The sequence below is a fragment of the Nocardioides daeguensis genome, assembly GCF_019192965.1.
Taxonomy (GTDB): domain Bacteria; phylum Actinomycetota; class Actinomycetes; order Propionibacteriales; family Nocardioidaceae; genus Nocardioides; species Nocardioides daeguensis.
Window position 1 is genome coordinate 1 of the sequence record NZ_JAHTKU010000022.1, and the last position, 115,343, is coordinate 115,343.

The following is a 115,343-nucleotide window of genomic DNA, read 5'->3' on the forward strand; positions in this document are numbered from 1 at the left end:
AGTTACGGCGGCCATAGCGGCAGGGAAACACCCGGTCCCATCCCGAACCCGGAAGTTAAGCCTGCCAGCGCCGATGGTACTGCAACCGAGAGGATGTGGGAGAGTAGGACGCCGCCGGACAAACATTCAGGTAGGGGCCACCCGTTGGGTGGCCCCTACTCTGTTTTGCACCTAGATTCCTCAATAGCGATCTCAAGTAGTCTCAGGAGACTGACGTGGCAGACCAGCGTGGCCGTCGTGACGGCGCGGGTGCCCCCCGCAAGGGTGGGCCTCGACAGGGTGGAGCTCCCCGCAAGGGCGCGAGCTCTCGCAGTGGAGAGGACCGCAAGCCGTACGACCGCAAGCCTGGCGGAGATCGCAAGCCCAGTGGCGACCGCAAGCCGAGCGGCGAGCGTTGGCCCACGGGTGAGCGGAAGTCCGCCGGCCGGGGCGGTAGGCCCGCCGGTGGCGAGCGGCGGGGTGCCCCGCGCACCGATGCCGAGCGTAGGCCGCGCCTGGACCCGGCCGAGCGCAGCGAGAAGCAGGCGATCTACGACGGCCCGCCGCTGCCCGAGGACGTGACCGGCAGCGAGCTGAGCGCCTCGGTTCGCGCCCAGCTCAAGGGCCTCCCGGAGAAGCTGGCGGCCCGCGTGGCCCGTCATCTCGCGGCGGCCGGCCAGCTCGTCGACGACGACCCGGAGACCGCCTACCAGCACACCCTGGCGGCCAAGGCGCGTGCGCCGCGGATCGCGTCCGTGCGCGAGGCCGTCGGTGAGGCCGCGTACGCCGCGGGTCACTACGCCGAGGCGCTCTCGGAGCTGCGTGCGGCGAAGCGGATGAACGGCGCGACGGCCTACCTGCCGATCATGGCCGACTGCCACCGTGCGCTCGGCAACCCCACACGGGCGCTCGAGCTGGCCAAGAGTCCGTCGGTGGTCAAGTTCGTTCCGGCCGCCAAGGCGGAGATGACGCTCGTCGAGGCGGGCGCGCGTCGTGACCTCGGCCAGCTGGACGCCGCGTTGCGCACGCTCGAGGTCTCGCCGCTGAACACCAAGACCCGGGAGCCCTGGGTGGTGCGGCTGCGGTACGCCTACGCCGACACGCTGGAGGAGGCTGGCCGTCTCAACGACGCGCTGACCTGGTTCCACAAGACCAACGCGATCGACGCCGACGAGATCACCGACGCGGCCGATCGGGCCGCGGCCGTCGAGAAGAGGATCGACCGCGGCTGACCGGCGCGTGAGGAGGTCGCCGGCCGCTCAGGAGCGGCCGGCGATCGTCACGATCGCCTGCCGGTTGCCCGCCGGCTGGGTGTCCCAGCGGATGTCCTCGCGGTACGCGATCCGGATCCGGTCGATCACGGCCAGGGCCGCCTCGTCGGCATCGACGCGCACGACGATGGAGTCGCCGCCGACGAGCCGCTGGTGCTCGGGATCGACGAGGTCGGCACAGAACTGGTCGGGCTTCGTGGTGACGCCGATGGTGCCTCGGCGGCACAGCAGCGGGGTCACCGTCAGCTTCACGTCGCTGGTGGTGTGGACCTCGACACCCGAGATGCGCAGGGTCCGGCCGAGGTCGGCCGGCGCGGCGAACATACCGACGTACAGCGGGGTACCGACCACGCCGTTGGCGTTGACGACCTTCGTCGATGTCGGCAGCTTCTCGGGCGTCGTGGCGTACCAGGCCAGCCAGGACAGCGCGAGGGCGAGGGCGAGGGCGATACCGGCGATCCTCCAGCCGCGCGACTGGAACGAGGGGCGCGGGATCCGGGGGGTGCCCAGGCTCCCGGCGCGCCGGCGCTCGGGGCGCTGCGCCCGACGGCGGCCCGGTGCGGACGCGGCGCGGGGCTCGGTTCCTCCGTCGATCATGGCCGAAGCGTAGGACACCGGTGCCCGGGCGCGTGGCACCTGCCACACTCCTGCCCATGACGTTGCCTGCGCTCCGTATCCCGGAGCGGCCGAAGCGGCCCACGCTGGAGGGCAGCGTCGCCGTCCGGGACGAGCGTCGGCTGAGCTTCGCGGAGTACGGATCACGCCGGGGACCGGCGATCGTGTGGATGCACGGGACGCCCGGTGCGCGGCGGCAGATCCCCGTGGACGCCCGGGCGTACGCCGACGAGGTCGGCGCCCGGATCATCGGGATCGACCGGCCGGGCATCGGCTCCTCGACGCCGCACCTGTACGAGAACGTGCTCGACTGGACCGAGGACCTCCGCCTGCTGCTGGACGCGCTGGCGGTGGACAGCGTGCGGGTGATCGGACTGTCGGGCGGCGGGCCGTACGCCCTTGCGGCGGGGGCCGCCCTGCCGGAACGGGTGCACGGCGTCGGCGTGCTCGGGGGAGTGGCCCCGACTCGCGGCCCGGACGCGGCCGAGGGTGGCATCATCCAGCTCGCGGTGCACGCAGCGCCGTTGCTGGCCGCGACCCGGGTCCCGCTCGGCATCGCGCTCACCGGCGCCATCCGCACGGTCAAGCCGCTGGCCGGTCCGGCGCTGGACCTCTACGCCGCCGTGCAGCCGCCTGGTGACAAGCACCTGCTCGGGCGGCCCGAGTTCAAGGCGATGTTCCTCGACGACCTGCTCAACGGCAGTCGCTTCCAGACCTCGGCCCCGCTGGCCGACCTGCTGATGTTCACCCGGGACTGGGGCTTCCGCCTCGCCGACGTGAAGGTGCCGGTGCGCTGGTGGCACGGCGACGACGACCACATCGTGCCGTTCCGGCACGGGCAGCACTGCGTCGACCGCCTGCCCGATGCCACGATGACGACCATCGACGGCGAGAGCCACCTCGGCGGCCTCGGCATCGCGGTCGCGGTGATGGACGAGCTCCTCGCGCTCGGCGCGTGAGTGCGGCAGGGTGGATCCAGACACGCGGCGGTTGCGCTGGTGTCCTGCCGCCCCATGGGCCACAATGGGAACACAACATCACAGGTGTCACTCCGCAGACGGTGTCCGCACGCGTTCGCATCCGACACCTCCGTTGAGACCGCTGGGGAAGGCGTATCTCGCGCCGGAGGTAGAGGGAAGCGAGGGTTCGTGGTGACCGGAAGCATGAGTGCGACCAGGGGCGTGTTCTACGTCCACTCCGCGCCGTCCGCGCTGTGCCCGCACATCGAGTGGGCCGTGGGCGGCGTCCTCGGCGTGCCCGTCAACCCGGACTGGACGCCGCAGCCGGCCCAGGCCGGCACCTATCGGGCCGAGTTCTCCTGGACCGGCAAGGTCGGCGCCGCGGCCGAGATGGCCTCCGCGCTGCGTGGGTGGAACCACCTGCGCTTCGAGGTGACCGAGGAGCCGACCGCGTCGACGGAGGGCGCGCGCTTCTCCTACACGCCCGATCTCGGCGTCTTCCACGCCGTGATGGGCCTGCACGGCGACATCATGATTCCCGAGGACCGGCTCAAGGCCGCCGTGGTCCGCGCCGCCCTCGGCGAGGTCACCCTCGAGAACGAGATCGACAAGCTCCTGGGCAAGCCGTGGGACGACGAGCTGGAGACGTTCCGGCACGCCGGTGAGGGTGCGCCCGTCCGCTGGCTGCACCAGGTGGTCTGACCGGATCCCTGCACGACACCACGAAGGCGCCCCGGCTCGAGAGGATCGAGCCGGGGCGCTTTCGTATCGGGGAGCAATCTGCAGCGGGGGCCGCTGGATGGGAGGGTTCCAGCGACCCCGGTCCGGGAGGGTCAGCCGAGCGACCCGAAGACGACGGCGACGTTGGCACCGCCGAAGCCGAAGGAGTTGTTGATCGCGGCGATGTCGCCCAGCGGGAGGTCCCGCGGCTTGGTGGCGACATCGAGCTCAACGCGCGCGTCCTGCTCGTCGAGGTTGATGGTCGGCGGAGCGGTACGGTGATGGATCGCCAGCACCGTCGCGACCGCCTCGAGTGCGCCCGCGCCGCCGAGGAGGTGGCCGGTCATCGACTTGGTGGCGGAGACGACCAGGTCGTTCGCGGCCGAGCCGAGGACGGCGTGCAGCATGAGGGACTCGGCAACGTCGCCCTGCGGGGTCGAGGTCGCGTGCGCGTTGACGTGCACGATGTCGCTGGCGGCGACGCCCGCGTCCTGCACGGCGGCGCGCAGCGCGCGGGTGCCGCCGCGACCCTCCGGGTCGGGCTGGGCGATGTCGTGGGCGTCGGCGGTGATGCCGGTGCCGAGGACCTCGGCATAGATCCGGGCGCCACGGGCCTGGGCGTGCTCGAGGGACTCCAGGACGAGGGCGCCGGCGCCCTCGCCGAGCACGAAGCCGTCGCGGGAGACGTCGAACGGCCGCGACACGGTGGTCGGGTCGCCGTCGTTCTTCGACAAGGCCATCATGTTGGCGAACGCGGCGATGGGCAGCGGGTGGATGGCCGCCTCGGTGCCGCCGGCGATCGCGACGTCGACCCGGCCGAGCCGGATCTGGTCGGCGGCCAGGGATACCGCCTCGTTGCCCGACGCGCAGGCCGAGACCGGCGTGTTGACCGGGCCGCGGGCGCCGAGCTTGAGGCTGATGGTGGCCGCCGGAGCGTTGGCCATCAGCATCGGGACGGCGATGGGGGAGACGCGGCGCGGACCCTTCTCGAGGAGGATCTCGTGGTTGGACAGCAGCGTCTGTACGCCGCCGATCCCCGAGGCGAAGGCGACGCCGAACCGGTCGCCGTCCAGGTTGCCCGCCTCCTTGACGGCGTCGAGCCCGGAGTCGGCCCACGCCTCGAGCGCCGCCACGAGGGCGAACTGCGAGGAGCGGTCCAGACGTCGGGCGACGACGCGGTCGAGGACGTCGGTGGGCTCGACGGCCGCCGTACCACCGATCTTCACGGGGAGACCCTCAGCCATGTCGCCGAGGGGACGAACCCCCGAGCGACCGGCGAGCAGGCCCTCCCAGGTGCTGGCGACATCGCCGCCGAGCGGGCTGGTGGTGCCCAGGCCGGTCACGACGACACGAGTGCGGGACATGGCTGATGGTCTCCCTTGGTGAGTCAGGTGGGGATCAGGCGGCGCGGTTGCGCTCGATGTAGGCCACGGCGTCGCCGACCGTCTTGAGGTTCTTGACCTCGTCGTCGGGGATGGTGACGCCGAACTTCTCCTCGGCCTCGACGACGACCTCGACCATGGAGAGCGAGTCGACGTCCAGGTCGTCGCTGAACGACTTGTCCAGCTGCACGCTGTCGGCCGGGATGCCGGCGACCTCGTTGACGATCTCGGCGAGGGCGGCGCGGATCTCTTCGGTGCTCATTCTTGTGTTCTCCCGTGGTTGGTGGGTGGTACCGGGTGGTGCTGAATCGTGGGCGGGCCGCGGGGCGGCCCGTCAGGGGACGACGACGACCTGGGCGGCGTACGCCAGGCCGGCGCCGAAGGCGATGAGGAGCGCGAGGTCCCCGGACTTCGCGTCGCCGTCGTCGATCATCCGGCGCAGTGCCATCGGGACCGAGGCCGCCGAGGTGTTGCCGGCGTCGACGACGTCGCGGGCGATCTTGACCGAGTCGGGCAGCCGCAGCGAGCGGGCCATCGCGTCGGTGATCCGGTTGTTGGCCTGGTGGGGGACGAAGCAGTCGAGGTCGTCGACGGTGATGCCGGCGCGGTCGAGCGCCTGCTGGGCGGTCTTGGCCATCGTGAACGACGCCCAGCGGAAGACCTCGTTGCCCTTCATGCTCAGGCACGGCATCGACGGCTCGTCGGAGGCGAGGACGTCGCGCCAGTCGGCCGTGCGGATGTGGTCGTAGTGCTCGCCGTCGGAGCCCCAGACCACCGGCCCGATGCCGGGGGTCTCGGACGGGCCCACCACGACCGCGCCGGCGCCGTCGGCGAAGATGAACGCGGTGCCGCGGTCCGTCGGGTCGGTGATGTCGGAGAGCCGCTCGACGCCGATCACCAGGGCGTAGCCGACGCTGCCGCCCCGGACCATGTCGTTGGCGAGCGCGACCCCGTGGCAGAAGCCGGCGCACGCGGCCGAGATGTCGAACGCGGCCGCCTGCTCGGTGCCGAGCTCGTGGGCGATCATGGTCGCCGCCGACGGTGTCTGCCGCAGGTGGCTGACAGTCGCCACGATCACGCAGTCGATCTGGCGGGCGTCGATGCCGGCGGCGTCGAGGGCCTGCTGGGAGGCCGCGACGCTCATCGCGACGACCGTCTCCTCGTCGGTGGCGAAGCGGCGGGTCTTGATGCCCGAGCGCTGCTGGATCCACTCGTCGCTGGAGTCGATCGCGTCGACGACCTCGGAGTTGGGCACCAGGCGCGACGGGCGGTACGCGCCCACGCCGAGCACGGCGGCGTACGACGACCCGGTCTCGGTACGCAGGATCGTCATGCGGGCACGACCTCGGTCTGGAGTGCGTGGCGCTCGCAGAACGAACGGGCCTCGTCGAGCTGCTCCGGGCCGGTGAGGGCGAAGGTCTCGACGGGTGGCTCGCTGCCGCGGAAGTAGCGCTTCGCGATCCCGGTCAGGGTGCCGGCCGGCGGCAGCTCCAAGATTCCGGTGACGCCCAGGTCGGCCATGGTCGCCAGGCACAGGTCCCAACGGACCGGGCGGGCGATCTGGCCGACGATCCGGTCCAGCACGTCGCGGCCGCGCTGGAGCGAGGCGCCGTCGGCGTTGGTGATGAACGGCGTGTGCGCGTCGGCGACCGACACCGCACGGGCCAGACCCGTCACGTGGTCGACGGCCGGGGCCATGTGGGGGGAGTGGAACGCGCCCGCGACCGAGAGCGGCCGGAGGCGGCCACCCTGGGGGGCGTGCTCGGCGAAGGCGGCGAGCTGCTCGGTGGTGCCGGCAGCGACGATCTGGCCGGGCCCGTTGTCGTTGGCGGCGGTCAGGCCCTGCGCGGCGATCGCGGCGAGGACCTCGTCGCGGTCGCCTCCGAGGACGGCCGTCATGCCGGTCGGGGTGACGGCGGCGGCCTCGGCCATCGCGTTGCCGCGCTCGCGGACCAGGACCATCGCCTGCTCGGCGGTGAGGACGCCGGCGCCGACGGCCGCGGTGAGCTCGCCGACGCTGTGCCCGGCGACGGCGGTCGCGGTGGCGCCGAGCTGACGCGCGGCGACCAGGCCGGCGGCGACGAGCAGCGGCTGGGCGATCTTGGTGTCGCGGATGGTGTCCTCGTCGGCCTCGGTGCCGTAGTGGACCAAGTCGATCCCGGCGACGGCGGAGAGCCAGGCGACGTAGGCCGCGACGGCGTCGTCCTCCAGCCAGGGCGAGAGGAATCCTGGCGTCTGTGCGCCTTGTCCGGGGGCCACGATCACGAGCACGCAACCAGACTGCCGTCCGGCGCCCGGCGACCGCGCCTGCGTCGTCCACGAACTTGGCGGCGCGTCCTTGTGGGAGTCCTACAAGGCGCGGGCCGGGGTGCGGTGCGAGGCTCCGCGTCGTCCGGTGTGCCGAGGGCTCCCAGGCGGGGGTTGTCTGACACTTGGTCTCCGCACAGCGGGTTCGGGTACCAAGGAGCGATGGCACCAACACCTCGGGACCCGTGGCTCGACAACGCGAAGATGGGCCTGGTCACGCTCGTCGTCGTCGGGCACCTGCTCGCGCTGCTGCCGGCCGACGGGGTGGGCGGGCACCTGTACGACTTCGTCTACCTGTGGCACATGCCGGCGTTCGTGTTCCTGTCGGGCTACCTGTCGCGGGGCTTCCGCTACACGCCGGCGCGGCTGTGGCAGCTGGTCACCACGCTGCTGGTGCCGTATGTCCTGTTCGAGGGCGCGCTGGGGTGGTTCCGGATCAACGTCGGCGGCGAGCAGCTCGCCGACCTGTGGGCCGACCCGCACTTCCCGCTCTGGTACCTGCTCGCCATGGTCGCCTGGCGGCTCGTGACTCCGCTGATGCGGCCGCTGCGCGGCGGTGTTGCGGTGGCGGTCGGCATCTGCATCGCCGGCGGCTTCCTCGCCGGCGACTGGACCCGCTGGCTGGACGCGCCACGGATCCTGGGCTTCCTGCCCTTCTTCGTGCTCGGGCTGAAGGCCACGCCCGAGGCGCTGGAGTGGCTGCGGGGGAGGTTCCCGGCCGCGATCGGCGTCGCCACCTTCGCCGCGCTGTGGGTGGTCTCCGGCTCGCTCGACCAGTGGGCCGGCCGCGACTACCTCTACGCCCGGCCCTTCGCTCTGCTCGACGACCCGACCTCGACCGCGGTGCTGACCCGGCTGCTCGTGCTGCTGGCGGGTGTCGTCGGCGCGTGCGCGTGGCTGAGCGTCGTACCGCGGGTCGGGGGCTGGTTCACCCGGATGGGCTCGGCGACCCTGGTCGTCTACCTCTTCCACGGCTTCGTGGTGAAGGAGCTGGAGTACCTCGGCTTCGTCGCCTGGGCGCACGACCGGCCGGGACCGGGCCTGCTCGCCGCCGTCGGTATCGGCGTCGCCGTCGCGATGGGCCTCGCTGCCCCGCCCGTGCGCCGTGTGCTCGAGCGGGTCGTCGACCCGTTCGACACCGCCCACCGCCGGCTGCGGGAGGCGGTGCAGCTCACCGAAGTCGTCCAGGAGCAGCACCAGGTGAGCGCGGACGCCGGGTTGGCCACCTCCGGCCGGTAGCCTTTCGGCATGCCTCTCACCACGGACCGCCTCTCGTGAGCGCTGGCCTGTTCGGACTTCTCGACGACGTCGCCGCCATCGCGAAGATGGCCGCCGCGTCGGTGGACGACGTCGGCGCGGCTGCCGGCAAGGCGACCGCCAAGGCGGCCGGCGTGGTGATCGACGACACCGCGGTCACGCCGCAGTACGTCCAGGGCGTCGCGGCCACACGCGAGCTCCCGATCGTCAAGAAGATCGCGATCGGCTCGATCCGCAACAAGCTGCTGATCATCCTCCCGGTGTCGCTGCTGCTCAGCGAGTTCCTGCCGGACCTGCTCCCGATCATCTTGATGATCGGCGGCACGTTCTTGGCCTACGAGGGCGCGCACAAGATCTGGCACATGGTCACCGGCCACGACGAGCACGAGGCCCCGGTCGCCGAGGTCGGCGCCGATGCCGAGCGGGAGCTGGTGGCGGGAGCGATCCGCACCGACCTCATCCTGTCGGCCGAGATCATGGTGATCGCGCTGGCGTCGGTCGAGGACGAGGGCTTCTGGACCAAGCTCGGCACGCTGTTCGTCGTCGCGATCGTCATCACCGTCGCTGTCTACGGCGTCGTGGCGCTCATCGTGAAGATGGACGACGCCGGCCTCAGCCTCGCCCAGCGCTCCTCGGCCTTCGCCCAGAAGGTCGGGCGCGGCCTGGTCGCCGCCATGCCGCGCCTGCTGTCGATCATCTCGATCGTCGGCACCGTCGCGATGCTCTGGGTCGGTGGCCACATCCTCCTCGTCAACGTGCACGAGGTCGGCTGGTGGGACGCGCCGTACACGTGGGTCCACGGCATCGAGCACGACATCGAGCACGCGGTCCACGGCGTCGTCGGCAGCGCCCTGGCCTGGCTCGCCAACACCGGCATCTCGGCCGTGATCGGCCTCGTCGTCGGCTCGGTCGTCGTGGCGGTCGTGCGACTGTTGCCGTTCAGCGGCGACAAGGACCCGATCGAGCGGTACGAGGACGGCGCGCCCGCCCCGCACTGAGCGCCCGACCGAGCCCCGGAGCGGTCGGGCGAGGGTCAGCAGGCGGGCAGCTTGACCGTCGCGTCCAGGGCGGCCGCCAGCTCGCGGCCCTTCGTCTCGAAGTGGCCCCGGAAGTAGGTCGTGTGCTCGTCGTGCTCGTGGAAGTGGTGCGGCGTGAGGACCGCGGAGAACACCGGCACGTCGGTCTCGAGCTGCACGCGCATCAGCGCGTCGACGACCGACGCCGCCACGAAGTCGTGACGGTAGATGCCGCCGTCGACCACGAGCGCGGCTGCCGCGACGCCGGCGTACTGACCGGACAGCGCGCGCCGGCGCACCTGCAGCGGGATCTCGAACGCACCCGGCACGTGCACGACGTCGACGGTGTAGCCGCGCGGCTCGAGCTCGGTACGGAACGTGTCGACGGCGACGTCGACGATGTCGGCGTGCCAGCGGGCCGCGACGATGGCGACGCGGGGGGCGGTGGGTGACATGGGCTCTCCTGTTCGCGTGTCACCCAGGGCGTGACGACGCGCGCGGGGCCCGTCGCGTTCTCTTCCTTCCGGACTGTGACCGTCGGCTCCGGAGTCGCACCGGATCTGCTGACCCGCCCCGGTCGAGACCGGGACGGCGCTCGCGGGCTCGGTCGCCCCGGATCCGCCGGGACGCCCTCACCGCCGGTGGGGACTTCCACCCCGCCCTGAGAACGTACGGCGACAGGCTACCGGCTCCAGCACGCCCCGCGGCAGCGTGCCCGCATGGTGCCCACCACGCCCGCCACGACGGGCGGCACCGGGCGGCACCGGGGCCCGCCCCAGATGTCTGGGAACCGGTGCCCACCGACAGTTCTGGGGCTCCGGAGAACCCGTCCGCCTGGGATGGTCGGCGCACCCCCGGTGCGGCCAGCATCTCGTGTCATGACGATGACGACCGAGACCGCACAGGTCACCGGGACCGCCCCCGGCCAGAAGGTCAGCATCGCTGTCGCCTGCGTTGCGACCGTGATGCTGATGCTCGACGTGAGCGTGGTCAACACCGCCCTCAACGACATCGCCGCCGGGCTGCAGGCCGGCCTGTCCGGGCTGCAGTGGGTGATCGACGCGTACACGCTGCCCCTGGCGGCCGTCGTGCTCTCGGCCGGAGCGCTTGCGGACCGGTTCGGTCGCAAGCGCGCGTTCGTCGGCGGCATGGTGCTGTTCACGCTCGCGTCGGCGGCGTGCGCGCTCGCGCCCGGCATCGCGACCCTGGTCGCCGCGCGTGCGGCTCAGGGAGTGGGCGCCGCGGTGCTGTTCGCCACCGCGCTGGCGCTGATCTCCGAGGTGACGCCGACGGTCGAGGAACGGGCCCGGGCGCTGGGCGTCTACGGCGCGGCGATCGGGGCCGCCTTCGCGATCGGCCCGTTCGTGGGCGGCGTGCTGACCGAGGCGATCGGCTGGCGAGCGATCTTCTGGTGCAACGTGCCGATCGGCGTACTGACCCTCGTGCTGGCGCGCCGGGTGCGCGAGAGCCGGGACCCACAGGCCCGGCGGCTCGACGTACCCGGTCAGGTGGCGCTCGTCGTGGGCCTGTTCCTGCTCGTGCTCGCCCTGCTCCGTGGCAACGAGGACGGCTGGGGCAGCGCGCTGGTCGCCTCGTCGCTGGCCGGTGCGCTGGCCGCGCTGGTCGCCCTGGTCGTCATCGAACACCGCTCGCGTGCTCCGATGCTGCCGCTCGGGCTGTTCCGGCGGCCGAGCTTCACCGCACCGCAGCTGCTCGTCTTCGGCATCTCGGCGTCCTTCTTCGCCGGCTTCCTCTACCTGACCCTTTACCTCCAGGGCGTCGTCGGGCTGAGCCCGCTGCAGACCGGCCTGGCGTACCTGCCCGGCACCGCGCTCGTCTTCGTCGTCTCCGGCATGACGGCCGGCCTGATGACCCGGTTCGCTCCCGGAGCGCTGGCCGTCGTCGGGCTGCTGCTCGTGGCCGCCGGGATGGTGGTCTTCGCGTGGACCACGCACGCCGACTCCGGCTGGGCCTCGATCCTGCCCGGCTTCCTGCTGGCCAGCGTCGGCACCGGGCTGTTCAACCCGTCCGGGAGCGCGCTCGCGCTCACCGCGCTCCCGCCCGAGCAGAGCGGGCTGGCCGCAGGTGCGAACGACACCTTCCGGCAGACCGGTCTGGCGGTCGGCGTGGCGTGGCTGGGCACCTTCCTTCCCGCGGCCGGCCCGTTCGGCACCGACCCGGGCGCGTTCGTCGCCGGGCTGCACCACGCGGTGCTGGCCGCCGGCCTGCTGGCGCTCGGGTGTGCGGTCGTGGGCGGTCTGTTGCTGCGCCCCGAGGGACATTCCCGATGATTCCCCGGGCCTCGGAGCACGCTTGTAGGGTGGTCCACGTCATGCGCGGGAGATCCCGACGATGCGCAGATGCGCCGCAGGACCCAGCTGTCACACGACACTCGAACCTCGAGGATCACTCATGGACTACAAGGTTGCTGACCTGAGCCTGGCCGAGTTCGGCCGCAAGGAGATCGAGCTCGCCGAGCACGAGATGCCCGGCCTGATGGCGATGCGCGCCCGCTACGGCGCCGACCAGCCGCTCAAGGGCGCCCGGATCGCCGGCTCGCTGCACATGACCATCCAGACCGCCGTCCTCATCGAGACGCTCACCGCCCTCGGCGCCGACGTCCGCTGGGCGACCTGCAACATCTTCTCGACCCAGGACCACGCCGCCGCGGCCATCGTCGTCGGCAAGAACGGCACCGTCGACGCTCCCGCCGGCACGCCGGTCTTCGCCTGGAAGGGCGAGACCCTCGCGGAGTACTGGGACGAGGCCGAGAAGGTCTTCGACTTCACCGACGCCGACGGCAACAAGATCGGCCCGAACATGCTCCTCGACGACGGCGGTGACATCACCCTGCTCGTCCACAAGGGCGTCGAGTTCGAGAAGGCCGGCGCCGTGCCGGGCCAGGACTCCACCGACAACGAGGAGTTCAAGGAGGTCCTCCGGGTCCTCGCGCGCTCCCTCGAGAACGACCCGCAGCGCTGGACCAACATCGCCAACGCGATCAAGGGCGTCACGGAGGAGACCACCACGGGTGTGCTCCGCCTCTACGACCGCTTCAAGGAGGGCTCGCTCCTCTTCCCGGCGATCAACGTCAACGACTCGGTCACCAAGTCGAAGTTCGACAACAAGTACGGCTGCCGTCACTCGCTGATCGACGGCATCAACCGCGGCACCGACGTCATGATCGCCGGCAAGACCGCCGTCGTCTGCGGCTACGGCGACGTGGGCAAGGGCTCGGCCGAGTCGCTGCGCGGCCAGGGTGCGCGCGTCATCATCACCGAGATCGACCCGATCTGCGCGCTGCAGGCGGCGATGGACGGCTACGAGGTCAAGCGCCTCGAGTCGGTCGTCGACTTCGCCGACATCTTCATCACCACGACGGGCAACTTCGACATCATCCGGGTCGAGCACTTCGAGAGGATGAAGAACCAGGCCATCGTCGGCAACATCGGCCACTTCGACAACGAGATCGACATGGCCGGCCTCGCGAAGATCCCCGGCATCGTCAAGGACGAGATCAAGCCGCAGGTCCACCAGTGGATCTTCCCGGACGGCAAGAAGGTCATCGTGCTGTCCGAGGGCCGCCTGCTGAACCTCGGCAACGCGACCGGCCACCCGTCGTTCGTGATGTCGAACTCCTTCACCAACCAGGTGCTCGCGCAGATCGAGATCTTCACCAAGCTCGAGGAGTACCCGATCGGCGTCTACGTGCTCCCCAAGCACCTCGACGAGGAGGTCGCCCGCCTGCACCTCGACGCCATCGGTGTCGAGCTGACCGAGCTGACCCAGGCGCAGGCCGACTACCTCGGTGTCCCGGTCGAGGGCCCGTTCAAGTCGGACCACTACCGCTACTGAGCAGTACGTCGAGGAGGCCCGGCACCGTGGTGGTGCCGGGCCTCCGGCGTGCTGCCGCCTAGGATTACGGCGTGACCCCGCCCAGCAGCGCGCCGTACGCCACGAAGGGACGCGTCCTCGTCGTCGACGACGACGCCCCGCTCGCGGAGATGCTCGGCATCGTGCTGGGGCAGGAGGGCTTCGAGAGCCGGCCCTGCCCGCGCGGCGACCTGGCGCTGGCGGCGTTCCGCGAGTACCGGCCCGACCTGGTGCTGCTCGACCTGATGCTGCCCGGCAAGGACGGCATCGACGTGTGCAAGGAGATCCGCGCCGAGTCCGGCGTGCCCATCGTCATGCTGACCGCCAAGGGCGACACCGTCGACGTCGTGGTGGGGCTGGAGTCCGGGGCCGACGACTACGTCGTCAAGCCGTTCAAGCCCAAGGAGCTGGTCGCCCGGATCCGGGCCCGGGTACGGCGCACCGACGCCGTGCCGCAGGAGACGCTCACCATCCGTGACGTCGAGATCGACGTGGCCGGACACGCGGTCACCCGCGACGGCCACGAGATCTCGCTGACGCCGCTCGAGTTCGACCTGCTGCTCTGTCTGGCCCGCAAGCCCGGCCAGGTCTTCACCCGCCAGGTGCTGCTGGAGGAGGTCTGGGGCTACCAGCACGCCGCGGACACCCGCCTGGTCAACGTCCACGTCCAGCGGTTGCGCTCGAAGGTCGAGCACGATCCCGAGCACCCCGAGATCGTGCTGACGGTGCGTGGCGTCGGCTACAAGGCCGGCTCGGGGTCATGACCACCAGGCCCGCGGCGGCCGGGTCCGGTCACCGCGTGCTCGCCGCGCTCCGCCGGTGCTGGGGGTGGCTCGCCCCCCGGCTGCGGCGGGCGCTGACCTTCTGGCGCCGCTCGATCCAGGCCCGGGTCGTGGCGAGCACGGTCGTGCTGTCGGCCGTCGTGGTCAGCGGCGTCGGCTGGATCCTGCTGCAGCAGACCCGCGACGGCCTGCTGCACCACCGCGCCGACGTGGTCCTCGGCGAGGTCGACGCGGAGGTCGCCGACGCCCAGGACCGGCTCGAGGCGGCGTCCGGCCGGGAGGTCAACGCCAGCCAGCAACAACGTGACCTCGTCGACCCGATCATCGAGCGGGGCGACAGCCGGGGGTACGCCGTCGTGCTGGCCGGCCCCGAGGGGGAGGACCCGGCCCTGCGGACCGGCGGCGGCGAGTACACCAGCGGCCTCGACCTGGCCAGCATCCCGGCATCGCTCGAGGAGCACTTCGACGGGCCGAGCCGCGCGACCGCATGGACCTACACCGAGATCGTGCGCTCGTCGGGGACCGGGCCCGGTGCCGGCACCAGCCGCGAGCCCGGCATCGTGGTCGGCTCCCAGGTGCAGCTGCCCTCGGACGGCAAGACCTACACCCTGTACTTCCTGTTCCCGCTCACCGAGGAGGAGGAGACGCTGAGCCTGGTGACCCGGGGGCTGCTGACCGCCGCCGGTCTCCTCCTCGCTCTCGTCGCCGGGCTCACCTGGCTGGTGACGCGGCAGGTCGTCACGCCGATCCGGCTGGCCCGTCGGGTGGCCGAGCGGCTCGCCGCCGGCCGGCTGCAGGAGCGGCTGCAGGTCACCGGCGAGGACGACATCGCCCGGCTGGCCTACTCGTTCAACCAGATGGCGACCAGCCTCCAGCGCCAGATCCGCCAGCTGGAGGAGCTGAGCTGGGTCCAGCGCCGCTTCGTCTCCGACGTCTCCCACGAGCTGCGGACGCCCCTCACGACGGTCCGGCTGGCCTCCGACGTGCTCCACGACGCCCGCGAGAGCTTCGACCCGGCCACCGCGCGCTCGGCGGAGCTGATGCAGGCCGAGCTCGACCGGTTCGAGAACCTGCTCGTCGACCTGCTGGAGATCAGCCGCTTCGACGCCGGCGCCGCCGTCCTCGCCACCGAGAACGTCAACCTCGGCGACCTGGTACGACGGGTGGTCGACGCCGCGCGGCCGCTGGCCGACCAGCGGGGGGTGCGGGTGCAGGTCGAGGAGCCGGGGCACCCGGTCCAGGCCGACGTCGACGTGCGCCGCATCGAGCGGATCGTGCGCAACCTGGTCACCAACGCCATCGACCACGCCCTGGCCGACGACCCCACCGAGGCGGTCATCGTGCGGCTGGCCTCCGACGAGGAGGCCGCCGCGATCACGGTGCGCGACCACGGTGTCGGGTTGGCGCCGGGGGAGGCCTCGATGGTGTTCAACCGGTTCTGGCGCTCCGACCCGGCCCGGACCCGCACCAGCGGCGGCACGGGCCTCGGGCTCGCGATCGCCCAGGAGGACGCCCACCTGCACGGCGGCTGGCTCCAGGCCTGGGGCCGGACCGGGCAGGGGGCGCAGTTCCGGCTCACCGTGCCGCGCCACGCCGGGGGGACGCTGCGGCACAGCCCGCTGCCGCTGGTCCCCGAGGACGCCATGTCGAGCGACGCCGCCGTCGTGGTCGGGCCCGCGGGCGTCGTACCGGAGGAGGGGAAGCAATGACACGCTCACGGGTCCTCCCGGCGCTCGCGCTGGTGCTGGCCGTGCTGGCGGGCTGCACGTCGCTGCCCACGTCGGGCCCGGTCGTGCAGAGCCGCGGCACGGACCGTGGCGACACCCGCCGCGCCAGTGACATCGACGCGCGGCCACCGGTCGACGGCGCGTCCCGAACCGAGGTGGTCGCCGGCTTCCTCGACGCGATGACCGCGTGGCCGGTGCAGACCAGCGTCGCCAAGCAGTACCTCACCGACGAGGCCGCCGCCGGCTGGAACCCCGAGCAGGAGACGGTCATCTACAGCGACTCGCTGCCGGTGCGTGAGAGCGCGGGCACGGTGTCGGTCCAGCTGACGGCGGCCGACCGGCTCGACGCCGTGGGGGCGTGGCGCGGCGCGATGGCGACCGACGAGCTCACCCTCGAGTTCCGGGTGGCGATCCAGGACGGGGAGTACCGCATCGTCGACCCGCCGGACGCCCTCGTCGTCCCGGCCTCGTGGTTCCGGCAGCGCTACCACCAGGTGTCGCTCTACTACTTCGACCCGATCGCGAAGATCCTCGTTCCCGAGCCGGTGTTCGTGCCCGAGGGCGACCAGCTCGCGACCAGCCTCGTCTCGGGGCTGCTGGCGGGGCCGCCGCCCCTGGCCCAGGGCGTGGTGCGCTCGTTCCTGCCGGCCGGTCTGAGCGTCGGCCTGTCCGTCCCGGTCAGCGACGCCGGCGTCGCCGACATCGCGCTGGTCGGGGAGGCCCAGTCGGTGACCTCCGAGCAGGCCGAGCTGATGCTCGCCCAGCTGGCCTGGACGCTGCGCCAGGACCCGGCGGTGACCGCGCTGCGGGTCAGCGTCGACGGGACCGCGCTGCCCCTGCCGGGCGGGGTGTCGCAGTACTCCGTCGACGCGGCCGCCGCCTTCGGGCCGGCCGGCCCCGGCGGCGGCAAGACGCTCTACGGCATCCGCCAGGGCCGCCTGGTCTCCGGCGCCCGGGACGCCGACCTCGACCCGGTCACCGGCACGTTCGGCGACGAGGGCGCCGGGGTGGTCGCGGTCGCGGTCCGCCCGGACAACGAGGAGGCCGCCGCGGTCGACCTCGGTGGCAGCCGGGTCCGTCTGGCCCGGGTGCAGCAGTCGGCCGCCGAGCCGGGGGCCGCCGTGCTGCTGTCGGGCGGACAGTACGCGCGGCCGACCTGGGACAACGCCGGGCGGCTGTGGGTGCTCGAGCGGCGCCCGGGTGGCGCCGTGGTGTGGCTGTACGACGGCACCGGGCCGCGCGCCGTCCGCGTCCCCGGGATCACCGGGGCCCGCGCCCGCGAGCTCGTCGTCAGCCGCGACGGCACCCGCCTGGTCGGGACCGTCCGGGTCCCCGGCAGCGGCGACGCGGTCGTCGGCGCCCGGGTGCTGATCGGGGGCCGCGGGCAGGTCCGGCGAGCGTTGCGGCCGTTCGTCGTGCGCGGCCCCGAGGGCAGCCCGATCACCGACCTCGCCTGGGCCAGTCCGGTCCGGGTCGCCCTGCTCACCGCGACGGCGCCGGGCAGCCTCTACGAGGCCGACGTCGTCGCCGCCGACGGCGCCACGATCGGCGTCGACGTGCTCTCGACGATCGTCACCGGTGAGGTCCTCGGCCTCGCCGCCTCTCCGGTGGAGGACGCCCCGGTGTACGCCGTCTACGCCGACCGGTTCGTCGACCTCGTGCGTCAGGAGGAGCAGGACGCCGGTCCCGACGGGCTCGCCCAGCTCGACTACGCCGGCTGACTCCACAGGCCCCGGGGCGAGGGTTGTCCCGGGCCGGCTCGGCTGCTGGGCTGGCCCGGTGGCCACCGCAGGCAGGACCCTGCCGCTCCTCGCCGACGGGTTCGTCGACCTGGTGCTCGGCTCGCGCTGCGTGGGATGCGGGCGCCCCGGCCGGCCCTGCTGCCCCGCGTGCCGCGAGGCAGTCCGGGCGTGCGCAGAGGAGGCCGGCCCGCACTGGCCCACGCCCTGCCCGGCGGGCCTGGTGCCGCCGTACGCGGTGGGGGAGTACGGCGGCCTGCTGCGCGCGCTGGTCCTCGCCCACAAGGAGCGCCGCGTGCTCGCCCTGGCCCGGCCGCTCGGTGAGCTGCTGGCGGGCTCCGTGGCGGTGGCCGCTGCGTCCGCGCCGGGCCCGGTCGTGCTGGTGCCGGTGCCCTCGCGCGCCTCGACCGTGCGCCGGCGCGGTCACGACCCGATGCTGGCGATGACCCGGGTGGCGGCCGGCCTGCTCGGTCCCGAGGTCCAGGTGGGTCGAGTGCTGCGGCTGCGCCCGGGCGTCGTCGACCAGGCGGGGCTGGACGCCGCCGGCCGGGCCGTGAACCTGGCCGGTTCGATGACGGCGCCCGCGGCCGGCGTACGACGCCTCGCCCGGCGCTGCCCCCGCGCCCACGTCGTGGTGTGCGACGACGTGCTGACGACGGGCGCCACCGTGCGGGAGGCGCAGCGCGCGCTGGAGGCGGCGGGGGTGCCCGTGCACGCCGCCGCGGTGGTCGCGGCCACCCGGCGCAGGACCCGCGCCCCGTCGGCCGGGGGACCTCCGACCTGAACTTGGGGTCAAGCCTTTCTTCGTCACCAGCGACGGACTAACGTCTGGTCATGGAGTCCGCCCGGGTCCGTGGTTGCGTCGCTCAGACAGGGTGCGAGCCTCGTCCGGAGCGCCAAGCCGATGCCAGTCGCAGGCGAAACGGTCCACGTAAGTCACGTACGGACGGCAGTCCTCGGGGAACCTTTCGGGGGTCCACGGGGGCGGAGCCCCCGTGCGTGGTGATCACGGTGCGGCTTAGTCGTCAGTCCTGCCTCGGACCGGACGTCAGACACGTCCGCCTCCGGGAGAGGGCCGGTAGTGGCAACAAGCTGCGGAAGCCCCAGCAGGCGGGTGTGGGGACGAAGACCAGGTCGGCCGGGCGGACTCCATCTGCGCCGCTCCACCGCGCGTCGCCGGCGTCCCGGCGCCCCCCGGTCGGTCCCACCGACCCCTCTCACTTCCTGCCGGGGCGGCAGGAACACCCATCACGCCTAAATCCCCTTGGAGGTAACTGATGGACGTTGTGGTCACCGGACGGCACTGCGAGATCTCGGACCGGTTCCGAGAGCATGCCGCCGAGAAGCTCACCAAGCTGGAGAAGCACGATCACCGGATCATCCGGGTCCACGTGGAGGTGGACTGCGAAGCCAACCCGCGCCAGCACGACCATGCCGTCCACGTCGAGCTCACGGCCTACTCCAAGGGGCCCGTGATCCGGGCTGAGGCCTCCGCCGACGACAAGATGGGTGCGCTCGACCTCGCGCTCGACAAGATGGCCGCGCAGATGCGCAAGGCCGCCGACCGGCGCCGGGTGCACCGCGGCCGTCGTACGCCGGTCTCGGTGGGCAAGGCGCTCTCCGACGTCGCGGGCACGCAGGCCGAGGAGGTCGCCGACGACGTCGCGATCGAGCGGCAGGTCGGCCCGATCACGGTGACCGGCGACGGGCCGCTCGTGGTGCGTGAGAAGACCCACCCGGCGAGCCCGATGACGCTCGACCAGGCGCTCTACGAGATGGAGCTGGTGGGTCATGACTTCTACCTGTACGTCGACAAGGAGAGCGAGCGTCCGGCGGTCGTCTACCGTCGCCGCGGGTACGACTACGGGGTCATCTCGCTCGACGTCGGGAGCGTCCAGGGCTGACCCTTTGACCGTCGTGCGACCGTCGAAACCGGTCTGGACCGGCACCTTCTCGGGAGGTCGTGTCATGATGCCGCCGTGGCGGATGGAAATTCGCCGGCATCCGCAGCACCGGGAAAGCCCGTGAGCGAGCCGGTACGTGTGGTGGTGGTCGACGACCAGGAGCTGTTCCGGCGTGGGCTGACGATGCTGCTCGGCATCGAGGACGGCATCGAGGTCGTCGGCGAGGCCAGCAACGGCATCGACGGCGTGGGTCTCGTGGTCAGCAGCGTGCCCGACGTGGTCCTGCTCGACGTACGGATGCCGAAGCAGTCGGGCATCGAGGCGTGCGTCGCGATCAAGGAGGCGGTCCCGATGACGAAGATCATCATGCTGACCGTCTCCGACGACGAGGCCGACCTGTACGAAGCGGTCAAGAGCGGTGCCTCGGGCTACCTCCTCAAGGACTCCTCCATCGAGGAGGTAGCCCAGGGCATCCGCGTGGTCGCCGACGGCCAGTCGCTGATCAGCCCCTCGATGGCCGCCAAGCTGATCGACGAGTTCAAGACGATGTCGAAGCCGGACCGCACGCCCGGCCCGGCGCTCAAGCTCACCGACCGTGAGCTCGAGGTGCTCCGGTTCGTGGCGCGCGGTCTCAGCAACCGCGACGTCGCCGCGCAGCTCGCGATCAGCGAGAACACCGTCAAGAACCACGTCCGCAACATCCTCGAGAAGCTCCAGCTGCACTCGCGGATGGAGGCGGTCATGTACGCCGTGCGGGCCAAGCTGGTCGAGCTGGAGTGAGACCGCCCGCGGGTGAGCTTGCGAACCCGCGGTCAGCGGTCGAAGGTCGAGGAGCGTCGGCGAGCTCGCGCCGCGAAGCAAGCGAGGTCGCCGACGCGTCACGAGGCCAGGTGAGGTGCTGCTGGGACTCGCAGGGCGCGGTTGGGGAGAGCGCGGCGGGTGGTCTCGCGACGGTCGCTGCGCGACCTCCTCGACTTCCGGGGGTGTCGGCGCCGCGTCCTATGCTCGCGCCATGACCAGGTTTCGACGCGCTGCCGTGACCTCGCGAGCTCGGTCGCCGCGCTTGCCCAGTCTCCCCGGACCCACGCCGAGGCATCGTGCCTCGGCCTCGGCTGTCCGGTGACGCAGTCGCTGTCGCTCGCCCAGGCCCGCCGGATCGCCCTGGCCGCGCAGGGCTTCCTCGACCCGGCCCACAGCGCCCCGACGCTGCGCACCTTCGACCGCACCCTGGCCCGCACCGGCGTGCTGCAGGTCGACAGCGTCAACGTGCTGCAGCGCGCCCACTTCATGCCGCTCTACTCCCGGATGGGCGGCTACGACGTCGGCCTCCTCCAGCGCGCGGCGAGCGGGCGCAACCGGCGGGTCGTGGAGTACTGGGCGCACGTGCAGGCATTCATGCCCGTCGAGCTGTGGCCGGCGATGCGGCACCGGATGGACGACTACCGCGCCCGGCGCGGCAAGTGGTTCACCGTCGAGGAGGGCGACAGGCTCGAGTCGGCGCTGCTCGCCGAGATCGCCGACCGGGGCGCCAGCACGGCGCGCGAGCTCGACGACGGGCTGCCGCGCACGAAGGACCACTGGGGCTGGAACTGGTCGCGCACCCGCCGGATGCTCGACTACCTCTACATGACCGGCGAGCTGGCCATCGCGGGTCGCAACAGCCAGTTCGAGATCTGCTACGACCTGCCCGAGCGGGTGCTGCCGGCCCGGGTCCTGGACGCCCCCGCGATGACCGCCCGCGACGCCCACGTCGAGCTCGTCCGACGAGCGGCCCGCTCCCACGGGGTCGCGTCGGCCGCCTGCCTGGCCGACTACTACCGGATCCGGGTCGGGGAGGCCCGGGTCGCCATCGAGGAGCTCGTGGCCGCCGGGGAGCTGGAGCCGGTCGAGGTGCAGGGGTGGAAGCGCCCGGCGTACCTCCACCGGGAGGCGCGGCTCCCGCGCCGGGTCGGGGCGCGGGCGCTGCTGAGCCCGTTCGACCCGGTGGTGTGGGAGCGCGACCGGGCCGAGGCGCTGTTCGACTTCTTCTACCGGATCGAGATCTACGTGCCGGCCGAGCAGCGGGTGCACGGCTACTACGTGCTGCCGTTCCTGCTCGGCGAGCGGATCGTGGGCCGCGTCGACCTCAAGGCCGACCGGGCCACCGGGCGGCTGCTCGTGCAGTCGGCGTGGTCCGAGCCGCACGCCCCGGCCGAGACCGCGGGCGAGCTGGCTGCCGAGCTCGAGCGGCTGGCGCGGTGGCTCGGCCTGGCCGAGGTCGTGGTCGCCCCGAAGGGCGACCTCGCCCCGGCGCTCGCGGTGGAGATCTTGCGCGCCGCCTGAGGAGACGTCGCACCTGACGAACGGGCTGCAGATCTTCACAGCCCGATCGTCAGGTACGACGCGAGAAGGTGACCTCAGCGCACCCGCAGCCTCCGGAGCAGCCTCAGCTGGGCGTTGCCCAGCCCCACGAACCTCTCCAGCGCCATCCCCGCGGGTGGGCCGAGGGGGACCAGGCGCTGGGTGGCGACGGTCTGCGACTCGGTGTACTTCCGCATCCCCTCGGCGCCGTGGCGGCGGCCGAGGCCGCTGTCGCCCATGCCGCCCATCCCTGCCTCGATCGAGCCGGCGGCCGCGGCCGCGCCGTCGTTGACGTTGACCGAGCCGGCGCGGATCCGGCCGGCGAGCGCCTCGGCGTGGGCGGTGTTGCGCGACCAGATGCTCGCCGAGAGGCCGTAGCGGCCCTCGTTGGCCTTCTGGATCGCGTCGAGGTCCGTCGCCACCCGGTACAGCGAGATCACCGGTCCGAAGGTCTCCTCGAGGCACACCGGCATGTCCGGGGTGACGCCCTCGAGGACGGTCGGCTCGTGCACGAGCGGGCCCAGGTCGGGCCGGGCCCGGCCGCCGGTCAGCACGGTCGCGCCCGCCGCGACGGCCGACGCGACATGCGAGGTGACCGCCTCGAGCTGGGCCGGGGACGCCAGTGAGCCGACGTCGGCGCCGTAGTCGAAGGTCTGCCCCAGCGTGAGCGCCTCGGTCGCGGCGACGAGCGCGGCGCGGAACTCGTCGTACACGTCCTCGTGGACGATCACCCGCTCGATGTGGATGCACATCTGGCCGGTGTTCGCGAACGCCGCCGCCACGCAGCCGGCCGCCGCCTTCTCGACGTCGGCGTCGGCCAGCACGACCAGCGGGTTCTTGCCGCCCAGCTCCAGCGAGGCCGCGATCAGCATCTCGCCGGCGCGGCGGCCGACGTGCCGGCCGGTCGCCGTCGAGCCGGTGAAGCAGATGTGGTCGACGCCGGCGCCCGGCGCGTCGGGGGAGCCGATCAGCGCGTCGCCGACGACCGAGCCGGGTCCGACCACGACGTGCCAGATGTCGCGGGGCAGCCCGGCCTCGGCGAGCAGGGCCCGGGTCCACAGCAGGGTCAGTGGCGTCTGCGAGTCGGCCTTGCTGACCACGCCGTTGCCGGCGAGCAGGGCGGGCAGCACGTCGCCGACAGCGAGGTAGAGCGGGTAGTTCCAGGGCGAGATCATGCCGATCACGCCCTTCGGCACCCGGACCTCGCGGACCTTGGTGAGGCCCGGGATCGCGCCGCGCACCTGGTGGTCGACGAGGTAGCGGTGGCCGTGCCGGGCGTAGTGGCGGGCGATGGTGGCGACCTGCAGGATCTCCTGCCAGGCACTGAACCGGGCCTTGCCCATCTCCCACTGGATCAGGTCGATCACCTCGTCCTGCCGCTCGACCAGCAGGTCGTGGAAGCGCAGCACGATCCCCGCGCGGGTGCGCCACGGCAGCAGCGCCCAACGGGTCTGGGCACGGCGGGCACTGGCGATCGCGTCGACCACGTCGCCAGCGCTGGACACGGGTACGGCGGCCGTCGGCCGGCCGTCGTACGGCGCGACCGCGGTGCTCGTCGCACTCGCCGCCGGGTCGCGGAACACCCAGCGGTTCCACTCGGCGATCCGCTCGTCGGTGACCCAACCCGGACGGGTGGCGATGGCGGTGGCGGCAGCAACGGCGGTCACGAGTAGAGCCTCTCCAGGACGTCGGCGTACTTGGCGTGGACGACGCGGCGCTTGAGCTTGAGCGTCGGGGTGAGCTCCTCGGACTCGGCGGTCCACTCGACCGGGAGCAGCTCCCAGGCCTTGACCTGCTCGGGGCGCGAGAGGCGCTCGTTGGCGGCGTCGACCGCCTGCTGCGCGATCGCGAGCATCGCCGGGTGCTGGGCCAGCTCGGCGAGCGAGGTGCCGGCGGGGATGCCGACCTGGGCGGCCACCAGCGGCGCGATCTCGGCGTCGAGGGTGAGCACCGCGACGACGTACGGCCTGCCCTCGCCGAAGACCAGGGCGTGTCCGACGATCGGGCTCTCCTTGAGGTAGTTCTCGATGTTGGAGGGCGCGATGTTCTTGCCGGAGGAGGTGATGATCATCTCCTTCTTGCGGTCGACGACCTTGAGGAAGCCGTCCTCGTCGATCTCGCCGATGTCGCCGGTGTGGACCCAGCCGTCGGCGTCGATGAGCGCGGCGGTGGCGTCGTCCTGCTTGTAGTAGCCCTTCGAGGCGACCGGCCCACGCGCGAGGATCTCGTTGTCCTCACCGAGCTTGATCTCGATGCCGGGCAGCGACTTGCCGACGGTGCCGAGCCGGAACTGGTCCGGACCGCACGCCGTGACGGCCGCGCACGTCTCAGTCATGCCGTAGACGTCGTAGATGCGCATGCCGAGGCCGGCGAAGAAGCGGGCGACCTCCAGCGGCATGGGTGCCGCCGCCGACGCCGCCCACTCGCAGCGGTCGAGGCCGAGGAGCGCACGCAGGAACGCGAGCAGCCCGGCGTCGGCGGCCCGGAAGCGGGCCTCGAGCTCCGGCGGGACGCTGCGACCCGTCTGCTGGGCCTCGACGTACTCCAGGCCCACCGCGAGCGCGGCCTCGACCTGGGCCTTCTTCTCCGGGTCGGTCTCGGCTGCCAGCTTGGCGGAGATGCCGGTCTTGATCTTCTCCCAGACCCGCGGGACGCCGAAGAAGCGGGTGGGGTGCACCTCGCCCAGCGCGCCGAGCAGCAGCGCGGGGTCGGCGACGAGATGGATGTGGGCACCCATCACCTGCGGGATGTACATGCCCAGGGTGCGCTCGGCGATGTGCGCGAAGGGGAGGTAGGAGATGAACTCGTTGTGCTGCGTCGGCGCTGCCACGCGCAGCGAGCACAGGCACTCGTAGAGCACCGCGTGGTGGGTGAGGACGACGCCCTTCGGGTTCCCGGTGGTGCCGGACGTGTAGAGGATCGTCAGCGGGTCGTCGGGGGAGATGGCGGCCGTGCGCTCGGTGAGCTGCGCGGCGTGGTCCGCGCGCCAGGCGGAACCGGCGGCGAGGAAGGCGTCCCAGGCGACGAAGCGGTCGTCGCCGTCGGGCGCGGCGACGTCGATGACCACGACCCGGCGGATCGAGGTGGACTCGGCCAGCGCCCGCTCCCAGCGCGCGAGGTGGTCGGCGCTCTCCAGGACGACGACACTCGGCTCGGCGTGACCGGCGACGTACGCGATCTGGTCGGGCGAGAGGGTGTTGTAGACCGACATCGAGATCCCGGCCGCGTGGACGACGCCGAGATCGGCGACGACGTGCTCGATCCGGTTGCTCGCCATCAGCGCCACCCGGTCGCCCGCCTCCACACCGGCCGCCAACAGCGCGCCGGCGACGTCGAGCGCCCGCTCACGCAGCTCGTTCCAGGTCAGCGTGCGCCAGCCGGGTGCGTAGCCGGCGGACAGGTCGATCCCGACCTTGTCGGAGTACGCCGCCCGGTCACCCTCCGCCTCGACGGTGCGGGCCAGGGCGACGGGCAGGGTGAGGCCGGCGATCTCCTGCTCGATCTCGGCGCGGATCGCCAGGGTGTCGGTGCTCATCGGGTTCCTCTCGGTTGCGGGTGGGATGGGTGCTGCTGCGGGGCTACTGCTGGGGGACCTGGGCCGAACCGCGGCCCTGGGTTCCCTTCGGCGGGTCGGTGCACCGAACGTCGGTGCGGGGCTCGCGGCGGCTGATGTCCTGGACGTCGCGTTGGACGCTGCGGTCGTAGACGCAGTTCTTGAGGATCCGCGGGACGAGCAGGACCCGGCCGCTGCCGTCGCGGGTGCTGCCCGCCATCACGTCGGCCTGGACCGGCGCCCAGTCGAGCCAGTGCTGGAGGCCGCGCAGGTGCCGCGCGGCCATCTCGGTGAGGGGAACCCCGTCGCGCAGCATCCGGCGCAGCGGGGGAGAGGCGGCCTGCCACCACCGCTCCAGCCGGGGCATCAGGTCGATCGCCGTGGTGACGGTGCTGCGGACCGCGGGCGTGGCCTGGGCGAGGGACTGCGCGACGGCCTCGAGGTCGGCGGAGAGCCGGCGGATCTCGGGGGAGAGGTCGGCGACGGTGGTCAGCGGGGTCTGCGCCTGCCGCGCCAGCGTCGTCAGGTCGGGCTCGAGCCGACGCAGCATCGCGAACGCGCTCTCCAGCTCGACCGCCAGCGAGCGCAGGTCGACGTCCTGGTCGTTGTCGCCGAAGATCGCGGCGGTCTCGGTGGCGATGGTCCGCACGTCGGCGACGTCGAGGTGCGACATCAGGCGCTGGGCGTGGGCCAGCACGTCGGGGACGCCGAGCGGCACGCTCGTGGCCGACACCGGGACGTTCGCGCCGTCGGCCAGGAACGGGCCGTCGGCTGAGGACGGGCGGACGTCGAGGTACTGCTCGCCGACCGCGGACAGGTTGCGCACCTCCATCGCGCTGTCCCTCGGCACCTCGATGCCGGACTCGATCTCGATGCGCGCGACCACCCCGACCCCGGGCTTCGCGCTGAGCCGGACGTCGGTCACCTCGCCGATCCGCTGACCGCGGTAGGTCACGACCGATCCCTCGTGCAGCCCCGCGGCCTGGGGGAGCTCGACGGTGACGGAGTACGGGTGGTGGAACAGGGAGCCGCCGACGACGGTGTCGGCGACGTAGACGACGCCGGCCACGAGGATCACCAGGATCAGCGACTGGGCGACCCGGATCCGGCGCCGCCACATCCGGGCGCTGGAGGCGACCTGCTCGGCCGGTGTGGGGCGGCGGCTCACGGGGCACCTCCGGTCGCGGTGAGGGCCTTGAGGTCGAGCAGGAAGGTCAGGTCGAAGTTCGCGAAGTCGCCCGGCGCGGCCCGGTCGCTGCCCTCGGCGAAGGCGATGAGACCGGCCATCACACCGTCGATGTCGTCCCGTCCGGCCAGCAGGGTCTGGACCACCGGCTTCATGTCCTTCAGCTGGGCGACGAGGTCCTCGCGCACCGCCCGGGTGAGCGGCGTGGCGACGGCGTCGAACCGGCTCAGCGACTCCATCGCGCCCACCAGCTGCTCGCGCTGCTGGTCGAGGCTCGTGACCAGGCTGGTGAGGGTGGTGAGCGAGCGGGTGATCTCGGGCAGGTCGCCGGCCAGGCGGGTCGTGAGCCGGTCCAGCGACGCGGTGAGCCGGTCGACCCGCGGGAGGTCGGCGTTGAGGTCCGTGACCGCCGCGTCGAGGCGACGCAGCAGGCGTCGTACGTCGCCCGCGTTGCCGCTCAGCGCGGCGTTGAGCTGGTCGATGATCGTGGAGATGTCGGCGAAGCTGCCGCCGGTGACGACCGTGGACAGCGCGCTGAGCAGGTCGGTGACGTCGGGAGCGCTGCCGGTGGCGGCGACGGGCAGGGTCGCGCCGTCGGCCAGCACCGTGCCGGACTCGCCGGGGAAGAGCTGGACGAACGCCGTCCCCATGGGCGAGGTCAGCCGGATCTCGGCACGCGAGGATTCCCGCAGCCGCACGGACGTCGACAGTGCGACCTCGACCTCGGCGACGTAGTCGCCCGCCTCGACCGCGCTGACCTGGCCCACAGTCGCGCCGTCGAGCTTCACCGGCGCGTCGACCGGGAGGTTGAGCGCGTCGGCGAACTCGATCGTGACGGCGTACGTCGGGCCGTCGACCAGGCCGGGGAGCGGCACGTCGTCGAGGGTGAGCCCACAGCCGGCCGTCACCGCACCGGCTACCAGCGTCAGGGTGGCGAGGAGGCGCCTCACGGGATCGCCCCCGGGAGGCCGTCGTAGATGCCGTCGAGGAGCGGGTCGAGCAGGCCGGTGCCCTGGCCGCTGAACAGCAGCCCGCAGAGCCTGCTCCCGGTGGCGCCGGCGAGCGCCTGGGCGAACACCTGGCAGCTGTGGTCGCGGAAGGCGGCCGAGAAGGGGCCGGCGCTGAACGCGAACTGGACCCGGAGCCGGCCGAGGTCCCAGTCGTAGGCGCGGGCGAAGTTCTCCGCCATCGTCGGCATCGTGTCGAAGGCCTCCTCCAGCGAGTCCTGCCGGGAGTGCACCAGCGCGACGACGTCGGCGAGGCCCGTCAGGTCGTCGCCGAGGACGTCGCCGTTCTGCTTCAAGAAGCGGTTGGCCAGTCGGGTGAGCTCGTCGAGGCTGTCGAGGGTCGCGCCCAGCTCGTGGCGCTGGTCGGCGAGGACGTCGCCGGTGTCGGCGGCCGCCTTGGTGAAGTCGCGGATCGACCGGTCCCGATCGGCGAGGACGTCGACGAGGGCGACCAGGTTGTCAGTGACCGTGGTGAGGTCGCCGTCCTTGGCGTTGATCATCGCCAGCGCGTCGCGACTCTCGGCGAGCGCCGCCCGCAGGTGCGGCCCGTTGCCGTCCAGCGTCCTCGCGGTGGTGGCGAGGACGTCGCCGAGACCCTTGCCGTCCCTTCCGTCGGGGCCGCCGTCGAGGGCGAGGACCAGGTCGTCGATCGCCTTCGCGATCTCGTCGACCGTGGCCGGGGCGCGGGTGTGGTCGGCGGCGATGTGGGCGCCCGAGGCCAGGGTCGGCCCGTCGGTCCAGGCCGGCCCGAGCTCGACGTACCGGTCCGTGACGAGGGAGCCCTGCAGGATCTCGGCGCCGGCGTCCTCGGGGACCCGGGTGTCGGGGGCGAGGTGCATGACCACCCGCATGGTCGCGCCCTGCGGCTCGATCCGGACGATCTCGCCCACCTTCACCCCGAGGTAGGTGACGTCGTTGCCGACGTACACACCGGTCGTGTCGGCGAAGTCGGCGGTCACGACCAGGTCGTCGGGGTCGTCGCCGCCGAGCCAGCCGAGCAGGCGGGCGCCGGAGAGGAGGAGGGCCAGCGCGACGACGGCGCCGGTGAGGATCTGCCGCCGCATCACTTGCAGTCCTCCGGGGTGATCGAGCAGACCAGGTCGTCGGGGACGACCGCCCACGGCGCGTTGACGCCGAGCCACGGTCCGTCGCCGGTCGCGTTGGTGAAGACCCGCATGGTGGGGCCGGCGAGACGCAGCGTCTTGTCGAGCTGCGCGCGGTGCTCGTCGAGGGTCCGCAGCACCGTGCGCAGGTCGCGCAGCGCCGGCTTCAGCTGCGGTGCGCTGGCGCGGACCAGGGCGGTCAGGCCGGTGACGAAGCGATGGGCGTCGCCGAGCAGCGCGCGCAGGGTCTCCTTGCGCTGCTGGACCATCAGCATCACGCTCGTCCCGTCGGCGAGGACCTGGTCGAGCCGGCCGGTCTGGTCGAGGACGAGGTCGGTGACCTTGCGGATCGAGGTGAGCAGGGCGTCGAGCTGCTGCTCGCGGTCGTTGGCGATGGCCGAGACCCCCGCGATCCCGTCGAGCGCGTCACGCAGGGCATCGGGCTGGACGGCGAGGTCGGTGGCGAGGACGTCGACCGCCTGGTGCACCCGGTCGAGGTCGAGCGCCTCGACCTGGGGCGTGGACTCGAGCCAGAACCGCTCGATCGAGTAGCTGTCGACGGCGTGCGAGACCGCGATCGTGCTGTCGTCGCCGAGCGCCTCTCCCTTGCCGGGGGCGAGGGAGAGGAAGCGCTCGCCGAGGATGGAGAGCAGCTTGACCTGCACCGTGCTGTCCTCGGTGACGCCGAGGTCGGCGGGGTCCCCGGTGAGGCTGAACCGGACGTCGACCTGGTCGCGATCCGCCGTCACGGCGCTCACCTCGCCGATCTTCAGCCCCGCCATCCGGACGTCGTCCCCCGGCTCCAGGCCGGCCGCGTGGCGCAGGCGTGCGTGGTAGGCGGGGTCGCCGGCGAGCGCCCGGACCCCGAGCAGCAGCAGGCCGAGCACCACCAGCGCCGCGACGACGCGCAGCGGCCAGGCCAGGTGTCCGCGGGACGGGGACAGGGGCGTCTTCATCAGCGGCACCTCGTCGAGTGCTGGTTGCCGGTCACGCCGAGGTCGAGCTTGAACGGCAGCCCGGCGCCGCCCGCGGCGAGCGTGCAGACGTAGACGTTGAGGTAGCTGCCGTAGCCGAGGGTGCGCAGGTAGGTGTCGAGCTGGCGGGGGACCGCGGTGCCCGTCTGCACCAGCAGGTCGCGGCGCTGGGCGAGGTAGCCGAACCAGGGGCTGCTCAGGCCGGCCACGTCGACGGCGGGCCGGCTGACCTCGCCGACCAGGTCGGCGGTGGTGGCCGCGAGCCGGGCGATCGAGTCGAGACTGGTCGCGATCCGGTCGCGGTCGTGGGCCAGACCGCCGGTGAGCGAGGCGAGCCCGTCGACCAGCCGGGTGATCTCGGTGCGGTGCTCGTCGGTGGTGTCGAGGACCAGGGTCACGTTGTCGACGACCTTCGCGAGGGTGGCGTCGCGGTCCACGATGCCGGAGGTCAGCCTCGCCGTCTGGTCCAGCAGGTGCGCCAACGTCGGGCCCTGGCCCTGCAGCACCTGGACGATGTTGGTCGCGAGCTGGTTGACGTCGGCGGGCTGCAGCAGGTCGAAGATCGGCTGGAAGGCGTTGAACATCGCGGTCAGGTCGAGCGCGGGCCGGGTCCGGGCGAGCGGGATCCGGTCGCCGTCGGCCAGCCGCCCGCCGGCAGCGTCTCGGTCGGCACGGGCCAGGGCGACGTACCGCTGCCCCATCAGGTTGAGGTAGTCGACCGCCGCGGTGACGTCGTCGTGCAGCCGCTGGTCGGCGTCCACACTCATCGTGACCACCGCCAGCCCGCGTTCCTCGCCGGTGCCGAGACGGGTGCCGGTGACCCGGCCGACCCGGACCCCCGCGATCCGCACGTCGTCGCCGGCGCGCAGGCCGGTCGCGTCGCGGAACACCGCGGTGACGGTGATCGCGTCGCCGTGCTGGGCGCGGGAGAGGGTGCCGGCGACCATGCTGGTCAGCACGACGGCGAGCAGCGCGAAGACGGCGACCCCGGCGACGGCGCCCCGGTGGCGGCGCAGCTCGCTGAGCTGGCGGCTCATCGACGGCCTCCGCAGGGGCCGGTCAGCCCGCGGTAGGTGGGGCAGTCCTTCGGGTCGGCGGGGTCGTAGGGGTCGAGCAGCTGGGGTGCAAGCACGCCCTCCATCTGGATCCGCCCGTTCCTCACCGCGCCGGCGCCGTTGCGGAGCAGGGCCGGGACCTTGCGGAGCAGCTCGGCGAACGTGGGGTAGCGCTCGGCGAACACCTCGAGGGTGGCGGCACTCGCGTTGAGCAGCCGGGCGGTCGCCGCGCCGTTCTCGCGCAGGAAGGTGGTCATGCCGGTCTCGCCGTCGAGGAGCGCGGGTAGGTCGGCCAGCAGCTGTGAGACCTCCGCCCGCTGCCGGACGAGGGTCCGCGCCAGTGGCCGGGTGTCGCGCAGCGCCTCCACCAGCCGGGGCTCGACGTCGGCGGCCAGGTCGGTGTCGTGGGCCAGCAGGTCGAGGTCCTTGCGGACCTGCGGGTGGAGGTCGGCCCAGCGGCCGAGGAAGGCGTTGCCGTCGCGGACCAGCTCCGCGATCCGCGCGCCGCGGCCGTCGAGGGCGTCGGCGAGCTGGGACAGCGCCACGTCCCACTGTGCCGGGTCGACGGCCGCGAGCAGCCGCTGGGTCGCGGAGAAGGTGTCCATCAGCCGCAAGGTCGCCGTCGACGTGTCTGCGGGGACGACGGCCCCGTCGGCGAGGTGCGCGCGCGTCGTGGCGGCGCTCTCGGCGCTCTCGGCGCTGACCAGGTCGACGTACTCGTTGCCGAAGAGGGTGCCCGGCAGCACCCGGGCAGCCACGCGGGCCGGGATGAGCGCGGCGTGCTCGGGCGCGACGAGGACCCGGGCGCTGGGGCCGGCGGGATCGACCTCGATCACGCGGCCCACGCGGAGGCCGTCGTACTTGACGTCGGAGTTGATGCCGAGGGTGTCGCCGACGGTGGGCAGCTGGACCGTGACCCGCACGTCGTCGCTGACGACGCCGAGGGTCTGCAGGCCGAGCACGCCGGTGAGCACGCCGAGCAGCAGGAAGCCGACGACGCCGACCGCGGCCAGCCGCAGCCGCAGGGTGCGCGGGTCGACCTTCGAGTGGGCGAACAGGAACTCGCTCATCGCGGCCTCACCCGGAGATCTGCACCTGCTGGTCCGCGCCCCACAGGAGCAGCGTCAGCAGGATGTCGACGACGGTGAGCGAGATGATGCTGGCCCGGATCGCGCGGCCGGTGGCCCGGCCGACGCCCTCGGGACCGCCGGTGGCGGTGAAGCCGTGGTAGCAGTGGATGAGGGTGACCACGGTGGTCAGCACGACGACCTTGATCGCCGAGTAGACGACGTCGACCGGCGCGACGAAGGTGCGGAAGTAGTGGTCGTAGGTGCCGGCGGACTGGCCGTAGAAGGTGGTGACCATCAAGTCGGTGGCGACATAGGTGCCGACCAGGCCGATCAGGTAGAGCGGCAGGACCACGATCCAGGCGGCGACCAGGCGGGTGCTGACCAGGTAGGGGATCGGGCGGATCGCCATCGACTCGAGCGCGTCGATCTCCTCGCTGATCCGCATCGCACCGAGCCGGGAGGTGAACCCGCAGCCGATCCGCGCCGCGAAGCCGAGGGCGGCGACCATCGGCGCCAGCTCGCGGGTGTTGGCGTAGCCGGAGATGAACCCGGTCAGCGGGGCGAGGCCGATGACGTCGAGGCCCTGGTAGCCCTCGAGCCCGACCTCGGTGCCGGTGAGCGTCGAGAGCAGCAGCACGACGCCGACCACGCCGCCGCCGACGAGGAAGATGCCGGAGCCGAGGGTGACCTCGGCGAGCACCCGCTGGATCTCGCCGCGGTAGCGGGTCAGTGCGATCGGCAGCGCGACGACCGCGCGCCAGGCGAGGACCAGCTGCAGGCCGATGCCCGCCAGGGGGCTCACGACCGCCCTGTCGACCGCCTCCTCGATCGCCGTCGTCGGGTGAGTCATCCGATCGGCCCGCCCGCGAAGGTGCTGTAGACCTGCGAGATCACGAAGTTGGCCGCGAACAGCAGCACGAAGTTGGTCACCACCGCGCTGGTCACCGCCTCGCCGACGCCGGTCGGGCCGCGCTCGGCGCGCAGCCCCTTGTACGACGCCACGAGGGCGCAGATCACCGCGAAGATCGCCGCCTTGGCCAGGGAGAGCCACAGGTCGGAGACCTGGGCCAGGGTGGTGACCGAGGCGAGGTAGCTGCCCGGCGGCAGGTCCTGCAGCACCACGCTGACGCTCAGCGTGGTGATGATGGTGAAGAACATGACGACGCCGTTGAGCAGGACCGCGACGGCGACGATCGCGAACATCCGGGGGACGACGAGCCGCTCGACCACCGAGAGGCCCATCACCTCCATGGCGTCGATCTCCTCACGGATCCGGCGCGAGCCGAGGTCGGCGCAGATCGCGGAGCCCGCCACTCCCGAGAGCATGAGGGCGGTGATCAGGGGAGAGGCCTGGCGAACGACAGCCAGCGTGTTGCCGGCGCCGGTGAACGCGACGGCCCCGACCTCCTGGGCGAGCACGCCCACCTGCAGCGCGAGGATGATGCCGAACGGGACCGAGACCGCGAGCGCCGGCAGCGTGCAGACCCGGATCGCGTACCAGGTCTGCACCACGGTCTCCGCGACCGGGAACCGGCGCCCGGCGACCGAGGCGAGTGCGGCCCCGAACACCCGGCGGGTGAACGCGAGGAGGGCGACGACCTCCGCCAGCGGCTTACCGAGGGCCGGGAGGACCCGCGGGGCGCTGTGGGCGGGCATGGCGCTCCTGTCGTCGTACGGCTGCGGTCAGGCTGGGAGGGGGCACAATGACAGTAGAACTGTCACACACGTACTGTCCACGTCGATGTGACGCACGTCAACCCCCTCCGATATCCCGCGTTGCATCGAGCAAATGACAGTCGTACTGTGACAGTCATGAGTTCTGTTGCCGGGGTGGACTCGGCACCCCAGGCCGACGACGGCGGCCCGCTGCGCACCATCGACGAGCTGGCCGCGGCCGCTGGGCTGACCGTGCGCACCACCCGCTACTACGCCAGCCTGGGCCTGCTGCCGCCTCCCGCGCGACGTGGCCGGATGGCCTGGTACGACGACACCCACCTCGCCCGCCTGGAGATGATCCGCGCGCTGCAGGGACACGGGTTCACCCTGCAGGCGATCGAGAAGTACCTCGCCTCGCTGCCGGCCGACGCCGGCGTGGAGGATCTCGCCGTCCAGCGCGCGATGTTGACGTCGTGGACGGTGGGGGAGCCGCAGGAGCTCACCCGGCGCCAGCTCGACCAGCACGCCGGGCGCCGGCTCACCGACGACGAGGTGACCCTGATCGAGGAGTTCGGCCTGCTGCGCACGGTCGCCGGCGAGCGCGGCGGGGTGCGCTACACCCCGGTCCACGGGTTCGACGTCGCCGTCCAGCTGCTCGAGGTCGACATCCCCGTCGCCGGCATGCGCGCCGCGGGCGACGCCATCGAGCGGCACATGTCGGCGCTCGCCGAGGAGCTGACGCGGGTGCTCCACGACGAGGTGGTCGAGCCGTGGCGCCGCGCGAGCGACCACCCCTCGCGCGAGGACGCCGAGCAGCTCGAGGCCACCATCAGCACCCTGCGCCGGCTCACGCTCGACGCGATCGTGCGCGGCTTCCAGCGCTCGGCCAACAAGGTCATCGCCCGCTCGCTGGACCGCGGCTGAGTCGTTGGCGGTACTCAACCCGGGGAGCGGCCGGCAGGCGCCATGGCCTAGGGTCGCGCACGTGACCCAACGCACTCTCGTCCTGCTCAAGCCCGACGCGGTCCGCCGGGGTCTGGTCGGCAACGTGCTGGCCCGGTTCGAGGCCAAGGGGCTGAGCATCGTGGCCATGGAGCAGCGCCACATCGACGCTGCCATGGCCGACGCCCACTACGCCGAGCACGTCGAGCGCGACTTCTATCCGCCGCTGCGCACCTTCGTGACGAGCGGGCCGCTCGTGGCGCTGGTGCTCGAGGGCGACGAGGCGATCGAGGTCGTCCGCTCGCTCAACGGCGCCACCGACGGCCGCAAGGCCGCGCCCGGCACCATCCGCGGCGACCTGTCGCTGTCCAACCGGGAGAACCTGGTCCACGGCTCCGACTCGCCCGAGTCGGCCGAGCGCGAGATCGCGCTCTGGTTCCCGGGGCTCTGAGGCCCGTCCCTGCAGGGATCCCCGGACATCCGGGGATTCCTGCGCCGGTCAGGGGTTGCAACACCTGACCAGTGCAGGGAACGCCTGTCCGCTGTGACGGGTGAGACTCCTGAGACGCGCCGCGCCGTACGGCGTGCCTGCGCGGTTGGGCCCTCCTTTTTCCTTACGCTCGCAAGCGGAGGCGGCCGGATCGTGCGCTCGGTGGTCTCCCCGGCGCACTCCCGCCACGCGAGGGGGAGCGGGTCGGCTTCCCCGACGCGCGCGAGCGGGCCTGTCAGCCGACCGGTCCGGTGACGTGTTGCGAGGAAGCGTGAGGGCGAACTCCATCATCGGCCGCGACATGGCCGTCGACCTCGGTACCGCCAACACGCTCGTCTACGTCCGGCGCCGGGGCGTCCTGCTCGACGAGCCGAGCGTCGTCGCGCTCAACGACGCCACGGGCGAGGTGATCGCCGTCGGGCACCAGGCCAAGCAGATGCTGGGCCGTACGCCGGACAACATCACCGCGCTGCGCCCGCTGCGCGACGGCGTGATCGCCGACTTCGAGGCGACCGAGCAGATGCTGCGCCACTTCATCGCGCGCGTGCACCGGCGCCGCTACTTCGCCAAGCCTCGCATGGTCATCTGCGTCCCGAGCTCGATCACGCCGGTCGAGCAGCGCGCGGTCAAGGAGGCCGGCTACCAGGCCGGCGCCCGGCGCGTGTACGTCGTCGAGGAGCCGATGGCCGCCGCGATCGGGGCCGGGCTGCCGGTGCACGAGGCGACGGGCAACATGATCGTCGACGTCGGCGGCGGTACGACGGAGGTCGCCGTCATCTCGCTCGGCGGCATCGTCACGTCCCTGTCGGTGCGCACCGCCGGCGACGACCTCGACGCCGCGATCATCGCGTGGATGAAGAAGGAGCACGGCGTCATGCTCGGCGAGCGCACCGCGGAGGACGTCAAGATCACCCTGGGCTCGGCCTTCCCGCGTCCCGGAGAGCCGCACGGCGAGGTCCGCGGCCGCGACATGGTCACCGGCCTGCCGCGCACCGTCGAGGTCACCAGCGCCGACATCCGCCACGCGCTCGAGGAGCCGCTGCACGCCATCGTCGACGCCGTGCGGGTCACCCTCGACCAGACGCCGCCGGAGCTCGCCGGCGACATCATGGACCGCGGCATCGTGCTCACCGGCGGCGGAGCGCTGCTGCGGGGCCTCGACGAGCGGATCCGCCACGAGACCGGCATGCCCGTCCACGTCGCCGAGGACCCGCTGGTCTCCGTCGCGATGGGCGCCGGCCGCTGCGTGGAGGAGTTCGAGGCACTCCAGCAGGTGCTCGTCACCAACCAGCGGCGGTTCTGATGGCGCTCGACACCCGCCCACCCTCCAACAAGGCGCCGGTACGCCGCACCGGCGCCTCCCGCGAGCCCGAGCGCGATGCCGGCCGCCCGGCCCGCTCGCTCGTGGTGGCGCTCGTGCTCGCGTCAGCCGCGCTCATGGTGGTCGACAAGGCGGGGGGTGACAGCTCGCCGGTCGACCCGGTCCGCCGCGTCGTCGGCGAGGTGGTCGGTCCGGTCCAGGCCGGGGTCTCCGCCGTGGTCCGCCCGGTGGTCGACCTGCCCGGCGCCGTGCGCACCAACGCCTCGCTGCGCGGCGACGTGAAGCAGCTCGAGGCCGAGAACGCCGACCTGCGCAACCAGCTCGCCAAGGCCGGGTACGACGACCAGCGGCTCGCCGAGCTCGAGGGGCTGCGGGCCGTGGCCGGCGACCTCGGCTACGCCCTGTTGCCGGCCCGGGTGATCGCGATCGGCCCGGCGCAGTCGTTCTCCAGCACGGTCACGCTCGACGCCGGCTCCGACGCCGGCCTGCACCCCGACATGACCGTGGTCGCCGCGGAGGGCCTGGTCGGCCGGATCACCTCGGTCACCGCCCACACCGCCACGGTGCTCCTCATCGTCGACGACACGTCCTCGGTGGGAGGGCGGATCGGCGAGAACATGGAGCTTGGCTTCGTCCGCGGCCACGGCAGCCTCGGCACCGACGACCGCCTGGAGATGGAGCTCGCCGACCGCAACGTCGTGCCCAAGGTCGGCCAGCAGATCGTGACGTGGGGCAGCGAGGGTGGCTCGCCGTACGTCGCCGGCGTCCCGATCGGCACGGTCGGCAAGGTCTACGAGTCGCTGCGGGAGACGTCGTACCGCGCCGTCATCACGCCCGGGGTCGACTTCACCGCGCTCGACCTGGTCGGCGTCGTGGTGCCGTCGGGCACCCGGGGCCGCGTGATCGAGGCCGACGGGAGTCTGCGGTGAGCGGCCGCTCGACCGGTCGCCTGGTCGCGGTCCTCGTCGCCGTCTTCGTCGCCCTGCTGCTCCAGGTGACGGTGCTCCCCAACTTCGCCTGGGACGTCGGCGGGCTCGGCGTCGTCCCCGACCTCGTGCTGCTCGTCGTGGTCGCGACCGCGCTGGCCACCGACACCCGGTTCGCCACCCTGACCGGCTTCTGGGCCGGGCTGCTGCTCGACATCGCGCCGCCCGCCGACCATCTCGCCGGCCGTTGGGCGCTGGCCCTGATGGCCGTCGGGTACGTCGTGGGCCGGCTCGTCCACGACAACGCCGGTGACGTCGGCGCCGGGAGCCGCTTCGCCCGGGAGGGCGTACGACGCCCGCCGCTCGGGCTCGCTCTGGCCGCGGCCGCCGGCGGCTCGTTCATCGGCACCTCGGTGTTCGCGCTGACCGGGCTGTTGCTGCGCGACTCCGGTGCCGCGATCGCCGATCTGCTGCCCGTGGCGCTGGTCGCTCTCGTCCTCGACGTGGTGGCGGCCCTGGTCGTCGTCCCGGCGACGTTGTGGCTGCTCGACCGCACCACCCGCGACGGTCTGCCGCGTCCCTCCCAGCGGATCCGGGTCCGCACCTGATGCCGTCGACCGCCACCGCAGGGGCCTCCCACCGCAGCCGGCTGCGGCTGATCGTCATCCAGACCCTGGTCTTCTCGCTGCTCGCCACCCTCGGCGCGCGGCTCTACTACCTCCAGGTCGTCTCGGGGGAGCGCTACCAGGGCAAGGCCGCGTCGCAGTCGGTCCGCGAGATCGTCGTGCAGCCGCAACGTGGCCTCATCGTCGACGCGATGGGCCGCCCGCTGGTCACCAACCGGCTGACCTGGGTGGTCTCCCTCGACCGCACCCTGCTGGGGAGGATGTCGGCCGCCGACCGGGCCGAGCTGCTGCGCCGCACGTCCGAGGCGATCGGTCTCGGGGTCGGCGAGATCGAGGCGAAGCTGCTGCTCTGCGGCGACGACGGCGCGGTCGCCGGCCAGTGCTGGAACGGCTCGCCCTACCAGCCCGTCCCCGTCGCGCAGGACGTCAAGGAGGGCGCCGCGCTGCGGATCCTGGAGCAGCCCGAGGACTTCCCGGGCGTGGTCGTGGACCGGCAGAGTGTGCGGCAGTACCCCGCGCCGTACGGCATCAACGCTGCCCACGTGCTCGGCTACCTCAGCCCGATCACCAAGGACGAGCTCGAGTCGGCCGAGGACTCCGGCGACAGCTCGGTCAACGGCGCCTCCGTGGTCGGCCGGGCCGGCGTGGAGAAGGAGTACGACGAGTGGCTGCGCGGGCAGCCGGGCTACGACCAGGTCGCGGTCGACTCCAAGGGCCGGGTCCGTGAGGACGTGTCGGGCCTCGAGGCCCAGCCCGGCGACACCCTGGTCACCTCGATCGACGCGAAGGTGCAAAGCGTCGTCGAGGAGCAGCTCGCCGCGATGATCGCCCAGCAGCGCCGGACCCGCGACCCGGTGACCAAGCGCAACTTCGAGGCCGACTCCGGTGCCGCCGTGGTGCTGGAGGCGAAGACCGGTCGCATCGTCGCGATGGCCAGCCAGCCGACGTACGACCCCTCGGTGTGGGTGGGCGGCATCACCGACAAGCAGCTCAAGCGCCTCTACTCCGAGGCGGCCGGGACGCCGCTGCTCGCGCGTTCCTTCCAGGGCCAGTTCGCGCCGGGCTCGACGTGGAAGCCGTTCATGACCGTCGGCGCGCTGACCCACGGCTACGCGCCGTCGACCGTCCTGCCGTGCTCCTCGGCCGTGCAGATCGGCAACCGGGCGTTCCACAACCACGAGTCGGCCGCCTACGGGCCGATCACCTTCGCCCGCGCCCTCGAGGTCTCCTGCAACACCTTCTTCTTCCAGGTCGGGATGCACTTCTGGCAGACGCTCGGCGCCGACGCCGACGATGCGTCGGCGAAGGACCCGCTGGTCGAGCAGGCCGAGCGGTTCGGCTTCGGCGAGCGCACCGGCGTCGACCTGCCCGGTGAGGCGTCGGGTCGGGTCGCCGACCGCAAGTGGAAGCGCAAGTACTACGAGTCGATGAAGGACTACTACTGCGGCATAGCGAAGAAGCCGCAGGACACGGGACCGAAGGGGACCTCCGACTTCGTCTACAAGTTCGCCCGCGAGTTCTGCGTCGAGGGTTGGAAGTACAAGATCACCGACGCCGCGAACTTCGCGATCGGCCAGGGCGACACCATCGTGACGCCGTTGCAGCTGGCCCGCGGCTATGCGGCGATCTCCAACGGCGGCACCCTGTGGGTGCCGCGGGTCGGCAAGGCGATCGTGTCGCCCGACGGCAAGGTGATCCGCGAGATCGAGCCGAAGAAGGAGCGCAAGCTCAAGATCCCGGCGTCCGTGCTGAGGTACCTCGACGACGCGCTCCAGGGCGTCGCCCTGCGCGGCACGATGAACTGGAAGCTCCAGGGCTTCCCGCTCGACAAGGTCCAGATCCGCGCCAAGACCGGCTCCGCCGAGGTCTACGGCAAGCAGTCCACGGGCTGGGTGGCGTCGTACACCAAGGACTACGTCGTCGTGATGATGATGAGCCAGGGCGGCACCGGCTCGGGCTCGACCGGTGACGGCATCCGCGCGATCTGGGAGGCGCTGTACGGCGTCGACGGCGAGCAGGTGGACCCCGGCAAGGCCGCCATCCCCGGCGTCACCCCGCCGGCCCAGCTGCCGAACTTCGGCGACGACGGCTCGATCCTCCCGCCCGCGCGGGCGAAGGGCGGCGAGTGATGAGCAACCGGATTCCCGGCCGCAGCCAGGGCAGCACCCGCCGTACGACGGCCTCGCGTCGCGTGGGCCGGCTCCAGTGGGCCGACCTGGACCTCGTCCTGCTCGGCGCGGTCCTCGTGCTCTCGCTGCTCGGCTGCGTGCTGATCTGGTCGGCGACCCTCGAGCGAGACGACCTGACGGGCGGTGACCCGCGGGCGTTCCTGGTCAAGCAGGTCGTCAATGTCGTGATCGGGATCGGGCTGATGCTGCTGGTGGTGGTCACCGACCACCGGTGGGTGCGGATCCTCGCGCCGATCGGCTACCTCGTCGCCATCGGCGGGCTGGTCCTGGTGCTCGTGATGGGCTCGACGATCAACGGCTCCCGCTCGTGGCTGATCATCGGCGGGATGTCCTTCCAGCCCTCCGAGCTGGCCAAGCTGGCGGTCGTGGTCGGCATGGCCCTGGTCGTCGCCGAGCGCAGCGAGGGCCGCTGGCGCGACCGGGTCGGCACCTCCGACGTGCTCTTCATGCTGCTGGTCGCCGGCATCCCCGCGGTGCTGATCCTCGCCCAGCCCGACCTCGGCACCATGCTCGTGCTCACGGCCACCGTGTTCGGCGTGATCGCCGCCTCCGGCGCCCACCGGCGCTGGCTGGGCCTGCTGGCCGGCGGCGGCGTGGCCGCCGCCGTGCTGGCGGTGTCGAGCGGGATGCTGAAGGAGTACCAGGTCGACCGGTTCCTCGCCTTCACCAACCCGGCGCTGGACCCGAAGGGCGCCGGCTACAACGTCGAGCAGGCCCGGATCGCGGTCGGCAACGGCGGGCTGTTCGGCCAGGGCCTGTTCCACGGCTCGCAGACCCAGTCCGGGTTCGTGCCCGAGCAGCACACCGACTTCGTGTTCACCGTCGCCGGCGAGGAGCTCGGCCTGGTCGGTGCCGCGCTGATCGTCGCGCTGCTGGGCGTCGTGCTGTGGAGGGCCCTGCGGATCGCCGCCCGTACCGACGACGTGTTCGGCCGGATCGCGGCGGCTGGGATCGCCTGCTGGTTCGGCTTCCAGGCATTCCAGAACATCGGCATGTGCCTGGGCATCATGCCGGTCACCGGCGTCCCGCTCCCGTTCGTGTCCTACGGCGGCTCCTCGATGTTCGCCGGCATGCTCGCCGTCGGGCTGCTGCAGAACATCCACCTGCGGGCGCTGTCCGCGCCGGCGTCGCGACTCGCGCCCCAGCAGCGGGTGCTCGTCCGGGGCTGATCCACCCCGGTGGTTGAGGTGCGACGAGCGCCAGCGAGGAGCCTCGAAACCACTGGCCTTGCTGCGGGAACTGTCCGCAGACGGTCGGCAGCGCCTCGCCACGTCTCGTGACGCGTCGCTCAGTCCTCGCTGGCGCTCGGGCCTGAGCCGACGCTCCTCGATCTGCGGCCCTGATCCACACCCTCGCAAGCTCGGGTGTGGGGGCCTCCGGCAGGATAGGCGCCGTGTTGACCGTCCGCCGCGCGCCGCGTTCCCGCGTGCGCCTCGCGGCGACGCTCGGCAGTGTCGAGAGCGTGACGGCGCTCGTCCTGGCCCACGTGGCGGCCGGGGGAGAGGCGCCGGCGGCCTGGTGGCTGGCCGCCTTCGCCGTCCTCGTGTACGGCGCCAGCGGGGTCGTGCTGCGTGAGCGGGCCGGGATCCGGGTGGTCCTGCCCGCGCTGCTCGCGGCGCAGGTGCTCGGGCACGCCTGGCTGGTGACCCTGGCCCCGGACGCGCACCCGGGCCACGAGCACACCGCCGCCGCCTTCCTCGGCCTCACCCCGGCCATGCTCGGCGCCCACCTGCTGGCGGCCGCGGTCACCGGCGTGATGTGGGTGCTGCGCCGCCGCGCGGTGGAGGTGCTGCTGCAGTGGACCGACGCGGGCGTCGTACCGCTGCCGGTGGTGCGGCGTACGGATCTCCCGGCTCCGCGCCGGGCCCGGACCGCGCGCGAGCACCGCGCGCTGGCGCCGACCCGCGGCCCGCCGGCGGGCACCCTCGCGATCGCCTGACTCCGCGACGGAGGCAGGCGGTCCGCCGCTGCCCCCACAGAGTCGACCGATCGAGAGAGAAACCATGCAGATCCGACGCTTCACCCTGCCCACCCTCGGTGCCACCGCGGCGCTCGGGATCGTCGCCCTGAGCGCCGGTGCCGCGAGCGCGCACGTCGACGTGGCGCCCGACACCACCGCGGCGGGCTCGTACGCCGTGCTCACCTTCAGCGTGCCCCACGGCTGCGAGGGGTCGCCGACGACCAAGGTCGCCATCCAGATGCCCGCCGACATCCCCCAGGTCACGCCGAGTGTCAACCCCGGCTGGACCGTCGAGAAGGTCAGCGAGTCGCTCGCCGAGCCGCTCGAGGACGCCCACGGCAACGCGATCACCGAGCGGATCAGCCAGGTCGTCTACACGGCGCGGACCCCGCTGCAGGACGGCTTCCGCGACACCCTCGCGCTGTCCGTCCAGCTGCCCGAGAAGGTCGGCGAGACCCTCACCTTCCCGGTGCTGCAGACCTGCGCCCAGGGGGAGACCGCCTGGAACGAGACGCCGGCGGAGGGTCAGGACGAGGAGGAGCTGAAGAACCCGGCTCCGGCCCTGACCACCACCGAGGCCAGCGCCGAGAGCCACCACGGCGGTGCGGCCACGGCCTCCGACGAGGACTCCGAGGAGGACTCCGACGAGCACGCCGACGCGAAGTCCGAGGCGGACGACGGCGACGGCAACGGCCTCGCGATCGGTGGCCTGGTCGCCGGTCTGGGTGGTCTCGCCCTCGGCGGCCTCGCGCTCGCGCGCTCCGGCAAGTCGGCCTGAGCGCTGACGATGACGCGGCGGGTGCCGGCGTACCTCCTCGCCGTCCTCCTCGCCGTCCTGACGGTGGTCGGGGCGGCGGGGCCGGCGTCGGCACACGCCACCCTCGTCTCGACCGACCCCGCCGAGGGCGCGGTGCTGGACGAGGCGCCGAGCCAGGTGAGGTTCACCTTCGACGAGCCGGTCCAGCTCGTCCCGAACGGACTGCTCGCCTTCGACGCGAAGGGCAGGCGGGTCGACGTCGCGCCGTCCGCCCACGGCGTCGAGGTCACCGGCCGGCTGCCGGGCGAGCTCGCCGACGGGACCTACGTCGTCACCTGGCGGGTGGTCTCCGCGGACGGCCACCCGATCGCCGGGTCGCTGACCTTCCACGTCGGCGCGCCCAGCCCGAGGGTGGTGCCGCCCGAGACCGGCCCGGCCGACCCCGGCGCCGTGCCGACGGTGCAGGGGATCGTCCACGGCCTCGACTACGCGGCACTGCTGCTCGCGGGCGGGCTCGCGGTCTTCCTGGCCTGGACGGCCCGGGGGGTCCGCCTCCCCGACGAGGTACGACGACGCGTGGTGCGCCTGCTCCGCGCCAGTGCGCTGGCGGCGGTGCTCGCGGCCGCGCTCGCCGTACCTCTCGCGGGGGCCTACCAGCTCGGCTCCGGGCTCGGCGAGCTGCTCGACCCGGCGTCGTTCGATCCCGGCCTGGTGCAGGACGACCTGGTCGTGCTGGTCCTGCAGGCGGCCGGGCTCGGGGTCGCGGTTGGGGCCGCCGGGCGGGCTCGGTCCTCGCTCGCCGTCGACCTCGTGACCGCGCTGGCGGTCTGGTCGCCGGCGCTGGTCGGGCACACCCGGGCCTACGAGCCGAGCACGCTGCTCGTCGTCACCGACGCGCTCCACCTCAGCGCCGGCGCCGTCTGGCTCGGCGGCCTCACCGGTCTCGCGCTCACCCTGCCGGCCGTCGCCGGGCGGCCCCGGGACGCCGCGCAGCTGATCGCCCGGTTCTCGGCGGTGGCTGCCGGCCTGCTCGTCGCGCTCGCCGTCACGGGGGTGCTGATGGGCTGGCGGATCGTCGGCGCCTGGACGCCGCTCGTCGAGGAGACCTGGGGCCGGCTGCTGCTGGTGAAGTTCGCCCTGGTGCTGGTGGTGGTCGCGCTCGCGGCCCACAACCGGTTCCGGCTGGTGCCGCGGGTGGCGGGCGACGGCGGGCACGAGCAGCGCCGACTCGCCGCGGGCCTGGTCCGGCGCACGGTCGTCGCCGAGGCCGTCGTCCTGGTCGCGGTCCTCGGCGTCACCGGCTTCCTCACCCAGAAGCCGCCCACCGGCGCCGCCCCCGGCGCCCCGCAGACCGTCGACACCGGCGTCGTGACCGGCGTCGCGAGCGACGACCTCAAGGTGCTCGCGGTCCTCGACCCCGGCCCGGGCCTGCAGCGCACGCTGATCGTCCAGGTGCAGAACCTCGCCGGCGACCCCCTCGACCTCGCCGCAGCGCCTGCGGTCGCGCTGCGTTCCGACAGCGTCGACCTCGGCACCGTCCCGGTCGCGCCGAGCAGTGCCGGCACCTACACGGCCGAGGTGGTGTTCCCGCACGCGGGCACGTGGCAGCTGCAGGTCAGCATCCGGGTCGACACGTTCACCAGCCCGGTGACGACGGTCGAGCTCAGGGTGCGCTGACGTCGTACGACAGCATCAGCTCCACGCCCGGCTCCGCCCTCACCTTGACCGGCCGGCTCCGGTCGTCGAGCCAGACGTCGGCGTCGAGGGAGTCCGGGAGCATGGCCTGGACCTGTGCCGGCAGCGTGATGCCGGCGAGCGCGGCCTTCGGGTCCAGAGCGACCCGGTAGTGCTCGGTCGCGACGCCGTCGACCTGTTCGGGGCCGACGTGGACGACCTGCTCGACGGCGACGGCGTCGAGGGCGTCCGCGACCTGGGTTGTCTCGACGGTGAGCTCGCGGGCCGGGCCGCCGGCCAGGGAGGCGCTGACCGTCACGCGGCCCGCGCTGCGCAGCGCCTCGGCGACCTCGCCGAGCACCGGACCCGCGGCTTGCGTGGTCCCCTCCTGCGCCCGGGGCGTGGGCGTCGCGGACGAGGACGTCGCTGCCGGCGTCGAGCCCCGCTTCGGGGGCTCGTCGTCGCCCCCGCAGCCCGCGAGGAGCAGCGACGAGGCGAGCAGGACGACGGCGGGCAGGACGGTGCGCGGGCTCACGAGGCCTCCTCGGTAGCGGTGACGGGAGCGGTGACGGCGAGCTGGTGGAGCAGCCCGTCGACGCGCACCTGCAGGAACAGGCGGTAGTCGCCCGGCTGGGTGAAGACGGTGTGGAAGGTCAGCACGGTGCCGTCGTCGGTGACCTCGGGGGCGCCGTACGGGTGGACGTGGACGAACCCGCGCGAGTCGGCGGCGAAGCCGGTCAGGTGGGCGCTGGTGCCGAGGTAGCTGCCGAGCGCCACCGGCTCGCCGTCGGCGTCGCTCAGCCGCAGCCGCAGCCGCCCGTTGGGGCCGACCTCGCCCGCGGCCAGTAGGCGCGCCTCCAGCACGCCGTCCTCGCCGGTCTCCGCGTCGGTGCCGCGCGGGACCTCGACCGGGGTCCACTCGCCCGCGACCGCGAGCGTGGTGCCGAGGACGATCGGGTTCGTCGCGCCCTGCGGGATGAACTCCGCCACGACCCGCCACCTGCCCGGCGAGCCGAGGTCGACCCGGGCGGTCCAGGTGCCGTCGTCCGCGAGGGTGGGGTGGAGGTGCCGGAACTGGGCGAGGTCGTCGCGGACGACGTAGAGGTGGAGCAGCTTGGTCTGCTCCTCGGTGTAGCTCAGCAGGGGAGCGCCGGACGGGTCGAGGACCCGGAACGCCACGTCGCCCGTGCCGTCGGCGCCCGGCAGCCGGACGTCGGCCATCCGGTAGCCCTCGACCTCGGCGCTGGTGCCGTCGCCGACCGGGTTGCCGACCGGCTGGGCGCCGGAGCCGCCGTCCTCGGCCGGGGTGAGCACGATCCGGTCGGCGTCAGCCGAGGGGTCGTCGGACGAGCAGGCCGCCAGGCCGAGCGCCAGGAGGGTCGCGGTGGCCGCGGCCAGGGTCGTACGCAGGGTCGTACGCCGGGTCACGGCGCGACCGTCAAGAACAGGAAGGCGGCGAGCAGCACGAGGTGAACCGCGCCGTTGAGGGGCTTGGCGCGGCCCGGCACGACGGTCAGCACGCCCACGACGGCGGAGAGGAACAGCAGCGCGAGCTGCAGCGGCGCCAGGCCGAGCTCGAGCGGCCCGTCGAGCCAGATCGAGGCGACCGCGATCGCCGGGATGGTGAGGCCGATCGACGCCATCGCGGAGCCGTAGGCCAGGTTGAGGCTGATCTGCACACGGTCCAGGCGCGCCGCGCGGACCGCCGCGATCGACTCGGGCAGCAGCACGAGCAGCGCGATGACCACACCCACGGTCGCGTGGGGGAAGCCGAGCGCGTTGACGGCGTCCTCGATCGGGTACGACTCGACCTTGGCCAGCCCGACGACGGTGACCAGCGCGAGGACGAGCAGCCCGAGGCTGGTCCAGGACTCGCGGTTCGTCGGCAGGTCGGCGTGCCCGTCGCCGTCGAGATCGCGCACCGGCAGGAAGAACTCGCGGTGCCGCACGGTCTGGGTGAACACGAAGGCGCCGTACAGCGCCAGCGACGCGACCGCCGCGAACGCCAGCTGCTGGCCGGTGAAGACCGGGCCCGGCTCGCTGACCGTGAAGGTCGGCACGACGAGGGTCAGGCCCGCGAGCGAGATCACCGTGGCCAGAGCGGAGCCGGTGCCCTCGGCGTTGAACACCGCGAGGTGGTGGCGCATCGCGCCCACGAGGAGGGCGAGGCCGACGATGCCGTTGAGCGTGATCATCACGGCGGCGAAGACCGTGTCGCGGGCCAGCGTCGCGGTCTCGCCGCTGCCCGACGCCATCAGGGTCACGATCAGCCCGACCTCGATCACCGTCACCGCGACCGCGAGCAGCAGCGACCCGAACGGCTCGCCGACCCGGTGCGCGACCACCTCGGCGTGGTGCACCGCCGCGAGCACCGCGCCGACCAGCGCCACCCCGATCAGGCTGGCCGCGACCGGACCGGGGTGCGAGCCCCAGCTGATCGCGAGCACGACCGTGGCGAGCGGTGGTGCGAGGACCGTCCACCCGAGTCGTCCGGAGGTGGAGGCGCTCATGGTGCCGGATCCTACGGGGAGGGCCCAGCGTCCCCGGCCCGGCCAGGGACGCACCGACACGCCAAAACGGCCTCGGGCGCGTCGGCCTGTAGGATCCGGCCGGTGAACAGTGAGCAGCTCAGTCCTGCGGTGATCGTGACGGGCGGGGCCGGTTTCATCGGCTGCGCGCTGAGTCCCGGACTCCTCGAGCGTGGGCTTCCTGTCATCGCCATCGACAGCCTCCTCGAGCAGGTCCACCCCGGCCAGCAGCGTCCCGAGGCCCTTCCCGCCGAGGTCGAGCTCGTCCATGCCGACGTCACCGACGCGGCCGCCTGGGACGCGCTCCTCCAGCGGGTCCGCCCCGAGCTCGTCATCCACCTCGCGGCCGAGACCGGCACCGGCCAGTCGCTGACCGAGTCGACCCGTCACGCGATGTCCAACGTCGTCGGCACCACGACGATGCTCGACGCCTTCGTGCGCCACGACGTGCTTCCGAAGCACGTGGTGCTCACCTCCAGCCGCGCCGTCTACGGCGAGGGTGCCTGGACCGACGCGTCCGGCACCGACTTCAACCCGCCGCCGCGCAGCCACGCGCAGCTCGAGCGCGGGGAGTGGGACCACCAGGGGCCCGACGGCACCACGGCCGTGGCCCGCCCCACCGACGCCGCGACCACCCGCCCCAACCCGGCCAGCGTCTACGGCTCGACCAAGCTGACCCAGGAGCTGATCCTGCGCAACTGGGCCGACGCGTTCTCGGTCCCGGTCTCTGTGCTGCGCCTGCAGAACGTCTACGGCCCCGGCCAGTCGCCGCACAACCCCTACACGGGCATCGTGACCCTCTTCCACCGCCTCGCCTCGCGCGGCGAGACCCTCGACGTCTACGAGGACGGCCTGATCGGCCGTGACTTCGTCCACATCGACGACGTCGTGAGCGCGCTGCACGCCTGCATCGAGCGGCCGCCGGCCGTCGAGGAGAACCGCACCCTCGACGTCGGCACGGGCACGGTCACCACGATCCTCGACGCCGCGCGGATGATCGCGAAGACCTACGGCGCCCCGGAGCCCCAGATCTCCGGCAAGTTCCGTGACGGCGACGTCCGGCACGCGGTCGCCGACGTGACCCGCACCCGCGCCGACCTCGGCTGGGAGCCGCGGTGGAGCTTCGAGGACGGCAGCGCCGACCTGTCGACGTGGCTGGGGAAGGGTGGCTTCCTTGGCTGACGACGTGGAGGTCACCGACACGATCAGCGCGATCACCGCGGTCGTGTGGACCGCGGGACGTCCCGCCAGCTGGCTGCCGACGATCACCCGCCTCCTCGAGGTGCCGGACGTCGCCGAGGTCGTGGTCGCCACCGACGAGGACCTCGGTCTGCCCGCGCACCCGCGGCTGCGCACGGTCCTTGCTTCGCGCTTCGGCGCCGTCGTCCACGAGGTCGGCTCGGGCGGCGAGAACCCGGTCCTGGTCGTGACCGGGCCGGTCCTCGTCCCTCGCGACGGCTTCGAGACGAGCCGCCGGATCATGTCCGAGGACCTGCGGGTCGCCTCCGTGTCCTTCCTGTGCAACGCGGCCGGGCACCTGAGCTTCCCCCACCGCAACCTGCACCGGCGCCACGCCATCGAGGGCCATGACGAGACCAGCCTGACCCGGCTGCTCCGCAGCCGCGACCCGATCGTCCGACCGGCGCCCATCCACGCGGTGGCCGGCCCCGCCACGCTCGTCTCGCGCGACACCATCGTGATCACCGGGGGGCCGTCCGACGCGTTCGCGGACAACCCCGAGCTCGCCGTGGTCGAGATGCTGCTGCAGGCCTCGCGCCGCGGCATGAAGTCGATGCTCGACCCGTCGACCTTCGTGTCCCGCCCGTGGGAGGACCAGCGCTGGGACGAGGCGCCGCTCGAGCTGCGCGCCAACGTCGTCCGGCTGCGCGAGCGTCACCCCTTCTTCCCGGAGATCTTCCGCGACCAGGCGCGCGACGCGACGTCTCCGCTGGCCGTCGTGCTCGCGACGGCGGCCGCCAAGGCCAGTGGCCTGCGGATCGTCATCGATGCCACCTGCCTGGGGCCGGTCGAGAACGGCACGCAGGTCCAGACCCTGGCCCTGATCGACGCGCTGGCCCGTCGTGACGACGTCCGCTGGGTGGGCGCCGGCCTGGCGGGGCCGATCCCGCGGTACGCCGAGAAGGTGCTCAGCCACCCGAAGGTGCGGGTCATCGCGACCGACGGGCTCCGGTTCCCGGCGTCGACGCCGCACGCCGACATCGTGCACCGACCGTTCCAGCCGGCGAAGGTCCCGTGGGCCAACTGGCGGGGCGTCGGCGACCGGGTGGTCGTGACGATCCAGGACCTGATCGCCTACAGCATCGGCGCCTATGCCGCCGAGCGCGGCCACTGGCGCCGCTACCGCGACAACATCCGTGACGGGGTCTCCCTCTCCGACGGCGTCGTGGTGATCTCCCACGACGTCGCCGAGGACCTGCGCCAGGAGCGGCTCCCGGTCGTCGACGAGCGGGTCTTCGTGGTCGAGAACGGTACCGACCACCTGACCGGCGACGAGGACGAGTCCTTCCCCAGCGAGCTGTCCGCCCGGGGGTGGGTGGCGCGTCGCTTCCTGGTCGTCCTGGGTGCCAACTACTCCCACAAGAACCGCGACCTGGCGATCCGGGTCCACAAGCTGCTTCGCGAGAAGCACCCCGACCTCGGCCTGGTGCTTGCCGGCGTGGCCGTCCCCGAGGGGTCGAGCCGCAGCCTCGAGGCGGCCGAGGGATTCGGCGCCGACGGTGTGATCAGCATTCCCGACGTGACGAGCGAGGAGCGCAACTGGCTGCTGCGGCACGCGGAGATCTGCCTGTACCCGACCTCCGCCGAGGGCTTCGGGCTGGTTCCGTTCGAGGCCGCACGGTTCGGCACGCCGACCGTCTACACGCGCTTCGGTCCGCTCGCCGAGGTCCTGCCCGGCCTGCCGGTCGCGGCGACGTCGTGGGACCCGGCCGCGCTCGCCCGGGCCTGCGACCAGATCCTCGCCTCGCCCGAGCTCGCGTCCGAGCAGGTGGCCGCGACGCTCAAGGCCGGGACGACCTACCAGTGGGACACGACGGCCGAGCAGCTCGTGCACGCCTACCGCCGCCTCCTCTCGGAGCCCCCACGCGTCGAGCCGCCACGGAAGCGGCCGAGCCCTGACAACAAGGCCGGTGCCAAGATCGCCGGCAAGAAGATCCGCAACAAGGAGTGACATGGCCGACCAGGCAGCATCCGACGAGGTGACGAACACGTTCGACCTGGACGGCGTATCGCTCGTGCAGGCCCTGCGCGACGTCGAGGTCGCCAATGCCCGCGTCATCGACCTGACCAAGCGTCTGACGTCGATGAACAAGGAGCTGGTCAAGGCGACCACGGCGCTCCAGAAGGCCCAGCTGCGCAACCGCCAGCTGGACGCCCGGATCAAGGAGCTCGAGAAGATCGAGGGCTCGCGCGCCTTCCGGTCGGCCCGTGTCGCCGGTCGGCTCGCCAGCGGCGTCCGGTCGAGGCTGGCGAAGTGACCTCGTCCCGCCCCAAGGTCCTCCTGGCGATCACCGCCTACAACGGCGAGGCGTTCATCGAGCGCACGCTGGACTCCGCGGCGCGGATCGACACCTCCGAGGTGGACGTCGACGTCGTGGTCCTCGACGACGCGAGCCCGGCGCCGGGGTTCAGCGCCCGGCTGGCCGCGATGTGCGAGGCCCGGGGGATCGGCTACTACCGCACGCCGCGCAACCTCGGCATCCCGCGCAACGTGTCCCTCGGGCTCCTCGCCGGTGTCGAGAAGGGCTACGACTACGTCATCATCTCCAACAGTGACGTGATCTACCCGGCCCACGTGGTCAGCCAGCTGGTCCGCGCCGGCCAGGCCAAGGGCGTCGGCTCGGTGACCGCCTGGTCCAACAACGTGTCGATGTACTCCCTCGAGAACGACGACCCGGACCGCTACCTCGCCGACCAGGAGGTCGTCGACTCCATCAGCGCCGCGCTGGCCGACCAGTACGGCGACGCGGTGATGGACATCCCCGCGGGCATCTCGTTCTGCGTGCTGATCTCGACCGACGTGATCCGCGACGTCGGCGTGATGGACCCGGTCTTCGGCCGCGGCTACTGCGAGGAGACCGACTGGAGCCTGCGCAGCCTGGCGGCCGGCTACCGGATCGCGCTCGCGCCGGGCGTGTTCGTCTACCACGCGGGCCGAGGCTCGAACCTCGACGCCGGTCTGGTCAGCGGCGAGCACACCTCGGTGCCGGAGAACGAACGGATCATCGACCTGCGCTACCCGACGTTCCGTTCGCAGGTCCGCGCGTTCGCGTCCTCGGGCATCCTCGACGAGGCCCAGCTCTACGCGATCGACGCGATCATGCGCGCGGCGGGCCGCGAGTCCGGCTACGTCCTCGACGTCGGCTGGCTCCCCCCCACCGAGACACAGGACGACGTCGTGCACTGCACCGTGGCCGCCAACGGCCTCGAGGAGACCGTCGAGCTGCGCTACCGCGGCTTCGTGCGCACCATGGAGGTCGACGCGTTCGGCATCGGTGAGGCGCTGGAGGAGTACTTCGGACGCGCCCCCGAGGCCGTCAACCTCCACGATCGCGGCAAGCTCTCGTCGACGCTGGGGGAGCGCTACCCCGCGCTCACCGTCCGCACCGGCAACTACCCGGCGCGGGTCTGATCACCCCGTTCCACCTCGACGCGATCGACAGTGCCCTCCGGCCGACCGGCCGGGGGGCACTGTCGACTGCTGGTCGGATAACTCAGGACGCCTTCATGCCAGCCACGACGGCGGGCTCGAGGTACGGCGCGAGGGTGCGGGAGAACGTCTTCGACAGGTGGTTGTAGTCGGAGAAGACGATGATCCCGCCGATGACGCTGGGGCAGACCTTGTCGGTGCACAGGTAGCGGGTCATGTCGACGGTGGTGATCCGCTCGTCCTCGGCGGCGCGAGCAGTCGCCGCCTCGAACAGGGGATCCGGGCGCAGCCACTCGGACGGCGTGCCGTCGCACGCTGCAACGTCGTCGAGGTTACGGGCGACACAGTCGGCGGGCTCGTTGTCCTGGTCCCACGGCGCAGGCGTGTCGCGGACGACGAGCACGTGCAGGCCTGCGTCGGCGAAGGTGTCGAGGGTGCTCTCGTAGAACGCCGGTGGCGAGTCGTTGCCGTCGAAGGTCGCGAACACGACCATGCGGTAGTCGCCGTCGAGGATGCGGTCGGTCGCGTCCTTCGTGACCCTCTCGCACTCCTCGCTCTGAGGGACGATGGCCGAGAAGCAGGCGCCGACGATGTAGGTGTCGAGTTCCCAGTCGTGCTTCGCGCCGATCCGGCTCAAGGCCTCGGTCCAATGACCCGCGTGGGAGTTGCCGAAGAGCGCGATCTTGGCGACCGGGTCGTCCTTGGAGCCCCGCTCGCAGGAGATCGCCTTCTCCTCGTACGGCGGCCAGTTCAGGCACTTGCGGATGCCGGAGGTGACGTCGTTCTTGGCGAACGCGGGGGAGGTGAGGAGCTTGTCGCCGTAGATGCTGTCGCAGCCGTGGCTGGGGTCCATCGCGCCGCCGCCCAGGCACGGGTTCTTCTGGGCGAGCTGCTGCCGCACCCGGTTCTGGTCGGCCTGGACCCGGTCGTCGACGTGGGACGAGATCTGCCACGACGCGCCGACCACGACCAGGCTGATCGCGGCTCCCAGCGCGATCGCGCGGCGCGACCTGGCGCGGAGGAACCTGGTCTGGCGCAAGGGCTCCTCGAGGAGACGGGTGCTCGCCCAGGCCAGCGCGGTGGCGGCCAGGAGCAGGACGAGCTTCTGGGCCACGGACGGCGCGTGGTCGAGCGCGTACGGAGCGATCACGATGATCGGCCAGTGCCACAGGTACAGGGCGTAGGACACGTCGCCGATGGTCTGCACCGGCCACGCGCGCGTCAGGCGCCGGGGGTTGAGGCGGGTGTCCGGGTCGCCCGCGAGGATCACCAGGGCGGTGGCGACGGTCGGCAGGGCCGCGGCATAGCCGGGGAACGGGGTGGCTCCGTCGATCACCAGGTACGCCGCCAGGATCCCGGCGAGGCCTGCCCACATCAGGGCCAGACGCACCGAGGGGCCGGCACGGAGCGTCCACCGTGCGGTACCGGCCGCCAGCAGGCTGCCGACCCCCAGCTCCCACATCCGGGTGCCGGTGGAGAAGTAGGCCTCGGCGGGTGTGCTGTCGGTCAGCAGGACGGAGTAGACGAAGGAAGTGGTGACGGCGACTGCGAAACCGGCGACGACCAGGTTACGTGCGCCGGTCCGGCGAGTGGCCCAGGCCAGGAGCGCGACGAGGATCGGCCAGACGATGTAGTACTGCTCCTCGACCGACAGCGACCAGAAGTGTTGGTAGGGGGAGAGCGCGCGGTGCGCGTCGAGGTAGTCGGTGGCCTGGGAGATCAGCTGCCAGTTCTGGACGTAGAAGATCGACGTCACGGCCTCCCGGGCGAGCGACTTCCACTGGCTCATCGGCAGGAAGGTCAAGGTCGCGACCAGGGTCGTCGCGATCACCAGTCCTGCCGCCGGGAGCAGTCGCAGGATCCGTCGTGCCCAGAACGCGGCGAAGTCGCCGGGGTGCTGCGGCGGGCGACGCAGCAGGTGGGACGTGATCAGGTAGCCGGAGATCACGAAGAAGACATCGACCCCGACGAAGCCGCCGGGCAGAGCGCCGGGCCAGAAGTGATAGAGGACGACGCCGCCGACGGCCAGGGCCCGGAGTGACTGGATGTCGTATCGCAGCCCGTCGGGACGATTCGTCGCCGGTCGTGGTGCCGGCTCCGTGCGGGACGCGGTGGCGAGGTCGGTCATCCGTCGCTCAGTCCTCGGCCCCGACAGCGGTGGGCAGGTTGCCCCACTCCTCGTCGCAGCGGGCAGCCGTAGCGGTCGGGGCGCCGTGGTGGTCGATCACCCGGCAGCCGTCGATGGTGTCGACCGCGATCATGCCGAGCCAGACCGAGGAGACGCACAGGTTCTCGGCGCGGCGCAGCGTGGTGATGCGCAGCTGGTCGGTCGGGGTGTGGTCCAGGCGCTGGATGACGCTGCGGTCCTCGCCCGCGGGGAGGCGGACGGGCCAGTCGTTGTCCGCTCCCGGCCCGGACGTGATGCGGACGGCGACCGCGGCGGGCGAGGAGTAGGTGATCCGGACGAAGCCGACCTGCTCGTCGGCCCGCGCGCCGGACGGCACCTCCAGTCGGAGCTCCGTGCCCGCCGGGCCGGAGATGCAGGCGGGCCCCGCGTCGGTGGCGGCGGGGGAAGCCCATCCCAGGGTGACCGGATGGGCTGGGACGAGGTTGCCGTCGGCGGTGATGACCACCTTGCGAGGCGAGGCGTCGCGGAACTGCCTGCGCAGGTCGGCGTCGATGGTGAAGAACCGCTCCTGGTCGGTGAAGCGGGCGACGAACGGGGGGCTCACGGCCTCGGGCACCTTCAGGCTGATCAGGTCGACGTTGCCTGTGTGTGCCAGGTCGGTCAGCGCCTGGTTCAGGTAGCGGTGGCTGTAGGACTGGTGGTTGACCTTGACGACGTCGACCCAGTGCAGCGCCGTCGACAGGGCGACGGGCACGGCGACGACGGTCATCGCGATCGCCGAGACCCGCGCGCTGATCAGCGGCGTCTCCCGGCGCGGGAGGGTCCAGGCCAGGCACAGTGCGAAGACGGTCGCGAGGTACGGGTCGACGAAGTACTGGAGGTCGCGGGAGATCCAGACGGGGTCCGTGCCGGGCACCCCGAGCCGACCGGCGGCCTGCACGACGATGTTCGCGCCGTACGTGGCCACCAGGAACGCGACGCAGCGCCAGGCTCCGCGACGGGTCGCGAGCACGTAGAGGAAGGCCGCCAGCAGCACGATTGCGCCGAGCACGGTGGAGGGCTCGACCCAGTCCGAGTCGAGGGACTGGCGGACGCCGACCAGGCTGGGCAGGTAGCTGCGCAGGAAACCGCTCGTGAACAGCGTGACTCCGTCGCCGAGGTTGCCGGGCGCGGGCTCGCTCTCGAAGACGAACAGGCGGTACCAGAGGTAGGCCGCGTCGACGACGAGGTACGGCGCCCAGATCCGCGCCTCGCTGCGGACCCGGGGCCAGCCCCACGGGCGCTCCGGCGTGAAGAACAGGTAGCGGATGAGGATCAGGTAGCCGATCGTGAGGATCGGCCGCTCCTGCCACAGCAGTCCGAGCGCCAGCGCGCCGACCGACACCGCGAGGTGCCACCGCTTGTCGGACTTCAGGTAGGCGATGAAGCCGGCGATGCACAGGGTCATGCAGAAGGCCCCGCCGATGACCTGGACGCCTGAGGCGAGCCACATCGTGGTGCGCAGCGTCGGGATGGCGGAGGCGCAGACGAGGGCGACGACGATGGCGGCCGGCCCGCGCCCGAGGAGCAGTCGGGCGAACCAGAGGATCGCGGTGTACATCAGGCCGACGAGGATCGCCAGCACGCCAGCTGCGAAGGGCCAGCTGACGCCGCCCTCGCGCGCGATGAGGACGTGCAGCAGCCGGAAGACGGGCGCCAGGTGACCGTAGCTGGGCTCGAACAACCACGGGATCGTCAGGGCGTCGCGGGCGCCGAGTTGGAGGTAGAGGAAGTCGTCGGCGAAGAACTGTGACCCGAGCAGAAGTGCGGCGTACGTCGCGCCCACGACGGCCACGCCTGCGAACACCGCGCAGGCGAACCAGGTCGTCCGGGGCCACGTGGCGGAGGGCTCTACCTCATTGTTGGTCACGGGTCAGCAGGATATGTCGAATCCGGTCCGCTTCCGCAAAGGACGAGCCCGGTGGGTCGGGCGGTATCGTGGGCGGGACCAGTGACATCGGCCGAGCCAGGCTGAGCGTTCGCAAGCCACCGCAGCAAAGGGAGCAACAGCACCGCCATGCGCCGAGTCATCCCGCGCTTCACCACGTCCGCCCCCGCACCCCGGGTCCCCGCTCCCTACAGCGGTGAGGCGCTGGTCACCCTCCCGACCGAGGCCGGGATGCTGATGATCCCCGCGTCGGACGGCGTGATCCGCCCCTACCTGGAGCGGAACGGCGACTGGGAGCCGGAGGAGGCGGCGCTGTTGCAGCAGTTCTTCCGTGACGGTCTCCGCTTCCTCGACGTCGGCGCCAACGTCGGCTACTTCTCGCTCTACGTGGCCGCGCGGTGCCCCGGGGCGGTCATCCACGCGTTCGAGCCCCACCCGGTGACCAGTCAGGTGTTGGCGCTCAACGCGTGGTCCTGCGGTGCGGCCATCACCACCCACGCCATGGCGCTGTCCGCAGGTGACCGGATCGTCACCCTGACGACGGCCGAGAGCAACCTGGGCGACACGCGCACGTCGGTCGGAGCGGCCGGCACGATGGTCGCTCCGGCCGCGGCGCTCGACGAGGTGCTGCCCGACGCGGTGTTCGACCTGATCAAGATCGACGTCCAGGGCTTCGAGAGCGATGCGATCGCGGGCATGAGCGGCATGCTCGCGCGCAGCCCGGAGGCCGTCATCGTCGCCGAGTACTGGCCGGCTGCCCTCCGCGAGCGGGGGCTGGACCCCGTCGCCGTGCTGCGGGACTACGAGGACTCCGGCTTCGACGTCCGGGTCCAGGTCGAGAACGACCTCGCCCGCCGCAAGCCGCGCGACGTCGTCGCGCTGTGCGACACCGCGGGAGCCAGCGGTCAGGTCAACCTGGTTCTCACGCGCAAGCGCTGAGGCCACACCTCAGGGCGCGTCCTCACGGGTCCAGGTCACCCCTGTTCGCACGGCACGCCCCGGGGTGCCGGCGATCGCGGTCCCGGCCTCGAAGGTCCTGTTGCGGACCAGGCTGCGCATGCCGACGACGGAGTCCTCGCCGATCGTCACGTTGCCGGTGACGACCGCGTCCCGACCGAGCCACACGTGGCGGCCGAGCTCGATGACCCCGCCGTAGCCGTTGATCCGTGCACCGGTCTCAGCGTCCTGGAGGCGGTGCATGTCGTCGGTCGCCAGCAGCACGTCCGATGCCCACAGCTGGTCAGGGTGGGCGACGATGCGGCCCCCGTTGCGCGCGTCGAGCTGTCCCCGGCAGGTGCAGGTCACCTGCTCGGTCAGCACGATCGCCGAGCCCGCGTGGCAGTGGATCTCGCTCTGGGGGAGCAGGCATCCAGGCCCGACGAAGAAGGTGGCGTCGTCCCCGTGCAGGCGAACCCACGTGGCGTCCTCGATGTCCGAGGCGAGGACGACGAGCGCATTCGACACCTTGAGCTCGGTCAGGTTTCGGATCCGGTCAGCCGGCCAGGGCAGCCCGGGAGTGACATAGAGCGCGTTTCCGCGGCGTGCCCACCAGGGGGGGAGCGGGCCGTCGACGGCCCGGAGGTCGAGGCGGTCCAACAGGTCGGAGGTGACACCCAACGCAGCGAGTCGCTCGCGGTGAGCGCCGGAGAGCCGCTCGCCGAGGACCCACCTCTCCTCCGGGGACGGTGCAGCGGCGCCGACGGCGGGGCTGACGTTTCCGCGGCGCCTGATGTTCAGCCGATCGATAAGGCTGGGCGCCTGTGTCACTGCTTCTCCCTCGAGTTGCCGGCCGGCCACGGAACCGAGTAGTCCGTGGGGATGTGGAGAGCTCCACCGCGCTGGTTGTCGTCGGTGAAGAACGGGGAGGCCAGCGACAGCGCGACGGCGCCGCTGAGCGTGGCTCCCGCTGCCGCCGTCGGCCACTGGCGCAGCCTCAGCAGGTCGGTCTCCCCATGTTCACGTCTCACGCAACGGGAGCATAGGCAGCCCCCTGCGGTCCGGCGAATCGGCCGCCGGGTCAGCGTGGCCCGGAACGGCTCCCTGCGTGGGTTCCACGGACGCCGGCCTGCTGGGCGCTCGGCGCACCCATCGACAGGTAGACGAGCCGCATGTTCTCGTCCTTGACCCGCTTGAGTGCGCTCAGCGTGAGCCCGAGGAAGAAGGTCATGAACGACAAGATCTCGATGCTGGCCGCGAGGAAGGCGCTGGGGACCTTCGAGACGTAGCCGGTGTCGATGAACTCGATGATCGGTGGCAGGCCGATCAGGACGCCGACGAGCATGAGGATGCCGGCGACGATGCTGTGGAACACCACCGGGCGCTCGACCCGTGCCAGGTGCAGCACCAGACGGAGGATCTTCAACCCGTCGTGGTAGGTCCGCAGCTTGCTCTCGGCGCCCTCGGCGCGGTCGGTGAAGTTGACCGGCACCTCGACCTGGGGCACCCGCAGGGTCGCGGCGTGGACGGTCAGCTCGGTCTCGGTCTCGAACTCGCGCGAGATGGCCGGGAAGGACTTCACGAAGCGGTGGCTGAACACGCGGTAGCCGCTGAGCATGTCGTTGACCTCGACGCCGAAGATCCGGGTCACCAGGACGTTGAACATGCGGTTGCCGAGCTCGTGGCCCGGACGGTAGGCCGTCTCCGAGATCTCGCGACGCACACCGAGGACGTGGTCGTGCGGGCCGTCGAGGAGGGCCTGGATCAGGCGGGGCGCCGCGCCGGCGTCGTAGGTGTCGTCGCCGTCGATCATCAGGTAGATGTCGGCCTCGACGTCGGCGAAGGCGCGCCGGACGACGTTGCCCTTGCCCTTGGCGCTCTCGACACGGACGACCGCACCCGCCTCCAGGGCGACCTTGGCGGTGCGGTCCGAGGAGTTGTTGTCGTAGACGTAGACCTCGATGCCGGGGACGGCCGCGCGCAGGTCGGTCACGACCTTGCCGACGGTGAGCTCCTCGTTGTAGCAGGGGACGATGGCGGCGATCCGCATCCCGTCAGCGAGGCTGACCGTGGCGTCGTCGTGATCCGCTGCGGGGGCGAGCGTGGCGTCCGGCATGTGCGGCAGTGTAGGCAACGGCGGACGAATCGCGGATGTCGGCGCGACGTCCCGCCCCCCGTAGAATCGGGGCCATGTCCGTCGAGTCCGTCTTCCCCCGGCTGGAGCCCCACCTGCTCTCGGTCTCCAAGCCGATCCAGTACGTCGGCGGGGAGCTCAACATGGTCTCGAAGGACTGGGACGCCGCCGAGGTCCGCTGGGTGCTCATGTACCCCGACGCCTACGAGGTCGGCCTGCCCAACCAGGGCGTCCAGATCCTCTACGAGGTGCTCAACGAGCGGGAGTGGATCCTCGCCGAGCGCACCTACGCCGTGTGGCCCGACATGGAGAAGGTGCTGCGCGAGCAGCAGATCCCGCAGTTCACGGTCGACAACCACCGTCCGGTCGGTGCGTTCGACCTGTTAGGCGTGAGCTTCTCCACCGAGCTCGGCTACACCAACCTGCTCACCGCGCTCGACCTGGCCGGCATCCCGCTGCACGCCATCGACCGGACCGAGGACCACCCGGTCGTGATCGCGGGCGGCCACGCCGCGTTCAACCCCGAGCCGATCGCGGACTTCGTCGACGCCGCCGTCCTCGGCGACGGCGAGGAGGTCGTGCTCAAGATCTCCGAGGTCGTGCGCGAGTGGAAGGGCGAGGGGCGCCCGGGCGGCCGCCAGGAGCTGCTGCGCCGCCTCGCGGTGTCGGGCACGGTCTACGTGCCCCAGTTCTACGACGTCGAGTACGACGACAGCGGGGCCATCGCGGCCGTCGTACCCAACCACCCGGAGGCGCCCGACCGGGTCCGCAAGCACACGCTGATGGACCTCGACCAGTGGCCCTACCCGCGCAACCCGCTGGTGCCGCTCGCCGAGACGGTGCACGAGCGGTTCTCGGTCGAGATCTTCCGCGGCTGCACCCGCGGCTGCCGGTTCTGCCAGGCGGGCATGATCACCCGGCCGGTGCGCGAGCGGTCGATCGAGACCATCGGCGCGATGGTCGACAACGGTATCAAGAAGACCGGCTTCGAGGAGGTCGGCCTGCTCTCCCTGAGCTCGGCCGACCACACCGAGATCGGCGACGTCGCCACCGGCCTGGCCGACCGCTACGAGGGCTCGAACGTCTCGCTCTCGCTGCCCTCGACCCGCGTCGACGCGTTCAACATCACGCTCGCCAACGAGTTCTCCCGCAACGGTCGGCGCTCCGGCCTGACCTTCGCGCCCGAGGGCGGCAGCGAGCGGATGCGCAAGGTGATCAACAAGATGGTCACCGAGGACGACCTGATCCGCACCGTCGCGACGGCGTACTCCCACGGCTGGCGGCAGGTGAAGCTCTACTTCATGTGCGGTCTGCCGACCGAGACCGACGAGGACGTCCTGCAGATCGCCGAGCTCGCCAAGCGGGTGATCGCGACCGGCCGCGAGGTCTCGGGCCGCAACGACATCCGCTGCACCGTCTCGATCGGCGGCTTCGTGCCCAAGCCCCACACGCCGTTCCAGTGGGCCGCCCAGCTCGACGCGGAGACCACCGACCGCCGCCTGCAGGTGCTGCGCGACACCGTGCGCGCCGACAAGCGCTTCGGCCGCGCCATCGGCTTCCGCTACCACGACGGCCAGCCCGGCATCATCGAGGGACTGCTGTCGCGCGGCGACCGTCGCGTCGGTCGGATCATCGAGCAGGTCTGGCGCGACGGGGGCCGCTTCGACGGCTGGTCCGAGCACTTCTCCTTCTCGCGGTGGGCCGAGTCGGCCGCGGTCGCGCTCGAGGGCACCGGGGTCGACCTCGACTGGTACACCACCCGTGAGCGGGAGTACGACGAGGTGCTGCCGTGGGACCACCTCGACTCCGGCCTCGACAAGGACTGGCTGTGGGCCGACTGGGAGGACGCCCTCGCCGTCGGCGACGGCTCCTCGGACGTCGAGGTCGAGGACTGCCGCTGGACGCCCTGCTACGACTGCGGCGTGTGCCCAGAGATGGGCACCGAGATCCAGATCGGGCCGACCGGGCACAAGCTGCTGCCGCTCAGCGTCGTCTGAAAATGGCGACGCCGGCGGCGTGCCGGGTCGCGTCGTCCTGCCGAACCGCGCTGGTCCGCCGGTCGGGCGCGGTCGGGCGCGAGGCCCTCGCGAGGTGAGTCAGGCGCCGGTCGAGCGACCGGCGTCGCGCAGCCGCCCGTCGAGCTTCTCGCCGTCGCGCGCCTCGAGGTAGCAGAAGAACGCGTCCCCGCGGTCGGGGTCGTCCTCGTCGAACGAGTCGGTCTCGATCCGCACGGCGTAGTCGCCCGACTCGATGGCCGACGCGTACGCCGGGTCGAGGCCCGGCAGGCCGTGGCAGAACTCGGCGACCGAGACGTGGTCGAAGACCTCGGCGAGGTCCGTGTCGAACGTGCCGACCCACACCACCTCACCTGCGTGCGGTTCGCCGCAGGAGGCCTTGACCGGGTCGTCGAAGAAGTCGAGGTCGATGCACTGGCCGACCCGGGCCTCGTCCTCCCAGACGGTGCGGGAGCCCATGACCATGGCGAAGACGGCGAACCCGAGCCCGGCCACCAGTACGACCGCGCCGAGCGCCAGGCCGGTCACCGCGGCCCAGCGTCCGGACCGCTTGCCGTCCTTGGTCCGGACCAGGCCGGCGATGCCGAGCCCGATCCCGACCGGCGCGGCGCAGCAGGTCAGCGAGCAGACCAGCGCGGCGACCGACAGCCCGTCGTACGGCGCCCGAGGGGAGCCGTACGACGGAGCCGGGTCATACGGGTTGTTGCCGGGTTCGTAGGGCGGGTATCCGCCGCCGTACGGGTTGCTCATCCGAGACGTTCGGCAGGGTCAGAGGATGGGCTTGGTCAGCTCGTCGTCGGGCTCCACGTAGCAGACCAGGTGGTCGCCCACCGACACGTCCTTCGGGTCCTCGATGACGGCGTTGAGGTCGCCGGCGTAGGGCGTGATCTTCACCAGGTCGTCCGGGTCGATCGCCGTGGCGCAGTAGGCCGCCATGCCGTTCTCGACCGCGTCGAGGTTGTCGGAGGTGACCTTGGCGATGCCGACGATCTCGGCGTCGTGCTCCTCGGTGCACTTCTTCTCGCGCATCAACACCGTGCCGTTGTCCTCGTCGATGTCGACGCACTGGCCGACCTCGGCGTCGCCCGGCGCGACGACCGAGTCGGCGAACACGAACAGGGCGGCACCGGCGACGGCGGTGCCGATCGACATGAGCAGGCCGATGACGATGCCCGCGATCGCGAGCCCGCGACCCTTGCGCTGGCCGCCCTTGGTGCGGGAGAGGCCGACGAAGCCGAGGATCACGCCGAGCGGCGCGAGGCAGCACAGCAGGCTGGTCACCAACGCGGCGATCGAGATCCCGTCGGTCTTCGGCGGCATCGGGTCCGAACCGCCCGGGAAAGCGCCGGGGGCGCCGTAGCCGCCACCGCTGCCGGAGGCGTACGGCGCGGGCGGCGGCGGGACCGGCGCCTGGCCGTAGGGGTTGGGCGGCTGGTTCTGGCCGTACGGGTTCTGCGGCTGGTTCTGGCCGTAAGGGTCGCTCACCGGCGACACCCTAGTGCGTCCGAGGCGTGGCCGAGGGCGAACCGGAGTCCCGCCCCGGTTCAGAGCAGGTCGTCGAGCCGGCCGGCCGCTCCCGAGGGGACATAGGCCTGGGCGACCTCGCCGGCGCCGACGATCCTCAGCCCGCCGTCCGACTCGTCGGCGTACGCCGCGTCGCCGCGGTGGAGGTGGAGGGCCTCGTCGCGCGCGTTGAGGAGGGTGACGTCACCTCCCGTGCAGACCAGGAGACGCTGGCCGAGGTGGGGGAGGGCGACGCCGTCGGGGTCGGCCTGGGAGCTCTGGGTCACCGAGAGGGCGAACTCGCGGGTCGGGCTGAACACGTCGGTCGAGGTGCCGAACAGCTGCGGCGTCACACGGGCGACGCGGGACATGCCCTCCTCGAGGCACAGCACCAGACCCTCGGGGTCGACGTGCTTGGAGGTCAGGCCGGCGCGCAGGACGTTGTCGGAGGACACCATCACCTCCAGGCACATGCCGCTGAGGTGGGCGTGGATGATGCCGGCGCCGAGGTACGCCGCCTCGCCCGGCTGCAGCGTGAGCCGGTTGAGCAACAGCGAGATCACGACCCCCACGTCGCCGGGGAAGTGGTCGGCGATCTCGACGGCGGTCGCGTAGGCTCGCTTGATGTCGATGCCCTCCGCCAGCGCTTCGCGGCACTGCTCCACGATCTCCGCGACGGCGTCCGCTGCCGGTGGGGCGCCGAGCAGGCCCTCGACCAGCCGGACGATGCCCGCGAAGCCGGGGTTGTCGCGCAGCTGCTTGGCCAGGGAGACGGTCGTCGCCTGACCGAGCGGGGCGAGGACGCGGAGGATCTCGGCGGTCGGCCGGAAGCCGACCAGGGTGTCGAAGGTGGAGAGGGCGTAGACCATCTCCGGCTTCGGGTACGGGTCCTTGAACACCCGCTCCGGGGCGTCCACCGGGATGCCGCGTGCCTCCTCGGCCTCGAACCCGGCCCGTGCCCGAACGGCGTTGGGATGGGCCTGGATGGAGAGCGGCCGGTCGGCAGCGAGGACCTTGAGCATGAACGCCAGCTCGCCGGAGGCCGCGGTCAGCGCCCGGCGGGCGCCGCTCCGGTCGACGTACTGGGCGGTGCCGAGGGGATGCGTGCCCACCCACACCTCCGCGACCGGTCCTCCTTCGGCCGGGCGCCGCTGGAAGCCGGGGATGGCGTCGGCGGATCCCCAGTCGTAGGACTGGGTCGGGCAGTCGAGCGCGAGCAAGAGGCCTCCGGGGCGTCGGTCCGTTTCCGCTGGGCGAGCGGTCGGCTCGCCAGCCCCACGGTACTCAACGCGGGAGTGCCGGCCCACTGACCTACGATCAACCCTCGTGGCTCGACAGCTTCCCGAACAACAGGCACCGCCCGTGCAGAAGATCCGGATCCGGTACGCCAAGCGCGGCCGCCTGCGCTTCACGAGCCACCGCGACGTCAGCCGCGCCATCGAGCGGGCCGTGGCCCGGGCGGGCATCCCCATGGCGTACTCGTCGGGCTTCCACCCGCACCCGCGGATCTCCTACGCCGGCGCGTCGCCGACCGGCGCCGCCAGCGAGTCGGAGTACGTCGAGCTGGGCCTCGCCGAGAGCCGCGACCCGGTCGCGGTGGGGGAGGCGCTGGACGCCGTCCTGCCCGACGGGCTCGACGTCGTGACCGCCGTCGACGCGGCGCAGACGGCGGCGGGCTCGCTGTCCGACCTGCTCAGCGCCAGCCACTGGCTGATCGACCTGGGCGACACCGCGCCGGAGCGGGCGCAGGCCGCGGTCGAGGCGTTCCTCGCCACCGCGTCGGTGACGGTGGAGCGGATGACCAAGAAGGGGCTGCGCTCCTTCGACTGCCGGGCAGCGGTCGTCCGCCTGGTGGTGACGCCGGAGGGTGATCTCGACCTGCTGCTCGAGCACACGGTGCCCGCCGTACGCCCCGACGACGTGCTCACCGGGCTGCGCGAGGTCAGCGGCCTGGAGGTGGCCGCGACCGGTCTGCTGACCCGGGTCGCCCAGGGCGTCCTGGAGCGTTCCACCGGGACCATCGGCGACCCGCTCGCGACGCGCTGACGGCCAGTGATGCCGACCGAGTGACGGCCCTGTGCGATACTCGCCACAGATCTCCACCCGCGCGCGTCCCACAGGACGGCGTGCGGAGAGATCGACGACGTTCTCGCCGGACGGCAGGTGACTGACCGCCCGGCACGGTGGAGACGGACCACCGCCCGACGCGACGCACACGGCGACCGCGGCAGGCGAGCGGCCCCGCCTCTGGCGACGCACGACCGCGGAGGGTGTCGTCCCACGAAGGCTTGTGGCGCCGCCCCGTGCGTGCGCCGATGACACCCCGAGCGCCGAGCGCCCGGGTGGAGGAGTAGCGCAATGACCGACGCGCCCACCGAGATCCCGACCGAGACGGCCGCCCCCGCCGCCGAGCCCGCCGCGAAGGCGGAGAAGGCCGCGAAGCCCGCCAAGAAGGCGGCGGCGAAGAAGACCGCGGCCAAGAAGACCACTGCGGCGAAGAAGACGACCGCGAAGAAGACCACCGCGGCGAAGAAGACGGCGGCCAAGAAGACGGCCGCGAAGAAGACCACCGCCGCGAAGAAGACGACCGCCAGCAGGGCGAAGGCCAAGGCCGCCCCCGCGCCGACCTCCGAGCAGCTCGAGCTCGCGCCGGACCCGGAGGAGACCGCCGCCGTCGAGGCGCCCGAGACCCTCGAGGCCGTCGTGGCCGCCGCCGTCGACGCGACCGCGGCCGCGCCGGCGACCGCCGTCCTCTTCCAGGCGCCCGTCGTGCCGGCCGAGGAGCCGGTCGCTGCCGAGGAGCCCGGCGCCGAGCAGCCGCCCGCGGAGGAGGAGGCCGCGGCCGAGGCCGTCGAGGCCGTCGAGGCCGTCGAGGCCGTCGAGGAGCCTGCCGAGGAGCCCGCCGAGAAGCCCGCCGAGGGGCCGGCGACCGACGAGGCGACCGAGGACGACGCCGACGAGGACGCCGACGAGGAGGGTGAGGGCGAGGAGTCCGGCGCCGGGACCGGTGCCGCGCGGCGTCGTCGCCGCCGCGGCGGCCGGCGCCGCCGCAAGCCGGCCGCGTCCGGGGAGGGCGAGGACGCCGAGGGTGGCGAGTCCGCCGAGGGCGACGGCACCGAGGGCGCCGACGCCGGTGCCGACCGGGCCAAGGACACGGACGGCCAGTCCGCCGAGGGCGACGACAGCGCGGCCGAGGGCGAGGAGTCCGAGGAGGGTGAGGGCGGCGCGTCCGGCGGTTCGTCCTCCTCCTCGCGCCGGCGGCGCCGGCGCCGCCGTGCCGGTGAGGGCGGTGGCGGTGGCGACGCCGAGGGCGGCGACGACCCGGAGAACACCGTCACCCGGGTCCGCAAGCCGCGCACCTCCGAGGACGAGATCACGTCCATCTCCGGCTCGACCCGCCTGGAGGCCAAGAAGCAGCGCCGCCGTGAGGGCCGCGAGGCCGGCCGCCGCCGGGCGCCGATCGTGAGCGAGGCCGAGTTCCTGGCCCGCCGCGAGTCCGTCGAGCGCGTCATGGCAGTGCGTCAGCGCAAGGACCTCACCCAGATCGCGGTGCTCGAGGACAAGGTCCTCGTCGAGCACTACGTCGCCCGCGAGTCGCAGACCTCGCTGATCGGCAACGTCTACCTCGGCCGGGTGCAGAACGTGCTGCCCTCGATGGAGGCTGCGTTCGTCGACATCGGCAAGGGCCGCAACGCGGTGCTGTACGCCGGCGAGGTCAACTGGAGCGCGCTGGGCCACAAGGACGGCGAGCCCCGCAAGATCGAGTCGGTCCTGCAGTCCGGCCAGACGGTGCTGGTCCAGGTCACCAAGGACCCGATCGGCCACAAGGGCGCCCGGCTCACCAGCCAGGTCAGCCTGGCCGGCCGCTTCCTGGTCTACGTCCCGGACGGCACCACCTCCGGCATCTCCCGCAAGCTGCCCGACACCGAGCGCTCCCGGCTCAAGAACCTCCTCAAGGAGATCGTCCCCGACACCGCCGGCGTCATCGTGCGCACCGCGGCGGAGGGCGCCTCGGAGGAGGAGCTGACCCGCGACGTCGAGCGGCTCAAGGCGCGCTGGGAGGACATCGAGGGCAAGGTCGCCAAGGGCAACGCCCCGCAGCTGCTCTACGGCGAGCCGGACCTCACCCTCAAGGTCGTCCGCGACCTGTTCACCGAGGACTTCGCCAAGCTCGTCGTCCAGGGCGAGGAGGCCTGGAACACCGTCAAGGAGTACGTCGACCAGGTCGCCCCCGACCTCGCCGAGCGCCTCGAGCGGCACGAGCCCGGCGACAGCGCCCCGGACCTGTTCGCGACGTACCGCATCGACGAGCAGATCGCGAAGGGCCTGGACCGCAAGGTCTGGCTGCCGTCGGGCGGCTCGCTGATCATCGACCGCACCGAGGCGATGACCGTCGTCGACGTCAACACCGGCAAGTTCACCGGGTCGGGCGGCAACCTCGAGGAGACGGTCACCAAGAACAACCTCGAGGCCGCCGAGGAGATCGTCCGCCAGCTCCGGCTGCGCGACATCGGCGGCATCATCGTCGTCGACTTCATCGACATGGTGCTCGAGTCGAACCGCGACCTCGTCCTGCGCCGCCTCGTCGAGTGCCTGGGCCGCGACCGCACCCGGCACCAGGTCGCCGAGGTCACCTCGCTCGGCCTGGTGCAGATGACCCGCAAGCGGATCGGTACCGGTCTGCTCGAGGCGTTCAGCGAGAACTGCAGCCACTGCCAGGGCCGCGGCATCGTGGTCCACGACCTGCCGGTCGAGCCCAAGCGCGGCGGGGGAGGCGAGCAGGAGGAGTCCCGCCGCCCGAGCCGCCGCCGCAAGGGCAAGGGGGGCAGCCAGGCCGAGGCCGCCGCCGAGGCGCCGAAGGCGGTGCCGTCGCCGAAGGACATCGCCGCGATGGCCAAGCCGGGCGGTGACGAGCACGACCACGGCCACGAGCAGCCCGAGGACGAGCAGCCCGAGGACGAGCAGCCCGTCGTCGAGGTGCCGGTCGAGGAGGCCGTTGCCGAGGCGGCTGCCGAGCCGATGGTCGCGCCTGTCGACGAGCCGGTGGTCGAGGACGTCGCGGTGGTCGAGGCCGAGCCCGAGGTCGCCACCGAGCCGGAGCCCGAGCCGGAGCCCGAGCCGGAGCCCGAGCCGGCCCCCGTGGCCACCACGACCGTGGTGACCCGGACCCGCCGTCGCGCGGCCACCCGTCCCGCGGGTCCGCCGGCGGAGGTGGCGGCCGCCGAGCCCGCCCCGGCGGCCGCGGAGCCCGCCTCGGCGGCTGCCGAGGCGACGGAGCCGACGGACGGCGGGCCATCCGCGGGCGGGGAGGCGGACGAGCCGCACGTCGAGCACGTCCCGATCAAGCGCAAGGGCGGCTCGCGCAAGCGCTAGTCGTCAGCACGCGGCCGGGCCGGAGGCCCCGTTTTGGTGGATCCGGCCCGGCTGCGTAACATTGTTCGTCGGTGCGCCGCCGAGGCGTTCCGTTCTGCTGGCACCCGGCATCGTGCGACGTACGTCGCGGCGTGGGATCCGCAGTGTGCCGTAGACCCAGACGTTGAACCAGAAGGAGCCCGGTGGTGTACGCGATCGTGCGCGCAGGCGCGAAGCAGGAGAAGGTCGCTGTCGGCGACGTCATCGAGATCGACAAGGTCTCCACGCCGGTCGGCGACACCCTGACCCTGCCGGTCGTGCTCGCCGTCGACGGCGACAAGGTGACGGCCACCGGCCTCGACAAGGCGGCCGTGACGGTCGAGGTCCTCGGTGCCACCAAGGGCCCGAAGATCATCATCCAGAAGTACAAGAACAAGACCGGCTACAAGAAGCGCCAGGGTCACCGCCAGAAGTACACCCAGGTCAAGGTCACCGACATCAAGCTCTGACCCCCGGTCAGCACGACACCCCAAGGACTGAAACATGGCACACAAGAAGGGCGCGGCGTCCACCAAGAACGGCCGCGACTCGAACGCCCAGCGCCTCGGCGTGAAGCGCTTCGGCGGCCAGCTCGTCAACGCCGGCGAGATCATCGTCCGCCAGCGTGGCACCCACTTCCACCCGGGCTCCGGCGTCGGCCGCGGCGGCGACGACACGCTGTTCGCGCTGATCCCCGGCTCGGTGGAGTTCGGCAAGAAGCGCGGCCGCAAGGTCGTCAACATCGTCCCGGGTGAGTGAGCGACGCTCACGCTGACCTGAGGATTCGAAGGGCGTCCCGGTTCGGGGCGCCCTTCGTCCATTGTGGCTTCGGGCGCGCACCCGCGCACCGCGACCACCGATTTTGAAAAGATGTCACCCATGGCCGTCCCCACCTTCGTCGACCGCGTGGTCCTGTCCGTGTCCGCCGGTCGCGGCGGCAACGGCGTCGCGTCCGTGCACCGCGAGAAGTTCAAGCCGCTCGGCGGCCCCGACGGTGGCAACGGCGGTCCGGGTGGCTCGGTCATCCTGCGCGTCGACCCCGACGTCACCACGCTGCTCGACTACCACCACAGCCCGCGGCGCAAGGCCGAGCACGGCGGCCACGGTGCCGGTGACCGCCGCAACGGCTCCCACGGCGCCGACCTGGTCCTCGCCGTCCCCGCCGGCACCGTGGTCAAGCAGCGCAACGGCGAGGTCATCGCCGACCTGGTGACGCCCGGCGCCGAGCTGGTCGTCGCCCAGGGCGGGCGCGGCGGCCTCGGCAACGCGGCGCTGGCGTCCAAGACCCGCAAGGCGCCCGGGTTCGCGCTGCTCGGCGAGCCGGGCGACGAGCTCGAGGTCGTGCTCGAGCTCAAGGTGGTCGCCGACGTCGGCCTCGTGGGCTACCCGAGCGCCGGAAAGTCCAGCCTGATCGCCGCGATCTCGCGGGCCCGGCCCAAGATCGCCGACTACCCGTTCACGACGCTGGTGCCCAACCTCGGCGTCGTCACCGCCGGCGAGACCGTCTTCACGGTCGCCGACGTGCCCGGCCTGATCGAGGGCGCGGCCGAGGGTCGCGGCCTGGGGCACGACTTCCTGCGCCACATCGAGCGCTGCGCCGCGATCGTCCACGTCCTCGACACGGCGACCCTCGAGCCGGGCCGCAACCCGGTCGACGACCTCGACGTGATCGAGGACGAGCTGCGCCGGTACGGCGGCCTCGAGGACCGCCCGCGCCTGGTGGCCCTCAACAAGGTCGACGTGCCCGACGGCCGTGGCATCGCCGAGCTGGTCGTCGAGGAGCTGCGCGAGCGCGGCCTGCGGGTCTTCGAGATCTCCGCGGTCTCCGGCGAGGGCACCCGCGAGCTGGTCTATGCGATGGCCGAGATCGTCTCCGAGGCCCGGCGGGCCAAGGCGGCCGAGATCCCCGCGCGGATCGTGGTCCGCCCGAAGGCCGTCGACGACGACGGCTTCACCGTCAAGCGGACCGGTGCCGGCTGGCGGGTCCGTGGCACGAAGCCGGAGCGCTGGGTGCGGCAGACCGACTTCAGCAACGACGAGGCCGTCGGCTACCTCGCCGACCGGCTCAACCGTCTCGGGGTCGAGACCAAGCTGCTCCAGATGGGCGCGGAGGAGGGCGACGCCGTGCTCATCGGCCCCACCGACAACGCGGTGGTCTTCGACTTCAAGCCCGGCATCGACGCGGGCGCGGAGAACCTGTCGCGCCGCGGCGAGGACGACCGGTTCCACGAGGAGCGGCCCGCCGCCGCCCGTCGTCGCGAGATCCAGGAGCAGCTGGGCGAGCGGGCCGAGGGCGAGACCCGTGCCGACGTCGCGCGCCGGATCGACCAGCCCGACGTCTACGGTCCGAGCTCGTTCGAGATCGGCTCCGAGGAGGACCCGGACGCGAAGCCGGTGCCGAGCTTCGACGACGACTGGCTGGAGGACGACCCCGGTGAGTGAGCGCGCCCTGGTCACCGAGGCGCGCCGGATCGTCGTCAAGGTCGGCTCCTCCTCCCTGACGACCGCCGCCGGCGGCATCGCTCCGGAGCGGATGAGCGCGCTGGTCGACGTCCTCGCCGCCGCGCGAGCGCGCGGAGCCGAGGTCGTGCTGGTCTCCTCCGGCGCCATCGCCGCGGGGTTGGCCCCGTTGGGCCTGAGCAGGCGGCCGCGTGGCCTCGCGGCACAGCAGGCCGCGGCCAGCGTCGGCCAGGGTCTGCTGGTGCACCGCTACACCGAGGAGCTGGCCCGCCACGGCCTGATCGCCGGTCAGGTGCTGCTCACCCTCGACGACGTGACCCGGCGCTCCCACTACCGCAACGCCCACCAGACCTTCGCGCAGCTGCTCGAGCTCGGCGTGATCCCGATCGTCAACGAGAACGACACCGTGGCGACCACGGAGATCCGCTTCGGCGACAACGATCGGCTGGCGGCGCTGGTCGCCCACCTGGTCCACGCCGACCTGCTGGTGCTGCTCTCCGACGTCGACGGCCTGTACGACGGCCCGCCGTCGCGTCCGGGGGCGAAGCTGATCGCCGACGTGCGCGGTGCCGCCGACCTCGACGACGTGGTCATCGGCTCGGCCGGCGCGGCCGGGGTGGGGACCGGCGGCATGGTCACGAAGGTCGATGCGGCCGCGATCGCGACCGGCTCCGGCATCCCGGTCGTGCTCACCTCGGCGGACCGGGCGGCGGAGGCGCTGGCGGGCAAGCAGGTCGGGACGCTGTTCCACCCGACCGGCAAGCGGCGTCCCACGCGGCTGCTGTGGCTGCGGCACGCCACCGAGGCCAAGGGCGCCCTCGTCCTCGACGCCGGTGCGGTGCGTGCGGTCGTCGAGCGGCGTGCGTCGCTGCTGGCGGCAGGGGTGACCGGGGTGCAGGGGGACTTCAGCGGCGGCGACCCGGTCGACCTGCTCGCCCCCGACGGCACCGTCGTCGCCCGCGGCCTGGTCAACTTCGACGCCTCCGAGATTCCCGCGCTGCTGGGCCGCTCGTCCAAGGAGCTCAAGCGCGAGCTGGGCGCGGCCTACGAGCGTGAGGTCATCCACCGTGACGACCTCGTGGTGCTCTGACCTGCCGCTCCTTGCCGACGCGACGAACGAGTCCGTCGCGGACCGGCCCCGCCAGGGACGAATCCGGTCGTGGAACCGCAGCCACGCTCACCCGCTGCTCGGGCTCCTCGCGCACCCGGCGACGGGAGTGACCTGTGGCGGTTGGTCGGCGTTCGCGGGCGCGCCGTAACCTTGGAGACGCCATGAACGACTCCCGGACGGTCTACCTCGACCACGCCGCGACGACGCCGATGACCGACGTCGCGGTGGAGGCGATGACCTCCCACCTGCGCGAGGTCGGCAACGCCAGCTCGCTGCACGCGTCGGGCCGGCGTGCGCGCCGGGTGGTGGAGGAGTCGCGCGAGACCGTCGCGCAGGCGCTGGGCTGCCGCCCCGGCGAGGTGGTCTTCACCTCCGGCGGAACCGAGGCCGACAACCTGGCGGTCAAGGGGCTCTACTGGGCGCGGCGCGACGCCGACCCGCGCCGGACCCGGATCCTCGCGACCGCGGTCGAGCACCACGCCGTGCTCGACGCGCTGGCCTGGCTCGAGGAGCACGAGGGTGCCGTCGTCGAGCTGCTGCCCGTCGACGAGGCCGGGCGTCTCGTGGTCGAGGCGCTGCGGGCCACCGTCGAGCGCGAGCCGGAGTCGGTCGCGCTGGTCACCGTGATGTGGGCCAACAACGAGGTCGGCACCCTCCAGCCGATCGACGACATCGTCGCGATCGCCCGCCCCCACGGCATCCCCGTCCACACCGACGCCGTGCAGGCCGTCGGCACCACCCCGGTGGACTTCGCCGCGTCGGGCGTCGACGCGCTGTCGCTGTCGGGGCACAAGGTCGGCGGGCCGCAGGGCGTCGGCGCGCTCGTCGTCCGCCGGGAGGTCGAGCTGGCTGCGCTGGTCCACGGCGGCGGCCAGGAGCGCGACGTGCGCAGCGGCACCCTCGACGTGCCCGCCATCGCCGGGTTCGCCGCCGCGGTCGAGCTCGCGGTCAAGGAGCAGAGCGCGCACGCCGCCCGGCTCACCGTCCTGCGCGACGACCTCGTCGACGCCGTACGACGGGCGGTGCCCGACGCCGTCCTCAACGGCGACCCGGTCGACCGGCTCCCCGGCAACGCCCACCTCAGCTTCCCCGGCTGCGAGGGCGACTCGCTGCTCATGCTGCTCGACGCCCGCGGCATCGAGTGCTCGACCGGCTCGGCCTGCTCGGCCGGCGTACCCCAGCCCTCGCACGTCCTGCTCGCGATGGGCCGCAGCAGCGACGAGGCACGCAGCTCACTGCGGTTCAGCCTCGGCCACACCAGCAGTGCCGCCGACGTGGAGGCCGTCGCGGGCGCGATCGGTGCCTGCGTCGAGCGTGCCCGCGCGGCGCGCGCCTGAGCTGCGGAGGTGACCACGGGATGAAGGTCGTCGCCGCCATGTCCGGGGGAGTGGACTCCGCCGTCGCCGCCGCCCGCGCCGCGGAGGCCGGGCACGACGTCACGGGCATCCACCTGGCGCTCTCGCGCAACCCGAAGTCGTACCGCACCGGCGCGCGTGGCTGCTGCACGATCGAGGACGCCAACGACGCCCGGCGGGCCGCGGACGTGATCGGCATCCCGTTCTACGTCTGGGACCTCTCCGACCGCTTCCACACCGACGTGGTCGAGGACTTCATGGACACCTACGCGGCCGGGCAGACGCCGAACCCGTGCCTGCGCTGCAACGAGAAGATCAAGTTCGCCGCCGTCCTCGACAAGGCGCTGGCGCTCGGCTTCGACGCCGTGGCGACGGGGCACTACGCGGACCTCCGGGCCACCCCCGGGGGCGAGGTCGAGCTCCATCGCGCGGTCGACGGCGCCAAGGACCAGTCCTACGTCCTCGGCGTGCTCGACGAGCAGCAGCTGCGGCACTCCCTGTTCCCGCTGGGCGACACCCCGAAGCCGCAGGTGCGGGCCGAGGCCGCCGCACGCGGCCTGCTGGTCGCCGACAAGCCCGACAGCCATGACATCTGCTTCGTCGCCGACGGCGACAGCACCGGCTGGCTGCGCGAGAAGCTCGGCGACCGGGCGCCCAACCAGGGCGGCCGGATCGTCGACGACCTGACCGGCGAGGTGCTCGGCGAGCACACCGGGACCTACGGCTTCACGATCGGCCAGCGCAAGGGTCTGCGCCTCGGGCACCCCGCGCCCGACGGCCGGCCGCGCTACGTCCTCGACATCGAGCCGGTCTCCGGGACCGTGACGGTCGGGCCGCGGGAGCGGCTCGCCGTCGACCGGGTCGAGGGCGACCGGCTGCGCTGGTGCGGCCGGCCGCTCGACGCGGGCACGGTCCTCGCGGGAGACGGTGTGACGGTGCAGCTGCGCGCCCACGGCGCCGAGCACCGCGCCGTCGTGCACGTCGGCACCGACACGTTGCGCGTCGACCTGGTCGAGCACGCCGAGGGCATCGCGCCCGGCCAGGCCGTCGTCGTGTACGACGGCACCCGGGTCGTCGGGTCCGCGACGATCACGAGCACCCGGCGGGTGAGGGCGTGAGTGTCGGCATGAGGGGGACCGGCGTCGGCTCCTTCCCCGGCGAGAGCCAGCGCGACTACGACGAGGCCCTGTCGGTCGTGCTCGGCGAGCTCGCGCCCGCCGAGCACGGCCTGGCGTTCTTGCCCGAGGTGCCGGGCCGCGGCGCCGGCGCCGCGATCACGGGCCGCACGCTGGGCCTGGTCACCGAGCTCGACGCCGACCTGCAGCCCGAGGGCTGGCGGCTCACCGGCACCTCCGGCGCCTCGCCCGTCGACCAGCGCCGCGCCCGCAGCCTGCTCGCCCAGGACCTCGACGCGCTCGAGGAGCGGGCCGCCGGCCACACCGGGCCGTTCAAGGTCCAGGTCGCCGGACCGTGGACCCTCGCCGCCACCGTCGAGCGGCCCCGCGGCGACAAGCTCCTCGCCGACCACGGTGCCCGCCGGGAGCTCGCGCAGGCGCTCGCGGTCGCCGTCGCCGACCACCTGGCCGACGTACGCCGACGCCTGCCGGACGCGGCCGAGCTGGTCCTGCAGCTCGACGAGCCCGCGCTGCCGGCGGTGCTCGCGGCCGGCGTACCGACGGCGTCGGGGTTCGGCAAGCACCGCATGGTCCACCCGCCGGAGGCCAGCGAGGCCCTGGCGTGGGTGCTCGCCGCCGCCGACGCCGCCGGCGCGACGCCGTGGGTGCACTGCTGCGCGCCGGACGTGCCGATCGGGCTGCTCCGCGGCGCCGGGGCCCGGGGCGTGATGCTCGACCTCGACCTCCTCGACGCCGACGGCCACGACGCGGCCGCCGAGGCGCTGGAGGCGGGCGACACCGTCGTGCTCGGCGTGGTCCCGACGACCGGGCGGCTCCCGGGCGACAAGGTCCTCGTCGAGCGGGTGCTGCGCTGGCTCGACATGCTCGGCCTCGACCCGGAGCAGGTCGGCGCCGGCCTGGCCGTCTCACCGTCCTGCGGGCTGGCCGGGAGCACCGCTGCCGAGGCCCGCCGAGCGCTCGAGCTCGCCCGGACCGTGGCGAGGGCCGTGTCAGGCTGACCCGGTGAGCACGCGGGTCTATCTCCTCAAGAACCTGGCCGCGGGGCTGGTCGTGCTCGGCATCATCGCCGGCGTCATCGCGCTCGGCCGCTGGATCAGCGGTCCGGACGAGCCCGACGACAGCCCGGCACCAGCGACCAAGAAGGCGATCGCCGCCGTGGCCGTCGACGCGCTCGATCTCCATCCCACGTCGTTCAACGTCAACCCGCGCTACGACGTACCGGAACCGCTCGGTGTCGAGATCCGGTTCCGGCCACCGGGGGACAAGGGCGACGCGCACTACCTGCACGTCGAGGTCGGTCCGGCCGGCAGCGACGCCGAGGACGGCTGCAGCGAGTACGACGACTGTGCCGACTGGGACGGCCACGACGGCCACTTCCACCTGTCCTGGCAGGAGGAGCAGCCCGAGGAGGACCCCGGCATCCTCACCCTGACCTTCCGCACGGCCGCGGGCGAGGAGCGCAGCGTCACGTACGCCGGCGAGCAGATCACGGGCGACCCGCGCGACCAGGACCTGCCGCTCGGCGTCGAGGACGACCTGGTCCGGCTGCTCACCGACGACCGCTTCTCCGCCACCACGACGCAGGCGATGCTCGACGCCGACCTGCCGAAGTGGCCGGACGACGACACCCTCGGCGACCCGGTGCCGACCACACCCGAGGTGGTCGCGCAGTGGATGGTCGAGGACGGGGCGCGCGACGTCCCGACGAAGCAGCCGGCCGACACCACGGCGTACGGCGACGGCGCGGTCGGCGCCGAGCTGGTCAGTGACGACCACACCACCACGGTGGTGCTGGTACCGCAGGACAGCCCGTCCGTGCCGACCTGCGGCGCGGCCTGGCACTGCGAGACCAGACGCGGCGTGGTGCGGGGATGGCAGCCGGGCGTCGCGATCGCGATCCGTCGCACGCAGGACGCGGTCGCGCTGGTGAGCGTGCGCGCCCCGGTCATCGACGGTGCGCCGCGGATGCGCTCGCGCCTCGGCACCACGGGGGAGGACTACCGGGCGCTGGCCGACGGGTTCGCCGCGTTCACGCTGCGCACGACCGAGGAGTTCGCGGCCGGCGTCCCGGCGTGGTGAGGGGTCGCATCCCCCGGATCGTTCGATCGAACGGTGAGAGGGAGGGCTGAGACGGGAACTCCCCCTGACCGTTCGATCGAACGGTGAGAGGGAGGGCTGAGACGAGAACTCCCCCTGACCGTTCGATCGAACGATCAGGGGGAGTCGGGTGCTGCGTTCAGCCGACGTGAACGCCCTCGGGCGCGTCCGTGGCGAGCTCGGTGTGCTTGACGTTCAGGAACGTCCAGATCACTGCCGATGCGGCCAGCATCAGGCCGGAGGCCACCAGGAAGGCATGGGTGGCGCCCTCCGGGAAGCTCGAGTTGAAGATCGCGGCGTCGAGGAAGGTCAGGTCGGTGCCGGGGATCGGGGCGCTGGGGTCGCCGCCCGACGCGGTGATCGCCTTCGCCATCGGGCCGGCGACGTCCTTGGCCTGGCTGTTGGAGAAGTGCAGGGCCACCGTGCTCAGGGTGGCGAGCCCGAGGGCGCCGCCGACCTGCTGCATGGTGTTGAGCACGCCGGAGCCGATGCCGGAGTCCTCGGCCCGGACGTGGTGGACCGCGGTGAGGGTCATCGGGACGAAGACCAGGCCCATGCCGACCGCCATCAGCACGATGAACGGGAAGATGTGGGTCCAGTAGTTGACGTCGGCGCCGCCGTCGGCCATCGCGGTGAGGACGGCCTTCGGGGACTCGTCGATCGGGATCCGCGAGAACATGAACAGCGCCGTCGCGGCGAGCAGCGTGCCGGTGCCGGCGAGGAAGCGGGCGTCGATCCGGGCGACCAGGTTGGAGGCCAGGCCGGCGCCGATCACGATGCCGAAGGAGAACGGGAGGAAGGCGAAGCCTGCCTCGAGCGGGCTGAAGCCGACGATCTGCTGGATGAACAGGCTGAGGAAGTAGAACATCGCGAACATCGCGGCCGGCGCGATCATCATCGCGGCGAAGCTGGTGGCGCGGGTGCGGTTGGCGAAGATGCGGACCGGAAGCAGCGGGTGCTCGACGCGCGACTCGATCACGGCGAACGCCGTCAGCAGCGCGACACCGGCGACGAGCGCGGTGATGGTCTGCGCGTGGCCCCAGCCGTAGGCCTCCTCGCCGGCGCGGGACAGGCCGAAGACGATGCCGAGCAGGCCGAGGGTGCCGGTGATGGCGCCGGGGATGTCCATCTCGCCCGGGTGGGACTCGGACTCGGCGAGGACCCGCGGCACGGCGAAGGCCGCTACCAGACCGATCGGGACGTTGATGAGGAAGGTCATCCGCCAGCCCTCGACGTCGAGGCCGACGAAGGAGTCGAGACCGGTGAGCCAGCCGCCGAGGATGAGGCCGATCGCGGCGCCGACACCGGACATCGTCGCGTAGGCGGCCATCGCCCGGTTGCGCGCCGGTCCGGCGGCGAAGGTCGTGGTGATCAGGGCCAGCGCGGCCGGGGCGGCCATCGCCGCGCCGACGCCCTGGAGGGCCCGCGAGGCGAGCAGCATGCCCTCGTTGGCCGCCAGGCCGCCGAGGAGGGAGGCGATCGAGAACGTGACGAGTCCGGTCATGAAGAGGCGGCGCCGTCCGTAGAGGTCGCCGAGGCGACCACCGAGGAGGAGCAGGCCGCCGAAGGCGAGGGCGTACCCGGTCACGATCCAGGTCAGGTTGGCCTGGGAGATGTCGAGGTCGCGGCCGATGTAGGGCAGCGCGATGTTGGCGATGGTGGAGTCGAGGACCACCATCAGCTGGGCGGTCAGGATCAGCACCAGCGCAAGTCCGGCGTGCTTGGTGGGCGTGGCGTCGTCCTCGGCGGACGAGGTCCTCGCCGCCGGGTCGATGGATTCGACGTCGGTCATGGTCTTCCTTCGGTGTGAGGAGGGCAGGTGTTCGGTCAGCCGCGGGTGGCGGCCGGGATGATGACCTGGTCGACGACGCGGGCGATCAGGTCGGTGTTCGGCAGGTCGCCGAGGAGGAACATGCGGTGCAGCACGATGCCCGGGAGGGCCGCGGAGAGGATCTCGAGGTCGAGGTCCTCGCGGAGCTCGCCCCGCTCGTGGGCGCGCTCGTAGATCTGTCGGGCGACCGCCACCTTGGGGGCGATGAACCGGTCGCGGAACGCGGCGGCGAACTCGGCGTCGCGCCCGATCGCGGTGATCACGCTCCCGAGGATCGCGGTCTGGTGCTCGTCGGTCAGCCCGCCTGGGGCGCAGAAGACGGCGAGCAGGTCGCCGCGCAGGCTGCCGGTGTCCTGGGGGACCTCCAGCGGCGTCTTCTGCGACATGAGCGCGTCGATGACGAGGGCGGCCTTGCCGTCCCACTTGCGGTACAGCGTGGCCTTCGACGCCTTCGCCTTCGTGGCCACGGCGTCCATGGTGAGCCGGTCGTAGCCCACGTCGATCAGCACGCCCAGCGTCGCGTCGAGGATCTCCTGCTCGCGGTCGCCCTCGACGCGGGGTCGGGTGGGCGCCTCGGGAGTGCTCGGCTTGGGTGACACAGGGCCTCCGGATCGGGATGGATGAAACGAAACGGTTCCGTACTGGAAGATGATACGGAACTGTTTCGTTTCGTCAACCCTAGGCTGCCGGGATCGATTCCCCGATCATTGCGGTGACCACCGACAGTCGAGGCCGGCCTGTCGGAGGGACAGGGAAGAATGCGGTCCATGAGCGACGCCGCCGACCTCCCCGTCGTCCCCGCCGAGGCCCGTGAGGAGCACGCCCGGATCGCCGAGGAGGTCGAGGAGGCGCGCTGGCGCTACTACGTCCTCGACCAGCCGACGCTGTCCGACGCCGACTTCGACCTGCGGATGCGCCGCCTCGAGGAGCTCGAGGAGCAGTACGCCGAGCTCCGTACGCCGGACTCGCCGACCCAGAAGGTCGGCGGTGCGGTGGCGACCGAGTTCACCGCGGTCGACCACCTGCAGCGGATGGAGAGCCTCGACAACGCCTTCTCGTTCGAGGAGCTCGCCGCGTGGCACGCCCGGCTCGGCCGCGACGGCGTCGAGGACCCCGCGCTGCTGTGCGAGCTCAAGGTCGACGGCCTGGCGATCAACCTGCTCTACGAGCAGGGGCGGCTGGTCCGCGCGCTCACCCGCGGCGACGGGCGCACCGGTGAGGACGTCACGCCCAACGTGCGCACCATCGAGGCCGTCCCGCACCGGTTGAGCGGAACCGACGAGTTCCCGGTGCCCGCGTTGGTCGAGGTGCGCGGCGAGGTCTTCCTCCCCGTCGAGGCGTTCGAGGCTCTCAACGTGGCGATGACCGAGGCCGGCAAGCAGGCCTTCGCCAACCCGCGCAACGCCGCCGCCGGGTCGCTGCGCCAGAAGGACCCGAGGGTCACCGCCACCCGTGCCCTCGGCATGGTCTGCCACGGCATCGGCGCCCGGGAGGGCTTCGAGCCCACGGCGCAGTCCCAGGCCTACGAGGCGCTCGCCGCCTGGGGCCTGCCTGTCTCCGAGCAGGTGCGGGTGTTGCCGACGCTGGCCGAGGTCGAGGGCTACATCGCCCACGCGGGGGAGAAGCGGCACAGCATCGTGCCCTACGAGATCGACGGCGTGGTGGTGAAGGTCGACGACGTCGCCCAGCAGCGGCGGCTCGGCTCGACCAGCCGGGCACCGCGGTGGGCGATCGCCTACAAGTACCCGCCGGAGGAGGTCAACACCCTCCTCAAGGACATCCGGGTCAACACCGGGCGCACCGGCCGGGTGACGCCGTACGGCGTGATGGAGCCGGTCAAGGTGGCCGGATCCACGGTCGAGATGGCCACGCTGCACAACGGGTACGAGGTGGCCCGCAAGGACGTGCGCCCCGGCGACACGGTGATCCTGCGCAAGGCCGGCGACGTGATCCCCGAGATCGTCGGGCCGGTGCTCGCGCTGCGCCCCGAGGGCCTTCCGGCCTGGGTGATGCCGACCGAGTGCCCGTCGTGCGGCACCCCGCTGGTGGAGCAGAAGCAGGGTGACAAGGACCGCCGCTGCCCCAACCACGAGCACTGCCCGGCCCAGGTCCGCGAGCGGGTCTTCCACGTCGCGGGCCGCGGCGCCTTCGACATCGAGGGCCTCGGCTACGAGGCCGCCGTCGCGCTGCTCGAGGCGGGCGCGATCGCCAACGAGGGCGACATCTTCGACCTCGACGCCGCCCGGCTGCTGACCGCGCCGCTGTTCACCCGCGCCCCCAAAAAGGGCGAGGACGGGCCGCAGCTGAGCGCCAACGGCGAGAAGCTGCTCGCCAACCTCGCCGAGCGCAAGCAGGTCCCGCTCTGGCGGGTGCTGGTCGCGCTCTCCATCCGCCACGTCGGCCCCACCGCGGCCCGGGCGCTGGCCACGGAGTTCGGCTCGATGGCCGCGATCCGCGATGCCTCCGAGGAGGAGCTGGCCGCCGCCGAGGGCGTCGGCCCGACCATCGCGGCCGCCGTCATCGAGTGGTTCGGCGTCGAGTGGCACACCGCGATCGTCGACAAGTGGGAGGCCGCCGGTGTCCAGCTCGCCGACGAGCGCGACGAGTCGGTCGAGCGCACCCTCGAGGGCCTCACCGTGGTCGTCACCGGCTCGCTCCAGGACTTCTCCCGCGACTCGGCCAAGGAGGCGATCCTCTCCCGTGGCGGCAAGGCCGCGGGATCGGTGTCGAAGAAGACCGACTTCGTGGTGATCGGCGAGAACGCCGGCTCCAAGGCGGAGAAGGCCGGGCAGCTCGGCGTACCGATCCTCGACGAGGACGGGTTCAAGAGGCTGCTCGCCGAGGGGCCGCCCGAGGCATGATGGGCCGGTGAGGCGCTGGGTCCCCGTCGTCCTCCTCGCGTTGCTGGCCACGGCGTGCACCGGTACCGAGGACTCCGGCAGCGCGCCGCGCCCGGCATCGAGCAGTCCGCCGGCGGCTCCCTCCGGGCCGCCGGACGAGCCGGCCGCCGTACCGCACCCTGTGTCGCTGCCCGCGCTCGCCCAGAAGACGTACGACGGGCGCGGACTGCGCCTGGGGGAGCAGGTCGCGCGCACTCCGCGGCACCGGCAGTACGCCGTCACCTGGCGCAGCGGTGACCTCACCGTGTCCGGGCGGCTCGCGGTCCCCGAGGGCCGCGGCCCCTTCCCGGCGGTCGTTCTCGCGCACGGCTACATCGATCCCGCTGTCTACGTGAACGGGCAGGGCATGACCCGCGAGCGGGCCTGGTTCGGCGACCACGGGTACGTCGCGCTGCACGTCGACTACCGCGGTCACGCCGGTTCGGACCCCGACCCGAGCGGCGGGCTCGACCTGCGGCTGGGCTACACCGAGGACGTGATCAACGCGGTGCTCGCGCTGCGGGCCTGGGACGGTCCGGTCGACGACGACCGGGTCGCGCTGGTCGGACGCTCGATGGGCGGCGGGGTCGTCTACAACGCCCTCGTCGTGCAGCCCGGCCTGGTCGACGCGGCTGTCGTCTTCGCACCGGTCAGCTCCGACGCGGTCGACAACTTCGAGCGCTGGATCCGGCCGGACCCCGGCCGCGCCGGCCTCGCCCGCCGCATCCTGCGCCGGTACGGCGAGCCCTCGGCGCGGCCGGCGTTCTGGCAAGGGGTCAGTCCCCGCACCTACTTCGGCGACATCACCGAGCCGGTGCTCATCCACCACGGCACCTCGGACGACTCCTGCCCGATCCGGTGGAGCCGGACCACGACCAGGCTCCTGCGCCGGGCCGGTGTGGACGTGACCCTGCGGACCTACCCGGGCGAGGAGCACGCCTTCGGGCCGCAGTGGGGGCGCTCGATGGAGCGGACCGGTCGGTTCTTGAGCCGCCACCTCGGTTGAGGGCGGCCCGGCCAGAACATCTAGGTGAGGAACCGCTCGGCGTCGGCACGCAGGGCGAGGGCGGCCTCGCGCCGGCCGTGGACGCTCGGGGGGCAGGGCATCCAGTAGGGGACCGCGGTCGCCTCCCGGGCGGCCAGGGACTCCTCGAGCTCGGCCAGTCGCAGCAGCTCCTGGCGGACGATTGCGTTGACGTGGTCGGTGGTGGACATGCTTCGAGGATGATCCCGGCCGGGCGGGATCTGGAGGGCCCAAGGACCCGAAGCGGTCCGTACCTTCGGACTACGACAGCGCGTGCAGCCAGCGCTCGGCGCTGTCCGGGTCCGGCACCCGGACCACCTGCAGCCGGGGGTGGATCGCGGGCGCGCGGTCGACCCAGCCGAGATCGGGCTCGCGGACCTCGGAGCGGATCCGCCGCAGCGTGCGGCGTACGCGTCCCGCGAAGGTGGTCGGCGCCAGGTCGACCCGGACGAGCAGATCGGCACGCTCGAGGAGGAGCGGGCGGGCCCAGGCCTCCTCGGCCGTCGTCACCCAGCCGTCGAACGCCGCCAGCCGGGCCACCTCGCTCGGGCCGGTCAGGTCCCCGAGCGGGACGAGCGGGACGTCGAGAGCGGTCGCGAGGCGGTGCAGGAAGTCCGCCAGGGCGTCGCCCGGGGTGCCGGCCACGACCACGCGCTGCGGCAGGCGGCGCGGAGCGGGGGAGACGGCGTACACCTGGCGGATTCTAGGGCTGCCCCCCGGAGCCGGACGGGCCCGGGCCAGGGGTGCTGGCCCGGGCCCTAGAATCGCGGGCATGTCTCAACTCACCCGCGACGAGGTGGCCCACCTGGCCGACCTCGCCCGGATCGACCTCGACGACGCCGAGCTGGACCACCTGGCCCCCCAGCTCAACGTGATCCTCGAGGCGGTCGCGTCCATCAGCGGTGTGGCCGGCGACGACGTGCCGCCGACCTCCCACCCGATCCCGCTCACCAACGTCTTCCGTGAGGACGTCGTCCGTCCGAGCCTGAGCGCCGAGCAGGCGCTGTCCGGCGCGCCGGAGGTCGAGGAGCAGCGGTTCCGGGTCCCGCGGATCCTGGGGGACGAGCAGTGAGCGAGATCATCACCAAGACCGCCGCCGAGCTCGCGGACCTGCTGGCCGCCGGGGAGACGACCTCCGTCGAGGTCACCCAGGCCCACCTGGACCGGATCGCCGCCGTCGACGGCGACGCCGCGTCCGGCGTGCACGCCTTCCTCCACGTCGATGCCGAGGGCGCCCTCGCCCAGGCCGCCGAGTCCGACGCCCGCCGGGCCGCGGGGGAGGCCCGGCACCTGCTCGACGGCGTGCCGATCGCGGTCAAGGACGTGCTGGCGACCCAGGGCCTGCCCACCACCTGCGGCTCGAAGATCCTCGAGGGCTGGGTGCCGCCGTACGACGCCACGGTCGTCGGCAAGATCAAGGCCGCCGGCCTGCCGATCCTCGGCAAGACCAACATGGACGAGTTCGCCATGGGCTCCTCCACCGAGCACTCGGCGTACGGCCCGACGCGCAACCCGTGGGACCAGACCCGGATCCCCGGGGGCTCCGGCGGCGGCTCGGCCGCGGCCGTGGCGGCCTTCGAGGCTCCGCTGGCGCTCGGCACCGACACCGGCGGCTCGATCCGCCAGCCCGGTGCCGTCACCGGCACCGTCGGCGTGAAGCCGACCTACGGCGGCGTCTCGCGCTACGGCCTGGTCGCGCTCGCCAATAGCCTCGACCAGGTCGGCCCGGTCACCCGGACCGTCCTCGACTCGGCGCTGCTGCACGAGCTGATCGGCGGCCACGACCCGCTCGACTCGACGTCGGTCGACACCCCCGTCGGCGGCTTCGTCGAGGCGGCCCGCAAGGGCGCCGCCGGCGACCTCTCCGGGCTGCGCGTGGGCGTGATCAAGGAGCTCGCCGGCGACGGCTGGCAGCCCGGCGTCATGCAGCGCTTCGCCGAGACCGTCGACCTGCTCAAGGAGCTCGGCGCCGAGGTCACCGAGGTGTCCTGCCCGACCTTCGTGCACGCGATGGCGACCTACTACCTGATCCTGCCGGCGGAGTGCTCCTCCAACCTCGCCAAGTTCGACGCCATGCGCTACGGCCTGCGCGTCGTCCCCGAGGGCGACCCGAGCGCGGAGGCGGTCATGAAGGCGACCCGCGACGCCGGCTTCGGCGACGAGGTCAAGCGCCGGATCATGATCGGCACCTACGCCCTGTCGAGCGGCTACTACGACGCCTACTACGGCCAGGCGCAGAAGGTCCGCACGCTCATCTCGCGCGACTTCGCGGCCGCCTTCGAGGACGTCGACGTGCTGGTCTCGCCGACCTCGCCCACCACGGCGTTCCCGCTGGGCGACAAGCTCGACGACCCGCTGGCGATGTACCTGCAGGACCTCGCCACGATCCCGGCCAACCTGGCCGGCGTCCCCGGCATCTCCGTCCCCGCCGGCCTCGCCGACGAGGACGGCCTGCCGGTCGGCTTCCAGGTGCTGGCGCCGGCCCTTGCCGACGACCGGCTCTACCGCGTCGGCGCCGCCGTCGAGGCGGCCCTGACCTCCCGCTGGGGTGGTCCGATCCTGGCCAAGGCTCCGACGCTGGAGGGTCCCCGATGAGTGAGACGCTGGTTCCGTTCGACGAGGTCATCGCGAAGTACGACCCCGCCCTGGGGCTCGAGGTGCACGTCGAGCTCAACACGAACACGAAGATGTTCTGCGGCTGTCCGGCGCTCTTCGGCGGCGAGCCCAACACCCACGTCTGCCCGACCTGCCTGGGCCTGCCCGGCGCGATGCCGGTCGTCAACGGCAAGGCCGTCGAGTCGGCGATCCGGATCGGCCTGGCGCTGAACTGCTCGATCGCCGAGTGGTGCCGGTTCGCGCGGAAGAACTACTTCTACCCGGACATGCCGAAGAACTTCCAGACCTCCCAGTACGACGAGCCGATCGCCTTCGACGGCTGGCTCGACGTCGAGGTCGAGGGGGAGACCTACCGGATCGAGATCGAGCGCGCCCACATGGAGGAGGACACCGGCAAGTCCACCCACGTCGGTGGCGCGACCGGCCGGATCCACGGCGCCGACTACTCGCTGGTCGACTACAACCGCGCCGGCATCCCCCTCATTGAGATCGTCACCCGACCGATCCTGGTGCCGGCCGAGAAGGCGCCGGCCGTGGCCCGCGCGTACGTCGGTCAGCTCCGCGACCTGATCCTCGCCCTCGGCGTCTCCGACGCCCGGATGGACCAGGGCTCGATCCGGGCCGACGTGAACCTCTCGCTCGCGCCGAAGGGCGAGACGAAGCTGGGAACCCGCTCGGAGACCAAGAACGTCAACTCGCTGCGCTCGGTCGAGCGGGCGGTGCGCTTCGAGATGTCGCGGCACGCGGGCATCCTCGACGCCGGTGGCTCGGTGCTGCAGGAGACGCGGCACTTCCACGAGGACACCGGGACGACGTCCTCGGGCCGCGAGAAGTCCGACGCCGAGGACTACCGCTACTTCCCCGAGCCCGACCTGGTGCCGGTGGCGCCGTCGCGCGAGTGGGTCGAGGAGCTGCGCGGCACCCTGCCCGAGAACCCGACGCAGAGGCGGGCCCGGCTGCAGGAGGAGTACGGCTTCTCCGACCTGGAGATGCGTGACGTCTGGGCGGCCGGTGCGCTGCCGCTGATCGAGGCCACCGTCGCCGAGGGCACCGCGCCGCAGTCGGCGCGCAAGTGGTGGGTCGCCGAGCTGCTGCGCCGCGCCAACGACGCCGGTGTCGAGCTGGCCGAGGTCGGCGTGACGCCGAAGCAGGTCGCCGAGGTGCAGGCGCTGGTCGACGCCAAGACGATCAACGACAAGCTGGCCCGCCAGGTCTTCGACGGCCTGATCGCCGGTGAGGGCACCGCGGCGGAGGTCATCGAGAAGCGCGGCCTGGCCCTCGTCTCCGACGACGGCCCGCTGCTCGCCGCCATCGACGAGGCGCTCGCCGCGCAGCCCGACATCGCCGAGAAGATCCGGGGCGGCAACCACGCCGCCGCCGGCGCGGTCATCGGCGCGGTCATGAAGGCCACCCGCGGTCAGGCCGACGCCGCCCGGGTGCGGGAGCTGATCCTCGAGAAGCTCGCCTGAGCCGACTGCTACGGAGCCGCCTGCCCCTGGGGAACCGGGGACGGGCGGCTCCGTCGGTGTTCGGCACACTCCGCGAGCCCCGCGTAGGTCTCACGAAGGACGGCACGGACCTCCGCGGGGTGGTGCATCACCTGTGACCAGGTGAACCGCAGCACCCGCCAGCCGGTGGCGACGAGGGCGTTGTATCGCTCGCAGTCCGCCTCGAACGCCGACTTGTCCTTGCCGTGGAACTCCCACGACTCCGCCTCGAGCACCACGCCGGCCAGGGGATCGACGAGGTCCGGGTGCAGCACGAGGCCGCGGGCGTGGATCTCGAACTGGGGCACCATGGGTACTGCCTCCTCGATCGCCAGCGCCCTCAGCGCCGACTCGAACGGGTTGGCTGCGAGCCTGGTCGCGTGCAGCAGGACCCTGCGGTTGCGCGGGGTGGCCCAGGCCTGCAGCTCGTCGTACTCGACGGCGCGGTGCCGCAGGGCCGAGTCCGCCACGGCCAACGCGTCGGCGAACGGGAGATCGCGGGCGCACTGGAGGACGGTCGCCAGCGGGCTGGTCGCCCACCCCTGGGTCGCGGTCCCGCGGGGGAGGGCGCATGCGTCAGCGGCCGTGATGCGTGGGACGGGCTGCCCGTGAGGTACGGCGACCTGCGGGCGGCGGGGCGGCACGCGCACCTCCCAGCCCCAGTGCAGGGCGGCGCTGAGACCTGTCACGTAGCCACCGACCAGCGCGGCCGCCCGTCTGGCCTGGTCCGCAGCGGGGAGCGCGTAGCGCCCGTGCCCGACGCGGAGGACTGTTCGCCGCTCGACGGCGGTGCGCAGCTGCCGGCGTGAGGTGAGCACGAGCAGGTCGCGTGCGGCGGCGATGCCACCCCACCGCTCGAGTGCCTCCACCGGATCCACCCGCTCACTCTCTCCCGGTTGCGGAGTCGGTGCGTGCGGCTCTCCACAGGCCACGTCGCGCAGCGGCCTGGTGACGACACGCCGCGTCGGCGGCGTGTCGCAGCGGTGCGGGCGCGGGAAATGGCCGGTGGTGGGCGGATGCGGGCGTGGGGTCCCGCCGGAGGTACCCTGATCCGGTTACATCGAGAACACGCCCGTGGTGGGGGAAGCCGGTCGAAACCCGGCGCTGACCCGCAACCGTGGACCGCCCCTCGGGGGAGCGGTGAGCCGGAGCACCCGTCATGGCGCGTCCTGACACAACGCTGTCGCGGAGAGCAGCGGGTCAGCGGCCCAGGACCTCTGGGCCCGCCCGCCGGTTGCAGCGGGAAGGCCCCACATGTCCACCTCCATGTCCGTACGCCGGGCGGTCGCTGCCGTCGCCGGTGGTGCCGTCGTCGCCGGCGGTCTGATGACGCTCGCGCCGGCTCCGGCCGCGCACGCCGACCCCGTCGCGCAGAGCGCTGCCGCGAACTGGCTCGCTGGTGAGCTCGACGCCGACGGCCTCCTGCACGGTGACGTCGCGAAGACCATCGACTTCGCGCTCGCGCTGGACGAGATCGGTGGCCACCAGGCCACGCTCGACAAGATCACGGCGGGGGTGGACGCCAAGGTCGGCACGTACGCTGTCGGCGGCGTCAGCATCGCCCAGGCCAACCTCTTCTACCGTGCGGTCGGCATCGACCCCGCCACGAAGGCGGGAGACCTGGTCGCCAAGCTCGAGGCTGCTGTCGACGACGTCTCTGGTCAGCTCGACGAGGCCTACCCCGGCGCTTGGTCGCAGGGGCTGGCCGTGCGAGCCCTCGACGCTGCGGACAGCGTCGAGCTCGCGAAGGCCACCGACTCCCTCATCGACGACTTCGAGTGCCCGACCGGAGGCTGGGGCTACTACTTCGGCGAGTTCTGCACGGCCGACCCCGACGACACCGCCGACCTGCTCTTCGCGCTGCTCCCGCAGAAGGGCGCCAGCGCCAAGGTCGACGACGCGATCGCCCGCGCTGTCGCCTGGCTCAAGGCCGAGCAGAAGACTGACGGCGGCTTCGACAACTACGGCGTCAACGCGAACTCCACCGGTCTCGCCGCCCACGCCCTGGCCCTGGCCGGGGCGGCGCCGGAGGCGCGACGTGCGGCGACCTGGCTGCGCCGTCACCAGGTGGCGGGATCGGCCTGCGACGGCAAGCTCGTCGCCGAGGGCGGCGCGGTCGGCGCCACGGACGCGGTGATCACCGAGGGCCGGACCTACGGCATCGACCCCGCCGCGGCCGGCTTCGACTGGTACCTCGCCACGGCGCAGTCCATCGTCGCGCTCCAGGACGCCGCGCCGGCGACCGCCCCGCTGGGGGTGTCCCCGCTCTTCGCCCCCGTCGCGGGCACGGTGACGGTCGGCGTCACCGGCCTCGCGGACGGCGAGAACGGCTGCCTGAGCATCGCCGGCGTGCCGACGGCGGTGCAGGGCGGCGGCGCCACGACGACCTCCTTCACCGCGCCCGCGGACGCCGCCGCGGTCCCGGTGGACGTCGTGACGGCGGGCCGCCGCGCGACCGCCACCCTTCAGGTCCTCGACGCCACGAGGCTCAAGGTCACGGTCGCCACCAAGCTCAAGGCCAAGCAGAAGGCCGTGGTCAAGGTCAAGGGCCTCGCCGCCGGCGAGAGCGTGACCGTGAAGATCGGCAAGAAGAAGGCGACCGGCACAGCCAACGCCAAGGGCGTGGCCAAGGTGAAGATCAAGGTCAAGAAGCGGGGCAAGGCCAAGGTCAAGGTGGTCGGCCAGTTCCCCGACCGCAAGGGCAAGGCCGCCACCCGGGTCGTGTGATGACCTTCCGCAACATCCTGCGCACGGCGGCCGCGACGATCCTCGTCGCGGCTGCCGTCGTGCTGCTCCCGCAGGCGACGGCCACCGCCGCCGCCTGCAGCGGGAGCGCCGGCATCACCGTCGTCGTCGACTCCAACCAGCTGGGGACGGGGATCAGCGCGGGCTGCGATCCCGATGGCGGTACGGCGGCGAACAACTTCGCCGACGCCGGCTACGCGATCGAGTACAGCCAGGCGGCCGGGATGAGCGGCTTCGTGTGCAAGGTCAACGGCCGGCCCGCCGACGGTGACTGCACCGAGACCGACGCCTACTGGAGCCTGTGGTGGTCCGACGGCAAGGACGGGACCTGGACCTACGCCAGCCGCGGTGTCGGCAGCCTCCGCGTCCCCGACGGCGGCTACGTCGCCTTCGCCTGGCACCAGGGCAGCGGCAGGGCCGTTCCGCCGGACGTCGTCCCGACCCCGCGGGTCGTGGAGCCGAAGCCCACCCCGTCCCCGTCCGCCGCGGGCACGAGCGGGAGTGGCGGCAAGAAGAAGCCGTCGGCGACGAAGAAGCCCACGCCGAAGCCGTCGGCCGGCGCGACCTCGACGTCTCCGACCGCCAGCGCCACCCCGAGCCCGAGCCCGAGCGCCACGTCCGCGACCCCGACCGAGGCGTCCACCTCGCCGGTGCCGACCGACGTGCCCAGTCAGACCCAGACCACCGGGCTGCCGTCGATCGACGAAGTCACCGACGGCCCGGAGGCGACAGCAGCCGACGCCGACAGCACCGACGGCGGCGGGTTCCCGGCGTGGCTCGGGATCGGGCTGGTCGTGGTCGTGCTGGGGGCAGCGGGCGCCGTACCCCTGATCCGTCGACGCAAGGTCTGAGCGGGTCGTGGGCGCGGGACGGCTGGCGCGGGACCTCCATCCCGTGGCGTGGTGGGTCTGGGCGGTGGGCGTGGCGGTCGCCGCGTCGTTCACGACCAACCCGCTGCTGCTCCTCGTCCTGCTCGGCGTGATCACCCTCGTCGTGCTCACCTGTCGCTCCGACCAGCCGTGGGCGCGGTCGTTCCGGCTCTACGTGTGGCTCGGCGTGGTGGTGGTCGTGGTGCGCATCCTGTTCCGGATCCTGCTCGGCGGCGACGTGCCGGGGCACGTCCTGTTCACCCTGCCGAGCATCCCGCTGCCGGACTGGGCGGCGGGGATCTCGCTGCTCGGACCGTTCACCCGCGAGGAGCTGCTCGCGGCGACCTACGAGGGCCTGCGCCTGGCGACCCTGCTGATCGCGGTCGGCGCCGCCAACGCGCTGGCCAACCCCAAGCGGCTGATGAAGTCGCTGCCGCCTGCCCTCTACGAGATCGGCACGGCGATGACGGTCGCGATCAGCGTCGTCCCGCAGCTCGCCGACAGCGCCCGCCGGGTCCGGGCCGCGCAGCAGCTGCGCGGGGGACCGGAGGGCCGGTTCCGCCGGATCCGGGGCGTACGACGGCTGCTGGTCCCGATCCTCGAGGACGCCTTCGACCGCTCGCTCGCGCTCGCCGCGGGGATGGACGCCCGCGGCTACGGCCGCACCGGCGAGCTCACCGCACAGCAGCGGCGCAGGACAGGTGCGCTGATCATCGCGGGCCTGATCGGCGTCTGCGTCGGCGTCTACGCGTTCCTCGACAGCACGGCGCCGCGGCTGCTCGCGCTGCCGATGCTGGCGCTCGGGATGCTGCTCGCACTCGGCGGCTTCGCGCTGGCCGGGCGGCGGGTGCAGCGCACCCGGTACCGCCCCGACCGCTGGCAGGTCCCCGAGCTCGTCGTCGCGGCGTCCGGGATCGCGGCGGGTGCGGGGATGTGGGCGCTCCAGCGCTGGGAGACGCAGGTCGCGCACCCCGGCGTCCTGGTCCGCCCCGAGGTCTCGCTGCTCGCGCTGGTCGCCGTGCTGGTCGCGGTGGTCCCGGTCTGGGCGGCGCCGCTGCCGGTCACCGCGCAGCGGCGCGAGGAGGTGCGGGTCTGATGCTGGAGCTGCGCGGGATCACCCTGCGGTACGACGCCCCCGAGACCGCATCCGCGACGACCGTCCTCGACGGGATCGACCTCACCGTCGCCGACGGCGAGCTGGTCGTCCTCGCCGGCCCCACCGGCGTCGGCAAGTCGACGCTGCTCGGCGTCGTGGCCGGCCTGGTGCCGTCGTACACCGGCGGGACACTGACCGGTGACGTTCTCCTCGACGGTGCCAGCATCGTGGAGCAGCCGGCGCGCGAGCGCGCCCACGCGATCGGGTACGTCGGGCAGAACCCCGCCGCCTGGTTCGTCACCGACTCGGTGGAGGAGGAGCTGGCGTTCGGGATGGAGCAGCTGGGGCTGCCCGCGCCCACGATGCGCCGCCGGGTCGAGGAGACCCTCGACCTGCTCGGCATCGCGGACCTGCGCCACCGCGACCTGCGCACCCTCTCGGGCGGTCAGCAGCAACGGGTCGCGATCGGCGCGGTGCTCGCCACCCACCCCCGGCTGCTGGTGCTCGACGAGCCCACGTCCGCGCTCGACCCGACCGCCGCCGAGGACGTGCTGGCGACCCTGACCCGGCTCGTCCACGACCTCGGCGTCTCGGTGCTGGTCGCCGAGCACCGCCTCGAGCGCGTGGTGCCCTTCGCCGACCGGCTCTGCCTGCTCCGCAGCGACGGGGCCGTCGAGGTCGGCGACCCCGCCGAGGTCCTCCAGGACGCCCCGATCGCGCCGCCGCTGGTCGAGCTCGGCCGCCTCGCCGGCTGGCAGCCGCTCCCACTCACCGTCCGCGACGCCCGGCGCCGGGCGCCCGCGCTGAAGGAGCGGCTGGGAGACCCGCCGCGCCGCGACCAGCCCGCCCCGGACGCCGACTCCGCCGTCGACGTGCGACGCCTCGTGGTCTCGCACGGCCGGACCGCCGTCCTGCGCGAGGTCGACCTGACCCTGCGCCCCGGGACCGTCACCGCCCTCATGGGCCGCAACGGGGCCGGGAAGTCGACGCTGCTGTGGGCGCTGCAGGGCCGCCACGGCGCCGCGTCCGGGACCGTCCGGGTGGCGGGCCAGGACCCGGCGCGCCTCACGCCCGAGGAGCGGCGTGCGACCACGGGCCTGGTGCCGCAGAGCCCCGCCGACCTGCTCTACCTCGAGACCGTCGCCGCGGAGTGCGCGGCCGCGGACCGCGCGGCCCGTGCCGACGCCGGCAGCTGCCGCGGCCTGCTCGACCGCCTCGCGCCCGGCATCGACCCCGACCGGCACCCGCGCGACCTCTCCGAGGGCCAGCGGCTCGCGCTGGCGGTGGCGATCGTGCTCACCGCCCGGCCGCCGGTGCTGCTGCTCGACGAGCCCACCCGCGGCCTGGACTACCCGGCCAAGCGGGCCCTCGCCAGCCTGCTCCGCGAGCTCGCCGCCGAGCCCGGCGCGGCCCGCGCGATCCTGGTCGCCACCCACGACGTCGAGTTCGTCGCCCAGGTCGCCGACGACCTCGTGGTGCTCGCCGAGGGCGAAGTCGTCTCCGCCGGCCCCGTGGTCCCGACCGTCTCGGAGTCGCCCGCCTTCGCCCCGCAGGTCACCAAGGTTCTCGGCGCCGGGTGGCTGCGCGTCGACGACGTGGCCGCACGGCTGGCAGCCGAGGTCGCGCGGTGAGCCAGGCGCACGAGGTCCGCTCGACCGCCGTACCGCTGCGGTTGCGGTCCGGTGTCGTCCTCGCGATCACGTCGGTGATCGGGCTGCTGATGCTCGCCTGGCCGCTGCTGCTCGACGTGGCGCCGGACGCCGAGCGGGTGGACCCGCCGTTCCTGTTCCTGCTCCTGCTGCCGGTCATCCTCGCGGTGGTCCTCGCCGAGATGAGCGAGGGCGGCATGGACGCTCGCGTGCTCGCGGTGCTCGGCGTCCTGAGCGCGGTCAACGCCGTGCTGCGCCTCGTCAGCGCAGGGACGGCGGGTCTGGAGCTGGTCTTCTTCCTGCTGATCCTCGGCGGGCGGGTGTTCGGCGCCGGGTTCGGCTTCGTGCTCGGCTGCACCTCCCTGTTCGCCTCCGCGCTGATGACCGCCGGAGTCGGTCCGTGGTTGCCGTTCCAGATGCTCGTCGCCGCCTGGGTCGGCATGGGGGCCGGGCTGCTGCCGCGGCAGGTTCGAGGACGCGGGGAGATCGCCCTGCTCGCGGCGTACGGGATCATCTCGGCCTACCTGTACGGGCTGCTGATGAACCTGCAGGGGTGGCCGTTCATGGCCGGCATCCAGGTGCCGGGGCAGGACTCGACCGAGATCTCCTACATGCCGGGCGCGGACGTCCTCGACAACCTGCACCACTTCGTCGTCTACACCTTGCTGACCTCGACCGGCGGCTGGGACACGGGGCGCGCGATCACCAACGCGCTCGCCATCGTGCTGCTCGGGCCGGCGGTGCTGGTCACCCTGCGCCGGGCGGCGCGCAAGGCGCGGATCGAGGCGCCGTAGCGTCCCTCGAATCGTTCGATCGAACGATTCGGGGGAGTGCGTGCTACAACAGCCCCCTCTAACCGTTCGATCGAACGATTTGAGGCTCAGGGCTCGATCAGCAGGATCCGGTCGTCCCCGCCGCCGGGGGTGCCGCGGCCGTCCTTGTTGCTCGTGGTGAGCCACAGCCGTCCGTCGGGGGCGCGGACGACGGTGCGCAGCCGGCCGTACTCGCCGGGCGCGTCCTTCTTGCCCGCGAAGTACGCGGTCGGGTCGCTCACCTGGCCGTCGGCGACCTTGACCCGCCACAGCCGCTCGCCGTTGAGGGCGGCCATCCACAGGTAGCCGCCGGCGTAGGCCAGGCCGGAGGGGGACGCCTCGTCGGTGGACCACGTCAGCTCCGGCTGGGTGTACTTCGCCGGGCCGCCCTTGCCCTCGACGACGGGCCAGCCGTAGTCGGCGCCGGGCACGATCCGGTTGAGCTCGTCGGCCTTGGCGTCCCCGAACTCGGAGGCCCAGAGCAAGCCCTCCTCATCGAAGGCCAGGCCCTCGACGTTGCGGTGGCCCCACGACCAGATCGCGGTCCCGAACGGGTTGCCGGCCGCGGGCTGGCCGTCCGCGGTGATCCGCAGGATCTTGCCGGCGTAGGTGTCCCTGTCCCGGGCGAGCTGGTCGTCGCCGGTCTCGCCGGTGGAGACGTAGAGGAAGCCGTCGGGGCCGAACGCGAGCCGGCCGCCGTCGTGGATCCGGCCGTTGGGGATGCCGGTGAGGATCGGTTCGGTCGGGCCGAGCCGGTCGCCGTCGAGCCTGGCCCGCACGACCCGGTTGTCATTGTCGGTGCAGACGTAGAAGTAGACCAGGCCGTCGGAGGCGAAGGCGGGGGAGACGGCCACGCCGAGCAGGCCGGCCTCGCCGCCGGGCGCGGTCTCGGGGATCTGGCCGACCTCGACGACCTTGCCCTCCTCCTCGGTGGTCGTGCCGTTGCCGCCGACCGGCGGCGGCGTGACGAGGAGGACCCGGCCGCTGTCGCGCTCGGTGACGACGCCGCGGCCGTCGGGCAGGAAGTCGATGCCCCACGGCGTCGCCAGCCCGCTCGCGACGGTGGCGACGACGTCGGGCACGCCGTCGATGGTGAAGATGACCTCGCCGTCGACGACCGATCCGGTCGGGGACGCCGTGGCGGTGCCCACCACGTCGACCGTGCTCACGTTGCCGCCCTGGCCGCAGCCCGCGGTCGTCAGGGCCAGCAGCGCCAGGACGGCGAGCGCGGCCGCGGGGCGGCGCCGGGGCGTCATGACAGCTGCTCCAGGAACTCCAGCAGCAGGCCGTGGACCCGCTCCGGCTGCTCCAGCTGGACGAAGTGGGAGCCGCGCAGCTCGACGTACCTGCTCTGCTTGCCGGTCTCGGTCAGCCGCTTCGAGGCGCTGGCCATGTCGCGGGCGCCCGCCAGGACGTCCCAGGTGGCGGAGACGAACATGGTCGGCACGTCGATCTTGCTGAGCCGTACGCGCGGGTGCCGGGAGGTGCTGATCGCGAGGTGGGCGTACCAGTCGACCGGGGTGGTGGCGAACTCCTGCAGGCCGATCGCCGCCGCCTCGGGGTCGGCAAGGGGGAACATGAACCCGGTCCGGCCCAGCAGCCGCATCGTGTTGGCGGTGATGGGCAGGTGCCGGACCAGCGGGTTGACCGCCCAGCCGGTGTACTGCGCGACGCGACACGCGTTGACGGTGATCGCGCGCGCCACCAGGCGCGGCAGGTGCAGCGGAGCGAGCATCGTGGCGAAGGTGTCGCCGGGGACGCCGCACATCGCGAAGATCCCGCGCACCCGCTCGGGGTGGCGGTAGGTCAGCTCGAAGGCGGTGTTGACCCCCATCGACCAGCCCATGAGCACGGCGCTGTCGATGCCGAAGTGGTCCATGACCGACAGGCCGTCCTGGACGAAGTGCTCGATCTCGACGTGCTTCGGGTCGGCCGGCCGCTCCGAGCCCCCGACGCCGCGGTGGTTCCACGACACCACCCGCACCCCGCAGTCGGGCTCGAGCAGCCAGGGCCACAGGTACGGGTTCGTGCCCAGCCCGTTGCAGAGCACGACGGTCGGGCCGTCGATCTCCCCGTCGGGGTCGTTCGTCCAGGCACGGACGTGGGTCCCGTCGTCGGACAGGATGTCGCGGAAGGCGATCGACGCGGACCGAACACGCTGCTCGGGCCGGGGAGCGGAGGTCGACATGGCGCCGATTGTGCCGGACCGGGCCGCGAAGCGACGGGTCCTCAGGCGTGCAGCGAGACGGAGCCCTCGTGGTCGGGGGTACGGCGGGCGGGGGCGCGAGCCTCGGCGCGGGCGGCGAGGAAGGCCTCGACGTCCTCGCGCTCGGCGCGGCGCTGGGTGCACGCGGTGAGCGCGACCATGGCGTTGCGGCGGGCCCGCTGCTGGAGCGCGACGGACCAGGTGTGGGTGAGACGGAGGACGGGATCAGGCAGTGACATGGCGGTGTCGACTCCGGACGGGGAAGGGGGAGCTCCGAGACTACGACCGGGTCCGGTAGCCCAGGTCACGTCGGGATGACATCTGGGTGAACCCCGGCGCGGGTGGCGCGGGTGGCACCGACACTGGCGGCCACGACGCAGCCGATCGCGACCCACTGCACGGGCGCGAGCGACTCGCCGACCACGACCAGGCCGGCGAGGGCGGCGGCCGCCGGCTCCAGGCTCATCAGGACGCCGAAGGTGGCCGCCGGGAGGGTCCGCAGGGCGGCGAGCTCGGCGCTGTACGGCACCACCGAGCTGAGCAGGCCGACCGCGGCGCCCAGCAGGAGCACCCGCTGGTCGGCCAGGTCGGCCGTGTCGACGGTGAGCAGCAGCGGGCTCACCAGCAGGACGGCCACGAGGCTGGCGACGGCCAGCCCGTCGATGCCCTCCCAACGCCGGCCGGTGGCCGCACTGGACAAGATATAGCCGGACCACGCCGCCCCGGCGAGGACGGCGTACAGGATGCCGAGAGGGTCGAGGTGCCCGCGCTCGAAGCCGAGCAGGAGGACGCCGAGGGCGGCGAGGAGCACCCAGGCGAGGTCGCGCGGCCGACGGAACCCGATCGCCGCGAGGACCAGCGGGCCGATGAACTCGATGGTGACCGCGACGCCGATCGGGATCCGCGAGAAGGACTGGTAGATGCCCCAGTTCATCGCGCCGAGACAGGCGCCGTACCGCACGGCGACGAGCCAGTCCTCGCGGCTGCGGCCGCGCAGGTGGGGTCGCGCCCAGAGCATGAGCACCAGCGAGCTGGTCGCCAGTCGCAGCCACACCACGCCGTTGGGGGCGATGTCGTCGAACAGCAGCTTCGCGAAGCCGGCGCCGAGCTGGACCGACCCGATCCCGAGGAGGACCAGCCCGATCGCCACGCCGAGGGGCGGTCCGTGGCGAGGCGGAGTGTGCACCAGACGAAGGTAGGACGTGTCTCCGCGATGCGACGAACCGCCGATCCCCCACGGATCGGCGGTTCGTCGCCCCGGTGGGCGGGTGGTCCTACTTGGCGGCGACGAGGCCGTCGACGGTGACCTTGCGGCCGGTCTTGCTGACGACCTTCACCTTGAGGGTGCCGGCCTGGACCGTGCCGAGGTCGAGGACCGGGACGGTGACCTGGCCGGCCTTGCCCTTGAGGCTGATCTTCTTCACCAGGGTGCCGTTCCAGTAGACCTTGACCTTGCCGCCCTTCTTGGCCTTGGTGAGCAGGAGGTCGAGGTGGCGGGCCTGGACGCCGGTCAGGGTGAGCTTGCGGCCCTTCTTGGTGGTGGTGGTGACGGTGTTGTTGAAGGCGCCGGCCTTGGTGGTCCGCTTCCACTTCTTGCCGCTCAGGGCGGTGTCGTCGAGCGGGACGGTGGTGCAGCGCTCCTCGGAGCGGAAGCCGAGGTTGTTGGCCTTGTCGGTGCCCTGGGCCTGGAAGCAGTGGGTGCTGCCGAAGGTGCCGGCGAAGGGCTGGGCGGAGGTGTTGGTGACGTTGTCGGCGATGACCTGCTGGGGGCCGAAGCCGCCGTTCCAGGCGGCGGTGCGGACCATGACGTCGGTGCTCTTGACGCCGGACAGGGTGTCGGTGAGGTTCCAGGCGACGTCGAAGCTCGGCGCCGCGACGGCCGTGCCGGGGGCGGTGATCTTCGCGGTCGGGCCGGCGATGTCGAGGAAGTCGGCCTGGACGTAGGAGTTGAAGCCGTTCTCCACGACACCCACGGCCACGACGTTGCCGTCACGGTCCATGTCGGCCGCGAACGCTCCGTTGGCCGGGCCGGCGTCGTACTGGCCCCACGGGAGGACCGGGTTGGTGTGGTGGCGCAGGGTGAGCTGGTCGGCGTCGTTGTGCACGACCACCTGGGCACCCCGGTCCGACACCAGCGGCGCCGTGGGCGTGAAGGTGACCGTGTTGCTCTCGATCACGCTCGCGGTGCCCCAGTCGCTCCCGGGCTGACGCGATGCGAAGCCGACCGCGTAGTCGTCGTTCAGGTACGTCGACCAGGTCGCCACCGCGCGACCGTTGGGGCTCACGTGCAGCGCGCGCTCGGCGGTGTCGACGCCGTCGGGGGAGACGATGTCGAGCCCCGTCACCTCTCCTGCCGGGGTGACGCCCGCGGTCACCGCACGGATCTTGCCGTTCTCCTTGCCGCCGAACAGGATCGTGCCGGCTCCGTCGTCCGCGACATCGACCTGCACGTCCGACACCACGTCGCCGGGCCACGTCGTGCTGTCCGGCGCCGTCCATCCGGTCGTGGGGGTGCGGCGGCTGACCGACGCGACGTAGTCGCCGTCGTGGAATCCGCGGTACGCCACGACGGCATTGCCCGACGGTGAGACCGCGATGCTCGGGTTCACGCCGAGCCCGTCGACCTGGTCGTGCTGGGGTGTCTGCCCCGGCGTCCACGTGGTCACGTGAGCGGCGTGGACAGGGCCGATCACGACGCCCGAGGCCACATAGACCCGGCCTGCGCCGTCCATCGCGACGTCGGTGCTCTCGATCGAGTCGGTGTCGCCGCTGAGGGGGGCCGACCCGTCCCAGGAGTCGTTGGCGAGGTGCCGCGAGCCGCGGACCCGCTCCTCGCCGAGGATGGTCTGGGTCCACACGACGACCGCGTCGCCCTGGTCGTTGGCGGCGACCTGGACGTCGTGGGCGTCGGTCACGGCAGCCGCGGTCACCGCCTTCGGGGCGGCCCACACACCGTCGGTGGCGATGGCGGCGTAGACCTTGGTGCCGCCAGGGACCTCGCGAGCCCAGGCGGCGACGGCGTCGCCGGAGCCGAAGGCGGCGACGTCGACGGAGTTGGGGACGTCGCCGGAGCTGCTGATGTTGCCGCCGTCGATGCCGCCGACGGCTTGGGCGGGGCTGCCGGCGAGGCCGAGGGTGCCGACGGCGAGGGCGGCGGTCGTCAGGCCGAGGAGCTGCTTGCGGATCGAGGTGCTCTTCGTGGTGCGCATGGTGTTCTCCCTGCGAGTGGCGGGCGAGGCCCGGTTCGTTGTGCGTTGGGAGTAGGAGCACCCTGCGGGGGAAGACCTTGCAGGTTTTCCGGAGAACTTTCGCCGGCCCGTTCACCAAGCACGGTCGGGCCCCCGACCTCGACCATGCCGTCCCGTACGACAAGAACGGGCCACCCGGCCAGACCGGCGACCACAACGACACCCCCCTGTCGAGACACCACCGCCGGGCCAAGGCCCACCTGGCCTCCACGGTGCTGCAGCTCGGACCCGACCTGAGCGTCGTCCGGGCTCGTCTCGAGTGGAGATGACACGAACCGCCGGCCCCCACGGACCGGCGGTTCGTCGCCCCCCTCGGGGAACGGGTGGTGCGGCTACTTGGCGGCGACGACGCCGTCGACGGTGACCTTGCGGCCGTTCTTGCTGACGACCTTCACCTTGAGGGTGCCGGCCTGGACGCTGCCGAGGTCGAGGACCGGGACGGTGACCTGGCCCGTGCCCTTGAGGCTGACCTTCTTGACCAGGTGGCCGTTCCAGAACACCTTGACCTTGCCGCCCTTCTTGGCCTTGGTCAGCAGGAGCGAGAGATGGCGGGCCTGGACGCCGGAGAGGATGAGCTTGCGGCCCTTCTTCTTGGTGACGGTGGCGGTGTTGTTGAACGCGCCGGCCTGGGCGATCCGATTCCACTTCTTGCCGCTCAGGGCGGTGTCGTCGAGCGGGACCGTGGTGCAGCGCTTCTCGGTGGTCGTGGCGTTCCCCGACGTGTCGGTGGCCCGCGCCTGGAAGCAGTAGCTCGTGCCGAGGACGGCTGGGAAGGCCGCCGACGTTCCCGGGGCGTTGTCGATCACGACCGCCGCAGCGCCGTGCTGGGCCTGGTTCCATGCGGCGGTGGTCGCGTAGATGTCCGTTCCGGGCTGCAGGCCGGAGAGGGAGTCGGTCACCGACCACGTCAACGGGATCGACGTGGACATGGTGGTGGCGGCACCCGGCTGGCTGAGCGCGAGCGACGGCCCGCCGGCGTCGAAGAAGCGGGCGAAGGCGCCCTCGAGCGGCTTGAGACCGATGGTGACCAGGTTGCCTCCGGCATCGACGTCGGCGGCGGTGTCCGGGAGGTAGCCCTGCTCACTGGTGATCGGGACGAACGGCTGGACCTGGGACGTGCGGTAGTGGGTCACCACCCGGCCGTTTCCGCTGTGCTGGATGGCGCGCAGACCGCCCGCACCGGTCAGGGCGATCGGTCGTTGGGCGTCCGGGAGGGTCCCGGTGAGCGTCGCGGGGTCGCCCGGGTAGGCGCCGTCAGCTGCGGTGGCGTAGCGGATCGACTTCGTTCCGTCCTTCGTCACGACATAGGCGAACAGGGCCCTCCCGTCGTCGTCGATGTCGACGCTCGGCTCCGAGGCGAAGTCCTCGTCGAGGGAGACGAGGTGACCGGTCAGCGCCGTACCGTCGGCGAGGACCGGGCTGGTCTCGGCACGGTAGTAGGCGTTGGACACCACGGAGTAGATGACCTGGCCCTTGCCGTTCTCGCTGATGGCGACGTCGGGCGCCGAGGCGATGTTTCCGGAGTTGGACGTGCTGTCGCCGAGATTCCAGCCCTGACCGGGGGTACGGCGGCTCACCGTCATCACGTCGTTGATCAGGCCGGTGTAGTTGTAGGCGATCAGCGCCTCGCCCTTGGAGTTCACGTCCAGGGCGGGGTTCCAGGCGTCGCTCTCGGAGAGCGTCTTCGGAGCACCCGGGCCGGCACCCAGCGGCCACTCCGTCACGAGCAGCTTGTTGTCGATGTCCTGGCCGTCGACCGTCGCGGCGGCGATAACCAGGCCGTCGCCGGCGACCCCGAGCTGGGGCTGCCCGACGACATCGGTGCCGGAGGGGGTCATCAGGTTCAACCCGGTCCAGCTCGCCGGCCCGGCCTGTCGGCTGACCCGCAGACGGTCGACGCCGCCGACGTTCTCGACCCAGCCGACGGCCGCGGCGCCGCGGCCGTTGCTGGCCAGGACGAGCTTCGTCGCGTCGACGTCGCTGCGGACGACGGCGTGACCGGACCACACGCCGTCGGTGGCGGTGTAGGCGTGGACCGCGCCGTCGATGATGGCGGCGGCGACGGCATCGCCGTCGCCGGTCGACACGACGTCGATGTCGGTCATCGCCCCGTTGGGGAAGGGGACCTTCGTCGGCGTCTTCCAGGCGTCGGCCTGGGCCGGGGTGGCCAGACCGAGGGCCAGGGTGCCGACGGCAAGTGCCGCCGTGGTCAGTCCGAGAAGCTGGGTGCGCATCGTGGTGCCTTTCGCAGGGGGATGATCGACGGGGGTAGGAGCAGCCCGCCGGCAGGACCTTGCAGATCTCCGAGGACCTTTTCCTCGGGAGATCCGGCGCGGCCCGGTGACATCCACCCTCGGTGCCGCCGCCGGGGCGCCACATCCGCGTGCACCACGCAAGCAAGGGGCGAGACCACGCAGACAACACGGAGCCAACGGCTCACAACGATCTACGATGCCGACGTGCGCTCCCCGGTGCTCGTCTCTCGGACCCTCGAACGAGCGCGCCTGCGTGGCGCCCTGGAGGCGCTCGGGCAGGCGCAGGGCGGGCTCTGGGTGCTTCGCGGCGATCCCGGGATCGGCAAGTCGCGGCTCGCGACCGCGCTGGCCGCGGATGCCGCCGAACGAGGCTTCGAGGTGCTGTCCGGCCGCGCCGTCCCCTCGGGTACGCCGACCCCGCTCCGCCCGCTCAGCGAGGCGCTGCTCGGCTGGCTGCGCACCCACGAGGTCCCGGACGACCGCCTGCTGGCGCCGTACCTCCCCACGCTGGCGCGACTCGCGCCCCAGCTCGGCCCGGTCGCGCCCGACGGCGCGTCCTCGGTGATGCTGGTCGGTGAGGGGGTGTTGCGGCTGGCCCGGACCGTCCCGGCACCGGGCCTGGTCCTCGTCGTCGAGGACCTGCACTGGGCCGACCCGGAGACCCTGGCGCTGGTCGAGTACCTCGGCGACAACACCCGCGAGGTCCCGCTCCTCGTGGTGGCGACCAGCCGGCTGCACGAGTCGCCGGTCGCCAACGAGCTGGTCACCGCGCTCGAGCGGCGACACGCCGCCGAGACCGTCGACCTGCAGCCGATGGCCGACGACGACGTGGCCGCGATGGCGCGAGCCTGCCTGGGGGACGAGCCGTCCGACGAGGTGGTGGCCTGGCTGCAGCAGTACAGCGCCGGGTACCCGCTGTTCGTCGAGGAGATGCTCGCCGACCTGCGCGACGCCGGCCTCCTCGAGGGACCGCTGCCGGTCATGGTGCCGCGGCCGTTCGCCCGCTCGGTCGAGGCCCGCCTCGCCGAGGTCGGTACGACGGCCCGCGAGGTCGCCACGGCCGCGGCGATGCTCGGCCCCGAGTTCGACTGGCGGCTGGTCGCGGAGGCACTGGCGCTGCCCGACACCGAGATCGCGGGGTCGCTGCGCGAGCTGCGCGACCAGCGCCTTGTGGTCACCGCGCCGGGTGACCGGTTCGTGTTCCGGCACGCCCTGACCCGGGAGGCGGTGCTCTCCGGGCTGCTCGCCCCGGAGCGCTCACGGCTGGCCGCGCTGCTCGCCGCCGCCCTCGCGGCACGCTCCTCCGACTCGGCTGACGACCACCTCCAGCTCGCCGAGCTCTTCGAGGCCGCCGGCGACGACGACCGGGCGGTCGAGCTGTGGCTGGAGACGGCACGGGACGCGATCGGGCGCGGCGCGCTCGTGAGCGCCGGGGAGGCGGCCGCGCGCGCCCTGCAGCGGTGCAGCCCGGGCAGCGAGCTCGAGAGCCGGGTCCGCGAGACCGAGGTGGAGGTGCACGCGCTGGCCGGCGACGTCCCCCGGGCGCTGGCCGCGGGGGAGCGGCTGACCGCGGAGCTCACCGGCGAGCCGGGCCGGCTGGCCGCCGTACGGCTTCGGTTGGCGCGGGCCCTGCTCGCCGGCGGGAGCTGGAACGAGGCCGAGGCGATGCTGGATGCCGCGGCCGGCCACGACCCGGTGCAGGAGCACGTGCTCGCCGCGCGGCTCGCGCTCGGCCGCGAGGACGACCTCGCCGCCGCGGAGCGGGCGTCGGCGGCGCTGGCGGTGGTGGGGGAGGACCGGCCCGAGATCGCCTGCGAGGCCTGGGAGGTGCTCGGGCGGGCCGTCCGCGCCCGCGACCACGTCGCCGGGGAGGAGGCGTTCGAGGCGGGCTACCGGCTCGCAGACGCCGAGGACCTGCCGCTGTGGAGGTGCCGGCTGCTGGCCGCGCTGGGCGCGCTCGACCTCGCTGCGCGCCGTCCCACCGAGGACCGGCTGGTCGCGGCGCGCCGGATCGCGCTCGAGGTGGGCGCGATCGCCGTCGCCGCCCGGATCGAGATCGACCTCAACCTGGTCCGGATGCGCTACCTCGACCTCGACGAGGCCATGGCGGCGATCGACAACGCCATCGCGATGATGACCCGGCTCCGGCTGCCCGAGCTGCCGACGGCCTACCTGCTGCGCGCTGCGACGCACGGCCTCGCCGGCCGTGCCGACGCCATGGAGGCCGACATCGCGACCGCCGGCGGTATGCCGATGGACGAGGCACTGCGCCTGGTCGGGATCCCCGGACACGTCCGATCGCTCGTCGCCCTCGCCCACGGCCGGTACGAGGAGGCGCGGGTCCAGCTGGAGACCGCGATGGACTACCACCGCCGCACGCCGAGCATGCCCTTCTCGCTGCGCGGCTTCTGGGCGTTGCTCGAGACCGCGCTCGGCGACGGCACCGCCGCGCGCGAGGAGGTCCGCACCGGACCGCAGGCCAACGGCCCCCACAACGCCTTCGCGCTGGGGTACGCCGACGCGATCGCCCTCGGCCGGGCCGGCGAGGCCACCGCGGCGGAGCGGGTCTTCGCCGACGCCGAGTGGGGGCTCCCGGGCCGCGAGCCGTGGCCCGAGCTGCACGCCCGTCTGCTCGTCGCGATCGCCGCGGCCCGCGACGGCTGGGGCACCCCCGAGCCGTGGTTCCGGCACTGCCTCGACGGACTGGTCGGCTACGGCCTCACCGAAGCGGCGTCGGGGTGCCGGGTCGCGATGCGCGAGGCCGGCTTCGCCGTACCCCGCAAGGCGGCGGGTGCCCAGCGCGTCCCGGCGCACCTGCAGCGCCTCGGCGTCACCGCGCGTGAGCACGACGTGCTCGGCCTGGTCGCGGAGGGGCTGCAGAACAAGCAGATCGCCGATCGGCTGTATCTCTCGGTGCGCACCGTCGAGACCCACGTGACCCGGCTGCTCCAGCGCACCGGGTGCGCCGACCGCGGCGAGCTCGCGGCGCACCTGGACCCGCCTGCCTCCTAGCTAGAGGGTGATGCTGGGCCGGGCGGCCAGGCCGAGGTCCTCCACCGCCTCCAACCGCTCGCACCACCATGACCGGACGGTGTCGTGGCTGCCGGGCTCGAGCGCGGCCTCGAGGTCCGGTACGGCGGCCGCGTCGGCCAGCTCCACCACGACCGTGCACCGGTCGTGGTCGGCCGCCAGCAGCCAACGACTGGTCACGAACCCCGGGAGCCGCCGCAGCCACGGCGCGACCTCGCTGCGCAGCCGGGTCAGCACCTCGTCGCTGCGGTCGGGCACGAGGACCAAGGTGGCCAGCAGCGTCGTCATGGCCCCAGCGTCCCCGCCGGGCCGGTGGCGCTACATCCGTGGCCGGTACGGACTCAAGAAATCCCCCGGGCGGCGATGACTTCTGCCGGTGGTCCGGGTCACAGTGGTCAAGACGACCGGCGTGAAGGAGCAGCGATGGCCACGATCCTGATGGTGGGGACCCGCAAGGGGCTCTGGGTGGGGCGCTCGGAGGACCGGGTCGACTGGGACTTCACCGGTCCCCACCACGACATGGAGGAGGTCTACTCCTGTCTGGTCGACACCCGCGGGCCCGTGCCGCGGCTGTTCGCCGGCGCCTCGTCGAGCTGGCTGGGCCCCCAGCTGCGCTGGTCCGACGACCTCGGCGAGACCTGGCAGGAGACGCCCAACGGCGCGATCCGGTTCCCGGAGGGCGCTGGGGCCACCGTCGAGCGGATCTGGCAGGTCGTCCCCGGTGCTGCCGACGGCGTCCTGCACGCCGGCACCGAGCCCGGCGCGGTCTTCACCTCACGCGACGGCGGGGCGAGCTTCGCGCTCGAGGAGGGACTGTGGAACCACCCGCACCGCGCCGAATGGGGTGCCGGCTTCGGCGGCCAGGCCTTCCACACGGTGCTGCCGCATCCCGCCCACCCCGACTCGATGACGGTCGCCATCTCGACCGGCGGCGTCTACCGCACCACCGACGGCGGCGCATCGTGGGAGCCGCGAAACAAGGGCATCCGCGCCGACTTCCTCCCCGAGGACCAGCGCTACCCGGAGTTCGGGCAGTGCGTCCACAAGGTCACCCGCCACCCGTCGCGTCCCGAGCGGCTCTACGCCCAGAACCACGGCGGCGTCTACCGCTCCGACGACGAGGGCGGCTCCTGGACCTCGATCGGCGACGACCTGCCCAGCGACTTCGGGTTCCCGGTCGTCGTCCACCCCCACCGGCCCGACACGATCTGGGTCTTCCCGCTCGGCGGCGGTGACCGCCGCTACCCGCCCGATGCCAACGCCCGCGTGTGGCGCTCCGACGACGCGGGCCAGACCTGGACGGCGTACGGCGACGGGTTGCCCGACGCGTTCTACGTCGGCGTCATGCGCGACGCCCTCTGCGCCGACACCCACGACCCCGCCGGGCTCTACCTCGGCGCCCGCAACGGCTCGGTGTGGGCCTCCGCCGACGACGGCGAGACCTGGCGCTCGATCGTCACCGACCTGCCCGACGTCATGGCGGTCAAGGTCGGGGTCGTGTAGGCGCCTGCCAAGCGCGCCCGCGGTGCCCCGGACCCACCCCGCCGCGATCGCCGCCCCTGCCCGGGACCGCCGGCGCTTAAGGCGGCTGCGGAGGAAATGCTCCCGGCTGGCGCACAGGCGTAGCCTTGCGCCATGCCCACCCTTCGTTCCGCGACGTCCACCTCGGGCCGCAACATGGCCGGCGCGCGTGCCCTGTGGCGCGCCACCGGCATGACCGACTCGGACTTCGGCAAGCCGATCATCGCCATCGCGAACTCGTTCACCGAGTTCGTCCCCGGTCACGTCCACCTGCGTGACCTGGGCAAGATCGTCGCGGAGTCGGTCGTCGCCAACGGCGGTGTCGCGAAGGAGTTCAACACGATCGCCGTCGACGACGGCATCGCGATGGGCCACGGCGGCATGCTCTACTCCCTGCCGAGCCGCGAGCTGATCGCGGACGCGGTGGAGTACATGGTCAACGCCCACTGCGCCGACGCGATCGTGTGCATCTCCAACTGCGACAAGATCACCCCGGGCATGCTGCTGGCGAGCCTGCGCCTCAACATCCCGGTGGTCTTCGTGTCCGGCGGCCCGATGGAGGCCGGCAAGACCACCGCCATCGAGGGCATCGTGCACAGCAAGCTCGACCTGGTCGACGCGATGGTGGCCTCCGCCAACGAGGCCGTCACCGACGAGCAGCTCGACACCATCGAACGCTCGGCGTGCCCGACCTGCGGCTCCTGCTCGGGCATGTTCACCGCCAACTCGATGAACTGCCTGACCGAGGCGATCGGCCTGTCCCTGCCGGGCAACGGCTCGACCCTGGCCACCCACGCCAAGCGCCGGGCGCTGTTCGAGGAGGCCGGCCGGGTCGTGATGGACCTGTGCCGCCGCTACTACGGGGACGACGACGAGTCGGTGCTGCCGCGCAACATCGCCAACCGCGAGGCGTTCGAGAACGCCGTCGCGCTCGACGTCGCGATGGGCGGCTCCACCAACACCGTGCTCCACCTGCTGGCGGCGGCCCGCGAGGCCGAGCTCGACTTCGACGTCCACGACATCGACGCGATCTCCCGTCGCGTGCCGTGCCTCAGCAAGGTCGCCCCCAACTCCCCGAAGTTCCACATGGAGGACGTCCACCGCGCCGGAGGCATCCCCGCCCTGCTCGGCGAGCTGCGCCGCGGCGGCGCGCTCAAGGAGGGCGTCCACTCGGTCCACGCGCCGAACCTCGACGAGTGGCTCGACAAGTGGGACATCCGCAGCGCGAACCCGTCGCCCGAGGCGCTGGAGCTGTTCCAGGCCGCTCCTGGCGGAGTCCGTACGACGGAGCCGTTCTCCACCGAGAACCGCTGGGGCTCCCTCGACACCGACGCGGCGGAGGGCTGCATCCGCGACTTCGAGCACGCCTACTCCGCCGACGGCGGCCTGGCGATCCTGACCGGCAACATCGCCGCGGACGGCTGCGTCGTGAAGACCGCGGGCGTCCCCGACGACTGCCTCGTCTTCCACGGCACCGCGATCGTCTTCGAGTCGCAGGACGCCGCTGTCGAGGGCATCTTGGGCAAGAAGGTCGAGGAGGGCCACGTCGTGGTCATCCGCTACGAGGGGCCCAAGGGCGGCCCCGGCATGCAGGAGATGCTCTACCCGACGGCCTTCCTCAAGGGTCGCGGCCTGGGCCAGAAGTGCGCGCTCATCACCGACGGCCGGTTCTCCGGCGGGACCAGCGGGCTGTCCATCGGGCACATCTCGCCCGAGGCGGCCGGCGGTGGCGTGATCGCGCTGGTCGAGGACGGCGACCCGATCTCGATCGACATCCCCAACCGGACCATCCACCTCGACGTGGACGAGCACACCCTGGCCGCGCGGCGGGTCCTGCAGGAGAAGCGCGACAAGCCGTACACCCCGCTCGACCGGCAGCGGCCCGTCTCGGCAGCGCTGCGGGCCTACGCGTCGATGGCCACCGCGGCCTCCGACGGCGCCTACCGCCGCGTCCCCGAGTGATCGCGGGCTGAGCGGTGGGCAAGGTCCACGCCAGGGTCGAGGGACGGCTCCGGGAGTTCGTCGACGCCCAGCAGGTCTTCTTCGTCGCGACCGCACCACTCGCCGCCGACGGTCACCTCAACCTGTCGCCGCGCGGCATCCCGGGGACCTTCGGCATGGTCGACGAGACCACGTTCGCCTGGCTCGACGGCACCGGCAGCGGCAGTGAGACGATCGCCCACCTGCGCGAGAACGGCCGGATCACGGTGATGTTCTGCGCGTTCGAGGGCGCGCCCAACATCGTGCGCTTCCACGGCCGCGGCCGGGTGGTGACCGTCTACGACGAGGGGTACGCCGACCTGGCCGCCCGGTTCGCCGACCTGCCCGGCGCCCGTGCGGTGGTGGTCGTCGACATCGAGCGGATCTCAGACTCGTGCGGCTGGTCCGTGCCGCTGATGGAGTACGCCGGCGAGCGTGACCTGCTCGCGCCGTACTTCGAGCGCAAGGGGGTCGACGGCTCGGCCGACTACCGCCGCCGCAAGAACCGCACCAGCATCGACGGCCTGCCGGCCTTCGACTTCGACCCGCTCGACGAGTGGGGCACGCTCGAGGGGCTCGGCCGGATCCGCGAGCGGTTCGCCGCGCAGATCGACGGCTGGCGGGCGCCGTACTCCTGGGGGCTCGCCCTCGACGGCGAGCCCGGCCACGTCAACGCGCCCGGCGGCCAGCACGGCCTGCCAGCGGTCATCCTCGCGACGGTGCTCAAGCACGACGGCGCCACGGCGACGCTCGACGTGAGCCGGCAACAGCTGGACGAGGCGATCACGACCCTCGCACCGGCCGCGGCCTGCACCGAGGTCGGTCACCCCAACCTCGCTGCCTGGCGGGCGCTGCGCGACGCGCACGAGGAGCGGGGCGGTGCGATCACGGCCGTCTTCGTCGGGGACGCCGACGACCCCGTGTCCTCCGCGACCGACGCGACCCTGCGCGCCCGCTGGTGACCGGGCCGCACCGCGTCGCCGCCGTCCTCATCGTGGGGTTGGCGCTGCTGCTCGCCGCGTTCACCGACCCGGGACACGGTGACCGCGACCGTGCCGAGCCGCGGCCGGTCCTCGCCGGCGGCGAGGGCGCGACCGCGTCGTCACCGCCCACCCCGCCCACGCTGCCGAGCGGCACCCCGCGCTGGCAGAGCGAGCGGGTGCTCCCGGACCGCGGGATGCTCATCGCCTACTACGGCACGGCAGGGAGCGGTTCGCTCGGCGTGCTGGGGGAGACGTCGCCGCGGAGGGCATTGCGCCGGCTGCAGCACGCGGCCGCGCCGTTCGAGCGCCCGGGCCGCCCGGTCCGCCCGGTGTTCGAGCTGATCGTCACCGTCGCCGACGGCCACCCCGGCAAGGACCGCGACTTCAGCCACGACATCGGCCGGGACGCCGTACGGACGTACGTCGACGCGGCCCGTGAGCTCGGCGCCCTCCTCGTGCTCGACATCCAGCCCGGTCGCTCCGACTTCCTCGAGGTCGCGCGGCGGTGGGAGTGGGCGCTCGAGCAACCCCACGTCAGCCTCGCCATCGACCCGGAGTGGCGGGTGCGGCGCGGCCAGCGCCCCGCCCAGGTGATCGGCAGCGTGGGCGCCGGCGAGGTCAACCGCACCAGCGCCTGGCTGTCGCAGCTCGTCGTCGAGCACGACCTGCCCGAGAAGCTGTTCGTGGTCCACCAGTTCCGGACCGCCATGGTGCGTCACATCGGCCGGGTCAAGCCTCGCGACGGCCTCCAGCTCCTCCAGCACGTCGACGGCTTCGGCACCCGCGGCCAGAAGCTCGCCACCTACCGAGCCGTCGCCCGCCCGGACATCTTCGCGATGGGCTTCAAGCTGTTCTACGACGAGGACGTGCACCGGATGGGTGCGAAGGCGGTCCACCGGATCCGCCCGCGCGTCCGCTTCGTGTCCTTCCAGTGAGCCGCCAGTGAGCCACCCGTGAGTGAGGGGATGTCGATGGAGACCAACGAGCACGGTCAGGGGATCGGCGCCCCGGTTCCCGGGTGGGAGCCGCGCCCCTGGCCCGAGCCGGTCCTGCTGGAGGGCCGGTACGTCGCCGTCGAGCCCCTCGGCTCGGCCCGCTACGCCGAGCTGTTCGCCGCGACCTGCGGAGCCGAGGACGCCGGCCTGTGGACCTATCGGCCGGTCCCGAGGCCGCGCACCCTGCCCGAGCTGTGGATGCACCTGGCCGCTCACGTCGACGACCCCGCGACCGTGACCTTCGCGCTGGTCCCGTTGGAGGGCGACGCCGCGGGGACGGCGGCCGGCCTCGCGTCGTACATGAGGATCGAGCCGGGCCACGGCCAGGTCGAGGTCGGCGGCGTCCTGTTCGGCCGCGCGCTGCAGCGCACGCGGGCGGCCACCGAGGCGATCCACCTGCTGATGCGGCACGCCTTCGACCTGGGCTACCGGCGCTTCGAGTGGAAGTGCGACAGTCTCAACGAGCCGTCGCGGCGCGCCGCGCTGCGGCTCGGGTTCGTCGAGGAGGGCCGGTTCCGCAACCACATGGTGGTCCAGGGCCGCAGCCGCGACACCGACTGGTTCTCGGTCACCGACGCCGAGTGGCCGGCCGTGCGCGCCGTCCACGAGCGGTGGCTCGACCACGCGAACTTCGACGCCGCCGGCCGGCAGCGAACGGCGCTGTCGAGCAGGAGGGGCGTGTCCGGCTGAGGTCGCGCCCCGACCTCAGCGGCGCACCTTCAGCGTGGCGCTCGCCTCGCTGCCCAAGGTGGTGCCGCTGCCGGGATAGGAGACCACGATCCTCACCTTGCCCGTCCTCAGGTAGCGCGGCAGCCGCAGCCTGGCCTCGCCGTTCACGAGCATCAGCGTGGCGTCCACCCGGCGCCCGGCGCCGGTGAGGCGGACCCTCACGCTGCCGCTCGCCGCGGCTCCTGCGCTGCTCACGCGGATGGTCAGCGGCACCCGCTTGCCCCGGACCCTCGGCCTGCGCGCCGTGCTCAGGGTCACGGCGGAGGACTGCTGGGCGGCCGGCGGGGTGGCGTTGACGCTCACCGTGCCGCTGATGGTCTCCTCGCGCGTACCCGGGTCGTCGGTGGTGTGCCGCAGGGTCCGGGTGATCACCGCCCCGGCCGGCTGGCCGGCGTCGACCGTCGCCTGGTAGGTCAGCACGACCGGGTCGCCGGCGGCGATCCTGGCCGCGGCGGCGAGCTGGGCCCGGGTGCCGTGCCAGGTGACGGTGCCACCGGCGAGGCTGCCGCCGCCCGTGATGGACGACGCGACCACGCTCATGCCGGGCCCGGGGGCGTCGTGGATGGTGTAGACGGGCTCGGTGCCGGGCAGGTCGGGGGCGATGCGCACGCGGTAGGTGACCGGTTCGCCGGGGCCGGCAGCGGTGCTGGCGGTGTCGGCAGCGATGTCGCCGGACGGATCGCGGCGCAACCGGATCAGGGTCGCCTGGTCCGCGATGAACAGCACCGCAGTCGAGGAGCCACTGGTCAGGTCGGCCAGGTCCCAGGTCGCGCGGACCCGGGCCTGGCCGCTGGTCGCCGGCGTGACCGTGAGCCGGCCGTCGGCCGCACCGGTGAGCAGGAGGTTGCGGTCGTAGGCGTCGCCGGCGGGGCTGCCCGCGTAGCTCTGCACCAGGACCCACCAGGTGCCCGGCGTGGGATTGCGGATCAGGCAGCGCTCGGCGGATCCGTAGCGGCCCGAGGCGCACTTCAAGGTGGCGTTCGACGGCATGGCGCCGGTGCCGAGGTAGAGGTCGAGGTCGGCATCGCCGGTGTGGCCCACACCGACGCGCAGGGCGGTCGTGCCGTCCGGAACCGTCACCGGGTACCAGTCCACCTGTCCGAGATCGTCGAAGACGTTGGCGGGGGTGGGGTCGGGCAGCACCGAGCGGTGCTCGGTCTGGACGTCGGCGAGGCTGGTGACGGACAGCGGGGTGGTCTCGGTGGCACGCACCCCCGGCAGGATCACCGAGGACGCGCTCCGGCGGGCGGTCACTGTGGAGGACAGGGGAGCGCGGTGGGTGCCGACCTTCACCGACACGGGGAGGTGGAGCGTCCCGGAGTCGGAACCGACGGGAGGCGTGAGGACGACGCTGCCCTCGAGCCACTTGCCGGACGTGGCGCCGGACACGTCGGCGGTGACGTCGAGGGTGGCGGTGTCGCCGGAGGCGAGCGTGAAGGTGCTGTTGCTGGTGGCCAGGGTCAGGCCGGGGGCGGCCGACGTCGAGACGGTCCAGGTGCCGGCGCCGGTCGCGGTGGCCTCGAGGGTGCGCGACCAGGAGCAGTCGGCGACGCACGTCGAGTCCATCAGCGCCGGCATGTTGAGCTGACGAGGATCGCCGTCCTGGTCCGGGTCGGCGGCCAGGTAGTCGGCCGTGGTGATGTCGAGGACCAGCCCGGCCTTCGCGGCTGCCGGCAGGTCGATCCGGCCCGCCCCCTGCTCGTGCCAGGTGGCGGGGCCACGGTCGATGTCGCGGACCCCGGCGTCGGCGCTGCTCATCAGCGCGGACTGCACCTCGGCGGGCGTCCAGTCCGGGTGCAGGTCGGCGAGCAGCGCGGTGCCGCCCGCGACGTGCGGCGAGGCCATCGACGTGCCGGAGAGGGTGCCGTAGGCGACCGCGTTGTCGGTGCCGTAGGCCGCCAGGACCTCGACGCCCGGCGCCGCCACCTGCGGGGCGAGGGTGTCGGCGGCCCGGTTCGGGCCGCGGCTGGAGAAGTCGGCGAGCACGTCGACCGGTGCGGCGTCCTCGGGGGTCCGGGGGCCGGTGAGCGTGGTGGTGGCGGGGGCGGGGGACCGCTCGGCCAGCCAGCCGCGGAGGGCGTCGGCGTCGGCCTTCGAGAGATGGACGGTCGCGATGCTGTGGGGGTCGTAGTTGATGGACTGTCCCGCGCTCGTGTTGGCGAGGATCATCCCGACGGCGCCGCGGGCCGCGACGGCGGTCGACTTGTCGGTCCGGGCAGTGGTCCCGCGGTCGCAGATGACCACGGCGTCGGTGAGGTCCGCGGTGGTCAGGTCCTGGGAACGGCACTGGCCCTGGAAGCTGCCGGTGCCGTAGGCGCGCGCGTCGATGATGGTCGCGGTGATGGGCGCCGGGGGTGCGGGGTAGCTGCCGCCGCCCCGGATGTCCGGGAGGCCGGCGCCGCCCGACGTGGTGTCGATGACGGCGTTCGCCAGGTACGGCGCTCGGCTCGTCGCGGCCACGGAGGTGGCCCAGGGGATGTCGCCGGAGGCGACCAGGGTCGAGCCGCCGTCGGCGGGGGCGCCGGTCGCGGTGGCGTTGTTGCCCGCCGAGGTGACGAAGCGGATGCCCGCGTGGCGCGCGCTGAGGATCGCCTTCGACTTCGGGTCGTGCCACAGGTCGGTGACGTTGGCCAGGTTGGTGGAGCCGATCGAGTGGTTGAGGACGTCGACGCCGTCGCGGATCGCCTGGTCGATCGCGGCGATCACGCTGCTGTCGGGACAGCCGGCTCCGTTGACGCACACGTCGTAGGAGATGAGGTTGGCGTGCGGGGCGACGCCGGCGATGACGGTCGGCGGTGGACCGGGGACCTGCTGCTGGTTCCCGGCGGCGGTGGAGGCGACGTGGCTGCCGTGGCCCTGGGAGTCGTAGCGCGCGGTCTCGGCGCCGAAGCGGTAGGCGCCGATCAGCTTCTCGGTGCACCCCCAGTCGGCTTGGTAGTCGGGGTCGGCCGGGTCGCACATGCCCAGGTAGTTGCCTGCGCCGCGCGGGTTGGTGTGGACGTAGCCGTCGCCGCCGTCGGCGGTCGGGACGGTCGTGGCGAAGGCCGGGTTCGCCGGGTTGATCCCGCTGTCGATGATGCCGATCAGCATCCCCTCGCCCCGGGTGCCCTCGGGAAGCCCCGTGCCGTCCCAGAGCGCCGGGGCGCCGATCGTGTCGAGCTCGACGCTGCTGAGCGTGGCCACGTGGTCGACCGTGACGCTCGCGACGCCGGCGAGCTCGCTGACCTTGCGGGCCTGGCCCCGGGTCAGCTCGACGGCGAAGCCGTTGATCGCCTCGGTGTAGGTCTGGCTCACCTCGGCGGCGGCACCCACGATGGCAGAGACCTCGGCGATCACCCCACGCTGCTTGGTGCGCAGCTCGCGCCGGTAGGACGAGGCGGACGGCGCCTTCGTCACCGTGGAGCCGTCGTCGTTGAGCGTGCGGGTCGGCACCGACTGGCCATGGAGCTGCACGAGGTAGGTCTCGGCGCCGGATGCGGTGCCGAGGTCCAGGAACGTCTTGCCCGGGCCGCTCGGGGTGACCGGCTCGTCGTGGGCGGCCGGCACGATCTCAGGTGCGCCCGGCTGCGCCGTGGCCGCGCCGGGGAGGCAGGCACCGGCCAGGGCCGACGCGAGCAGGACGGCGAGGGGGAGGACACGGCGGCGAGCGGACACGGGCTTCCTTCGGCAGGGGGCGGGCGCGAGCGGCGCGGGGCCGGGGCTCGTGGAGACTAGCGGGCCCGGCGGGGCGCCGGACTCGGGACGGCGTCCCGGTCGGAGGTGGGTGCGTCCGGCAGACTGGGCCCGTGCCCGACACCCGGACTGGCGAGCTGCTCGGCACCGTGATCGGGGACCTGGTCGCCGGCATCCGTGAGCGGCGCGAGCCGGCGCTGGCCGACGAGCCGGACGCGGTCCACCAGCTGCGCACCTCGGTACGCCGGCTGCGCAACGTGCTGGCCGGCTTCGGACGCTACGTCGAGAAGCGGCCGGCCCGGGAGCTGCGCGACCACCTGGCGTCGTACGGCGCCGTGCTCGGCGCGGGCCGAGACCTGGAGGTCCGGGCTGAGGACTGTCGTCGGGTGCTGGCCGAGCTCGGCCGAACCGACCTCGAGCCCGCCCTGGTCGCGCCCCTCCTGGCCGCCCACGGCGGTGCACACGCGGTCCTCGTCGACTGGCACGCCTCCCCGGACGCGGTGGCGCTGGACCGCCTGCTCGAGCAGTGGGCCGAGGACCCGCCGTTCACCCATCGGGCGCGCCGGCCGGCCGGGCCGGCGACGGCGAAGGTGCTGCGCCGCGAGGTACGTCGCGTGCTGGACCGGGCGGCCGACGGGGAGACGTCCCACGAGGTCCGCAAGGCCGCGCGTCGGCTGCGCCACGTCGCCGACGCGCTGGGGGAGGCCGCGCTGGCGTCCGCGGGCAAGGACATCCAGGGCCGGCTCGGGGACCACCGCGACGCCCTCCTGCTCGCGGGCCACCTGGGGGCCGCCGGTGCGCCGGCCGCGGTGATCGCCCATGTCGAGACCGCCGCCAGCCGGACGCTGGACGGCCTGCCGGAGGCTCTCGCCGCGCTCCGCGAGGTGGACGGATCCTGAGACTGCCGTCTTGCCATCTGAGACGTTGTGCGACACTGGTTCGACGGCACGACGTGCGACGGCTACGGTGATTCCATGCATGACCTGCTTCTCGTACGCACCGGACGCGCCGGCTGAGCCTGACCAGGACAATCCGTCAGTCAACCGCCAGCGCGTCCACCCCTCGTTGCCCAGCAACCGAGGGGTTTTTTGTTGAGTTACGACCAGCAGTTCGGCCCACCACAGCAGACAAGGAACGACTCGGATGAGTGAGCAGCAGGGCTCGGGCGCCAACTCCCAGGAACATGGCATCACCGGAGCACAGAGCCTGGTCCGGTCCCTCGAGGCGGCCGGGGTCACCGACATCTTCGGAATCCCGGGTGGAGCGATCCTCCCGGCCTACGACCCCCTGATGGACAGCAGCATCCGCCACATCCTCGTGCGCCACGAGCAGGGTGCCGGCCACGCCGCGCAGGGGTACGCCGCCGCGTCCGGCAGGGTCGGCGTCTGCATGGCGACCTCCGGGCCCGGTGCGACCAACCTGGTCACGCCGCTGGCCGACGCCCACATGGACTCGCTGCCGATGGTCGCGATCACCGGGCAGGTCGGCGCCTCGCTGATCGGGACCGACGCCTTCCAGGAGGCGGACATCCGCGGCATCACGATGCCGATCACCAAGCACAGCTTCCTGGTCACCGACCCCGCGGAGATCCCGACCAAGATCGCCGAGGCGTTCCACATCGCCTCCACCGGCCGCCCCGGCCCGGTTCTGGTCGACGTCACCAAGTCGGCGCTGCAGTCCACGACCAGCTTCGCGTGGCCCACCGAGCTGAACCTGCCCGGCTACCGCCCGGTGACCCGGCCGCACGCCAAGCAGATCCGCGAGGCCGCCCGCCTCATGCTCGAGTCGCGCAAGCCGGTCCTGTACGTCGGCGGCGGCACCATCCGCTCCGGCGCCTCCAAGGAGCTGCTGGCCCTCGCCGAGCTCACCGGCATCCCCGTGGTCACCACGCTGATGGCCCGCGGCGCGTTCCCTGACAGCCACCCGCAGCACCTCGGCATGCCCGGCATGCACGGCACCGTGGCGG

At 72.7% G+C, this 115,343-nt stretch carries 99 protein-coding genes, 1 rRNA gene and 2 riboswitches (1 of these 102 running past the window's edge); of the genes, 60 read left to right on the forward strand and 40 right to left on the reverse strand.

What is annotated here, in order from left to right; translation table 11 throughout:
• Window positions 1-3: 3 nt before the first annotated feature.
• Window positions 4-120: ribosomal RNA gene (gene rrf, locus KU893_RS18150) — 5S ribosomal RNA — on the forward strand.
• Window positions 121-215: 95 nt separating this feature from the next.
• Window positions 216-1,211 carry a tetratricopeptide repeat protein gene (locus KU893_RS18155; protein WP_218235807.1) on the forward strand — a complete coding sequence of 332 codons (996 nt, stop codon included), beginning with the start codon at window positions 216-218 and terminating at the stop codon, window positions 1,209-1,211.
• 27 nt (window positions 1,212-1,238) lie between these two features.
• Here the strand turns inward: KU893_RS18155 and KU893_RS18160 are convergent, their stop codons facing one another.
• The gene (locus KU893_RS18160; protein ID WP_218235808.1) at window positions 1,239-1,847 is read right to left on the reverse strand and encodes a hypothetical protein; all 609 of its coding nucleotides are present in this window, start codon (window positions 1,845-1,847) and stop codon (window positions 1,239-1,241) included.
• A 56-nt stretch (window positions 1,848-1,903) separates the two neighbouring features.
• Here KU893_RS18160 and KU893_RS18165 point away from each other — a divergent pair, with 56 nt between their 5' ends.
• Together KU893_RS18165 and KU893_RS18170 are read left to right on the forward strand one after the other, a co-directional pair.
• Window positions 1,904-2,824 carry an alpha/beta fold hydrolase gene (locus KU893_RS18165; protein WP_218235809.1) on the forward strand — a complete coding sequence of 307 codons (921 nt, stop codon included), beginning with the start codon at window positions 1,904-1,906 and terminating at the stop codon, window positions 2,822-2,824.
• Between the two features lie 204 nt (window positions 2,825-3,028).
• Window positions 3,029-3,526 (forward strand): DUF3145 domain-containing protein, encoded by a 498-nt coding sequence (locus tag KU893_RS18170; RefSeq protein WP_218235810.1) that lies wholly within the window; start codon window positions 3,029-3,031, stop codon window positions 3,524-3,526.
• A 131-nt stretch (window positions 3,527-3,657) separates the two neighbouring features.
• Here the strand turns inward: KU893_RS18170 and KU893_RS18175 are convergent, their stop codons facing one another.
• The 4 genes from KU893_RS18175 to KU893_RS18190 form a co-directional block, all read right to left on the reverse strand.
• On the reverse strand, window positions 3,658-4,908 hold the full coding sequence (locus tag KU893_RS18175) for a beta-ketoacyl-[acyl-carrier-protein] synthase family protein (RefSeq protein ID WP_218235811.1): 1,251 nt from the start codon (window positions 4,906-4,908) through the stop codon (window positions 3,658-3,660).
• 34 nt (window positions 4,909-4,942) lie between these two features.
• Complete coding sequence (locus KU893_RS18180; protein WP_141799363.1) at window positions 4,943-5,188, reverse strand: acyl carrier protein; 246 nt, start codon at window positions 5,186-5,188, stop codon at window positions 4,943-4,945.
• Between the two features lie 72 nt (window positions 5,189-5,260).
• Window positions 5,261-6,259, reverse strand: a complete 999-nt coding sequence (locus KU893_RS18185) for a beta-ketoacyl-ACP synthase III (protein ID WP_218235812.1) — start codon at window positions 6,257-6,259, stop codon at window positions 5,261-5,263.
• The gene (locus tag KU893_RS18190) at window positions 6,256-7,197 is read right to left on the reverse strand and encodes an ACP S-malonyltransferase (protein WP_218235813.1); all 942 of its coding nucleotides are present in this window, start codon (window positions 7,195-7,197) and stop codon (window positions 6,256-6,258) included. Before KU893_RS18190 ends, KU893_RS18185 begins: the two co-directional genes overlap by 4 nt.
• Window positions 7,198-7,395: 198 nt before the next feature.
• On the opposite strand from KU893_RS18190, the gene KU893_RS18195 reads away from it, so the two are divergent.
• Together KU893_RS18195 and KU893_RS18200 are read left to right on the forward strand one after the other, a co-directional pair.
• Complete coding sequence (locus tag KU893_RS18195) at window positions 7,396-8,472, forward strand: acyltransferase family protein (protein WP_218235814.1); 1,077 nt, start codon at window positions 7,396-7,398, stop codon at window positions 8,470-8,472.
• Window positions 8,473-8,507: 35 nt separating this feature from the next.
• Window positions 8,508-9,488: a DUF808 domain-containing protein gene (locus tag KU893_RS18200; protein WP_218235815.1), complete on the forward strand. Its 981-nt coding sequence runs from the start codon at window positions 8,508-8,510 to the stop codon at window positions 9,486-9,488.
• A 35-nt stretch (window positions 9,489-9,523) separates the two neighbouring features.
• Here the strand turns inward: KU893_RS18200 and KU893_RS18205 are convergent, their stop codons facing one another.
• A complete protein-coding gene (locus tag KU893_RS18205) occupies window positions 9,524-9,961 on the reverse strand; it encodes a 6,7-dimethyl-8-ribityllumazine synthase (RefSeq protein ID WP_218235816.1) in 438 nt (145 codons plus the stop codon).
• A 52-nt stretch (window positions 9,962-10,013) separates the two neighbouring features.
• Window positions 10,014-10,179, reverse strand: a riboswitch (FMN riboswitch).
• A 205-nt stretch (window positions 10,180-10,384) separates the two neighbouring features.
• Here KU893_RS18205 and KU893_RS18210 point away from each other — a divergent pair.
• The 9 genes from KU893_RS18210 to KU893_RS18250 all read left to right on the forward strand — a co-directional run bounded on the left by KU893_RS18210 (window position 10,385) and on the right by KU893_RS18250 (window position 21,853).
• Window positions 10,385-11,797: an MFS transporter gene (locus tag KU893_RS18210; protein ID WP_218235817.1), complete on the forward strand. Its 1,413-nt coding sequence runs from the start codon at window positions 10,385-10,387 to the stop codon at window positions 11,795-11,797.
• Window positions 11,798-11,918: 121 nt separating this feature from the next.
• Window positions 11,919-13,361 (forward strand): adenosylhomocysteinase, encoded by a 1,443-nt coding sequence (gene ahcY / locus KU893_RS18215; RefSeq protein WP_218235818.1) that lies wholly within the window; start codon window positions 11,919-11,921, stop codon window positions 13,359-13,361.
• 71 nt (window positions 13,362-13,432) lie between these two features.
• Window positions 13,433-14,143 carry an MtrAB system response regulator MtrA gene (mtrA, locus tag KU893_RS18220; protein ID WP_257441566.1) on the forward strand — a complete coding sequence of 237 codons (711 nt, stop codon included), beginning with the start codon at window positions 13,433-13,435 and terminating at the stop codon, window positions 14,141-14,143.
• Entirely contained in the window at window positions 14,140-15,870 is a 1,731-nt protein-coding gene (gene mtrB, locus KU893_RS18225) for an MtrAB system histidine kinase MtrB (RefSeq protein ID WP_218235819.1), read from the forward strand. The genes mtrA and mtrB overlap by 4 nt, the downstream gene beginning before the upstream one ends.
• The gene (locus tag KU893_RS18230; protein ID WP_218235820.1) at window positions 15,867-17,609 is read left to right on the forward strand and encodes an LpqB family beta-propeller domain-containing protein; all 1,743 of its coding nucleotides are present in this window, start codon (window positions 15,867-15,869) and stop codon (window positions 17,607-17,609) included. The genes mtrB and KU893_RS18230 overlap by 4 nt, the downstream gene beginning before the upstream one ends.
• Before the next feature lie 58 nt (window positions 17,610-17,667).
• The gene (locus KU893_RS18235; protein WP_218235821.1) at window positions 17,668-18,411 is read left to right on the forward strand and encodes a ComF family protein; all 744 of its coding nucleotides are present in this window, start codon (window positions 17,668-17,670) and stop codon (window positions 18,409-18,411) included.
• A 493-nt stretch (window positions 18,412-18,904) separates the two neighbouring features.
• Entirely contained in the window at window positions 18,905-19,531 is a 627-nt protein-coding gene (gene hpf, locus KU893_RS18240) for a ribosome hibernation-promoting factor, HPF/YfiA family (protein ID WP_218235822.1), read from the forward strand.
• A 120-nt stretch (window positions 19,532-19,651) separates the two neighbouring features.
• Window positions 19,652-20,311 (forward strand): response regulator, encoded by a 660-nt coding sequence (locus KU893_RS18245; RefSeq protein ID WP_257441565.1) that lies wholly within the window; start codon window positions 19,652-19,654, stop codon window positions 20,309-20,311.
• A gap of 339 nt (window positions 20,312-20,650) precedes the next feature.
• Window positions 20,651-21,853 carry a winged helix-turn-helix domain-containing protein gene (locus tag KU893_RS18250; protein ID WP_257441564.1) on the forward strand — a complete coding sequence of 401 codons (1,203 nt, stop codon included), beginning with the start codon at window positions 20,651-20,653 and terminating at the stop codon, window positions 21,851-21,853.
• A gap of 74 nt (window positions 21,854-21,927) precedes the next feature.
• Here KU893_RS18250 and KU893_RS18255 read toward each other — a convergent pair whose 3' ends face one another.
• Genes KU893_RS18255 through KU893_RS18300 form a run of 10 tightly spaced genes read right to left on the reverse strand, consistent with a single transcriptional unit; the run spans window position 21,928 to window position 33,475 of the window.
• Window positions 21,928-23,538 (reverse strand): succinic semialdehyde dehydrogenase, encoded by a 1,611-nt coding sequence (locus KU893_RS18255; RefSeq protein WP_218235823.1) that lies wholly within the window; start codon window positions 23,536-23,538, stop codon window positions 21,928-21,930.
• Window positions 23,535-25,406 (reverse strand): AMP-dependent synthetase/ligase, encoded by a 1,872-nt coding sequence (locus KU893_RS18260; RefSeq protein ID WP_218235824.1) that lies wholly within the window; start codon window positions 25,404-25,406, stop codon window positions 23,535-23,537. Before KU893_RS18260 ends, KU893_RS18255 begins: the two co-directional genes overlap by 4 nt.
• Before the next feature lie 43 nt (window positions 25,407-25,449).
• The gene (locus tag KU893_RS18265; protein WP_218235825.1) at window positions 25,450-26,592 is read right to left on the reverse strand and encodes an MlaD family protein; all 1,143 of its coding nucleotides are present in this window, start codon (window positions 26,590-26,592) and stop codon (window positions 25,450-25,452) included.
• Window positions 26,589-27,560 carry an MCE family protein gene (locus tag KU893_RS18270; RefSeq protein ID WP_218235826.1) on the reverse strand — a complete coding sequence of 324 codons (972 nt, stop codon included), beginning with the start codon at window positions 27,558-27,560 and terminating at the stop codon, window positions 26,589-26,591. The genes KU893_RS18265 and KU893_RS18270 overlap by 4 nt, the downstream gene beginning before the upstream one ends.
• Window positions 27,557-28,681: an MCE family protein gene (locus tag KU893_RS18275; protein WP_218235827.1), complete on the reverse strand. Its 1,125-nt coding sequence runs from the start codon at window positions 28,679-28,681 to the stop codon at window positions 27,557-27,559. The genes KU893_RS18270 and KU893_RS18275 overlap by 4 nt, the downstream gene beginning before the upstream one ends.
• On the reverse strand, window positions 28,681-29,676 hold the full coding sequence (locus KU893_RS18280) for an MCE family protein (RefSeq protein ID WP_218235828.1): 996 nt from the start codon (window positions 29,674-29,676) through the stop codon (window positions 28,681-28,683). Before KU893_RS18280 ends, KU893_RS18275 begins: the two co-directional genes overlap by 1 nt.
• Complete coding sequence (locus tag KU893_RS18285; protein ID WP_218235829.1) at window positions 29,676-30,731, reverse strand: MCE family protein; 1,056 nt, start codon at window positions 30,729-30,731, stop codon at window positions 29,676-29,678. Before KU893_RS18285 ends, KU893_RS18280 begins: the two co-directional genes overlap by 1 nt.
• Window positions 30,728-31,819 (reverse strand): MCE family protein, encoded by a 1,092-nt coding sequence (locus KU893_RS18290; protein ID WP_218235830.1) that lies wholly within the window; start codon window positions 31,817-31,819, stop codon window positions 30,728-30,730. The genes KU893_RS18285 and KU893_RS18290 overlap by 4 nt, the downstream gene beginning before the upstream one ends.
• Window positions 31,820-31,826: 7 nt before the next feature.
• Window positions 31,827-32,621, reverse strand: a complete 795-nt coding sequence (locus tag KU893_RS18295) for an MlaE family ABC transporter permease (RefSeq protein ID WP_308167233.1) — start codon at window positions 32,619-32,621, stop codon at window positions 31,827-31,829.
• A 44-nt stretch (window positions 32,622-32,665) separates the two neighbouring features.
• A complete protein-coding gene (locus KU893_RS18300) occupies window positions 32,666-33,475 on the reverse strand; it encodes an MlaE family ABC transporter permease (RefSeq protein WP_218235832.1) in 810 nt (269 codons plus the stop codon).
• Window positions 33,476-33,631: 156 nt separating this feature from the next.
• Here KU893_RS18300 and KU893_RS18305 point away from each other — a divergent pair, with 156 nt between their 5' ends.
• From KU893_RS18305 to KU893_RS18350, 10 genes are all read left to right on the forward strand, one after another.
• Window positions 33,632-34,399 (forward strand): MerR family transcriptional regulator, encoded by a 768-nt coding sequence (locus KU893_RS18305; RefSeq protein WP_218235833.1) that lies wholly within the window; start codon window positions 33,632-33,634, stop codon window positions 34,397-34,399.
• A 61-nt stretch (window positions 34,400-34,460) separates the two neighbouring features.
• Window positions 34,461-34,868 (forward strand): nucleoside-diphosphate kinase, encoded by a 408-nt coding sequence (ndk, locus tag KU893_RS18310; RefSeq protein WP_218235834.1) that lies wholly within the window; start codon window positions 34,461-34,463, stop codon window positions 34,866-34,868.
• A gap of 310 nt (window positions 34,869-35,178) precedes the next feature.
• A complete protein-coding gene (locus KU893_RS18315) occupies window positions 35,179-36,210 on the forward strand; it encodes a rod shape-determining protein (RefSeq protein ID WP_308167234.1) in 1,032 nt (343 codons plus the stop codon).
• Window positions 36,210-37,157, forward strand: a complete 948-nt coding sequence (gene mreC / locus KU893_RS18320) for a rod shape-determining protein MreC (protein ID WP_218235835.1) — start codon at window positions 36,210-36,212, stop codon at window positions 37,155-37,157. Before KU893_RS18315 ends, mreC begins: the two co-directional genes overlap by 1 nt.
• Entirely contained in the window at window positions 37,154-37,762 is a 609-nt protein-coding gene (gene mreD / locus KU893_RS18325) for a rod shape-determining protein MreD (RefSeq protein WP_257441562.1), read from the forward strand. Before mreC ends, mreD begins: the two co-directional genes overlap by 4 nt.
• Window positions 37,762-39,909 carry a penicillin-binding protein 2 gene (mrdA, locus tag KU893_RS18330; RefSeq protein WP_218235836.1) on the forward strand — a complete coding sequence of 716 codons (2,148 nt, stop codon included), beginning with the start codon at window positions 37,762-37,764 and terminating at the stop codon, window positions 39,907-39,909. The genes mreD and mrdA overlap by 1 nt, the downstream gene beginning before the upstream one ends.
• Window positions 39,909-41,138 (forward strand): rod shape-determining protein RodA, encoded by a 1,230-nt coding sequence (gene rodA / locus KU893_RS18335; RefSeq protein WP_218235837.1) that lies wholly within the window; start codon window positions 39,909-39,911, stop codon window positions 41,136-41,138. Before mrdA ends, rodA begins: the two co-directional genes overlap by 1 nt.
• 224 nt (window positions 41,139-41,362) lie before the next feature.
• Window positions 41,363-41,908: a hypothetical protein gene (locus KU893_RS18340; protein WP_218235838.1), complete on the forward strand. Its 546-nt coding sequence runs from the start codon at window positions 41,363-41,365 to the stop codon at window positions 41,906-41,908.
• Window positions 41,909-41,972: 64 nt separating this feature from the next.
• Entirely contained in the window at window positions 41,973-42,707 is a 735-nt protein-coding gene (locus KU893_RS18345; protein ID WP_218235839.1) for a YcnI family copper-binding membrane protein, read from the forward strand.
• Window positions 42,708-42,716: 9 nt separating this feature from the next.
• Complete coding sequence (locus KU893_RS18350) at window positions 42,717-44,363, forward strand: copper resistance CopC/CopD family protein (protein WP_218235840.1); 1,647 nt, start codon at window positions 42,717-42,719, stop codon at window positions 44,361-44,363.
• On the opposite strand, the gene KU893_RS18355 is transcribed toward KU893_RS18350, so the two are convergent.
• Genes KU893_RS18355 through KU893_RS18365 form a run of 3 tightly spaced genes read right to left on the reverse strand, consistent with a single transcriptional unit; the run spans window position 44,350 to window position 46,870 of the window.
• Window positions 44,350-44,895 (reverse strand): hypothetical protein, encoded by a 546-nt coding sequence (locus KU893_RS18355; protein ID WP_218235841.1) that lies wholly within the window; start codon window positions 44,893-44,895, stop codon window positions 44,350-44,352. The two genes, KU893_RS18350 and KU893_RS18355, sit on opposite strands and share 14 nt — an antisense overlap.
• Complete coding sequence (locus KU893_RS18360) at window positions 44,892-45,788, reverse strand: DUF8832 domain-containing protein (protein WP_218235842.1); 897 nt, start codon at window positions 45,786-45,788, stop codon at window positions 44,892-44,894. The genes KU893_RS18355 and KU893_RS18360 overlap by 4 nt, the downstream gene beginning before the upstream one ends.
• Window positions 45,785-46,870: a calcium:cation antiporter gene (locus KU893_RS18365; protein WP_218235843.1), complete on the reverse strand. Its 1,086-nt coding sequence runs from the start codon at window positions 46,868-46,870 to the stop codon at window positions 45,785-45,787. The genes KU893_RS18360 and KU893_RS18365 overlap by 4 nt, the downstream gene beginning before the upstream one ends.
• 102 nt (window positions 46,871-46,972) lie before the next feature.
• Between KU893_RS18365 and KU893_RS18370 the strand changes: the two genes are divergently transcribed.
• From KU893_RS18370 to KU893_RS18385, 4 genes are read left to right on the forward strand one after another with little or no spacing between them, the layout of a single operon-like run.
• Window positions 46,973-48,070, forward strand: coding sequence for an NAD-dependent epimerase/dehydratase family protein (locus KU893_RS18370; RefSeq protein ID WP_257441561.1), 1,098 nt, complete (start codon window positions 46,973-46,975; stop codon window positions 48,068-48,070).
• On the forward strand, window positions 48,063-50,078 hold the full coding sequence (locus KU893_RS18375) for a glycosyltransferase (protein WP_218235844.1): 2,016 nt from the start codon (window positions 48,063-48,065) through the stop codon (window positions 50,076-50,078). The genes KU893_RS18370 and KU893_RS18375 overlap by 8 nt, the downstream gene beginning before the upstream one ends.
• A gap of 1 nt (window position 50,079) precedes the next feature.
• Complete coding sequence (locus KU893_RS18380; RefSeq protein WP_218235845.1) at window positions 50,080-50,385, forward strand: hypothetical protein; 306 nt, start codon at window positions 50,080-50,082, stop codon at window positions 50,383-50,385.
• Entirely contained in the window at window positions 50,382-51,539 is a 1,158-nt protein-coding gene (locus tag KU893_RS18385) for a glycosyltransferase family 2 protein (RefSeq protein ID WP_218235846.1), read from the forward strand. The genes KU893_RS18380 and KU893_RS18385 overlap by 4 nt, the downstream gene beginning before the upstream one ends.
• Window positions 51,540-51,621: 82 nt before the next feature.
• On the opposite strand, the gene KU893_RS18390 is transcribed toward KU893_RS18385, so the two are convergent.
• A complete protein-coding gene (locus KU893_RS18390) occupies window positions 51,622-53,685 on the reverse strand; it encodes an acyltransferase family protein (RefSeq protein ID WP_218235847.1) in 2,064 nt (687 codons plus the stop codon).
• Window positions 53,686-53,692: 7 nt separating this feature from the next.
• On the reverse strand, window positions 53,693-55,594 hold the full coding sequence (locus KU893_RS18395; RefSeq protein ID WP_218235848.1) for a glycosyltransferase family protein: 1,902 nt from the start codon (window positions 55,592-55,594) through the stop codon (window positions 53,693-53,695).
• 147 nt (window positions 55,595-55,741) lie between these two features.
• Between KU893_RS18395 and KU893_RS18400 the strand changes: the two genes are divergently transcribed.
• Window positions 55,742-56,551: an FkbM family methyltransferase gene (locus KU893_RS18400; RefSeq protein WP_218235849.1), complete on the forward strand. Its 810-nt coding sequence runs from the start codon at window positions 55,742-55,744 to the stop codon at window positions 56,549-56,551.
• A gap of 9 nt (window positions 56,552-56,560) precedes the next feature.
• Here the strand turns inward: KU893_RS18400 and KU893_RS18405 are convergent, their stop codons facing one another.
• The 3 genes from KU893_RS18405 to KU893_RS18415 form a co-directional block, all read right to left on the reverse strand.
• The gene (locus KU893_RS18405) at window positions 56,561-57,229 is read right to left on the reverse strand and encodes an acyltransferase (RefSeq protein WP_246592859.1); all 669 of its coding nucleotides are present in this window, start codon (window positions 57,227-57,229) and stop codon (window positions 56,561-56,563) included.
• Window positions 57,230-57,375: 146 nt separating this feature from the next.
• The gene (locus KU893_RS18410; protein WP_218235850.1) at window positions 57,376-57,579 is read right to left on the reverse strand and encodes a hypothetical protein; all 204 of its coding nucleotides are present in this window, start codon (window positions 57,577-57,579) and stop codon (window positions 57,376-57,378) included.
• A 50-nt stretch (window positions 57,580-57,629) separates the two neighbouring features.
• Window positions 57,630-58,664, reverse strand: a complete 1,035-nt coding sequence (locus tag KU893_RS18415) for a glycosyltransferase (RefSeq protein ID WP_218235851.1) — start codon at window positions 58,662-58,664, stop codon at window positions 57,630-57,632.
• Window positions 58,665-58,738: 74 nt separating this feature from the next.
• Between KU893_RS18415 and KU893_RS18420 the strand changes: the two genes are divergently transcribed.
• Complete coding sequence (locus tag KU893_RS18420; RefSeq protein WP_218235852.1) at window positions 58,739-60,679, forward strand: TIGR03960 family B12-binding radical SAM protein; 1,941 nt, start codon at window positions 58,739-58,741, stop codon at window positions 60,677-60,679.
• Between the two features lie 99 nt (window positions 60,680-60,778).
• Here the strand turns inward: KU893_RS18420 and KU893_RS18425 are convergent, their stop codons facing one another.
• From KU893_RS18425 to manA, 3 genes are read right to left on the reverse strand one after another with little or no spacing between them, the layout of a single operon-like run.
• The gene (locus KU893_RS18425) at window positions 60,779-61,447 is read right to left on the reverse strand and encodes a DUF4190 domain-containing protein (protein ID WP_218235853.1); all 669 of its coding nucleotides are present in this window, start codon (window positions 61,445-61,447) and stop codon (window positions 60,779-60,781) included.
• An 18-nt stretch (window positions 61,448-61,465) separates the two neighbouring features.
• Complete coding sequence (locus KU893_RS18430) at window positions 61,466-62,182, reverse strand: DUF4190 domain-containing protein (RefSeq protein ID WP_218235854.1); 717 nt, start codon at window positions 62,180-62,182, stop codon at window positions 61,466-61,468.
• A 59-nt stretch (window positions 62,183-62,241) separates the two neighbouring features.
• A complete protein-coding gene (gene manA / locus KU893_RS18435) occupies window positions 62,242-63,420 on the reverse strand; it encodes a mannose-6-phosphate isomerase, class I (protein ID WP_218235855.1) in 1,179 nt (392 codons plus the stop codon).
• A gap of 142 nt (window positions 63,421-63,562) precedes the next feature.
• On the opposite strand from manA, the gene KU893_RS18440 reads away from it, so the two are divergent.
• The 10 genes from KU893_RS18440 to KU893_RS18485 all read left to right on the forward strand — a co-directional run bounded on the left by KU893_RS18440 (window position 63,563) and on the right by KU893_RS18485 (window position 75,732).
• On the forward strand, window positions 63,563-64,246 hold the full coding sequence (locus KU893_RS18440) for a TIGR03936 family radical SAM-associated protein (RefSeq protein WP_257441559.1): 684 nt from the start codon (window positions 63,563-63,565) through the stop codon (window positions 64,244-64,246).
• Window positions 64,247-64,558: 312 nt separating this feature from the next.
• Entirely contained in the window at window positions 64,559-67,573 is a 3,015-nt protein-coding gene (locus tag KU893_RS18445; RefSeq protein WP_218235857.1) for an Rne/Rng family ribonuclease, read from the forward strand.
• Window positions 67,574-67,758: 185 nt separating this feature from the next.
• Complete coding sequence (gene rplU, locus KU893_RS18450; protein ID WP_141799750.1) at window positions 67,759-68,061, forward strand: 50S ribosomal protein L21; 303 nt, start codon at window positions 67,759-67,761, stop codon at window positions 68,059-68,061.
• 34 nt (window positions 68,062-68,095) lie between these two features.
• A complete protein-coding gene (gene rpmA / locus KU893_RS18455; protein ID WP_179724573.1) occupies window positions 68,096-68,350 on the forward strand; it encodes a 50S ribosomal protein L27 in 255 nt (84 codons plus the stop codon).
• A 120-nt stretch (window positions 68,351-68,470) separates the two neighbouring features.
• Window positions 68,471-70,033 carry a GTPase ObgE gene (gene obgE, locus KU893_RS18460; RefSeq protein ID WP_218235858.1) on the forward strand — a complete coding sequence of 521 codons (1,563 nt, stop codon included), beginning with the start codon at window positions 68,471-68,473 and terminating at the stop codon, window positions 70,031-70,033.
• Window positions 70,026-71,141, forward strand: a complete 1,116-nt coding sequence (gene proB / locus KU893_RS18465) for a glutamate 5-kinase (protein WP_218235859.1) — start codon at window positions 70,026-70,028, stop codon at window positions 71,139-71,141. Before obgE ends, proB begins: the two co-directional genes overlap by 8 nt.
• Window positions 71,142-71,323: 182 nt before the next feature.
• Window positions 71,324-72,499, forward strand: coding sequence for a cysteine desulfurase family protein (locus tag KU893_RS18470; RefSeq protein WP_218235860.1), 1,176 nt, complete (start codon window positions 71,324-71,326; stop codon window positions 72,497-72,499).
• A gap of 20 nt (window positions 72,500-72,519) precedes the next feature.
• Entirely contained in the window at window positions 72,520-73,635 is a 1,116-nt protein-coding gene (gene mnmA / locus KU893_RS18475) for a tRNA 2-thiouridine(34) synthase MnmA (RefSeq protein ID WP_218235861.1), read from the forward strand.
• Between the two features lie 8 nt (window positions 73,636-73,643).
• Entirely contained in the window at window positions 73,644-74,651 is a 1,008-nt protein-coding gene (locus KU893_RS18480; protein ID WP_218235862.1) for a uroporphyrinogen decarboxylase/cobalamine-independent methonine synthase family protein, read from the forward strand.
• Between the two features lie 4 nt (window positions 74,652-74,655).
• A complete protein-coding gene (locus KU893_RS18485) occupies window positions 74,656-75,732 on the forward strand; it encodes a hypothetical protein (RefSeq protein WP_218235863.1) in 1,077 nt (358 codons plus the stop codon).
• A 157-nt stretch (window positions 75,733-75,889) separates the two neighbouring features.
• Here KU893_RS18485 and KU893_RS18490 read toward each other — a convergent pair whose 3' ends face one another.
• Both KU893_RS18490 and KU893_RS23705 read right to left on the reverse strand, forming a co-directional pair.
• Window positions 75,890-77,542: an MFS transporter gene (locus tag KU893_RS18490; RefSeq protein ID WP_218235864.1), complete on the reverse strand. Its 1,653-nt coding sequence runs from the start codon at window positions 77,540-77,542 to the stop codon at window positions 75,890-75,892.
• A gap of 35 nt (window positions 77,543-77,577) precedes the next feature.
• Window positions 77,578-78,180, reverse strand: a complete 603-nt coding sequence (locus KU893_RS23705) for a TetR/AcrR family transcriptional regulator (protein ID WP_218235865.1) — start codon at window positions 78,178-78,180, stop codon at window positions 77,578-77,580.
• Window positions 78,181-78,348: 168 nt separating this feature from the next.
• Between KU893_RS23705 and ligA the strand changes: the two genes are divergently transcribed.
• Together ligA and KU893_RS18505 are read left to right on the forward strand one after the other, a co-directional pair.
• The gene (gene ligA, locus KU893_RS18500) at window positions 78,349-80,442 is read left to right on the forward strand and encodes an NAD-dependent DNA ligase LigA (RefSeq protein ID WP_246592860.1); all 2,094 of its coding nucleotides are present in this window, start codon (window positions 78,349-78,351) and stop codon (window positions 80,440-80,442) included.
• Window positions 80,443-80,449: 7 nt separating this feature from the next.
• On the forward strand, window positions 80,450-81,466 hold the full coding sequence (locus tag KU893_RS18505; RefSeq protein WP_257441557.1) for an alpha/beta hydrolase family protein: 1,017 nt from the start codon (window positions 80,450-80,452) through the stop codon (window positions 81,464-81,466).
• A gap of 20 nt (window positions 81,467-81,486) precedes the next feature.
• Here the strand turns inward: KU893_RS18505 and KU893_RS18510 are convergent, their stop codons facing one another.
• Both KU893_RS18510 and KU893_RS18515 read right to left on the reverse strand, forming a co-directional pair.
• On the reverse strand, window positions 81,487-81,675 hold the full coding sequence (locus KU893_RS18510; RefSeq protein WP_218235867.1) for a hypothetical protein: 189 nt from the start codon (window positions 81,673-81,675) through the stop codon (window positions 81,487-81,489).
• 70 nt (window positions 81,676-81,745) lie between these two features.
• Entirely contained in the window at window positions 81,746-82,177 is a 432-nt protein-coding gene (locus tag KU893_RS18515; RefSeq protein WP_218235868.1) for a hypothetical protein, read from the reverse strand.
• A gap of 79 nt (window positions 82,178-82,256) precedes the next feature.
• Here KU893_RS18515 and gatC point away from each other — a divergent pair, with 79 nt between their 5' ends.
• From gatC to gatB, 3 genes are read left to right on the forward strand one after another with little or no spacing between them, the layout of a single operon-like run.
• Window positions 82,257-82,556 (forward strand): Asp-tRNA(Asn)/Glu-tRNA(Gln) amidotransferase subunit GatC, encoded by a 300-nt coding sequence (gatC, locus tag KU893_RS18520; RefSeq protein ID WP_218235869.1) that lies wholly within the window; start codon window positions 82,257-82,259, stop codon window positions 82,554-82,556.
• Window positions 82,553-84,079: an Asp-tRNA(Asn)/Glu-tRNA(Gln) amidotransferase subunit GatA gene (gene gatA, locus KU893_RS18525; RefSeq protein ID WP_218235870.1), complete on the forward strand. Its 1,527-nt coding sequence runs from the start codon at window positions 82,553-82,555 to the stop codon at window positions 84,077-84,079. Before gatC ends, gatA begins: the two co-directional genes overlap by 4 nt.
• The gene (gatB, locus tag KU893_RS18530; protein ID WP_218235871.1) at window positions 84,076-85,569 is read left to right on the forward strand and encodes an Asp-tRNA(Asn)/Glu-tRNA(Gln) amidotransferase subunit GatB; all 1,494 of its coding nucleotides are present in this window, start codon (window positions 84,076-84,078) and stop codon (window positions 85,567-85,569) included. Before gatA ends, gatB begins: the two co-directional genes overlap by 4 nt.
• 8 nt (window positions 85,570-85,577) lie before the next feature.
• On the opposite strand, the gene KU893_RS18535 is transcribed toward gatB, so the two are convergent.
• The gene (locus tag KU893_RS18535; RefSeq protein ID WP_218235872.1) at window positions 85,578-86,465 is read right to left on the reverse strand and encodes a PDDEXK family nuclease; all 888 of its coding nucleotides are present in this window, start codon (window positions 86,463-86,465) and stop codon (window positions 85,578-85,580) included.
• A gap of 152 nt (window positions 86,466-86,617) precedes the next feature.
• A riboswitch (cobalamin riboswitch) is annotated at window positions 86,618-86,763 on the forward strand.
• Window positions 86,764-86,841: 78 nt separating this feature from the next.
• Between KU893_RS18535 and KU893_RS18540 the strand changes: the two genes are divergently transcribed.
• The 5 genes from KU893_RS18540 to KU893_RS18560 are packed head-to-tail and all read left to right on the forward strand — an operon-like array spanning window position 86,842 to window position 92,740.
• The gene (locus KU893_RS18540; protein ID WP_218235873.1) at window positions 86,842-88,314 is read left to right on the forward strand and encodes a hypothetical protein; all 1,473 of its coding nucleotides are present in this window, start codon (window positions 86,842-86,844) and stop codon (window positions 88,312-88,314) included.
• Window positions 88,314-89,183, forward strand: coding sequence for a hypothetical protein (locus KU893_RS18545; RefSeq protein ID WP_218235874.1), 870 nt, complete (start codon window positions 88,314-88,316; stop codon window positions 89,181-89,183). The genes KU893_RS18540 and KU893_RS18545 overlap by 1 nt, the downstream gene beginning before the upstream one ends.
• A 7-nt stretch (window positions 89,184-89,190) precedes the next feature.
• Complete coding sequence (locus KU893_RS18550; protein WP_218235875.1) at window positions 89,191-90,297, forward strand: energy-coupling factor transporter transmembrane component T; 1,107 nt, start codon at window positions 89,191-89,193, stop codon at window positions 90,295-90,297.
• A complete protein-coding gene (locus tag KU893_RS18555; RefSeq protein WP_218235876.1) occupies window positions 90,297-91,928 on the forward strand; it encodes an ABC transporter ATP-binding protein in 1,632 nt (543 codons plus the stop codon). The genes KU893_RS18550 and KU893_RS18555 overlap by 1 nt, the downstream gene beginning before the upstream one ends.
• Window positions 91,925-92,740 (forward strand): ECF transporter S component, encoded by an 816-nt coding sequence (locus tag KU893_RS18560; protein WP_372449728.1) that lies wholly within the window; start codon window positions 91,925-91,927, stop codon window positions 92,738-92,740. Before KU893_RS18555 ends, KU893_RS18560 begins: the two co-directional genes overlap by 4 nt.
• A gap of 86 nt (window positions 92,741-92,826) precedes the next feature.
• On the opposite strand, the gene KU893_RS18565 is transcribed toward KU893_RS18560, so the two are convergent.
• The 5 genes from KU893_RS18565 to KU893_RS18585 all read right to left on the reverse strand — a co-directional run bounded on the left by KU893_RS18565 (window position 92,827) and on the right by KU893_RS18585 (window position 98,173).
• Window positions 92,827-94,014 carry a PQQ-dependent sugar dehydrogenase gene (locus KU893_RS18565; RefSeq protein ID WP_218235877.1) on the reverse strand — a complete coding sequence of 396 codons (1,188 nt, stop codon included), beginning with the start codon at window positions 94,012-94,014 and terminating at the stop codon, window positions 92,827-92,829.
• A complete protein-coding gene (locus tag KU893_RS18570) occupies window positions 94,011-94,946 on the reverse strand; it encodes an alpha/beta fold hydrolase (protein WP_218235878.1) in 936 nt (311 codons plus the stop codon). The genes KU893_RS18565 and KU893_RS18570 overlap by 4 nt, the downstream gene beginning before the upstream one ends.
• A 41-nt stretch (window positions 94,947-94,987) precedes the next feature.
• Entirely contained in the window at window positions 94,988-95,203 is a 216-nt protein-coding gene (locus tag KU893_RS18575; protein WP_218235879.1) for a hypothetical protein, read from the reverse strand.
• A gap of 65 nt (window positions 95,204-95,268) precedes the next feature.
• A complete protein-coding gene (locus KU893_RS18580) occupies window positions 95,269-96,150 on the reverse strand; it encodes an EamA family transporter (RefSeq protein ID WP_257441556.1) in 882 nt (293 codons plus the stop codon).
• A gap of 88 nt (window positions 96,151-96,238) precedes the next feature.
• Window positions 96,239-98,173, reverse strand: coding sequence for a hypothetical protein (locus KU893_RS18585; RefSeq protein WP_218235880.1), 1,935 nt, complete (start codon window positions 98,171-98,173; stop codon window positions 96,239-96,241).
• Window positions 98,174-98,250: 77 nt separating this feature from the next.
• On the opposite strand from KU893_RS18585, the gene KU893_RS18590 reads away from it, so the two are divergent.
• On the forward strand, window positions 98,251-98,481 hold the full coding sequence (locus tag KU893_RS18590) for a hypothetical protein (RefSeq protein ID WP_218235881.1): 231 nt from the start codon (window positions 98,251-98,253) through the stop codon (window positions 98,479-98,481).
• A gap of 63 nt (window positions 98,482-98,544) precedes the next feature.
• Here the strand turns inward: KU893_RS18590 and KU893_RS18595 are convergent, their stop codons facing one another.
• A complete protein-coding gene (locus tag KU893_RS18595) occupies window positions 98,545-100,446 on the reverse strand; it encodes a hypothetical protein (protein WP_218235882.1) in 1,902 nt (633 codons plus the stop codon).
• 225 nt (window positions 100,447-100,671) lie between these two features.
• On the opposite strand from KU893_RS18595, the gene KU893_RS18600 reads away from it, so the two are divergent.
• Window positions 100,672-103,479 carry an ATP-binding protein gene (locus KU893_RS18600; protein ID WP_218235883.1) on the forward strand — a complete coding sequence of 936 codons (2,808 nt, stop codon included), beginning with the start codon at window positions 100,672-100,674 and terminating at the stop codon, window positions 103,477-103,479.
• On the opposite strand, the gene KU893_RS18605 is transcribed toward KU893_RS18600, so the two are convergent.
• On the reverse strand, window positions 103,480-103,785 hold the full coding sequence (locus KU893_RS18605; protein ID WP_218235884.1) for a hypothetical protein: 306 nt from the start codon (window positions 103,783-103,785) through the stop codon (window positions 103,480-103,482). It lies immediately after the preceding gene.
• A gap of 135 nt (window positions 103,786-103,920) precedes the next feature.
• Here KU893_RS18605 and KU893_RS18610 point away from each other — a divergent pair, with 135 nt between their 5' ends.
• The 5 genes from KU893_RS18610 (at window position 103,921) to KU893_RS18630 (ending at window position 109,666) form a co-directional block, all read left to right on the forward strand.
• Window positions 103,921-105,000, forward strand: a complete 1,080-nt coding sequence (locus KU893_RS18610) for a WD40/YVTN/BNR-like repeat-containing protein (protein WP_218235885.1) — start codon at window positions 103,921-103,923, stop codon at window positions 104,998-105,000.
• 132 nt (window positions 105,001-105,132) lie between these two features.
• On the forward strand, window positions 105,133-106,980 hold the full coding sequence (gene ilvD, locus KU893_RS18615) for a dihydroxy-acid dehydratase (RefSeq protein WP_218235886.1): 1,848 nt from the start codon (window positions 105,133-105,135) through the stop codon (window positions 106,978-106,980).
• Between the two features lie 14 nt (window positions 106,981-106,994).
• A complete protein-coding gene (locus KU893_RS22950) occupies window positions 106,995-107,960 on the forward strand; it encodes a pyridoxamine 5'-phosphate oxidase family protein (protein ID WP_257441555.1) in 966 nt (321 codons plus the stop codon).
• Window positions 107,957-108,916 (forward strand): hypothetical protein, encoded by a 960-nt coding sequence (locus KU893_RS18625; protein WP_218235887.1) that lies wholly within the window; start codon window positions 107,957-107,959, stop codon window positions 108,914-108,916. The genes KU893_RS22950 and KU893_RS18625 overlap by 4 nt, the downstream gene beginning before the upstream one ends.
• 36 nt (window positions 108,917-108,952) lie before the next feature.
• On the forward strand, window positions 108,953-109,666 hold the full coding sequence (locus KU893_RS18630) for a GNAT family N-acetyltransferase (RefSeq protein WP_246592862.1): 714 nt from the start codon (window positions 108,953-108,955) through the stop codon (window positions 109,664-109,666).
• 15 nt (window positions 109,667-109,681) lie between these two features.
• On the opposite strand, the gene KU893_RS23390 is transcribed toward KU893_RS18630, so the two are convergent.
• Window positions 109,682-113,359 (reverse strand): S8 family serine peptidase, encoded by a 3,678-nt coding sequence (locus KU893_RS23390; RefSeq protein ID WP_218235888.1) that lies wholly within the window; start codon window positions 113,357-113,359, stop codon window positions 109,682-109,684.
• Window positions 113,360-113,490: 131 nt separating this feature from the next.
• Here KU893_RS23390 and KU893_RS18640 point away from each other — a divergent pair, with 131 nt between their 5' ends.
• Entirely contained in the window at window positions 113,491-114,276 is a 786-nt protein-coding gene (locus tag KU893_RS18640; protein ID WP_218235889.1) for a CHAD domain-containing protein, read from the forward strand.
• A 244-nt stretch (window positions 114,277-114,520) separates the two neighbouring features.
• Window positions 114,521-115,343, forward strand: partial view of an acetolactate synthase large subunit gene (locus KU893_RS18645; protein ID WP_218235890.1) — the 5' portion only. The gene runs 953 nt beyond the window's last position; the window shows 823 of its 1,776 coding nt (coding positions 1-823); the start codon lies at window positions 114,521-114,523; the stop codon falls past the right edge of the window.

Excerpts from the sequence above, each read along its gene's own strand:
- ilvD (WP_218235886.1), top strand. The coding sequence starts at position 105,133 with ATGCCCACCCTTCGTTCCGCGACGTCCACCTCGGGCCGCAACATGGCC.
- KU893_RS18230 (WP_218235820.1), top strand. The coding sequence starts at position 15,867 with ATGACACGCTCACGGGTCCTCCCGGCGCTCGCGCTGGTGCTGGCCGTG.
- KU893_RS18195 (WP_218235814.1), top strand. The coding sequence starts at position 7,396 with ATGGCACCAACACCTCGGGACCCGTGGCTCGACAACGCGAAGATGGGC.
- KU893_RS18380 (WP_218235845.1), top strand. The coding sequence starts at position 50,080 with ATGGCCGACCAGGCAGCATCCGACGAGGTGACGAACACGTTCGACCTG.
- KU893_RS18540 (WP_218235873.1), top strand. The coding sequence starts at position 86,842 with ATGTCCACCTCCATGTCCGTACGCCGGGCGGTCGCTGCCGTCGCCGGT.
- KU893_RS18180 (WP_141799363.1), bottom strand. The coding sequence starts at position 5,188 with ATGAGCACCGAAGAGATCCGCGCCGCCCTCGCCGAGATCGTCAACGAG.
- KU893_RS18175 (WP_218235811.1), bottom strand. The coding sequence starts at position 4,908 with ATGTCCCGCACTCGTGTCGTCGTGACCGGCCTGGGCACCACCAGCCCG.
- KU893_RS18160 (WP_218235808.1), bottom strand. The coding sequence starts at position 1,847 with ATGATCGACGGAGGAACCGAGCCCCGCGCCGCGTCCGCACCGGGCCGC.
- KU893_RS18260 (WP_218235824.1), bottom strand. The coding sequence starts at position 25,406 with ATGAGCACCGACACCCTGGCGATCCGCGCCGAGATCGAGCAGGAGATC.
- KU893_RS18595 (WP_218235882.1), bottom strand. The coding sequence starts at position 100,446 with ATGCGCACCCAGCTTCTCGGACTGACCACGGCGGCACTTGCCGTCGGC.
- mreC (WP_218235835.1), top strand. The coding sequence starts at position 36,210 with ATGGCGCTCGACACCCGCCCACCCTCCAACAAGGCGCCGGTACGCCGC.
- KU893_RS18285 (WP_218235829.1), bottom strand. The coding sequence starts at position 30,731 with ATGAGCCGCCAGCTCAGCGAGCTGCGCCGCCACCGGGGCGCCGTCGCC.
- KU893_RS18570 (WP_218235878.1), bottom strand. The coding sequence starts at position 94,946 with ATGTCGACCTCCGCTCCCCGGCCCGAGCAGCGTGTTCGGTCCGCGTCG.
- KU893_RS18185 (WP_218235812.1), bottom strand. The coding sequence starts at position 6,259 with ATGACGATCCTGCGTACCGAGACCGGGTCGTCGTACGCCGCCGTGCTC.
- KU893_RS18555 (WP_218235876.1), top strand. The coding sequence starts at position 90,297 with ATGCTGGAGCTGCGCGGGATCACCCTGCGGTACGACGCCCCCGAGACC.
- KU893_RS18480 (WP_218235862.1), top strand. The coding sequence starts at position 73,644 with ATGAGGGGGACCGGCGTCGGCTCCTTCCCCGGCGAGAGCCAGCGCGAC.
- KU893_RS18445 (WP_218235857.1), top strand. The coding sequence starts at position 64,559 with ATGACCGACGCGCCCACCGAGATCCCGACCGAGACGGCCGCCCCCGCC.
- KU893_RS18205 (WP_218235816.1), bottom strand. The coding sequence starts at position 9,961 with ATGTCACCCACCGCCCCCCGCGTCGCCATCGTCGCGGCCCGCTGGCAC.
- mtrB (WP_218235819.1), top strand. The coding sequence starts at position 14,140 with ATGACCACCAGGCCCGCGGCGGCCGGGTCCGGTCACCGCGTGCTCGCC.
- KU893_RS18420 (WP_218235852.1), top strand. The coding sequence starts at position 58,739 with ATGTCCGTCGAGTCCGTCTTCCCCCGGCTGGAGCCCCACCTGCTCTCG.
- KU893_RS18390 (WP_218235847.1), bottom strand. The coding sequence starts at position 53,685 with ATGACCGACCTCGCCACCGCGTCCCGCACGGAGCCGGCACCACGACCG.
- KU893_RS18350 (WP_218235840.1), top strand. The coding sequence starts at position 42,717 with ATGACGCGGCGGGTGCCGGCGTACCTCCTCGCCGTCCTCCTCGCCGTC.
- gatC (WP_218235869.1), top strand. The coding sequence starts at position 82,257 with ATGTCTCAACTCACCCGCGACGAGGTGGCCCACCTGGCCGACCTCGCC.
- ahcY (WP_218235818.1), top strand. The coding sequence starts at position 11,919 with ATGGACTACAAGGTTGCTGACCTGAGCCTGGCCGAGTTCGGCCGCAAG.
- KU893_RS18210 (WP_218235817.1), top strand. The coding sequence starts at position 10,385 with ATGACGATGACGACCGAGACCGCACAGGTCACCGGGACCGCCCCCGGC.
- KU893_RS18545 (WP_218235874.1), top strand. The coding sequence starts at position 88,314 with ATGACCTTCCGCAACATCCTGCGCACGGCGGCCGCGACGATCCTCGTC.
- KU893_RS18290 (WP_218235830.1), bottom strand. The coding sequence starts at position 31,819 with ATGAGCGAGTTCCTGTTCGCCCACTCGAAGGTCGACCCGCGCACCCTG.
- hpf (WP_218235822.1), top strand. The coding sequence starts at position 18,905 with ATGGACGTTGTGGTCACCGGACGGCACTGCGAGATCTCGGACCGGTTC.
- KU893_RS18400 (WP_218235849.1), top strand. The coding sequence starts at position 55,742 with ATGCGCCGAGTCATCCCGCGCTTCACCACGTCCGCCCCCGCACCCCGG.
- KU893_RS18305 (WP_218235833.1), top strand. The coding sequence starts at position 33,632 with ATGAGTTCTGTTGCCGGGGTGGACTCGGCACCCCAGGCCGACGACGGC.
- KU893_RS18565 (WP_218235877.1), bottom strand. The coding sequence starts at position 94,014 with ATGACGCCCCGGCGCCGCCCCGCGGCCGCGCTCGCCGTCCTGGCGCTG.
- KU893_RS18365 (WP_218235843.1), bottom strand. The coding sequence starts at position 46,870 with ATGAGCGCCTCCACCTCCGGACGACTCGGGTGGACGGTCCTCGCACCA.
- KU893_RS18170 (WP_218235810.1), top strand. The coding sequence starts at position 3,029 with ATGAGTGCGACCAGGGGCGTGTTCTACGTCCACTCCGCGCCGTCCGCG.
- mrdA (WP_218235836.1), top strand. The coding sequence starts at position 37,762 with ATGCCGTCGACCGCCACCGCAGGGGCCTCCCACCGCAGCCGGCTGCGG.
- gatB (WP_218235871.1), top strand. The coding sequence starts at position 84,076 with ATGAGTGAGACGCTGGTTCCGTTCGACGAGGTCATCGCGAAGTACGAC.
- KU893_RS18630 (WP_246592862.1), top strand. The coding sequence starts at position 108,953 with ATGGAGACCAACGAGCACGGTCAGGGGATCGGCGCCCCGGTTCCCGGG.
- KU893_RS18605 (WP_218235884.1), bottom strand. The coding sequence starts at position 103,785 with ATGACGACGCTGCTGGCCACCTTGGTCCTCGTGCCCGACCGCAGCGAC.
- obgE (WP_218235858.1), top strand. The coding sequence starts at position 68,471 with ATGGCCGTCCCCACCTTCGTCGACCGCGTGGTCCTGTCCGTGTCCGCC.
- KU893_RS18300 (WP_218235832.1), bottom strand. The coding sequence starts at position 33,475 with ATGCCCGCCCACAGCGCCCCGCGGGTCCTCCCGGCCCTCGGTAAGCCG.
- KU893_RS18280 (WP_218235828.1), bottom strand. The coding sequence starts at position 29,676 with ATGAAGACGCCCCTGTCCCCGTCCCGCGGACACCTGGCCTGGCCGCTG.
- KU893_RS18345 (WP_218235839.1), top strand. The coding sequence starts at position 41,973 with ATGCAGATCCGACGCTTCACCCTGCCCACCCTCGGTGCCACCGCGGCG.
- rodA (WP_218235837.1), top strand. The coding sequence starts at position 39,909 with ATGAGCAACCGGATTCCCGGCCGCAGCCAGGGCAGCACCCGCCGTACG.
- KU893_RS18275 (WP_218235827.1), bottom strand. The coding sequence starts at position 28,681 with ATGCGGCGGCAGATCCTCACCGGCGCCGTCGTCGCGCTGGCCCTCCTC.
- KU893_RS18585 (WP_218235880.1), bottom strand. The coding sequence starts at position 98,173 with ATGCGCACCACGAAGAGCACCTCGATCCGCAAGCAGCTCCTCGGCCTG.
- mnmA (WP_218235861.1), top strand. The coding sequence starts at position 72,520 with ATGAAGGTCGTCGCCGCCATGTCCGGGGGAGTGGACTCCGCCGTCGCC.
- KU893_RS18510 (WP_218235867.1), bottom strand. The coding sequence starts at position 81,675 with ATGTCCACCACCGACCACGTCAACGCAATCGTCCGCCAGGAGCTGCTG.
- KU893_RS18470 (WP_218235860.1), top strand. The coding sequence starts at position 71,324 with ATGAACGACTCCCGGACGGTCTACCTCGACCACGCCGCGACGACGCCG.
- KU893_RS18415 (WP_218235851.1), bottom strand. The coding sequence starts at position 58,664 with ATGCCGGACGCCACGCTCGCCCCCGCAGCGGATCACGACGACGCCACG.
- KU893_RS18610 (WP_218235885.1), top strand. The coding sequence starts at position 103,921 with ATGGCCACGATCCTGATGGTGGGGACCCGCAAGGGGCTCTGGGTGGGG.
- KU893_RS18425 (WP_218235853.1), bottom strand. The coding sequence starts at position 61,447 with ATGAGCAACCCGTACGGCGGCGGATACCCGCCCTACGAACCCGGCAAC.
- KU893_RS18490 (WP_218235864.1), bottom strand. The coding sequence starts at position 77,542 with ATGACCGACGTCGAATCCATCGACCCGGCGGCGAGGACCTCGTCCGCC.
- rpmA (WP_179724573.1), top strand. The coding sequence starts at position 68,096 with ATGGCACACAAGAAGGGCGCGGCGTCCACCAAGAACGGCCGCGACTCG.
- KU893_RS18575 (WP_218235879.1), bottom strand. The coding sequence starts at position 95,203 with ATGTCACTGCCTGATCCCGTCCTCCGTCTCACCCACACCTGGTCCGTC.
- KU893_RS18165 (WP_218235809.1), top strand. The coding sequence starts at position 1,904 with ATGACGTTGCCTGCGCTCCGTATCCCGGAGCGGCCGAAGCGGCCCACG.
- ligA (WP_246592860.1), top strand. The coding sequence starts at position 78,349 with ATGAGCGACGCCGCCGACCTCCCCGTCGTCCCCGCCGAGGCCCGTGAG.